We start from the raw sequence: 115343 nt of genomic DNA, 5'->3' as shown, positions 1-115343 counted from the left end.
TTTGATGACGCTTTCGCGAAAGCGCAAACCACCAACACCTTTTTTGTAAAAACTAGTAAGGGGGTGTTTACTTGCGATAAGCTAGTGATGACCACAGGTAGTAACCCTAAAATGTGGAAACTCCTCGAAAAACTAGGTCATACTATTACTAACGCCGTACCGTCACTTTTTACTTTTAATATAAAAGATAAACGTATTGAGGGGTTAATGGGTGTTGCAAAAGATGTCACTATAAAAGTACTTGGTACAAAGCAAAAGTCTGAAGGACCATTACTTATTACACACTGGGGGATGAGTGGCCCGGCTATATTAAAACTGTCTGCCTGGGGAGCGAGAGATCTTGCTGCTATTCATTATAAATTTGACATACAGGTAAACTGGCTGCAGCATTACTCGCAAGAAGAGGCACTAGAGATGCTTATGGAGCTCAAAATGGCTCACGCAAAGCAGTCGCCTCACACCTATGCACAGTTAGACTTACCTAAGCGCCTATGGCAAAGCTTACTCATTGCAGCCGGAATACAACCATCTATAAAGTGGGCAGAGCTTACAAAAAGCCAACTTCAATCTCTTAGTAGAGAACTTACTCAATCCAGATACAAGGTAGATGGTAAGAGCACCTTTAAGGAGGAGTTTGTGACTGCTGGAGGGATAAACCTTAAAGAAGTACACTTTAAAACCTTTGAGAGTAAAAAAGTAAATCATCTTTATCTCGCTGGAGAGGTGCTCAATATAGATGCAATCACAGGCGGGTTTAACTTTCAAAATGCCTGGACGGGAGGCTATCTCATTGCTCAGGCTATAGATTCTTAAAAGTAGATTTATGAATACGTATATATGTTTACTGCGCGGGATTAATGTAGGAGGTCATAAAAAAATCAAAATGGCAGGCCTCAAAACTCTTTTTACTTCGCTAGGATACAATGACGTGGTGACTTATATACAGAGTGGAAATATAATATTTAAATCTCACGAGAAAAGTATAGATGAGATAACAGCTGTTATAAAGAAAGCTATTGTAGATGCATTCGGTTTTGAGGTCCCAGTGTTTGTGCTCACTCGTAAAATGCTCACTCAGGTTTATGAGAATTATGCGCTCTCACCAGAATATTTAGCGTCAAGTTATTTTGCATTGTTACATACCATACCTAGTACAGAAGATAGAGCGCTTGCAAATAATCTAGAGTTACCTAACGAGCACTTTATTGCTACAGAAAATTGTGTTTACATATATCCAGAGAAAGGATACGGAAAAGCAAAGGCGACAAACACTTTTTTTGAAAAAAGATTGAACGTGCTTGCTACAACCCGCAATTATAAGACCATCGTAAAATTGCTAGCACTTTCTAATTAAGACGCCAGATTTCAAAATTAAGAGCAGTTGCAAAGGCAAGCCATAGTAGGTAAGGAATAAGTAATGCAGCGCTCCATCGATTTACTACTTTAAACCATTTTATAGTAAATATCACTAAGATAAATAGTCCGCAAATTGCTAGTAAGGCAAGAAACGGCTCTTGCCACCCAAAAAATATAATACTCCACATTCCATTAAGGATGAGCTGAAACCCAAAATGATAAAGGGCCGTTTTTACCCATTTGTGATAAAATCCTCGATTCCAAACTATACCGGCGGCAATCCCCATAAGAATGTATAAAGTGATCCACACGGGAGCAAATACCCAGTTGGGAGGACTCCAGCTAGGCTTCATAAGACTAACATACCAGTTGTCTATGCTAGATTGAGTAGCTAGAGAACCTATGGTGCCTACAAGTAGGCAAATAATAATGCTAAGCACAATACGCACTAGTAAATCTTTGTTCATAAGGAAAGGATTGGTCTTAAAGGTAGTAAATATTCTTAGAGGTGTCTAAGCGTTGATATTGCTATCTTTGCTCATATATCTATAAGCACCCTATGACCGAAAGCGATTTTACACCCTCAGAAAATTATAAAGTACTTACACAAGGATCTGTCACTTACCAGTCTCCTAGTAATATAGCCCTTGTAAAATACTGGGGTAAACACGGTGAGCAATTACCACAAAATCCTAGTATAAGTTTTACGCTTTCTAACTGTCACACTACGACCACACTTTCTTATAAAAAGGCTGCTAGTGCTACTGGTGAGATTGAGTTTGATGTACTGCTAGACGGCAAGTCTGAGCCAGATTTTAAACCTAAAATCGCAAAGTTTTTTGAACGTATAGAGAAGTATATACCTTTTGTTAAGGAGTACTCGTATGTAATAGATACGACAAACTCTTTTCCGCATAGCTCAGGTATTGCAAGTTCTGCTTCTGGTATGAGTGCGCTTGCTTTATGCCTTATGGAGATAGAGCGACAGAGCAATCCAGATATGACGCCCGCCTATTTTTTACAAAAAGCTAGCTTTCTTGCAAGACTTGGTTCTGGTAGCGCGTGTAGAAGTCTAGATGGACCTCTGGTGGTATGGGGTAACCATAAAGAGATATCTAATAGTAGCGATATTTTTGGCACAAGTTATAATGGCAATGTACACGATAATTTTAAAAATTATCAAGACACCATCTTACTGGTAGATAAAGGAGAGAAACAAGTAAGTAGTACAGTAGGTCACGGTCTTATGCACGGTCACGCTTTCGCGAAAGCGAGATTCTCCCAGGCTCACGATAACTTATCTGAGCTTATGCGTGTTTTTGAGGTAGGAGATGTAGATGCGTTTATAAAACTAGTTGAAAGTGAAGCACTCACGCTACACGCAATGATGATGACCAGCCACCCTTATTTTATATTGATGAAGCCTAAAACGCTCGAGATTATAAATGAAATATGGGATTATAGACAACAAACGGGCTCAAAGGTGTGCTTTACACTAGATGCTGGCGCAAACGTACACGTGCTTTATCCCGAAAATGAGAAGCATAGTGTACAAGACTTTATAGCCACTAAACTTTCAAAATTTTGCCAAAACGGCCACTATATCAATGACTTTGTGGGTAATGGAGCAAAAAAATTGTAAATTTGTAACTGGTATTAAGAGCACCCCATATGAAAGGCCCGTTATTTTATTCTAAGATTTTACTTTTTGGCGAGTACGGAATTATAAAAGATTCAAAAGGACTTGCTATTCCTTATAACTTCTATAACGGAGCGTTAAAGATAGAGGAGAACCCTTCACAAGAGGCAAAGGACTCAAATGAGAAGCTTGCAAAGTTTGTTACTTATCTTAATGATTTACAAACAGAGCAGCCGGAGTTAGTTTCTTTTGATATTGATAAAATGAATCAAGATGTGGCTGCGGGTATGTACTTTGATTCAAGCATTCCACAAGGATATGGTGTAGGAAGTAGCGGTGCGCTAGTTGCAGCTATTTATGATAAATATGCCGTAGATAAAATTACCGTTTTAGAAAACCTTACAAGAGAGAAGTTGCTCACACTAAAAACAATTTTTGGTGGGATGGAATCATTTTTTCACGGTAAATCTTCTGGATTAGACCCTCTTAATAGTTATTTAAGTCTTCCTATACTTATTAATAGTAAAGATAGCATTGAAGCTGCAGGTATTCCTTCTCAAGCAGAAAAGGGTACAGGAGCTGTATTTCTTTTAGATAGTGGTATTGTAGGTGAAACTGCACCTATGGTAAATATCTTTATGGAAAATATGAAGCAAGACGGTTTTAGGTCTATGCTTAAAGATCAGTTTGTAAAGCATACAGATGCTTGTATAGATGATTTCTTAAAAGGAGATGTAAAATCACTTTTTGGGAATGTGAAGCAGCTTTCTAAAGTAGTTTTAAGTAACTTCAAACCAATGATTCCTGCAAAGTTTCACGACTTATGGAAACAAGGTATTGAGTCTAATGATTACTATCTTAAACTTTGCGGTTCAGGAGGCGGAGGTTATATGCTAGGCTTTACAGAAGACCTTGAAAAGGCACAAGCAGCTCTTAAAGATCACAAGCTAGAAGTGGTTTACACGTTCTAATTAATTTTCATACATTTTTTATTAAACGAGATAGCTTATGCTTTCGCGAAAAAACAAACGTTTTATCCTTAAGTTAGTAAGTCTATTCTCTGTAGTAAGAGGGTACAATATTCTTATTATTGTACTTGCTCAGTACCTTACATCTATATTTATACTTGCGCCAGATAAGAGGCTTAGTGAGATATTATTTGACCCTAACCTTTTCTTTTTAGTGCTTGCAGGTGTTTTTACTATAGCCTCTGGGTATATAATAAACAGCTTTTACGACTCAGAAAAAGACCTCATAAACAGGCCTAAAAAAACAATGCTAGACCGCTTAGTGAGTCAAAACACAAAGCTTTCTATTTACTTCACTCTTAATTTTCTTGCAGTTATAGCGGCTAGTTATGTCTCTTTTAAGGCCGTTGTCTTTTATGCGCTTTATATTTTTGGTATTTGGATTTACTCACATAAGCTTAAAAAGATTCCTTTTTTAGGAAATCTCGTGGCGGCAACACTTGCTATAACACCCTTCTTTGCTGTGTTTATCTATTATGGAAATCTGGCTCCAGTGATATTTGTACACGGGTCCTTTTTGTTTTTAGTGATAGCTATGCGAGAGATGGTAAAAGACTTAGAGAATCTTAAGGGAGATTTTGCACAGAGATATCGTACTATACCTGTAATGTATGGCGCTACTACTTCAAAGTGGCTACTGTCGTTGCTAGCTGGTCTTACAGTTATACCCGTATTCTTTCTTATAAACCATTTTAAGTTGGGTTATATGAGCTATTATTTTTATGGTAGTGTAGTGTTGTTGCTCCTTTTTCTTGCTATTTTATGGCAGTCTAAAGCAAGACCTCATTATGTGCTACTCCATAATATTTTGAAGTTTATTATAGTCGCTGGTGTATTCTGCATCATACTGCTGGATGCTAGCGTTGTTCTTAATCGAATTTTTTAGAACTACTTATTGTAAAAGTTAAGGCAATAAAAAAGCCCGCCATAGGCGAGCTTTTTTGTAATCGTAAAAAAGTATCTATCTTAATTATGACAGTACACTTACTTGTGCAGCAGTCAATCCTTTTCTTCCTTCTTCTTCTACGTACTCAACTTTGTCTCCTTCGTTGATAGTTTCCCCGTTAAGACCTGTAACGTGTACAAAGATGTCTTTACCAGTCTCGTCATTAGTTATAAAACCATAACCTTTTGACTCATTGAAAAATTTTACTGTTCCTTCCATTATAAAATATGTAATTAATAAAGTGCAAACTTACACTTTTATTTGTTAACCAATACTCGTGCCAAGATTATATTAATGTAAACTCTTTAAATTCAGTGCTTTTTATCCTTGGAGTTGTTAAATTCTTTCATTCTCTTAAAGGCGTCATCTGTAAGCATATAGTCGGCAACTTTGCGATCCTTCCATCTATGGTAGATAAATGTAGGCATCAAGATAAAGAAGCCTCCAGCGATAGATAGTCCTATAAACTTATGACCTAGAGCTTCATCTATGTTTGCTTTGCAGTAAAACCCATAAGCAAGCATACCCGCAAGAATAAAGAATAATACGATGATAAAAATACGCCTCACTTTATCCATCTAGTCAAAAAATGTAATGGTTATAAAGAAAGCAATAATAGCTAGTATTAATATACTTACCATAGTGATAGCTATCGTTTTAAGAACAGTCTTAAAGACTTTGCTATTGCTTTGTGATTCTTCGGTTTCCAAGGAGTGTGTTTTTAATATGTTGTTGTTTTTCTAGAGTTTCAACTAATTCAGTAATGTCAGACTCATATAGCTGTTCTATTACTTCTACATAATCGTGTTTGTTGTAACTTCCATTTTTAAATTGCTCAAGTGCTTTTTTTGCAAAGGGCAGAGCCTCTTTATGATTACCAAGAGCTATTAGTGTTTTAGCTTTGTAATAATTTCCGTCAGCTGTAATGTCTCTATTGTAACGCAGTATTTTATCAAAATTCTTATCAGCACTTATATAGTCTTGTTTATAATAGTAGGCGATACCGAGATAGAGGAAAGTCGTAGTTTCTATCCAATCTTCTCCAGTATTTGCAGTTTCTAGCGAAATATGATTTTCAAAGTTCTTTATAGAATTTTCATAATCTTTCTTACCTAAGTAGGCAATGCCTCGCCAGTAATCAATGCTTTGTCCTTGAGGAGCATCCTTAAATTTTGGGGTAAGAGAATCTGCTGTGTTGAAATCTGCGATAGCACCGTCATAATCCCTATGGAACAACAAGTGTAAATATCCCCTCATAGGTATCCAAACATCAGGATTTGCAATCACAGCTTTGTCATATCTAATTTTCCAATCAGCCATTAAACCCCGCTTTAAATAGGCTACAGATAATTCGCGCAAAGCATCTGAGTTATTTGGGTCTATTTCTATAGCCTTTTCTATATGTGTCATACTCTTTTGGGAGCCTTGAAACAGATGTCGTCCTTCACTAAAAACTTTCATAGATAAACTAACCTTTTCTGAAGCGGTCATATTACTTGTTTCTTCTTCAGAACAGGCAAAAAGGAAAATAAGTGAGAGGCTAAGGAAGTATTTCAGTGATTTTTCCATTTTCAATTCGATACGTTACATACATATAGTAATCTACGGTTTTAGTGCCTATGACTCTTACATTCCAATTGTCTGGGTTTTTAGTAAAATCTAAAAGGTCACTAACAAGGCTCTCGTTTAAAGCTATTTCTTCATAATTCAGATTTGTTTGGTAAATATTAAACCATCCTGGTTCCCCTTTACAATTTACTATAAACCTAAATGTTACATATCCAGAATCAGAATAAAGTGAACTATCAAAATTACTACTAACATTTTCGCGAAAGCTTTTTTTAGAATTTTTAAAAACCTTTAAATGGCGTGGTGAATGAATATCATAGATTGCATCCTCATCACATAGTTCGTAAGTATTATTATAAAGTGCTTTAGATTGATTTATATATCCTACTGCGTGAGGGTATTTAGCTTCATCTATATCATATTTTCCATAGATATTGTAATTATAGATACGTATACCCACTTCCACAATAAGAAATAAACCTACTAAGGTTATTAGCGTTATTTTAATAACCTTCTTAATCATTACCCTCTCAGCTTCAAATTCAATTCTTGCAGTTGTTCATTGTCAAGTGGAGCAGGGGCGTCTATCATTACATCACGACCGCTATTGTTTTTTGGGAAAGCAATAAAGTCACGTATGGTCTCTTGGCCGCCTAGTATAGCCACAAGTCTGTCTAGTCCAAAAGCAAGACCACCGTGTGGAGGTGCTCCATACTCAAAAGCGTCCATTAGGAAGCCAAACTGTGCCTTTGCCTCCTCTTCAGAAAAGCCTAGGTGACGTAGCATTATAGCCTGTGTTTCTTTATCGTGTATACGTATAGAACCTCCACCTATCTCGTTACCGTTAAGTACAAGGTCATAGGCATTTGCTTTTACTTCACCAGGTTTTGTGTCAAGTAATTCTATTTGACCAGGTTTTGGAGATGTAAATGGGTGGTGCATTGCGTGGTAATGTCCTGTCTCTTCATCTAGCTCAAGTAGCGGGAAATCTATGACCCACAGTGGCGCAAACTCATCTGGCTTGCGTAGTCCTAAGCGCTCTGCAAGCTCCATACGTAGTGCGCTCATCTGTGCACGCACTTTATTAGTCTCACCAGAGAGTATACAAACTAGATCACCTTTTTGAGCTCCTGTTACTTCTGCCCACTTTGCAAGGTCTTCTTGGTCATAAAATTTATCTACAGAAGATTTAAAGCTTCCATCGTCATTACAGCGAGAGTACACCATTCCTAATGCACCCACTTGCGGGCGTTTTACCCACTCTATAATTTTATCAATTTCTTTACGAGTATAAGAGTTACCTCCTGGTACTGCTATACCTACTACAAGCTCTGCATTATTAAAAACGCCAAAGTCTTTATGCTGTGCCACCTCATTAAGCTCGCCAAATTTCATCCCAAAACGAATGTCTGGCTTATCATTACCATACAGACGCATTGCATCATCATATAGCATACGTGGGAACTTCTCAATCTCTACCCCATTTACTTCCTTAAGTAAGTGACGAGTAAGTCCTTCAAAGATGTTTAAAATATCTTCTTGCTCTACAAAGGCCATCTCACAGTCTATCTGTGTGAACTCTGGCTGTCTGTCTGCACGTAAATCTTCATCTCTAAAACATTTTACAATCTGGAAGTATTTATCCATACCACCCACCATAAGCAATTGCTTAAAGGTCTGTGGTGATTGTGGTAGTGCATAAAACTGTCCTTCATTCATACGAGAAGGCACTACAAAATCACGCGCTCCCTCTGGTGTAGATTTTATAAGGTAAGGAGTCTCAACTTCAATAAAGTCTTGCTCAGACAAGTACTTGCGTACTTCAAGAGCGACTTTGTGTCTAAAGATAAGACTCTCACGTACCGGCTTGCGGCGTATGTCTAGGTAACGATACTTCATACGTAGGTCTTCTCCACCATCTGTCTCATCTTCTATAGTAAAAGGAGGAGTGAGAGAAGTGTTAAGTATCTCTAGTTTTGATACTAATAACTCTATGTCTCCAGTAGCGATGTTAGGGTTTTTTGAATCACGCTCAACTACGGTACCAGTAACTTGTATTACAAACTCGCGTCCCAGTTTACGTGCTTCTTCCATAAGAGCAGCATCTGTACGTTCTTGGTCAAAAACAAGTTGTGTCATCCCGTAACGATCTCGTAGATCTACCCAGATTATAAAACCTTTATCTCTAGATTTTTGTACCCATCCTGCTAGGGTTACTTCTTTATTTACATCGGCGGCGCGTAGGCTTCCGTTATTGTGCGTTCTGTACATAATTCTTACTCAGTTTGAGATGTGCAAAAATAGAAATATAACAGGTCATTTTAAGGATAAGTAGCTATAAATGTTATTTCATAAAGTGGTGGGGTGATGAGTACGCTTTCGCGAAAGCGTAATAAGAACCCTCAAAGAAGATTTGCTGAAGAATTTTCACATTTTCTTTAGAGTCAAAAACCCTATTTATTATTGCTGCGTATTTATTTTTGTAAAATAAATCACGCTATGATTACAACAGTCGAAAAAGAGATAGAATCACTCCAGAAACAATTACTCAACCACCCACTTTATAAACGCATACATACTCCTGAGGATCTTGTTGTTTTTATGGAGCATCACGTCTATGCGGTGTGGGATTTTATGTCACTACTTAAAGCTCTGCAGCGTGGATTAACCTGTACAACCTTACCTTGGAAACCGGTGGGCAATCCAGAAACCCGCTACCTTATAAACGAGATTGTGCTTGCAGAGGAGACAGACATTAATGCACAAGGGCAAAGGGTAAGTCATTATGAGATGTATCTAGACGCAATGAGAAAGGCGGGTGCAAATACAACAGCAATCGCAGGAGTTGTTAATGCAGATTATAGGACGGAGACACTGGCAGATATTACAGGTCACTTGCCAGAAAGTGTACAGCAATTTTTGCAATTTACCTTTGAGGTTATAATGGGTGGTAATTTACACGAGATTGCCGCAGCTTTTACCTTTGGGCGAGAAGATTTAATACCATCTATGTTTACAGCTATCATAGGTGAAATAGAAACGCACTTTCCAGAAAAGGACCTTGCAGATTTTAAATACTATTTTGACAGACACATAGAGCTAGATGAAGATGAGCACGGGCCTATGGCTCTTGAGATGGTGAGACAACTCTGTGGAGGTGATCAAATAAAGTGGCAAGAAGTGATTTCGGTTTCGAAACGTGCGCTAGAGGTGCGACTTGTTTTGTGGGATGGTATCTTAGAAGCGATTGAGGCGCCATCACTGGTTTCATAGTGAGATGGGAAAGTGTAAATGAGATACATAAAAAAGCCTGCATCTAGCAGGCTTTTTTTTATATAGTAAGTAGAAGTGTTTACTTCTTGTTTACAGATTTTATATACTTCTCTAGAGCCATCGTCATAGATGGAGTTTCTGGAGTAGGTGCCATAATATTAATCTCTAGCCCTGCTTCTTCGGCTGCTTTTACTGTCGTGTTTCCAAAAACCGCTATACGAGTATTCTTTTGCTCAAAGTTAGGGAAGTTCTTAAATAAAGAGTCAATCCCACTTGGACTAAAGAATACTAAGATGTCATAGAAAACATTTTCATATTGTGATAAGTCGCTTACTACCGTTTTGTAAAATGTAGATTGCATCCACTTTACACCTAGCTCGTCAAGCAATTCTGGTACTATAGGCTTAAACTTATCTGAAGATGGAAGTAAAAAGGTTTCGTTTTTATGCTTTTTAATAAGCGGGATAAGCTCTGGGAAGGTACGTTTACCTACATAAATCTTGCGTTTACGATATACTACATATTTCTGTAGGTAATATGCTACAGCCTCACTCTGACAAAAATATTTTAAAGTATCTGGCACTTTAAAACGCATTTCTTCTGCGATTCTAAAAAAGTGGTCTACGGCATTACGACTAGTTAAAATAATAGCCGTATAATCTTTAAGATCTACTTTTTGTAATCTTACTTCTTTTCCAGAAACGCCCTCTACGTGTATAAAGGGTATGAAATCTATTTTTACACGCTGCCTTTCTTCGAGCTCAAAATATGGTGAGTTATCAACCTTAGGCTTAGGCTGCGAAACAAGTATAGTTTTCACTTTCATATTGACTCCATTTTTTTAATTAGCCCTTTTACTTTGTAATGAATTCATACAAAATGAAGTAGGGTCCAATTTCGAGAGTGCAAAAATACAAAATAAAATAAAAAGGATGTTTAAAAATTTGTTCTCTATACTGTCTTAAAAGTAAAAATTGTGATATCGTATAAATCACAATAATGAGTATAATGAGGCTATAGATAAGTATATGAGGAGGTTCTAGTTGATAGACGATAAATGCACTACTGATTAATGCAAATAACCCTAACATATTTTTAACATTAAGACGCTTATAAATGAAAGGTTGCATCTTTTTATGAATGTCAAATGCATAAGTTGAAAGCCGTTCTGTTAAGAATTTCGCAATTTCAAAGGTTGAGTATCCCGCAAGGATGACGAGAAAAACGTCATAATTATCACGTATGAACTTCTCTGTAGTAATACAAAAGGCAACATAGAGTAATAAAGATATACCTATACATTGTATGGTCGCAAGAATAAGTTGTAATGGGTGGAATATATATACACCTCTTGATCTTGTTACAATAAATCGATCTGCTCCTGTTATGGTTATAAAGTCTTCAAAACGTTGTGCATATAAAAACTTTGCAACGGCTAAAAAGACCAAGGAGGTCACCAGTAAAATGGTGATCCAGTTTTGGTAGGTAATTTCGCGAAGTATGGTTTCCAAAATATACAGTCTTTATAGACCGTTAAAAATACTACAAATTCTTTCAAAAGGCCGGTTGTACAAGTAATGAACACTCTAAAATAAGTACATTTGCGTAAACAAGATTATATGGCAAACGCTGTAGTTATTATACCCACCTACAACGAGATTGACAATATAGAGAGGCTGTTACGCAATATTTTTGCCTTACAGAGGGCCTTTCATATTCTTGTGGTTGATGATAATTCTCCAGACGGTACCGCCCAAAAGGTACAAGAACTTCAAGGTTTTTATAAAGAAAAGCTATTTCTTCTTAATAGAGAAAAGAAGAATGGTCTGGGAACAGCATACATAGCTGGTTTTAAGTGGGCGCTGCACCAAGAATACGATTATATATTTGAGATGGACGCAGATTTTTCTCATAACCCTAACGATCTTATAAGGCTTTATAACGCTTGTGCAAAAGATGGTGCAGATGTTGCTATAGGCTCTAGGTATGTGACGGGTGTAAATGTTGTAAACTGGCCTATGGGTAGAGTGCTACTAAGTTGGGGAGCTTCAAGGTATGTGCGTTTTATAACGCGTATGGATATTTATGATACAACTGCTGGATTTATATGCTATAGGAGTAAAGTGCTTAAAACTATTGATTTAGATAATATTAAATTTGTAGGATATGCATTTCAAATAGAAATGAAGTATAAGGCTTACTTGAAGAAATTTAAAATAGTAGAAGTACCTGTAGTTTTTACAGATAGAACAAAAGGAGAAAGTAAGATGAGCTCTGGTATTATTTCAGAAGCGATTTTTGGAGTTATAAAAATGCGTTTACAGCATTTATTTAAAAAATAAGTATGGAAAAAATATTAATTAAAGATGCACATATTGTTAATGAGGGATCTATCTTAAGAGGAGATATACTTATTCACAATGGGGTGATAGAGGAAATTGCAGAGAGTATAAGTGCAAAATCTGGAGATGTGCATATTTTTGATGCAGAGGGTCAATACTTATTACCGGGAGTTATAGATGACCAAGTGCACTTTAGAGAGCCTGGCTTAACACATAAGGCAAACATAGCTACAGAGTCTAGAGCAGCTGTTGCTGGAGGGATTACTTCTTTTATAGAAATGCCTAATACAAACCCACAAACTACTACTGTTGAGAAACTGGAAGAAAAGTTTGAGATTGCAAGCAAGACATCTGCTGCAAACTATTCTTTTATGTTTGGAGGGACTAACGATAATCTTGACGAGATCTTAAAAGTTGATAAAAAAAGTGTTGCGGGTCTTAAATTATTTTTAGGAAGCTCTACTGGTAATATGCTGGTTGATAACGAGGCTGTACTTGAAAAGATTTTTAAGTCTACAGATATGGTTATCTCAACCCACTGTGAAGACGAAGAGACCATTAGAGAGAATCTAGCAATATATAAAGAGCGTTATGGTGATGATATACCTATGAATCTTCACCCTATTATTAGAAGTGAAGAAGCTTGTTATATTTCATCTTCTAGAGCGATAGCGCTAGCGAAAAAAACCGGAGCCAGACTTCACGTCTTCCATTTATCTACAGGTAAGGAAACAGAGTTGTTTGATAACAGTATCCCACTGGCCGAAAAGAAAATCACAGCAGAGGTTTGTATACATCACCTATGGTTTTCTGATGCAGACTATGACGAAAAAGGATCTAGAATCAAATGGAATCCAGCTGTAAAAACCGCACAAGATCGTGATATGCTTTTTCAAGCATTGCTAGATGATAAGATCGATGTGATTGCTACAGATCACGCTCCTCATACTATTGAAGAAAAAGATAACGTTTACACAAAGGCCCCGAGTGGTGGTCCTTTAGTTCAACACGCCTTGCCCGCTATGTTAGAGTTTTATCACCAGGGTAAAATATCTTTAGAAAAAATTGTAGAAAAGATGTGTCACAATCCAGCGATACTTTTTCAAGTAGAAAAGCGAGGCTATATTAGAAAAGGTTATAAGGCAGATCTAGTGCTCGTAGATCTTAATGCTCCTTGGACGGTTAAAAAAGATAATATTCTTTATAAATGTGGCTGGTCACCTTTTGAGGGGACTACTTTTAAGTCACGTATCACACACACTTTTGTAAATGGGCGTCTAGCTTACAAAAACTTTAAGGTGTATGATGAACTTTTTGGAGAACGTCTTACGTTTGATAGGTAATGAAAAAACTTTTTCTAATAATATCCATAGTGATTATTGGCGCTAGTTGTCAAGAAATTCCAGAGGTTCAAAAGCCAGAAAGTTTTATAGAGCAGCCCGTGATGGAAGAGATTCTTTATGAGTCTATATTAATTAATGCAGCTCAAGGATATAACATTGCAAAGCTTAAACTTATAGGTCTCCAACCAGACACTTATGTATATGATAAGTTTAATATAGATAGTGCTACCTATGCTCAAAATGTAGCATACTATACCACAGATATAGATGCTTATAGGGAAATGAATGCAAAAGTACTCGATAGGATAAAAGCCCAGCTAGCTGTAGACGACTCTATAGAAACTGCAGAGCGCAAGCTTAAAGACTCTTTAAGAACAGCTAGAGCAAAGGAACTTCAGAAAGAAAAACAAAGTGAGCGTACTATAGAGGGTAATTCGGGATTACCTACTCGTACTGTTACAGACTCATTTGCTAGGAGATATCGTAAACAGAATTAGGAGTTTATATGTTTTGCTACGCGCGCTAAAGTTTCGACAAGAGGAGTAGGGGTGTATGCAAAACCTTCGCAAAGCTTTTGGTTACTATAAACACTATTATTTTGTAAAGACTTATAACTTAAACTTGTTATATGTCTTTTACGAGTAAAAAGCCCTCTCATCGCATCGAGCATATTCAGGATTTTAAGAAAACCTGTAGAGATTGCTCTTTGGGGCGCTTTGGTCTCAAGAGTTTTTGCAATTGTGGCTAGTAGTTGTTGGTAAGATATAGAATGACCTACAGCGATATAACGTTCTTGTTGTATCGAGCTGGCCATTCCTTTTATCATTAAAGCGATAAGGTCCTTAACATCTATAACACCGGTAGATCCAGTAGGGTAGTATAGCTTCTTTTTAAGAATATAAGTAAATAAGGAGCCGCTACCAGAGGTGTAATCTCCCTCTCCCAGTATGATGCCAGGGTTAAAAATGACAGCATTGAGTCCCTCTTCTGTGCCTCGCCACACTTCCATCTCGGCACCATTTTTTGTGAGTGCATAAACAGAGTTTTCGGCATCTGGGTCCCAGTAGTTTTCTTCGGTAATCGGGTTATTCGGTGTGCTGGCTAGTGTAGCAATAGAGCTAAGGTGAATGCATTTTTCTACGTTATTACTTAGGCTTAAGTTTACAACATTTGCGGTTCCCTCTACATTTACTTTTGTGAGTTCATCAAATCGATAAGGATCAAAAGATATCAATGCGGCACAGTGATAAACGTGAGTAATACCCACAAAGGCAGCACTTAGGGCAGGTATGTCTGTAATATCTCCCAGTGTCCATTCTATAAGGTGCGTGTGAGATTCCGCTTTCGCGAAAGCGTAATACGCAAGCACTTCTTCCTTTTTGTGCTCGCTGCGATATAATGCACGCACGGGTTTGCCACTTTCTATAAGTGAGAGGAGTAGGTGTCTACCTACCAGACCTGTGCTTCCGGTGACTAAAATCATATTGTAAAGATACGCGACACGAGGGTAATGAGGGCGCCTCTTATATAATGTCTTTTTCCAGAAAAAGGATGATCACAGGTGATGGCTTATTTTTATATTTGCCTTTCCAGTTAAAACGATAAGATGATCAAGAATTTTGTAGAAGAATTAAAGTGGCGTGGTATGGTACACGATGCAATGCCACAAACAGAAGAACACTTAATGGAGGTAATGCGCTCTGCTTATGTAGGTTTTGACCCTACTGCAGATTCTTTGCATATAGGTAACCTTGTTCCTATTATGCTACTAGCACATTTTCAGAGAGCTGGGCATAGACCTGTTGCTCTTGTAGGTGGTGCTACGGGTATGATAGGAGACCCATCTGGAAAATCTTCTGAGCGTAATCTTCTCGATGAGGAGACTCTAAGGCACAATCAAGAATGTGTGCGCAAACAGTTATCACAGTTTTTAGACTTTACATCTGGGGTAGAGAATCAAGCTCTTATGGTAAATAACTATGACTGGATGAAGGAGTTTTCTTTTCTAGACTTTATACGTGATGTAGGGAAGCATATTACAGTAAACTATATGATGGCAAAAGACTCTGTAAAAAATCGCCTTACAGGTGAGAGTGCAGACGGTATGTCATTTACAGAGTTTACTTACCAGATGGTACAGGGGTATGACTTCTTACATCTATATAAAAATAATGACTGTACGTTACAGATGGGTGGTAGTGACCAGTGGGGTAATATCACCACAGGTACAGAGCTTATACGTCGTATAGCTGGAGGTAAGGGCTACGCGCTTACGTGCCCACTTATTACTAAGTCTGACGGAAGCAAATTTGGTAAGTCTGAGGGTGGTAATGTATGGCTAGATGCAAATAGAACATCACCTTATAAATTTTACCAGTACTGGCTTAATACAAGTGATGAAGATGCGGCTAAGTACATTAAGATATTTACTTTTTTAGATCGTGAGGAGATAGAGGCTCTTATTGAGACTCACAAAGAAGCACCACACCAGCGAGCTTTACAAAAGAGACTTGCAGAAGAGGTAACAACTACGGTACACGATGAAGAGGCTCTTAAAAAAGCGATTGCAGCTTCAAATATGCTTTTTGGAAAAAGTACGAGTGAGGATTTAAAATCACTAGACGAAGCTACGTTTCTAGATGTTTTTGAAGGAGTACCTCAAGCAGAGATTGCAAAAACAGAGATTGAAGCCGGTCTTGATATGATTGCTGCTCTAGCCGAAAAAACAGGTTTCTTAAAATCTAATGGAGAAGCTAGACGTGCGCTTAAAGAAAACTCTATATCTCTTAATAAGGAGAAGGTGGGAGAAGATCGTACTATACAATCTTCAGATCTTATAAATGATACATTTATACTACTACAAAGAGGTAAGAAGAACTACTTCTTAATACGCGCTGTATAGTACCTAATAGAATAGTTATATAAATGAAAACCCCAGTGTTCTTAAAAGAGCATCTGGGGTTTTCTAACTAACTAACCAATCTATTATTAAGTCGTATTTAATTCTTAGTCCTTACAGATTGCCACTCTATATCTGCTTTTTTCTTTAGGCTTTCTGCGCCCTCTTCATTCCACTTATCAAGGGTGTTAACTCCCCAAGAGTTGTAAAACAGGTATAACTTGCCATCTCTTATTTCAAAGGTTTCTGGATCTATACTTACTTTTTTGCCTTTATCTGCTATTGCATAGGCACAATAGCCACCATACTGTGGGATAAAGTCTTCTGGAGCTGCTTTAAAGCGATCTAGGTTAGCTTGACTAGCAAACTTAAACTTAGCTCCATCATAGGTAGTTGTATACTTTTTATCGCCCTCTGTAGCTTTGTTGTTAAAATACTCGGTTACGTCATAACCTTCGGCAGCATAGCCTTTTTTAAGATTGTAATCCGTCTGTTGTGCGCTTGCTGTGAGACTTATTAATGCGATAATAAAAAATGCCATTGTTCTCATATAAAGTGTTTATCTGGTTATATCTACCTAGGTTAAGTCGCAAAAATTTTGGGATAATTACACGGTATATATAGATAATCTTTAAAGCGCCATAAGATTGCACCCGCGTATGTCTGAATTGTCAAACCTTCCTATCACGCTAAAACTGCCATCCTCATAAACTTTACCCAGATCTTGAGTTGCTATAAATGAACACGAATTTTTATTTGCGAGATCTATTATGTTGAGTCCGCCGCTTTTTGAGTCTGTGAGCAGGGTGAGTGCATCTTCTGTATCGCGTGTGTAGACTTTCATCCACGGTGGAGTGGTAAAAACCCCATCGCCAGAAGAATATCCTTGGCTTAGTAGCTCTGTCATACCATACTCGCTATGTATCTTTTCTACCCCAAAACCTGTGCTCAGTATTTTATGAAGTTCTGGGCGAATAATCTCTTTACGTCTTCCTTTCATACCACCAGTTTCCATAATAATAGTGTTGTTGAGGTTAAAAGTATGCTTTTCTACAAGGTCTAAAAGTGCAAATGAAACACCTATAAGAAGGACTTTCTTCTCAGAGGTATCAAGTGATACTAATTTTTTTGCCAGCTCGTCAAGATTGTTAAGGTAAAAGCCACTGTCTGGATGATTGCTACTTTTAATTAAATCATCTACCATATAAATAAGCGATGATCCAGATCGTTCTAAATACGACGGTAGCAAGGCTAGTATTACAAAGTCTGATGGGTTTCCGTACGCTTTCGCGAAAGCGGTTCTAAAACTATCTTCATACAGGCTCAGATCTGTCACGTGATGTTTGCTGGTGATGCTGCCAGTAGTGCCGCTACTGCTAAAGGTGATAGCCGGCTTTACATTACCAGAAATGATAGAGCGAGACTTAAAAAACTGTATAGGTAAAAAAGGAATATCTCTACTTGATGTTATTTCGCTGGGATGTTTATATAGTAAATCACAAAAAGACCTATACACGCTATTATGGTCAAACTGATACCTGAATGTAGCGAGCGCCTCCTTCTCAAATTGCTCATTATTCGTGATATTTAAAAAGGTTTGCTGAGGCATTTATTAGAATTTGAGCAAAGATATAAAAGAAAAAACGCCCTCCGTACGGAGAGCGCTTTATAAAGGTTGTATAAGTGTATTCTTTATTTAATTACAAGCTTTGCAGTAGTTGAGCTTGTAGCATCTGCTACTTGTACTACATATACTCCAGAGGCAAGCGCACTTACATCTATAGGGTTTGCAGTAGTTGTCTCAATTACTTTCTTACCTGTAATCTCAAAAATAGACACATTCATTGCTGTATTAACCCCAGTACTTATCGTGATTTGATCACTCGCAGGGTTAGGAAACATAGCGATAGTTACAGCGGTAGTTTCTCCTATGCTTAAAAACTCTTCAAAATCTGTTACATCACGAGCAGTGATAAAGTAATCTCCATCATTGCGCTCTGTGATGATACCAGATATGTTTTGAGCCTCCGTAGGTACTGCGTTACCTATATAATCTGCATCAAAGAATGTCGTTCTAAAAGTGTATGCACCTTCTGGAGTAGTAAGTCCGTACTCTGTGCCAGTTACCCAGTCTGCATTTGTTGCAGTGTCTATTGTAGCTTCTGTAAGAGTTACATACTCTGCTTCATAATCATTAGGATTTGCAGCGAGTTCTGTTACAGTTACCATTTGTGCAGTAATTGTGTTTCCGGTAGAAAATGCATCTCCAGGATCCTCACTAGGAACAAATTGTAGCATTCCTTGAAAAGAGCTTAACGTACCTGTAAGACCTACTATACCATCACCTACATTATATGCCGTAGTAATAGTTGCTGCGCTGTCATCTATTAAGATTGCAGCTGTATCATCTTCAATAAATTTTTGATTTCTAAAATCTTGTTGGAAAGTAAGTATTGCTTCTCCTGTAAGCGTGTAGAGTGTTCCTTCTGTACCTGCTCTTAGATCTGCTAGTGTTGCAACTTCTGTAGCCTCTACTGCATCTGCCTCTATATCTGCTGCATCTCTAGCCGTAATGAAGTACTCACCATTATTACGTTCATTAATAATACCAGAGATATTTGCCTCATCAGTTGGTACTACTTCACCTATATAGTCCACATCAAAAAATGTTGTTCTAAAAATATAAGATCCATCTGCATTAGTCATTGGGTACTCTTGACCATTTACCCAAGATGCATTTGTAGAGTTGTCTATAGTAAGACCTGTTATTCTTACATACTCAGACTCATAGTCATTAGGGTTTGCAGCTAGTTCAGTTACTGTTACTTCTTGTGGTGTAATAGTGTTTCCTGTAGAAGTTGCAGCACCTGGATCTACACTTGGTATAAATTGTGTCATCCCGTTAAAGTCTCCTAGTACTCCTGTTATACCAGTAATACCATCTGCAACATTATATGCAGTAGTAATAGTTCCTGCGCTGTCATCTATAAGAATAGCACCTGTGGCATCTTCAATAAATTTTTGATTTCTAAAATCTTGTTGAAATGTAAGTACTGCTTCTCCGGTAAGGGTGTACTCTTCACCTATTGTTCCCGCTCTAAGTGCTGCGATATTTGCAACTTCTGTAGCTGGCTCACAAGCTGGTGTTGTAACATCTATAGAGAGCATACAATCTGTACTTGTTACTTCAAGTGTTATTGTTACGTCTTCAGAAACTTCTGTTAGTGTGATTGTTCCGTTTGCCGTAGTCGTAGGGTCATCACCTCCTACAACGCCTCCACCACTCATAATTGCTACAGTATAAGTAGCGTCTCCACCACCTGTATAAGGTATCATAACTGTTGTGCCATCTACAGCTGTGGTCTCAGTATCACAAGTAGCTGTAGCAGTGCCAAGTACTAATGAGCAAGCTGGAGGTGTAGTAGAGTACGTACCTATTGGCCAAGGGTTTGTAGCGTCTGCTTGAGTAGTGTCATCATCATTTGCATTAGTCCCACTGTATGTAAAGTTACCTACCATAAACGTAGTTCCGTCAGGTCCAGTACCGCTTACACGATAAGCCCATCCGTCTTGATATTCCCAAGCTTCACCTGTACCATCTGTATCTAGAGCTCCATAAACATCTATTTGTGTTCCTTGAAGTGTTCCAGAACCGTCATCTGCCACACTATCATAAATTGCTATAGAATCATCTCCATTGTTATTTGCGCTATTTGAGATGAAGTCTGGAGTAAACCCAAAAAAGGTCATAAAATCTTCTTCATTTGTAGAGATGTAAAAATAGTCTCCAGCGGTAGCAGACCCAGAAAAGGCAAACTCAACTTCAGAAATTCCATTTCCGTTACTTGAGTTGCTAAAACCGTATGTGCTTAAGTCTGCAATATCATTTAGTGCATAAATTTCTATTGCTTTTGGAGTACCTCCCGTAAGGTTTCCGTCGAAAATACCTGTGATTACTAGGTCTTGTGCAAAAACTGTGCACGATGCTAGAAATAAGGTAATTAAAAGAGTAATTTGTTTCATACTTTAATGATTAGATTAGACCATAAATTTAGATAAAATTGAAGGTGATAATTGATAACGCTTTCGCGAAAGCGTAAGATTTAACGCAATGTTAATATGGTTCAAATAATTACAATATATTTTGCAAGCTAATTCTAGTGACAACAAAAACTTCAAAACAACGTATATTTACCATACGATATAACCGTAATTACAATGAAAAAAAAGGACCTTAAAATTTTACTAGTAGACGATGAACCGGATATTTTAGAAATCGTCGGGTATAATTTATCAAACGAAGGATATCAAGTAATTACAGGGTCTAACGGTCTTGAGGCTGTAAAACTTGCAAAAAAGCATCAGCCGCACCTCATCATATTAGATGTGATGATGCCAGAGATGGATGGTATAGAGGCTTGTGAGATTATACGTTCTAATAAAGACCTGGAGCAAACAATCATCACATTTTTTACGGCTCGAGGAGAAGATTACTCACAGGTTGCGGGCTTTGACGCAGGTGCAGATGATTATATTACTAAGCCTATTAAGCCTAAGGTGCTTTTAAGCAAGGTAAAGGCTTTGCTGCGCAGATTTAAAAATGAAGAAGCGCCTTCTCAGATAACTAAGGTGGGTAAACTTATTATCAATAGAGAAGAGTACAAAGTTTTTAAAGGTAAAGAAGAACTTTCTTTGCCTCGTAAAGAGTTTGAGCTACTATCATTACTTACTTCAAAGCCTGGGAAGGTTTTTACAAGAGAAGATATACTTGATAAAGTATGGGGTCTTGAAGTTGTGGTAGGAGGACGCACCATAGACGTACATATACGTAAGCTTAGAGAAAAAATAGGAGATGAATCGTTTAAAACTGTAAAAGGTGTAGGTTATAAATTTGTGATCTAATGGCCTCAGATGTAAAACAGCCGTACTCATTTGCACTCATCACGGCAGCTTATATTACGGTGCTATTTGCACTCCTTATTATACTACTTGAGTTTATTCAAGACAGTGAGCCTGTATGGTGGCTTGTGGGTCTTGGAGTGCTGGGGTGTTATATACTTTCATTTTTACTCATACACTTTAGAACTCAACTATTTATTTTTAAAAAGGTAAGAGAGATTTATGATAACGTAAAGCTCTTAGAAGATGTAAGCCTCACAGCAGATAATATTACTACAGATATGGCCTCTCTTTCTGAAGAAGTAGAGCGTTATGCTAAGAGTAAAAAAATAGAAATAGAATCTTTAAGAGTCCAAGAGGAATATCGCCGTAACTTTTTAGGTAATGTGGCTCACGAGCTAAAAACGCCTTTGTTTACCGTACAAGGATATATACTCACCTTACTAGACGGCGCTATAAAAGATAAATCTGTTAGAAAAAAATACCTCTCAAGGGCAGAAAAAGGTGTAGACCGCTTGATCTATCTCGTAAATGACCTTGATATGATTACTAAGCTCGAGGTGGGTGATCTTAATATAAACTATGAGTACTTTGATCTAGTAAAACTCATTTATGCCACCTTTGAGATGCTAGAAATGGAAGCTGCAAAGCGCAATATAACCCTTGCTTTTGATGATTCTTATGCAAAGGAGGTTATGGTAAATGCAGATCAAGAGCGCATACAGCAGTTACTCACAAACTTAATAGGTAATTCTATTAAGTATGGTAATGAAAATGGAACAACAGAGGTAAGTATACAAGATTTGATTCAAAACAAATTACTTATACGAATTACAGATAATGGAGAAGGTATTGAGCCAGATCATTTACCACGACTCTTTGAGCGATTTTATAGAGTAGATAAGTCTCGTAATCGCAGAGTAGGAGGATCAGGTCTGGGGCTCTCTATTGTTAAACATATCATTGAGGCGCACGAGGAGAAAGTTTATGTTGAAAGCGAATTTGGTGTGGGGTCTGAATTCTCTTTTACGCTCGAAAAGGCCGAAGTTATCGAGTAAGCAACTAGACTCAATAGCCTGTTCAAATCCGGGATAAACAGACATTTTTGATAAATCTTTGGTTTTAAATTCATCCTGCACGGCAAAGGGAGTAATTTTATTCTCTTTTAATAAGGCCGCAAGATACTCTTGTTCAGACTGCCCTGGTGTAGGAATAAAAAAAGCTTTTTTCTTCATCACGGCTAGGTCCATAATAGTCGTATAACCAGATCTTGCTATGATATACCCACTTTGATTAATCACCTTTTCAAGTTCCCTTGTAGTGAGAAAATTAATTACTTTGATATTAGGTTTAGTTTGAGTGATGGTTTTTTCTTCTTCAGGTTTACCACGTACAATTAAAAACTGTCCATTAAGTTTTTTAAAGTTCTTTGTGATAATTTCTTCTAGCATAGTGCGCTGTGGCTCTGGACCAGAAAGTACAGCTGTTGCTGTGTATTTTATTTCTTCAGGTTTTGACTTCATTCTACTCAATGGCCCTATATAACGGGTAGGGATTGATAGATTTTTATCAGGATGACCTAATATGCCACTTAGGTTAAAAGTGCCATCAAAGTCTGGCACCCAGCACTCATTAAAACGCTCTATATACTTTTTATGTATTGCTGTAGAGATCTTTGTAGTACTGCCACTTAGCACCTGTAACTGGTGGCTTATGATCACACAAGGCACTTGATTTGTATATAGTCCAAGACGGTTATCTGAGATAACTCCATCTATATTTAATGCAGGAATGAGTTTTTCGAGCTCTTTATGTTCACTACGTATACTTTTACGTATTGATGGTAAATTTGATATAAGCTTGCGTTTAAAGTTTTTACCCTTTTCTGCATATTCAATCTTATAAGAGGGTAGTGATACAAAAGAAAGTTTAGGAAACTCTTTTTTAAGTAATCTAAGCGCATCACCATCACTTGCTATGGTAACCTTGTAATTTTGCGATAAAAGCGCATTAATAATCGGGATACAGCGCGTAGCGTGTCCTAATCCCCAGTTAAGAGGAGCAACTAGTATGTGCTTATTTCTTTTCACATTGCAAATATCTATCTCTTAGCCGTAGTAAAAGTTTCCTTAATTTTACCAAAACATTAAATATACCTGTGGGAAGTAAAAATAAGCTTAAGAGATTCCGTGAGAATGAGACATTCTCAAATGTTGTACAACCGTCTAGAGAAGAACTGGTAGATGGAACTTTTCCTCTTAAAGGTAAGTGGAATTCGGATTTTTTCAAAAATGATAACCCTATCGTCGTAGAGCTAGGTTGTGGTAAAGGTGAGTATTCTGTAGGTCTTGCAGAGAAGTATCCAGACAAGAATTTTATAGGTATAGACATCAAGGGTGCTCGATTTTGGCGAGGAGCAAAAACTGCTCTAGAAGATAATCTTGACAATGTAGGTTTTATGCGCACGCAAATAGAGCTTATAGAGTACGCTTTCGCGAAAGCGGAAATAGATGAGATATGGATTACCTTTCCAGACCCTCAAATTAAGTACAAGCGCACAAAACACCGAATGACAAATACCGAATTCCTCCAAAAATATAAGAATGTTTTGAAGGAGGGAGGTTGTGTAAATCTTAAGACAGACTCAGAGTTTATGCACGGTTACACACTGGGATTATTACACGGTGAGGGTCACGAGATTTTAGAAGCAAATCATAATGTGTATAAAAATGAATACTCGCCAGAAGAGGTTGTCGGGATTCAAACTTTTTATGAAAAACAATATCTAGAACAGGGAAAACCAATTACTTATATTAAATTTAGAGTCAAGTAACGGGCACCCTTGGAGACAACCAAACTTTTTTTAATAACCTATTTTGCAGCGCTAGCCGGAGTAATACCTCCTGGACTAATCAATATGTCTGTGGCAAAAACCTGCGTAGAGCGAGGCCGTAACAACGGGCTCATAGTGGCTCTTGGGGCTTCTTTTGTTGTAGTTTTTCAGGCACTTATAGCCGTATTGCTTGCACGCTATATTTTTGGAAATCCATACGTACAGAGTATGCTATTGCGCACAGGTCTTGTTATTTTCTTGATAATGGCCATATTTTTCTTTGTGAAAGCAAAGCAAAGTAAAGTCCCTAAGGTAAAAATATCAAAAAATAGAGGTTTAAAAAGCTTAGGTAAAGGGATGGCTATCTCTGCACTTAATGTGCTACCTATTCCTTATTTCTGTGCGCTGGGAGCGGCTCTTAATGTGAGCGGCAAAGTAGAGTATGATATTGTGGCTATTGTGATTTTTGTAGTAGCAGCTGCCGTAGGTACTTTTAGTGCATTATATCTTTACGTGCTCTTCTTTGCTCGTATTCAAAACAGAGAAACTTCTTTTACACGATTCTCAAATTATTTTATGGCTGGCCTTATGGTCATATTAATGTTAATCACGCTGGTGCGCACTATCTACTTTGAATGAATTACGCACCAGAGACAGAAAACTTTTTTCAAAAGGTGTATGCCGTAGCTGCTTTAATTCCTTATGGTAGAGTGACGAGTTATGGAGCGATTGCAAAGTATCTTGGAGCTGCACGCAGTAGTCGTATGGTGGGCTGGGCTATGAATGGTGCTAGTAACCATCCAGAAGTGCCAGCACATAGAGTCGTAAATAGAGTAGGGCTGCTTACTGGTAAACACCATTTCCCGCAAACTAACTTAATGCAACAATTGCTTGAAAATGAAGGTGTAGTAATCAAGGATGATAAGGTTGTTGATTTTAAAAAACACTTTTGGGATCCCGTAATTGAACTCTAAAATAGCGATTGCTGGCGCTCTATAAAGCTCAGAATGTTCTAAGAAATGTGTGTGTTGTTTTCTTTTTGAAATTGTCAAACATTTTGAAAATTGAAGTATTGGTATTTACCCCTTTGCAGTTGTATCTTTGCATTTAGAATTAGTCTAATTAAAGGCTGATTTTGAATTGCTTATTAAAAGATGAAATTACAAAAGAAAGATATTCTCGAGGCTTTAAAAACTATTACTGCTCCTGGCGCTGGAGAAAATATGGTAGATAGTGGCGCAGTTACTAATGTGCTAACATTTGGCGATGAGGTAATTGTAGATATCACTATAAAAAACCCTACACTACAAGCTCGTAAAAAAGCAGAGGTTGATATTATGAAAACCATACACGATAAGGTTTTTGATAAAGCACAAGTAAAGGTAAATGTAAAAGTTACTGCTCCCGCAAAGGAAGATAAAGTTGAAATTAAAGGTAAAGCGATACCTGGTATAAAAAACATCGTAGCTGTAGCCTCTGGTAAAGGGGGAGTAGGTAAATCTACCGTTACGTCTAACATTGCAGTGACACTCGCAAAAATGGGCTTTAAAGTAGGTATTCTTGATGCAGATATTTATGGGCCATCTGTGCCTATTATGTTTGATGTGGCAAATGAGAGACCACTCTCTGTAAATGTAGACGGAAAGTCTAAAATGAAACCTATAGAAAGCTACGGAGTAAAAGTACTCTCGATAGGATTTTTCACAAAGCCAGATCAAGCAGTTATATGGAGAGGACCTATGGCAGCAAAGGCACTTAACCAGATGATTTTTGACGCAGCCTGGGGAGAGCTAGATTTCTTGCTTTTAGACTTACCTCCTGGTACGGGTGATATACATTTAAGTATAATGCAGTCATTACCTATCACGGGAGCTGTAGTAGTAAGTACACCACAAAACGTAGCACTTGCAGATGCAAAGAAGGGTGTGGCAATGTTTAAGCAAGAGAGTATTAATGTTCCTGTTTTAGGAATTGTAGAAAATATGGCCTACTTCACACCAGATGAGTTGCCAGATAATAAATATTACATCTTTGGTAAAGAAGGTGCAAAAAACCTCGCCGAAGATTTAGATGTACGTTTACTAGGTGAGATTCCATTAGTACAAAGTATTCGTGAGGCAGGAGACGTAGGACGTCCAGCAGCATTACAGGCTAACACGCCTACTATGGAAGCGTTTGATAACTTGACAAAAAATGTTGTTGAGGAGACTGTGCGTCGTAACACAGACCTACCAGCTACCGAAGCAATTAAGATTACCACAATGGCAGGATGTTCTGCCGTAAAGAATTAAGTATGAGCACAGCAGAGTTAACACAAAAAGTAGAGGATGCTCTTGAGGAGATTCGTCCTTTTTTACAGAGTGATGGAGGTGATATAAGCCTTCTCGGGATAGATGATGATAAGGTGGTGCGCGTGCAGCTGCAAGGCGCTTGCGTAGGTTGCTCCGTTAATCAAATGACCTTAAAGAGCGGTGTTGAGATGACCATAAAAAAACACGCTCCGCAAATTGAGCAAGTGATAAATGTTGTTGCGTAGTACGCTTTCGCGAAAGCGTAAATAGATAAGTAAATGATTAAAACAGATATTCTTATAATAGGTGCGGGGCCTACAGGTCTTTTTACCGTTTTTGAAGCAGGATTATTAAAGTTAAAGTGCCATCTTATAGATGCCCTACCACAACCGGGAGGACAGTGTGCAGAGATATATCCTAAAAAACCTATCTATGACATTCCAGCTTTCCCAGAAGTACTTGCTGGTGATCTTGTAGATAACTTGATGAAACAAATCGAGCCTTTCCAACCTGGATTTACACTTGGAGAACGTGCACAAACTATAGATAAACAAGAAGACGGTAGCTTTATAGTAACGACTAATAAAGGGACAAAACACCACGCGCCTGTGGTTGCAATTGCAGGAGGTTTAGGGAGTTTTGAGCCTCGTAAACCTCCTATTTCAAATATAGCTAGCTACGAGGACAAAGGAGTAGAGTACATCATACGCGATCCAGAGTTATACCGTGATAAGAATGTGGTTATTGCTGGTGGAGGTGATAGTGCTCTTGACTGGAGTATCTTCCTTGCAGATGTGGCGAGTGAAGTGACACTTGTACACCGTCGCAACGAGTTTAGAGGTGCGCTAGATAGCGTAGAAAAAGTACAAGACCTCAAAAACCAAGGTAAAATAAAACTTATCACTCCAGCAGAGGTTGTTGAGGTGATAGGTGAGGGCGCTGTAAGCGGTGTCTCTATAAAACAAGGTGCAGAAGTGTTTACTAAGGATTGTGATCACTTTATACCTTTGTTTGGGCTAGCGCCTAAACTGGGACCTATTGCAGACTGGGGTCTTGAGATAGAGAAAAACGCCATCAAGGTAGATAACACGCTCGATTACCAAACCAACATACCTGGTATTTATGCCATAGGTGATGTAAACACATACCCAGGTAAGCTTAAACTTATACTCTGTGGTTTTCACGAAGCTACGCTTATGTGCCAGAGTGCTTACCAGCGCATATTTCCAGACAAGCGTTATGTGATGAAGTATACCACAGTGGGTGGTGTAACAGGTTTTGATGGAACTAAAAAAGAAGCGCCAAAAGCGGTTGTAAAAGCTATTGAGTAAGCTCAAAGTAAGAGGTAAATAAAAGCTATGCCAGCAGATATTAAGATAACTATAATAGACCGTGACGGAGTATCTCACGCTATAGATGCTCCTACAGATATGAATATGAATCTTATGGAGATTGTACGTTCATATGAGCTTGCTCCAGAAGGCACAATAGGGGTATGTGGTGGTATGGCTATGTGTGCTTCTTGCCAGTGTTATGTAGAGAGTGATCACGAGCTTCCCGAGATGAGTGATGATGAAGACGCAATGCTCGCCGAAGCTTTTTACGTAGAAGATAATAGTAGACTAGGGTGCCAGCTTCATATCTCACCAGAGATGGAGGGTTTACAGGTACGTCTTGCGCCAGAATCTTAAAATAGTAGCGCTTTTTATTTGCCTTTATGCTTGATAGGCGTGTAGTGCGGTAGGACCTTCTAGTAGCTCCCTTACTACTTGTAAAGTACCACTCTCTGAGGTCGCTATGTGCCACTTAATAAGTGATATTGCACCATTCTCAATTTCTAAACCGGTAATACTTCTGGGGTGTACACAGCTCCCGTCGTTAAAAAATGCAATGTCGCCAGGCTCAGGAAAACGTGGTCTATGCGTATGACCTACAATGGTGAGAAGGTTATTATTTTCTATGATCCATTTTTTTATACGGCGCTCTACTTTAATAAGTTCCTTATAATTTTTTGCCGGACTTGTGGGGTCAGAAATACCAAAAATCTGTAATGGCTTCCAGAGCACACGTACTAGAAATCTATTAAAGCGCCAGCCGTGATAATTCATCCAGTCTGCTTGATGCCCGTGACATAAAAAGAGCTCTTGGTGACTTTCTTTATGTTTTAATACAATGGCCTCGTGATATTCAAGATCTTTAAACAACACCTCTTCACGACCGTCTTTAGGGTCAAAATACGTGCTTAGATGCTTTTTTACGTAATTTTTATCCCTGTATACCATATCGTGATTTCCCCATACTAAATGAAGCCTATTTTCAAAATGAAATTTTTGTAAAAGACGGTACACATTTTTATGAGCGCGTAGTATGCTCTCAAAAGAACTATTCTCCCAGAGCTCATCTCCATCACCTAGCTCACAATAGGTAAATCCCTCATTATAGTAGTGCTTAAGTGCGTGGTAATAGATATTTTCATTACGAGCAAAGTCATCTGCAAAACTCTTGTCTCCCCTGTGACAATCAGAAAAGAAAATGAGCTTGTCCTCGTTAGAAAATGCTATTTCTTTTGCTTGCTTGTAAGCTCTATCTAGGCGCTGTTTTGTTTTCACTCTTTAAATATCTTAAAAAAGACTGAGATAATGGGTGTGGTGGTCATAACGCTTTCGCGAAAGCGTATATATAATCATTAAGAAAAAAATAAAAAACCACTAGGATGCTAGTGGTTTTAGTCGGGTAGAGAGGATTCGAACCTCCGATCTCTGGTCCCCCAGACCAGCACTTTAACCGGACTAAGCTACTACCCGTATGTGAGGGGTAAATATACTAAAACCACTGGCGTAGCGATATAGTGATTTTAAAAATGTGTTACCTCAATTGATTGAAAAAATTTGTATCTTAAAGTATTGTAAGTCAAATTTTTAACTTAAACCCTACAATTATGAAGACCTTATTTTTAGTTTGCTTTTATGTGATGGGTGCTACACTTTTTACAGGTGATGGATTATTAAATAATGAAGATACCTTTACACTAGAGGGTGTCTGGGAGCTAGAAAACCAGCAGATGTATGAGAACGGTATGATCTCTGAGACACTACCTAACCAAAATGGCTATAGGCAAGTCAAGATGTATAGTAAGGGTCGCGTGATGTGGACACGTAATGATCCTGCAGATACAAATGAGTGGTTTGGCTATGGTACCTATGTGGTAAAAGATGGTATACTGGAAGAACGGCTAGAGTATGCCTCTGGGCCTATGATGAAGATTGTAGACACTACACGGGTATTTAGATTTGAACTTTTATTAGGTGCAAATAGCTACCAGCAACGACAGATGGATGAAGATGGCAACCCTACAGAAGGTGAGAGTTATAAAAGAATAGAATAACTGTAATTATATGTGATAAAGTTTGTGGTTATCTATTAGAGTTTAGTATATTTGCACCCCGATAAACGCTCGGGGTATAGCGTAGCCCGGTTATCGCGCCTCGTTTGGGACGAGGAGGTCGCAAGTTCGAATCTTGCTACCCCGACAAAAACCAGCCTTTTAGGCTGGTTTTTTTATTTTAAGATGTTGTGTAAATTTTATCTTCGAGTTGAGACATAAAAAAAGCGAGTCCATTAGGACTCGCTTTAAATCTTTAATAAAGGTGGTGTTCTCTAAAATGCGTATGTAAGACCTAATAGGTAGTACGATTGTATTTGAGAATCTATGTTGTCAAAAGTTGGTGCTTCTCCTACAGGTAGTACTTGAGCATCAAATAGTCCTTGTTGGAATGCAAGGTTTTCTTGTTTGTTTCCTCTAAGACCAAACTCAAATCCTACACCTATCTGGTTGAATAATTTGTAGTTAAATGAGTTAATCCAAGTGAAGTTAGAAAGGTCTGAAGATTTGTAGCTTGCAAAGGCAGATAAGTTAGACTTAAAAGCTATTTTTCCAATCTGACGTGTGTAATCTGCAACGATTTTTGCACCTAAAGAAGATTCAAAGACTGCATCATTATCAGAAAATACAAAGTTGTAGTTAAGTGGGTGTACAACTACTACGAGATTTGTAATAGGAGTCCAAGTAGCACCTACACCTAGATCAAGGTATCCAGGATCATTAAAGTTGTTTAAAATAGTTGTTCTGTACTCACCTAAAGCAGATACAGCTAGTTTTTCAGTTACTTTGTAACCGTAAAGTGATGATACATTAAAAACATCTGTAGCTTCTCTAAAGCTATCATCATCTGTAGGATCATCTTCATTATCAAACTTTACCCAACCTAAGTTTACATTAAGGCTATTTCTCCAGAAGTATTTTGCATCCATTTTGTTAGCAAACACATTTCCAGTTATCCCTATGTTACCTGATGATACGTTAGGTGTTCCTTGAGAATACCAATCGCTAAATTTAGAAAAATTACCTCCTATAGTTCCAAAAGCACCGTACTTCCATCCCGGTAGGGCATCTATCTGAGCTTGTAGAGCGTCAACTTCTCCTTGTAATTTTGCAATTTCTGCTTTTTTAGGTGATTGTTGTGCTTTAAGCTCTTCTTCAGTTTGTGCTTGTAAGCTGATTGCGAGGAACATAGCGGCTCCTAATACAATAAGTCTTTTCATAATTATTTATAGTTAAGTTTTGTATTACAAATATATAACTAATAAAAAACTAGCAGATTATTCAGATATTTTTACGAATACAGCTCCTTTTGTCGAGTAAATGTGGTTTTTATCGTGGTGGCTATGGTGATTTTATAAAAACCTTGAAGCTATTTAAGACTTCCATTCAATAAAGGCATATCTGAGGCCTACGCCTAGCACTTCCCTTACTTGTAAACCACTTATTGCATTTTCGTCATAAATGAGCTGCACAGCAAGATTTGTGGTTATATATTTATTTACCTGCATAGCTACATTAAGTGTGTAGTCTATATCTACATTTTTTGTGTTTTCTAGGTAGTCTGCATATAAATTAAGCGTGTTTTCGAAAACAATATTTTCAAAAAATTCTTCTTTATGATAAGCACTCACAGATGCCCCCAGCTCGAAACGAACATTTTCATTTGCTTCTACTCCAAAAAATGGCTCGTAGGCTGCTATCGCAGCAGGATCTGTTTCGTCTACATTAGTAAATCTAGAGTTAACAAATATAAATCGAGCCGTTGCAGGAGCTAGGTTTACTTTAAAATCGTTACTCTCCTTCCATAAAAAACCAGGTCCTAGTTGTAAGTAGGCAGGAGAGAAAGTAGTCGTAATTAGTTTACGATCTTGCACGGTCTCTGTGACCTCACCGGCTTCATTAAGCACTTGTCTGTCAAAAAACTCATAACCAGGTGCCATTTGTGTTCTAAAATTAAATAGTCCCGAGTAGTACCATTTAGAGTTTTCAATACGGCTACCTACTAAGCTATTAAGTTCTAGCCTGTCTGTAGTTTTTCTAACATATACTTGATCTTTTGTAGCGGCAAGCCCTAGTATTGCGGTAAGCTTTGAATCCCACGTTAGTTTATTTCGCTTGTAATTGAGGTCCCAATTAACATTAAAGTTTCCAGCTACATTTGAAGTTCCTCCGCCTTGCCAGTCATTGTTAAATGCACTCTGACTAAATAGCAACTCCATAAGACCTTTGCTTTTCCAGCCATCTGGAAGTGAGTCTTTCTTTTTGTCACTTTTCTGACCAAGTGCTATGGTACTGCATAAAAATAAAAAGAGTAGGAGTGTGCGTTGCATTAGTAAAACTTCTTAGGGATTAAGCAGTCTAATATACGGAGCCTATCCGTATTTTTCAACAATGGCTATTTGGCCTTCTTATATAGAGGTACAGAGGAGCAGGCCTCGCCAAACATTAAACTACGAGCAACGGGCTGTAATTTTTCTATGAGTAGTAAATAGGCGTTTTCTGGAACGGGTTTGTTAGAACACCCTTTTACAATAACAGGTAGATTCTCATAAGGAGTCACATCTATACCTTGTATAATTTCTGTGTATAATATGGTCTCTAGTAATGCTAAGTCACCTGTAATTACTTTTTTTGCAATGCCTTGCATATGAGTGGTTACAAGCATATATGCCCAAGCTGGAACAATGGCGTCTGTGCTACAATGTAGCGCTACAAATGCATTAGTATATTGACTCCAGTCGTGTTCCTTTATGCTTTTTCTAAACTCACTCTCGCGCAGTATAAAACCTTGATCTAGCCATTGAGAAATATCTACAAGCTGTCTGTTACCTGGACGATATAGATCCTCAAGGTCAAATGTTATTAACTTGCTATTTGCAACCCTATTTATAATTTCTTCGGCCATATTTGGGTAATTATAGCATTCCTAACTCTAGTTTTGCCTCTTCGCTCATAAGGTCTTGTGTCCAAGGTGGGTCAAAAGTGATCTCAACCTCACAGTCTTTTACATCTTTAAGTGACTTTACCTTTTCTTCTACCTCTAGTGGTAAAGTTTCTGCTACGGGACAGTTAGGCGTTGTGAGTGTCATAAGGATTTTAGTATCCATATCCTCATTTACAAAAACATCATAAATAAGTCCTAGTTCATAAATATCTACTGGGATTTCTGGATCATATATTGTTTTAAGAACGCGTACAATTTTGTCGCCTAGCTCTTCGGTATTGATTTCCATATGTTTTATATAATCTGCTTGCGCAGGGTTGTTTTTAAATTATTTTATTACGCTTTCGCGAAAGCTTAATATAGCTCTTAATTAAGTTGCGTCTGGTATGCTACGGCATACAGTTTTATCTGCTTTATCATACTTACGAGCCCGTTTGCTCTAGTAGGTGAGAGGTGTTCTTTAAGACCTATCTCATCTATAAACGCAGTATCTGCCTCTATAATATCTTGCGGTGCTTGATTTGAAAAAGCTCGTATGAGTATCGCAATAATACCTTTTGTAATAATGGCATCGCTATCTGCCGTAAAGGTCACTTTACCATCTTCCATAGTGGCGTGTACCCATACCTTGCTTTGGCACCCCTTTATAATGTAGTCTTCTGTTTTAAATGCTTCATCTATAAGTGGTAATGATTTGCCTAAATCAATCATATATTCATAACGCTGCATCCAGTCTTCAAACATAGAAAACTCATCTACTATCTCGTCTTGTATTTCTTGTATGCTAGCCATAATTATGATATCTGTATGTGTTGTATTCTATTATTACTTTACAAAGATAATGCCCAGAAGATTAACTGTCATTTTGGCGAGGAGAGCATTTTGTGCATATACCACATTTTACGATGTTCATCTTTGAGTAAGTCAAAAGGAAGTAACTGAAACTCGGTTTTTATATACCCTGCTTTCTTATAAAACAGTTGAGCTTGGGTATGTGTATGCATTGCATCAAGCCATATTATTTTATAGTCTAACTTTCTAGCGAGCTGCTCTCCATATTGCATTAAATCTCTTCCTACTCCCTTACCTTGTACAGAAGGGTGTAAATAGAGTCTATGTAGTTTTAAGCCTACTAGCGGTGATAGTGGCGTGTATACTTGATCATACACATACTTAAAAATACCTACAGTTTCATTATTATAAAGTATGAAGTGGTAGTGACTTTGTGGCGTAGCAAGATCTTTTTTAAGGCTTTCTAAGCTGTAAATATGGTTTAAGTACCAAGAGCAGTTATCCTTCCAAAAATGCCCGTATGCAGCTGGATATACCTCTTGCATTAACTCAAATAACCGCTTTTGATCATCAAGCGTTATAGGTTGTAGACTTAGATGACTATTTATCGTTATCAACAAGAGATTTTTTAGAAATTCCTTCTATGAGCGCTTCACTATCTCGATAAAGGGTAATCGTATCACCACTTTTTAGAAAAGAGGTTACCTCGCTTAGATTATCATAATATAATTGCTCAATATCGTCGTGCGGGCAAGCTCTCTTTGTGCTGGCTATATATGAAAACTGGAGTATGGTTCCTTTATTTGCAAAGTCTGTCATATAGTTATTACAACCTGTAGTCCCATTTATTGATCGTTTTCTATTATCTATAGTGAGTGATATCTCATTTTTTGAGACATCTTCGCCTGCGATGGTTGTAATGATAAAATCACCATCAAAGGTCATAACGGTTTGTGATAATTGAGCCTGACTAGTAAATGCCCCGGCTATGCACAATAATAAAGGAAGTAGTAATTTCATATTCTTATTTTAAGATAACATCGCAACTGCGCGTTTTACTCCATCTATAAATGTATCAATCTCTTCTTTTGTGTTGTAAAAAGAAAATGAGGCACGTACTGTACCTGGTATTTTATAAAAATCCATAATGGGTTGAGCACAATGGTGCCCTGTGCGCACTGCTATCCCTAATTTATCAAGTATGGTGCCAATGTCATAAGGGTGAATCTCACCTACATTAAAAGAAACTACCGCAGTTTTATGTGCAGATGTGCCATAAATTTTAAGCCCTTCAATCTCGAGGAGCTGCTTTGTGGCATACTGTAGAAGCTCATCTTCATAAGCTGCAATATTATCAAAACCTAGCCCATTCATATAATCTAGGCCCACACCTGTAGCAATACCGCCACAAATATTAGGTGTTCCTGCTTCAAATTTATGTGGTAGACCTGCATAGGTTGTTTTTTCAAAACTCACCTGGTCTATCATCTCACCACCGCCTTGATAAGGAGGGAGTTTAGTAAGCCATTCTTCTTTACCATATAACACGCCTACACCCGTCGGGCCACATATTTTGTGAGCGGAGCATACGTAAAAGTCGGCATCTAGGGCTTGTACATCTGGTTTTATGTGTGGTGTTGCTTGTGCACCATCTATAAGTACTGCTGCACCTACTTTGTGAGCTTCGGTAATAATTTCGTCTATAGGGTTTATGGTTCCTAATGCGTTTGATACGTGATTTACAAAGACCAGTTTGAGCTGTGGTGATAACGCTTTCGCGAAAGCGTCCATATCCAGTTCTCCACTTTCCGTTTGTGGTATAACTTTAAGTATAGCGCCCGTCTTCTCACAAAGCATTTGCCACGGTACAATATTGCTATGATGCTCTAGCGCCGAAACAAGCACCTCTTCGCCCTTTTTTAGAAAACTTGCAAAGCCATTTGCTACTAGATTTATGGCGTGCGTTGTGCCCGCAGTGAGTATGATCTCATAAGGCTGTGCTGCGTTAAAATGCTTCTGGATTTTTATACGTGCTTCCTCATAAGCATCTGTGGCTTCTTGCGAGAGCGAGTGAACCCCGCGGTGTATGTTTGCATTATAGTTAGCATAGTAATCTACAATGGCGTCTATAACAACCTGTGGTGTTTGTGAGGTTGCTGCATTATCAAAATAAATAAGCGGTTTTCCATTTACTTCTCTTTTGAGAATAGGAAAGTCTTCACGTATTTTTTTTATGTCTAGCATAGCATTTTTCTTTGTTACAAAGATACAAACTGGAGGTGTTTTAATTACTTACAGCTGCTTATCTCTGGGTATAAAAAAAAGCCGTTACGGTTAGGTAACGGCTTTTGTAATTATTTGAAATCAATCCTATTGATCAAAACCGATGTTTACACCTATTTTTTTTGCAATAAGTTTTGTAATTCTTGCTTTAAGCTGTGGAATCTTAACACTAGAAAGTACGGTATTTGCAAAGGCATACATAAGTAATGCGCGTCCTTCTTTTTCACCTATACCACGTGATTGTAAATAAAATAATGCGCTTTCATCTAGTTGTCCAATAGTACAACCGTGAGAACAACGTACGTCATCTGCAAAGATCTCAAGTTGAGGCTTTGAGTTTATGGTCGCTGTGTCATCTAGTAAGATGTTGTTATTAGACTGATATGCATTAGTCTTTTGAGCTTCTTTCTCTACAACAACCTTCCCGTTAAAGACACCTGTAGATTTTTCGGCAAAGATGCCTTTGTAATCTTGGTGACTCTCACAGTTAGGAGTGATGTGGTGCACAAGCGTGTTGTGATCTACGTGTTGTTTTCCTTCTATAATCGTAACACCTTTAAGGATAGAGTCCATATACTCACCTTTCTGGTAAAAGTTAAGATTGTTACGAGTGATATTGCCACCTAGAGAGAATGTATGTACAGATACGATACTTTCTTTATGTTGTTCAATTTCTGTGGTGTCTATAAGAGAAGCATCAAGCTTATCATTTTGAATCTTATAGTAATCTACAAGGGCTCTTTTATCTGCAAAAATTTCTGTAACGACGTTTGTTAAGACCTTCTTTTCAGAGAGACTCTGGTGACGCTCTATAATTTGTACTTCAGAGTTTTCTTCGGCTACAATGAGGTTACGTGGTTGTAACATCATAGCATCATTTGCTCCAGTAGAGAAGTGTACTATCTGTATAGGTTTTTGAGCTACTTTTCCTTTAGGGATATAGATATATGCACCATCTTTTGCATAAGCCGTGTTCAATGCATCCATTGACTCGCCTTTTGCAATTTTATTAAAGTACACATCTATTACTTGCTTGTACTTAGGTTTTGTAAGCGCTGCACCCATTGTACAAACATCTATACCATCGTGTGTAGTTTCAGAGAGGTATGAACTGTAAACACCATCTACAAAAACAATTTTATAGGTGTCTATATCATTTAAGAAATACTGCTTTACATCCTTAAAATCAAGAGCAGCTTCTTTGCTAGGGAAGATGTTATAGTCTTCTTTAAGAATGCTGTTAAGTGAGGTGTATTTCCAGTTTTCTAACTTCTTGGTAGGAAACCCTTCTGCCTCAAAAGTTTTGATAGCTTCATTGCGTATCCCGTAGATAGGCGAGTCTGCATCTATACTTTCTTGTAAGACGATGTGGTTACTTACTAATTTATCTTTTAAACTCATATTGTTCTGTTGTAAGATCTGTTTGTGTGATATTAAATCACTACCGTAACAGGTCTAGTTATGCACCTACTTCTTCTTTGAGCCAGTCGTACCCTTTTTCTTCTAGTTCTAGAGCAAGTTCTTTACCTCCAGAACGCACAATCTTACCGTTCATAAGTACGTGTACAAAATCTGGCACGATGTAGTCAAGAAGTCTCTGGTAGTGAGTGATTACAAGTACTGCATTATCTTCACTCTTAAGTTTGTTAACGCCATTTGCAACAATGCGGAGTGCGTCAATGTCAAGTCCAGAATCTGTTTCGTCTAGAATAGCAAGCTTAGGCTCAAGCATTGCCATCTGGAAAATCTCGTTACGTTTCTTTTCTCCTCCAGAGAAACCTACGTTAAGAGATCTAGATAAGAACTTACGGTCCATCTCAAGGAGTTCTGCTTTTTCTTTAATCTTCTTAAGCATCTCACTAGCTGGCATATCTTCTAGTCCTTTTGCTTTGCGAGTCTCGTTTATAGCAGTCTTGATAAAGTTTGTTACAGATACACCAGGTATCTCAACAGGATATTGAAAAGATAAGAAAACACCCTCGTGAGCTCTTTCTTCTGGATCCATTTCTAATAGAGACTCACCATTAAGGTCTATGTCTCCATTACTTACTTCATACTCTTCTTTTCCTGCAATAACAGAAGCGAGTGTACTTTTACCAGAACCATTAGGTCCCATAATTGCGTGCACTTCTCCGGCCTTCATCTCAAGGTTGATTCCCTTAAGAATATCTTTCTCTTCAATGCCTGCGTGCAGATTTTTTACTGATAACATAGTTCTACGTTCTAATTGTGCGATTATTTACCGCTTTCTACTTTTAAAGATCCGCCCTCTGTTTTGAGTTTGTCTCCTGCTTCTAATTTTAATGGAGCCTCACCTGTTGGTGCCTTGACTTCAAGTATTTCTTTTATCGTTACAATCTCATCCCAACCTTCTTCTCCAGCTGCTTTTGAGTGTAATTCTCCTTTTATGATTACTGGCACCATATCAAACTCATCACGTTGTAATGGTTTTATAATAGTTGCCAGCTCGTACATTTTTTCATCTAGTGTTACGCCATAAATAAAAGTGTCTCCTTTAAGTACAGCAGCATCTGCTAGATAAATAAATTCTCCCTCTAGTGTTTCAAATTCGGTAGCAACTTGATTACTTGCTGGGGTTTCCTTGCAAGAAATAAATGCTATTATCGCTATCGCTAAGAGGAGAAATTTTTTCATTCTTAATTAAGTATTGCTGGTGTTTTTGCAAAATCTTCGGCGTCGTGCTGTATGATTACCGTTGCGTTTTGCGCTTTCGCGAAAGCTTCAAATTCCTTTATACTCTTCTCTGTTTCTGGGATGTCGTAGTTAAACTGCGGTATAACAGCGTCTTGTCTATTTTTCTCAAAGTGATATATATCACCAGATAATAGAGTAGGACCATTGTTTTTAAGTTGTAAAAACAATACTTGGTGTCCTGCAGTGTGACCAGGCATAGATTTTATGATAACTGTACCGTCGCCAAAAACATCTTTGTCTCCATCTAGCTTTTCTACATTAGTAAGCTGGTTAAAGCTAGCTGGTGCATAAAAACTATTTCCTTTAATTTCCTCACTGTTTGCAAAGTCATACTCTGTAGATTGTACAAACCACTTGGCCTTAGGAAAATGATTTGCAGCTCCCGTGTGATCAAAATGTATGTGAGAAAAAGCAATCATATCTACATCTTCTGATGTCATACCTACACTCGCAAGTTGTGTCTTTATAGAGTCTTTACGAGAGATGGTAAAAGCACCGCCTTCTGGTGTATATGGCTCTTGGCCTACTAGCATCTCTGGTAAACCTGTATCCCAAAGCAGCACTCCATCTGGATGCTTGATTACATAAAAAGCATCTGCAAGTTCTTTTGACTCTCCTTTATACGTGTCTCCTTGAGCAAACAGATTAAGGTTATTTGCTTGTACAGTACCTCCAGAAAATTTGTAAAGAGTTATTTCTGGTGTTTCATTAGTATCAGCTTCCGTTTTTTCTTGAGCATCTCTATTGCCATCTTCACCCCCTTTTTTAAACTCCTCACACGAAGTAAAAAGGCCAGCAATGATTGCTATAACAACTAGTTTTTTCATATTTAAGTTTTATTGAATATAATGATAATCTATCCTACAGATCCTTCTAGACTTATCTCAAGTAACTTCTGAGCTTCTACAGCAAACTCCATAGGTAGTTTGTTAAGCACCTCTTTTGAGAACCCGTTTACGATAAGGGCAATTGCCTTCTCGGTATCAATACCACGCTGGTTACAGTAAAAAATCTGGTCTTCACCTATTTTACTGGTAGTTGCCTCGTGCTCTACCTGAGCAGTCTTATTTTTTGTCTCAATATATGGGAAGGTGTGGGCTCCACACTCGTTGCCCATAAGTAGTGAATCACATTGCGAGAAGTTACGCGCATTTGTGGCTCCAGAGTTAATCTTTACAAGACCTCTATATGAGTTTTGAGATTTACCGGCAGAGATACCTTTTGAGATAATCGTACTTTTAGTATTCTTACCTAAGTGTATCATCTTTGTACCCGTATCTGCTTGCTGGTGATTATTAGTCACAGCGATAGAGTAAAATTCTCCTATTGAGTTATCACCTTTTAAGATACAAGAAGGATATTTCCACGTTACGGCAGATCCTGTCTCTACTTGTGTCCAAGAGATTTTTGCATTTTTCTCACAAAGACCACGCTTTGTTACAAAGTTGTAAACACCTCCTTTACCCTCTGCATTACCAGGGTACCAGTTTTGCACAGTACTATACTTAATCTCTGCATCATCTAGAGCGATAAGCTCTACCACTGCGGCGTGTAGTTGATTTTCATCACGGCTAGGTGCTGTACAACCTTCTAGGTAACTTACATAACTACCCTCATCTGCCACGAGTAATGTTCTTTCAAACTGTCCAGTACCTCCTTGATTTATACGGAAGTAAGTAGAGAGCTCCATAGGGCAACGCACCCCTTTAGGAATGTAACAGAAAGATCCGTCAGAAAATACAGCACTGTTAAGAGCTGCATAGTAGTTGTCTTTTACGGGAACAATGGTGCCTAGATGCTTACGCACTAATTCTGGATGTTCTTTTATTGCCTCAGAGATACTCATAAAGATGATCCCTTTTTCGGCAAGTGTTTTCTTAAATGTAGTTGCTACAGATACAGAGTCTACTACAATATCCATCGCGACATTGTTCATTCTCTTTTGCTCATCTATAGAGATACCTAGTTTTTTGTACATCGCCAGTAAATCTGGATCTACATCATCTAGGGTTTTATTAGGGTCTACAGATTTTGGTGCAGAGTAATATGCGATAGATTGAAAATCTGGCTTTTCATAATTTACATTTGCCCAGTCTGGTTCTTCCATCGACTGCCACACTTTGTAAGCTTCAAGCCTCCAGTCTGTCATCCATTGTGGTTCTTCCTTTTTCTTAGAAATTGCACGAATGATGTCTTCATTTAATCCTACAGGAAAAGTCTCAGTCTCGATGTCTGTAAAAAAACCATACTCATATTCTTTGGTTTTTAACTCTTCCCTTAAATCGTCTTCAGTATATGCCATTGTATCTTTTTCTAGCTAGGGTACGCTTTCGCGAAAGCGTACTAACATTTTTTATTTATAGTGAGAAACTTTCTCCGCAACCACAAGTACGTTGTGCATTGGGATTGTTAAACACAAAACCTTTACCATTAAGTCCTCCGCTATACTCTAGCGTAGTACCTATGAGGTAGAGAAAACTTTTTTTGTCTACGATTAGTTTTACATCGTTGTCTTCAAAAACTTTATCATCTTCTTTATGAGCTTTGTCAAAATGAAGGTCATATGACAAGCCACTGCAACCACCACTTTTTACACCTACGCGCACATAGTCCGTGGTTACATCAAAACCGTCCTCCTGCATAAGGCTGGCGATCTTAATTTTTGCTGCTGAATCTACTTTAATCATAATGGGTACAAATAGTTTGCAAATATACGGCTTAAGTCGCGTTTTTCAAGACATCCTAACATATAACTAACAGATGGCGAGATAGGTGTTTTCTATAGTTGTGGTGTATATGGTGTTTTATGCGTTGTACATAGGTCATTTATAGGGTTTTCATAAAGCCTAGGTTATCTATAATGATTACTCCTTCTGGGGTTTTGTCAAACCTAAATACTAGATTATTTATAGAGGAGATGTCAAAGTCTGGGTTCCTTTCTTGAATCTCTGCAAATGGAAACATAAAGGTTTGAAAAATGTTTTCTGAGTCGCTATCATCTGTGATAAACTGTGACTTCCATATGCGTACTTCTATTTCGCGTTGCAATGCAGAAAAATCACTAAGGCAGAAGGTAACTTTTTGACCATCGCTGTTTGAAATGATGATACTAAAATCTATAGGTGCGTCTGGGATGTCGTCCTCAAGCTTTTCATCATCTGTTTCATTTTCCTTTTCAATTTCTTTTTCGAGCTCGTTTTCTGTAGCATCTTCAGTTTCAGTCTCAAGGTCATCTTCATCTTCATTATCATTCCATTTTCCGCTAGATTTAGGGTTTGTATTTTCTGTAGACTCAGCGAGGGTAAAAGTGAGTGCCATTGTGCTATCTAAGGGCTCTGGCTTAAAAGTATACTCATAGGTTGCCACTAGTGAGTCTGGTATAGGATGACCTTCCTCTATATCTTTATAATGCCAGCCCACGTAAGCCGCTCGAGAACCTTTTTCTCCCCATTTAAGACTAATTTCTTGCTCTCGCCAGACAGTGACATTTATACTCTTAATTGTAGTGCTGTCTTTTGTGCCTGTGGTTACATTAAAATCTTCATCATATGTTGCTAGCGGAGTAAAAGAGCTATCTTCATACTGACTTAAATAGATTGTTTCTGGAAGCCAGTCTGCGCCTGTTCGAGCATCTGCAAATAGTGGCTTATAGCTCATCTTATCTGTAAGTGTTGTTTCTAAAAAAGCACTTATGTAAACGCGGGCAATCTCGCGTTGTTCCTCTCCAGATAGAAGCTGCTTGTTATTAAGAAAATAAGTGCTGGCATCTGAGGTATCATTTTCTCCCCAGCTGGTGTTAAACTGGCCGTGATTTGCTCCTTGTACATACACCGCAGATTTAAAATGTGATGTGCTATCTGAGAAGGTGATTCGCTCATATTGTTTTGACCCAGCAAAGGAAGTCACATCACCATCTTGAGAACCGTGTATAGTAAGGTAGCTCACATCTTTTAGTTCATTAGGCGCATCGCCAGGTTGATACTGCCCATCTACCGGTGCAATAGCTACTATAGATTTGATATTAAAATTATAGTCTAAGGGTATGGACGCATCATCAGAGTAGTAGGGTAGGGTATTCATAAAAGCGGCGTGACCTACAGCTTCTCCACCCCTAGAGTGTCCTATAAGGGCAATACTAGTTGTGTCTATTTTTTGATAAAAAGGATGATCCTCAGTTTTGTTCCACTCGTGCCATACACGTAGGTGTTCTAATAGCATCCAGCCTCTGGCATCGTTTTCCTCATCAAGTCCGCCCGTAACATCTGCCCAAGAGCCATTAAGAAAGTTTTGATCTACAGATACAGTAATAATACCTCTAGAAGCAAGTAGCTCTCCAAGATACTCATAACCTACATCTGAGAAGTCTGACATTAAGTGATTACCGTGTACAATGAGCGCGAGTGGGAATGGCCCTTCTCCTTCTGGATACCATACATACCCATTAAGCGGTAACTCTTTGTCATCAAAATCCCAAAAGTGTTCCCTATACCAGCCACTGAGACCCTCCCAATTATCTAAAAAAGGAACACCACTTACGGGTTTTGTAGTAAAGGTGACATCTTTGCCAAATTCTGGTCTATGTTTGTCCTTACCACTACCGTATGTTATCTTTTTTACAGTATAATCTCCTCGTGCTGCAGGTGACGGAGCTTCTATTTTTTGTACTGCATTTTTATGCAGTGCAGCAGCATTAAGTACTGGTTTTATGTCAAAACCGCGTGGGAGTAATCCATTAATAACACTTACCAAACTTATGATGCCAACTAGCAGGCACAGAAGTGCAATTCCTTTTTTAACCTTAGATAAGGATGAAAATACATTTGTGGTAAATAGTGCGATAACTCCACCTATTAAGGAGATAATACAAAAAGCAAAAAACACATAGATACCCTCAAAGGCGAGTGCTACAAATAATAGAGGGGTTGCAATGAGCAGCGCTAGCTTCAATATTTTAGGCATACGGTTGTATTTCTTTAGAATCCATAAAAAGAAATATGCGCTAAGCACTATGATTATCACAAAGACCGCAAAGAAGAGTAAAAACCAAGGGTCTTTTGATTTTGTGACAGAAGCGATAGCTGCTATAGTAAATAAAATGGCACTTACTATGAGCAGGGCAATCGCTGCTCCTCGCGTGCTCGTTTTGCCCGGAGTTACTTTTGCGAGAATCTTATAAAACCATTTTTTTAACTTCTTGAGTTTTTTCATCTTAATTGTATGATTGGTATAAGTAAAGGTAGCTTTATTTTGATGTTCTTCTGGTAGGCAGTACTTTTCGGTAAAAATTAAGCCATTGAAAAAGACACGCATCGTAACGCTTATCAATTTGTTAGCTTTTGCATCAATTTGTTACAGTCAGACGGGGTCAATACCTGAGCAAACTATAGATACTGTAATCATACAATCTACTAGAATACAAAGTACTCTAGACAGAATTCCTGCCGCTGTTTCTGTAATTAAAACTGTACCACAAGATGCAACACGACAGCAATTATCACTACAAGAATATGTACAGGGAGTTCCTGGAGTTTTTACTCAGAATGTGACGAACTTTGCTCAAGATTTAAGAGTCTCAATACGCGGTTTTGGAGCACGGTCTAGTTTTGGGATACGTGGGATAAAACTTATTGTAGACGGCATACCAGAAACTACGCCAGATGGTCAAGGGCAATTAGATAACCTCACTTTAGGAATTATAGATGGTATAGAGGTTATAAAAGGACCTAGCTCGAGTCTTTACGGAAATGCCTCTGGAGGAGTTATTGATATAAAAACGAGGTCTTATGATTCGGAAAATCTAGGTACTGAAATAAAGGTGGGCGCTGGTGCTTTCGGTTTTCAAAATTATCAAGCTACAGCAGCTATAGGAGACTCACTAGCGAGTTATATCTTTCACGCAAATTATATGCAGTCTGATGGATACAGAGATCAAAGTGGTTTTGAGCAAATTAATACTAATTTTAAAGGAAGATTTGCACTTGCAGACAGCCTTTATCTAACCACCATAATTAATTACACAGATGCACCGCAGGCAGATGACCCTGGAGGGTTAACACTAGAAGAGGTAAACACAAATAGAAGACAAGCCCGCGATCGCAACCAGCTTTTTAAAACAGGAGAAGCGATCTCACAGCTTAAAGTAGGAGCGAGTTTAGAGTGGTTGATAAATAAAAAGAGCAGCTTCACCACCTATGGGTTTTATAGCAATAGGCTTTTTGATGGACTACTTCCTTTTGAAAATGGTGGTATAGTAGACCTCAATCGTAATTATATGGGTCAGGGAGCAGCTTATAGATATACTAAGGGTCATAACACCTTACAAGTAGGGTATGATTTTGCTTTTCAAAATGACAGGCGCCGCAGGTTTCAAAACCTTGAAGGCGAGCAAGGAGATCTTTCTCTTAGTCAAAAGGAAAAGTTTACAAACCTTGGAGTTTACCTGACAGATCACTTCAATATTGATAAATGGCTTTTTACCGCCGGGGCTAGATTTGATTACAATAAACTTTCGGCAGATGATGATTTTCTTAGTGATGGAGATGATTCTGGGAGTGTGACTTTAAATTCTTTTAATCCTAGTGCGGGTGTGAGTTACGCTTTCGCGAAAGCGTTTATACCCTTTATAAATGTGTCAACCAGTTTTGAAACTCCATCATTATCTGAGGTGTCTACGAGTCCAGATGGTCTCTCCGGCTTTAATGAAAATTTAGCTCCTCAAAAAGCAACAAGTGTTGAAGTGGGTGTTAAGGGAGCCTTAAGTAACAAGCTGCGTTATCAAGTAACCACTTTTAGTATAAATACACGTGACGACCTTGTGCCTTTTGAACTAGAGGCTTTTCCAGATCGCGAGTTTTATAGAAATGCAGGCAAAACTAACAGGCTAGGTGTTGAGGTGGAGGGGCAGTATGCCTTCTCAAAAAACCTGCAAGCCACAGCATCATATACCTACTCAGATTTTACTTATGATGAGTTTACCGTGGGAGATGCAGATTATGCGGGTAATGCCTTGCCTGGTATTGCAAAGCATATGTCTACTTTGGGATTATTATATGATACAGAGGCAGGTTTTAGTGCACGGGTGAGTGCAAACTTTATAGGGTCACAGTTTGCACAAGATAGTAATGAGACAGAGATAGACGGCTACGAGCTGGTAAACGTGCAGCTTAGTTACCAGACACTTTTTAGAAAAATACAAATCAAGCCGTATCTTGGGATCAATAATGCACTCGATCAAGAATACACAGATAATGTGCGTATCAATGCTTTTGGCAATAGATTTTATGAGCCAGCACCTGGATTTACAATGTATGGAGGGGTGATCTTAAATTTTTAAAAAGTGACAGAATTACAAACATATGCTATCGCCATCATAGGAGCCTTAATAGCTGGAGGGATTAACACCCTTGCAGGTAACGGTAGCGCCATAACACTCACCATACTAACCGAGGTGCTAGGCTTACCTCCTAATGTAGCAAACGGCACAAACAGAATAGGCATCTTTACACAGTGTGCAGCAACCTCGTGGGTGTTTCATAAAAACGGGAGGCTTAACATCGCTCGTCATAAAAAGTACATCATTCCCATTTTTATAGGCGCGGTTGCGGGAGGCCTGCTTGCGATAAATGTAAGTAATGAGCAGTTTAGAGCTGTGTTTAAATTTATGATGCTCTTTATGCTTGTTGCTGTACTCGTAAGACCTAAACGCTGGTTGCGAGAGACAGATCTTGAGTTTAGACCTAAGTGGTATATCTACATTCCGCTATTATTTGCACTAGGCTTTTATGGCGGATTTATACAGATGGGGATGGGAGTCTTCTTTCTTATTATTATGGTGCTGGGTATGCGTATGAATATCATAGAAAGTAATGCGCTTAAAGGATTTGTCATAGGTCTCTATACGTTATTCGTGATAGGCCTCTTTCATTTTCAAGGTCTTATTGACTGGAAACTAGGGTTTATTATGGCTGTAGGACAAACCATAGGAGGTTTTCTCACCGCTCGCTTTGCCACAAAGTATAAGGGAGCAGATAAGGTGGCTTACTATGTTTTAATAGTAGTGCTTATAGCAGCCATTGCAAAATTATTTTTATTTTAAGTGTCCGCTTTCGCGAAAGCGTGATACCTACTCACATTATCAAAAAAACTATTTATATGAAACATCTCTATCTAGCAGTACTCACTTTTATGTCCCTTATAATAATAGGGTGTGGAGAGCAAGGTCAAACAGAAAAACAAGAAGAGATGCAGCCCAAAAAGTTGCGTGCACTCGTAATAGATGGTCAGAATAATCACGGAGTATGGCCTAAAACTTCTGTGATGATGAAATCTTACCTTGAAGAAACAGGCCTATTTATAGTAGACCTTCATCGTGCAAAATACTTGTATCAAGGTCCACACCACGGCACTGTAGATGGTATCAATCACGATAGTATAACAAGGTTGGTAGATCTATATAGATGGGAAGATTATAGAGTACATACTTCTACAGATACCATTACGCCAGACCCAAGTTTTAATCCACAATTTAATAAGTATGATGTGGTTATTTCAAATTTTGGGATGGACTCAAGCGGGTGGACAGATGAGGTGAAATCTAATTTTGAGCAGTATATGGCAAACGGTGGAGGACTTGTAGTTGTACACGCGGCAAATAATTCTTTTGGAAACTGGGAGGCATATAACAAGATGATAGGTGTAGGTGGTTGGGGTCATCGTGACCTTACCAAAGGAAAGCAGATCTATTATAATGAAAATGATGAGCAAGTTATCGCTCCTGCAAACGGGGAGGAATCTTCTCACGGCCCAGAGGTTGAGTTTTTAATTACGACCAGAGCGCCAGAGCATCCTATTATGAAAGATCTACCTGCAGAGTGGTTACATACTAAAGACGAATTATATGACCGTCTGCGTGGTCCTGCCGAAAATGTTACAGTACTAGCCACTGCATACTCAGATGTAGACGGCAATGCACAACCCTGGGCACCAGAAAATAAGGGGTCTGGGCGTACAGAGCCATTACTTATGGCTATAAACTACGAGGAGGGTCGCGTATTTCATACAGCGCTAGGACATATGGATTACTCTATGGAGGGTGTTGGGTTTATTACAACACTACAAAGAGGAGCAGAGTGGGCAGCTACAGGGAAGGTAACCCAGGAGGTTCCAAAAGATTTTCCAACAAAAAAGAGCGCAAAAATGCGCTCTTATAATCCTTTATAAAAATGTAATTAAGCAGCAAGTCTACCCTTAATACGTTTTTCTATTTTTTTCTTTTTTACTGTAAGACGTTTCATAACCTCCATAAGGTGGCTATCTTTTGTTTTTTTGTAAATCTCGTTTATGGCAAGAATGAGTTTCTTTCCTTCTCTAGAAGCGGCAACTCTGTCGCTTGTAGACATATGACTCATTGTTCTATTTTCATAAACTTCAGCTTGTTGTAAGAGGTCCATAACTAATTTGTTTAATTTTTGGTTAAATTAATTAAACATTGTTTATTTAGCTAGAAATTAATGGCATTTATGATTATTTTATGATTTAAAAGCCTTATGTGCAGGTCAAACCAAAAGCATTGTTAAAATTCTTTAAACCTGTTGTCAAGCAAGAAGTCGTTATCGGTAAGTGTTTTAAGAAATGCAATGATTTTTTCCTTTTCATCTTGAGTAATATCTAAGCCTAGTGTGCCATCTGGGCGTACAAGAAGTGGGTCTAGATTATCACTAGCGGTTATACCATCTGTATAAAAGTCTAGTACATCTTGTAGTGACTGTAATCTACCATCGTGCATATATGGAAAGGTGATTTCAATATTACGTAAACTGGGTACTTTAAACTTTCTATTATCTTCTGGCAACCCAGTAACACGCTCCCTGCCTATATCATTAAATGCTGGGTCTATGGCTAGTCCATTATTGCGATATGTCTGGTCTGTTTGCAAGGAGCCTGCGTGACAGCTAGCACACTTAGCATCAAAGAGAATGCGACCCGCATCTTCATCTGGGGTAAGTGTGACGGCCTCACCACGTTCCCACTTGTCATATTTTGAGTTTGCACTTATCATCATCACTATAAATTGTGATAATGCCTTAAATGTGCGCTCTGTTGTAATCTCTTCGTCGCCAAAAGCATTTGCATATAACTGCGGATAGTTGTCATCATCACGCAGTTTATTAAGCACATTAGAGATGGTTTCGTTCATTTCCTTTTCTGCCGTAATAGGGATAATAAATTGCGAGTCTAAAAACGTTGCGGCACCATCCCAAGTAAAGTCTGCCATAAATGCTAGGTTATGTAACGGCTGTGCATTGCGACTACCTATTTGCCCATCTACACCGTGACTGGTGATATGTGTATGATGGGTAAATGCAAACTCTTGAATGTGACAAAAACCACAAGAAACGACTCCATCTGAAGCGAGCCTGCCATCAAAAAATAGTCTCTTACCCAGCTCAAAACCTTGCTCTGTAGGTGGATTTTGGGTAACGTCATATGTGCTCTCCGGAAAATTTGAAGGGATCTCAAAATTAAGCGCAGGATTTGGTAACGGCGTGTAGCCATCGTCTGTCATTACGCTAGTGTCATCTGTGCTTTCTGTAGAGCAGGAGATTGAGATGAAAAGCAGTATGTATAATAGTTGTTTCATTTATTCTATACTAAATGCTGTGCGTACATTTTCGGCAATTTTTGGAGCATTTTCTGGGTCTACTTGTATATCATCTTTGGCTACAAGAGACATTGTGTTTGTGCTGTCAAAAATCTTAGCCACATCAAAATTAATAGTTTGAGTTGTGGTGGTTGATGCGGTTACCGCTTTCGCGAAAGCGAGATTAATTTCCTTATAATTATCCAGATTTGCCCCGTGGCTCCCTACGTGATAGGTAAATGGGTTTGCATCATCTGTATCTACTGTGGTTGAATAGGTACCTTCAAATTTTAAAAATTTATATCCTGCAGACCACGTCCATAACATACCAGCCTCCTCTGCAGTAGGAATAAAATTTACAGAGCCAGACTCAATAGGGTAGCGTGTAGGGTCTACACCAAAACCAAAGTTTATACCCGTATAATCACCTACTGGGATGCTATCTAGTAGCGCCGTTTTTGAACCTGCCTCGTTTATGACAAAGTAACTTCTATCTACCGGTATCGTATGAACGGTGTTATCTGACCTTGTAAGCTGTATGTTTGAGATAATATACTTTAGTTCTGAAACGGTGTACCCTTCACCACTTAGGTTTGCATAGGTTTGCGTGTTGAGTGTGAGTGGAGATGACGCAACGGTGTTCTCAAAGACTAGGTTTAATGATCCATAAGCCGTATCCATATCATCATTATCTTCATTGCACGATAGCAAGAGGAGTGCGATTGTACATAAAGCGATTATCTGTTTCATAGTACTATTTAGTTAAGTTTTATAATTACGGCATCAGTTGCTCCTTTTGAGGCAACTAGGGGTCCACTTGTGCTATCTGTGTCTCCAGCGATAATTAATGTTCCATCTGTAGTGGCGGTGATGCCATAGCCAAAATCTTGACCATTACCGCCAAAGGATTGTTGCTTAATCAACTCACCGTCTTGATCTATAGAGACTACCCAGATATCGTTCTGGCCATTGTTAGTCGTTACCTGTCCATCTAGGCTACGCGAGGCACCCGTTATAGCATACCCATCTGGCGTTTGTGTGATGCTGCGAGTGGTTTCAAAATTGGACCCGCCTAGTGTTTTCTCCCAGAGTAGTTCTCCCTGGTCGCTTAGTTTTACCAGCCATACATCTGCGCTTCCGCGAAAATTTGTTACATCTCCATCACTACTTCTCGTGTCACCGGCTAGTAGGTAGGCTCCATCTGGCGTGGTGGTAGCTGTATATGCAATTTCTATCTGGCTACCTCCTAGCGATCGCTCCCAGAGTAAATCTCCGCTAGCGCTAAGTCTTACTGCCCAGAAGTCATAACTTCCTTGCGAGTCTGATATGTCAAAGTCGTTACTCTCTGAGTTACCTACCATAAGTATCCCGCCATCTGGTGCTTGTAAAGCCTCATATGACCTATCGTTATTGGTGCCTCCATAATACCTTCTCCACACTAGGTTACCGTTTGCGTCCAGTTTATGACCCCAAAACTCTCCTACGCCGTGTAGCGTAGCACGACTATTATCATTTGTGTTATTAGGGTCTTGTAAACCGTCATTACCTTCTCCTTGAGATGCTGTTACGTCTAGAAATCCTGAGGTAAAGAAGCCGCCATCTGTAGTCTGTATAAGTCCATATGCCTGATCTGAACCCGAAAAGCCATAGCTCTTCTGCCAGAGTATATTGCCTTGTGCATCAAGTTTTGCAATCCAGTGATCATAAAAGCCTGCATTTTCTGTCATATCACCATCGCTGCTCTCGCTGTAGCCTAGTATGGCATATCCTCCATCTGTGGTTGTAATTACTTTTGTGCCTCGGCTATCCTCACTTCCACCATAGGTTTTTGACCATTGTATAACACCATCTTGATCTGCTTTAACAAGCCATAGTTTATTAATCTGGCTATCATTATCTGTAACGTCACCGTCTACACTTTGTGTATGTCCTAGAGCAGCAAATCCTTCATCTGGAGTCGCCGCTACGGCTTGAAAAGTGTCTACTTGGCTTCCTCCATAAATGCTTGTGTATTGCACAGTAAAGCCTTCTTCTGGAGTCACTGTGTCGTCTGTATTTACTACATCATCTGTTATCGTGACATCGTCTGTAAGAAGCTCTTCATCATCTTTACAAGCAATGGCGATGAGGAGAAGTATATAAAGGGAGTAGGTACGCTTTCGCGAAAGCGTAAACCACATCATATTTATAAAGTTATATTTTTTCATTTTTAAGTACCAGATTTACGAATGACAAATAAGCCACGTGTGATGTCTGAAATAATAATATTGCCGCTATCAAAATACGGGTACACACTCCAGGCTCCATTAAACTCTGTAGCATTATTTTCTGGGTGGGTGTCAAAAGAACCTATGTCTGTTATGTTATCAAGGCTATTGCCGCTTATATCTGCAACGCGTAACCCTGCGGTGTAATTTGTTAGGTATAAATCAAAATCTTTTACATAGAGATTGTGGTCTATAGCTTGTGTAGGTCCAAAATAAGGACCGGTGTAAACGGGGTTGTCTAGGTCTGTAAGATCAAAGACGAGTGTTCTTGAGTTGAATCCAAATTCGGTTTCATCAAACTCATCATTTGCATAATAAATTGTATGATTTTCATCAAACCAGCCTTGATGTATGTAGCCTACATTATCTTGACTTACGGTAGCTATAAGCTGCGGATTTTCTTTATCTGTCACATCTGCTATGACTACAACATCTTCATTGCTGGCGAGTAAAATCTCTTGTCCTACATAATCCATATCTGGACCATTATAAGTTACCACTTGTGCATCGTGCGTATAGCCAGACCCTGCATAACCGCCTGCTGCAATAGGAGTAGATGGGGTACTTATATCTATAAAATGTGGACCGCCTAAAAATGTTTCTGTACCCACAACATAAGCAAATCCAGAATCTTCATTTATTACAATATTATGGGCGTTGCCTATGTCTGTATATAATGCATCTGCATCAAAGGTTATGGGGGTGTTTTGTGCATTACGTAATCTTGTGAGGTCAAAAACTTGCATCCCGTGGTTTGCCGCCTCACTCACAATAAATGCGTGGTCATTAAATACCTTTATGTCTCTCCATCTTGAGTTTATAGATGCTGTAGGTAGTTTACCTATGATAGATGGGTTTTGGGCATTTGTTATATCTATAAAAATGGTGCTTGCCTGGCCTCCTAGAATAGCATATTCACGTGATGTTGTAGCATCTGTCCAGCCCCAGATATCATTAAAGCCCGGTTCTCCTATAGTCTCTTGTGATAGATGGGACATAAGATCATAATTTGCACAGGGATAGATGTCTGCAAATCCATTAGTACAAGGTGTACGTACAAGTATATCTGTAACTACTTGTTCTGGTGCTGTAGGCTCTTCGGGTTCTGGTAACCCAGTAGCATCATCATCTTTACAAGAGAGAATTAGAAGTGCTAGAATGAGTATGTAAGATGTTATTTTCATTGAATAATAAGTCGTGTTGTGCTGTAATCTGTTTTAACAAAGTAGACCCCTTTGTTTAACTCTCTAACAGATATTGTGCCTTCTTTAGGGAGTTTCTTTGCAATAACTATTTGTCCAAGAACATTGTAAATCTTTACATCACCTATGATTTCTTTACTAGAAAGATGTACTTCATCTATTGCTGGGTTAGGATACATAGCTACAGAGATGTCTTTGCTGTCTATACTATCAACGCCCAGAGAGCTGTTTTGTTTTACAAGAAAAAAACCTCCGCCTCCACTTAGCACGATGTTACCGCTCTCAAAATAAGGATAGACATTCCAAAGTCCGCCACCAAATCCCGCCGAATCATCTGCAGGATAGGTGTCAAAGAATCCCATCTCTTCTATACTACCATTTTCTATACCCGAAATATTAATGAGGCGCATCCCTGCGCGGTAGTTTGATAAATAAAAGAGATCACCTAGTACGTAGCCATTATGATCTATCGCTTCTGTGGGTCCTTCATACTCAAAAGACAATACAGGGTTGTCAAGATCATTAAAGTCAAAAACGATAGTTCTCGTATTAAAACCAAAGTCTATCTCATCTGTTTCATCACCTAGTAAGAAGTAGCGCTGGTCTTCTGTAAACCAGCCTTGATGTGTATAGCCTATAGTAGGGTAGGTAATTGTAGAAATCTCAACAGGATTTGCTTTATCTGTTATATCTACAAGTGCGACAATATTTGCATTACTTCCTATAAGTATTTCTCTACCTGTATAATCTGTGTCTGGACCGCTATAAGTTACCACCTGTGCATCGTGACTGTAATTATTGAGCCCATAACCTCCAGCTGCCGTAGGATTTGTGGGGTCAGAAATATCTATAAAATGAGGTCCTCCATTAAAGGTTTGTGTACCCACGGCATATGCATAACCGCTCTCAGGGTTAATTACAATATTATGTGCATTACCAAAGCCATCATAGTGAGCGTCTTCTGTAAAAGTTACAGGAGTAGCAGTTATATCTGTAAGTCTTGTGAGGTCAAAAACTTGCATACCGTGGCCATTTGCTTCACTTACTATATAAGCGTGATTTTCATAAACCTTAATATCTCTCCATACACTTTCTGTTGTGTGCGTAGGCAAAGTACCTATAAGAACAATTTCATTTGGATTTGATATGTCTACAAAAGCAGTACCGTTGCGTAAGCCTATTATGGCATACTCTTTACCATCATCAGGATTAGTCCATCCCCAGCTGTCATTTACAAATGTAGTGTTGAGGTCTGCCTCAGTAAGTCTGTCTTGAAGATCAAAACCAAAACAAGGAAACTCACCCGCCATACCATTCTCACAAGGTGTTTGACTAGATAATAGCGTTACCTGAAAAACGGTAAAAAGAATTGCAAGTAGAATGTTTAGAGTAATTTGTAATCTCATAGGTGGAGGATTAGAATAGATAAATATACTAATGCAACAAGTGAGATGAGTAATTCCCTACAAAGGATTACTCTATTTAACACTTACCTAGCTGTCAAATTAGTTTTTATTGATCTTTAGAATTAGGTTTGATTATCTTTGCGGCTATGTTAGAAGATAAAAATCAAGAGCGTACATCATTGTCAGAATTAGGTGAGTTTGGACTTATAGACCACCTTACAAAACACTTTAAAATACACCATACATCTACTGTAAAAGGTGTGGGTGATGATGCTGCAATTCTCAATTTTCCAGATGAGCAGGTTGTGGTTACTACAGACCTGCTTGTAGAAGGGGTGCATTTTGATCTAAGCTATGTGCCTTTAAAACACCTTGGGTACAAAGCAGTAATGGTAAATCTATCTGATGTTTATGCGATGAATGCAGAGGCTACACAGATTACCGTATCAATAGCAGTTTCTAATAGATTTCCCCTAGAGGCAATAGAGGAGTTATATGCGGGTATACAAACTGCGTGTAATAATTATAAGGTAGACTTAGTAGGAGGAGATACAACCTCGTCTAACGTAGGTCTTGTTATAAGCGTTACTGCAATAGGTAAAGCAACACCAGAAGAATTAACTAAAAGATCTACAGCAAAGGCTGGTGATTTACTTGTAGTATCTGGAGATGTAGGAGCAGCATATATGGGGCTACAAATCTTAGAAAGAGAGAAAGCTGTTTTTAAAGTAAACCCAAGTAGCCAGCCAGACCTTGAGCAATATAGTTATCTTATAGAAAGACAACTTAAGCCAGAAGCACGTAAGGATGTAAAATCTATCTTACAATCCCTAGAAGTACAGCCTACATCTATGATAGATGTGAGTGATGGCTTGTCATCAGAGATATTACACGTCTGTAAAAATTCAGGTGTTGGATGTAATCTGTATGAGGATAAAATTCCGCTAGATCCACAAGTGATAAGTAGTTGTGAAGAGTTTGAACTTGATAGCACAACCATCGCATTAAGTGGTGGTGAAGATTATGAGTTGCTGTTTACTATTAAACAGGAAGACTTTCCAAAAATTAAGGCAAACCCTAATTTTTCAATCATAGGCCATATGACCGAAGAAAAAGAAGGAGCTCACCTTATTACAAGAGCAAATACTAAGATACCTCTTATAGCTCGTGGTTGGAATGCACTTTCTAATGAAGACTAAGAAGTACGTGACATTTTAGTGATGTAAAAATTTTCGTATACCTCATTAATGCGACGCATTTTTGGAGTAAGTGGGGTGTAGTGACCGTAACCATCTAGCGTATATTGTTTTTTACAGTGCGTACATTCAAATTCTTTTAAATGTGACTGGTAACGCTTCGTAATACGATACTTGTGTCCAAATATTTTACACGCAACAGCGGCTATTTGATTTCTTTTAGGTTGTTGGGGTTTGAGTTCTAGGGATTTCATTTCTTATGATTTGGGATATCAAAGTAAATAAATATCTATGAAATACACAAACATATCGACTAAAAGCACTAAAATTAATTTATATGTTAAAGTGTTTTAACGATTTACAAGGCTACAAACATAGAAGATTAGACATCAAACCATCTTTTTATGCTTATTAGAACTTAAATATATAATGATTTACCAGTCTCAATGACTTGTACTGGTCACAAATTCTTCCAATAAATTAGTCACGTTTTCAGTATCCGAGATATGAGACATATGACCACTATCTATGATTTTAAAAAATGCTATGTCTTTCTCAAAGTGGTCTTTATGAGTTTCTGCATTTATAATCCAGTCTTTAGTTCCTAGTATCATCCCTTGTGCAAAGGGAGCTTTTTTCCAAAAAGCGCTGAGGTCCTCACGTACTTGCATTCCACTATTAGCTGCGATATATCCTTGTACAGGAGTTTTTAATGCGTGATCTAGAGCTTCACTTATTTGATTGCGGTGTTTTGCTTTTGTCTTGGGGTCAAAAAGATTTGTAAAAGACATACGTACTAGCTGCTCGTACTGTGTTTTTGCCATCTTATTTGCCCTTGTGCGCAAAGCTACGCGTTCGTCGTCATCTGGTAGCGGTGTTGAGTTAAGTAAACAAAGTGATGTGATACGTTCTGGTTGCGCTTTCGCGAAAGCGAGACCCACATAACCACCCATAGAGTGGCCTACTAGATGCATTTTTGTGATTGCTAGAGAGTCAACCACTGTTTGTACACCGGCCGCCATATCGTCCATAGTGTGTACATACCCAGTATGACCAGAAGCACCGTGTCCCAAAAGGTCAATGCAAATGACTCTATGTCGAGATGCAAGTTTACTTTGTATAGCGTTCCACATAGTATGGTTTTCAAGAAAACCGTGAAGCAAAATAATAGGTGTACCAGATCCTGTATCTGTATAAAAAATGGAAGCACCTTTGTGGTTAATGGTCATTAGTTCTATATTGGAGGGCAAATATCAAGCAACCTATGAGAATGACCAAACAAACCTTCATTACAGCCTTTGCACTGTTCTCTCTTTTTTTTGGCGCGGGTAATTTAATCTTACCACCATTTTTAGGTTATAACGCCGGCAGCTCGTGGTGGCTAGTACTTTTAGGTTTTATTGTATCTGCAGTTGTGATACCTATACTCGCCATTTATGGGCACGCTAGATTGCAAGGTACAATGCTAGACTTTGCAAAAAAGGTATCGCCACTATTTGCTTTATTATATGGTGTAATTGTTTATGCCATCTCTATTGCACTGCCAGCGCCTCGCACCGCATCTGTGACTTATGAGATGGCCATACAGCCATATTTTGATATCTCTAGTTTAACCTTAAGTAGCCTCTATTTTATTCTTGTTTTAGTTTTTGTGCTCAATAGATCAAAAATGATGGACATTGTAGGTAAGTACCTCACTCCAGCTATATTAATTATTCTAGCTATTGTAATAGGTGTAGGGCTTTTTGGAGAATATGAGCCTATGCGCGCTTCTATTTTTGACAATACAATTACGAGCGGTATACTTGAGGGTTATCAAACTTTTGATGCTATAGGAGGTGTTGTAGTAGGAGGTGTAATTGTCATATCATTAGGTTTTAAAAACAGCACCCCTACCGAAAATAAGAGAATCATCACACAAGGAGGAATCATTGCTGGCTTAGGATTGTTATTTATTTATGGCGGCCTTATCTATCTAGGTGCTTTGCGTAGCGGAGGTGCAGAAGTGACAGATCGCACGGCTTTATTATCTATGCTTAGTGTAGACACACTAGGAGCTGTGGGTAGTAGAGTACTTGCGGTATTAGTTAGTCTTGCCTGTTTTACAACGGCAGTAGGTATTGTCACAGGTACATCAGATTTTGTAAAAGGAATTTTTAATAATTCGCAACTTGCATATAACATAACTGCGGTACTAGGTTGTTTGCTGGGCGTGGTAATGGGACAGCTAGATGTAATGTCTATTATTGCCGTAGCTGTACCTGCACTTATGTTTATTTACCCTATAACCATTGTGTTGATTATACTCAATGCCTTACCAGATAAGTGGACAACGGTACTTGTATTTAGGTCTGTAGTGATTGCGACTATTTTATTTAGCGCGCCAGATTTCTGGGCATCATTAGGCTTTAGTGAGCAAATGAAGAGTATACAAGAATTTATACCCCTAGGCACGGTAAGCTTAGGCTGGTTATTGCCTGCTGTGATAACACTTATTGCGGTAAATGTTTTAACGCTTTCGCGAAAGCGTACTACTTAAGATTGTAATTTTTTAATGGCAGAAAATGCTCTGTCTACAAGCTCATCTTCTACCAGAATTATAAATTCATTTGTAGTTGAAATTACCTCTTGAAGCGATATACCTTCCCAAGCAAGGCGTTTAAAAATCTGATAATATAAGCCAGCAACAGCTGTGTTACCTTGCGGCAATCGTATACTTATAGCTGAAAGGTTGCCTTGAAAATTGAGTATGTTTTCTGTTTTAAAGTGATCTCTTATGTGTGCCTCCTCACTAGCAGAGCTTATAAGTGTGCTCTCGTGTATACCGCGTGTAAACGTGTAAAAAACTTGCTGGTTTGTAGCGATGGTACTAAGTATCTGAGCGTGATTTTGGATAAGAGTTCCAGAGTTTTGAAATGTAAAAACGATTAGTTTTGATCGCACCGTGATATCACCTAGTCCATTAAGGACCTCCTTGAGTCGTAATGATTTTTGAGTATCTGTAGGAGAAGCATATCGTCTCAACGCCATAAGTATAGCACCATCCTTTACAGGCTTTTTAAGCATCTTAGACACCAGCGGATTTAAGTTTTCGGCCAGTGCGGCATAGTTTATTATCTTTTGAGATAATGCTTCTTCTAGGTAGGGCTGCTTTGCAATAATAGCCGCTACGCAATCTGATATTGTATTCAAATCGTTATATAGTTAACATTTTGTTCAAAATTAGTCTATTTTCTTCATTTATGCGGTTAGAATGAGTCACAGAAATACATTTGTATAAAAATGTAACCTATGCAAGTATTAAAATTTGGAGGAACCTCAGTAGGATCTCTAGAAAATATGGTGTCTGTACGTCATATCATAGACTCACCTCAACCTAAAATTGTTGTATTATCTGCAATGTCTGGTACTACAAATGCTCTTGTTGCTATTGCAACTGCAGCACGAGAAGGTGACGTAGCTACAGCACATAAAACAAGAGGAGATTTACAATCTAGATATGATGATGTTATTGAGCAATTGTTTACAGATAAACATATTAAATCTCTGGTTATAGGATATGTAGATGAGGTGTTTGCAGAGGTAGAGAGAATCACGGTAGAGAAGGAAATCACTTTGCAAATGGAAGAAGCTATTGTCGCTCAAGGTGAGTTGTTGTCTACATTTATATTTTGTCACTTTTTACAACAAGAAGGCCTTAGTGCTGCTTTATTACCAGCATTAGAGTTTATGAGAATAGATAAGGATAATGAGCCAGACCAGTTTTATATACGTCAAAATCTTGAGCGTGTGATAGAAAACGCGGGTCAGCATACCATTTACATCACTCAGGGCTTTATATGTCGCAACTATAGTGGTGAGATATCAAACCTACAACGAGGAGGAAGCGATTATACAGCAACCATTGTAGGTGCTGCAATTGAGTCTAGCGAGGTGCAAATCTGGACAGATATAGATGGTTTTCATAACAACGACCCGAGGTTTGTAGAGGAGACAAAAGCAATAGGTGCCCTTTGTTATGATGAGGCGGCAGAGCTCGCTTATTTTGGTGCAAAAATATTACACCCTCAGACTGTACAGCCCTTGCGAGAGGCGCGCATCCCGTTACGTTTAAAAAATACAATGGAGCCAGATGCGTCTGGTACTGTGATAACGCACAGATCACAAGGTGAAGGAATCAAAGCAATAGCTGCCAAAGATGGTATAACAGCACTCAAAATAAAGTCGAGCAAAATGTTACTCGCCCACGGTTTTTTAAGCAAAGTGTTTGACGTATTTGCACGCTACGAGACATCAATAGATATGATTACCACATCAGAAATCGCAGTGTCACTTACCATAGATAACACGAGTAATCTTGATGCCATTTTAACTGAGCTTGTTCAATTCTCACAAGTTGTGGTAGATGATAAGCAAAGTATTATATGCTTAGTGGGTAATGCGGTAAACCGTCATCCAGATACGCATAAACTATTCCAAGTATTGCAAGATGTGCAAGTGCGTATGATTTCCTTTGGAGGGAGTGATCATAACATATCTATACTGGTTGCCACAGAAGATAAAAAACGAGCACTTTCTTTATTACAAGAATATATGTTTGCAACCCCAGTTGCTTAATTAGAGAATCTAATAAAAACAAAAGCCCATCATTTTTATAAATGATGGGCTTTTTATATGATGTAACTAGCGTGTCTAGCTATTCATTAAATCTTCTATTTCTTGTACTGTGATAGGGATATCACGCATAAGATTAAAAGGCTCGCCAGACTCTTGGATAACTACATCATCCTCTAGTCTAATCCCAAAACCTTCATCTGGAATGTAAATTCCTGGCTCTACGGTAAAGACTTGATTTGCCTGCATAGGTTCGTGTAGTAAACCATAGTCGTGCGTGTCAAGACCTATGTGGTGAGAAGTGCCGTGCATAAAGTACTTCTTGTATGCTGGCCAGTCTGGGTTTTCATTTTGTACATCTACCTTGTCTAGTAGCCCTAAGCCTAGTAACTCAGAAGTCATAATCTTACCTACCTCTACGTGGTATTGCTCCCATAAAGTTCCTGGTACTAGGAGTTTTGTAGCCTCGTCTTTTACTTTTAAAACAGCATTGTAAACGGCTTTTTGTCTATCTGTAAAACGACCACTCACAGGTATGGTGCGCGTCATATCACTAGAGTAATTTGCATACTCTGCACCTACATCCATAAGGATAAGGTCTCCAGCCTTACATTGCTGGTTGTTTTCTATATAGTGTAGTACGTTTGCATTATTACCAGATGCAATAATAGGTGTGTATGCAAACTTTTTAGAACGGTTTCTTAAAAACTCGTGTATATATTCTGCCTCAATCTCATATTCCCATACCCCAGGTTTTACAAATCCAAGCACACGACGGAAACCTTTATTAGTAATATCGCAAGCCTTTTGCATAAGGTCTAGCTCAATTTGATCTTTTACAGAGCGCAGGCGTTGTAAGATAGGGTTGCTCTTTGCTACACTGTGAGCAGGGTACTTCGCTTTCCACCATTTTGTAAAGCGATCTTCACGAGTCTCTGTCTCATCACTTGCTCTGTAGTGCTCATTAGTATTTACATATACTGTCTCTGCATAGGTCATAAGTTCTGCAAATACTTTTTCTAGGTCTTGCAGCCAGAGTACCGTTTTAACTCCAGAAGTAGCTGTGGCTTTTTCTTTGGTAAGTTTTTCACCTTCCCAGACAGCAATATGATCATTTGTTTCTCTTACAAAAAGAATCTCGCGGTACTTCTCTTTTGGACAGTCCGGAAACATAACAAGCACAGACTCTTCTTGGTCTACACCACTTAGATAAAAAATATCACGGTGTTGCTCAAAAGGGAGTGTGCTATCTGCACTCACGGGGTAAATATCATTACTATTAAAAACGGCTAGACTATTTGGCTTCATTTGGGCCATAAAGTTCTTGCGATTTTTTATAAAAAGTGCGTTGTCTATAAGGTCGTATTTCATTGTAACTCTAGATTAGAATGTAAAAATACAAATTTGGGTACGCTTTCGCGAAAGCGTAACAACTCATAACCCCAAAAAAGAACTCACACTTGTTAAACTAAATCCAAAAGTTTTCTTAAAATAAGTCCTTTGCGTATTTTCATTGCCTTATAAAATCCAAACCAAATGAACATACGTTACTTTCTAGCATCTGGAGCGCTGCTTTTTGCGCTTGCAAATGGAAACTCACAGCAAGCTGCATCTACAACGCAACAACAAGAGCAGGCTGTTAAAGAAAAAATGCTAGCAGCTCAAAATAGTCTTGTAAAAAATATTCCTTTTGAAAACATAGGTCCTTCTATTATGAGTGGCCGTGTGGTAGATCTAGCAATTAATCCAGATATGCCATCAGAGTTTTATGTAGGTTATGCCTCTGGAGGGTTGTGGTATACTAATAATAATGGGACCACATTTACCCCAGTGATGGATAATGCTCCTACACAAAACGTAGGAGAAGTAACAGTACACTGGCCTAGTAATACTATCTGGGTAGGTACGGGAGAAAATAATGCATCGCGCTCTAGTTATGCAGGGATAGGTCTTCTCAAATCTACAGATGGTGGCAAGACTTGGAAAAATATGGGTCTTACAGACTCGCACCATATAGGGCGCATCCTTATTAATCCAGAAAATCCAGATGAGGTTGTGGTAGGCGCAGTGGGGCACTTGTACTCAAAAAATGAAGAACGTGGAGTTTATAAAACTACAGACGGTGGCCTCACCTGGAAAAAGACCCTGTATGTAGATGATGCCTCTGGTATTATTGATATAGATAATGATCCAAATGATTTTAACCTTATGTATGCTTCTTCTTGGGAGAAGGATAGAAAGGCGTGGAATTTTGAAGGCTCTGGTAGTGGCTCTGGTATTTACAAGAGTACAGATGCTGGTGACACCTGGACAAAGTTATATAGCTTTCCCGCTGGTAAAGGAGTAGGCCGTATAGGTCTTGCCGTGTATGATAAAAATACGGTGTATGCTGTGCACGATAGCCAGTTTAGAAGAGAAGAGGGTAAGAAACGACCACAAAAATCTGATGCTTTATATAAAGATGATTTTAAGACAATGAGTGTTGCTCAGTTTTTAAGCTTAGATAATAAGCGACTCGATAACTTTTTAAAGTCTAACGGCTTTCAAGAAAAGTACAGAGCGGCAAACGTAAAGTCTATTGTGAGACAAGGTGATGCTGTGCCTGCAGATATTGCAACCTATTTACAAACGGCAAACACGCAGCTTTTTGACACACCTGTAGTAGGGGCAGAGGTTTATAGATCTAATGATGGAGGGAAGACCTGGAAAAAAACACATAAAGGTTACATAGATGCGCTTTACTATAGTTATGGCTATTACTTTGGTGAGATTAATGTAAATCCGTCAGATAAGGAAGATATCTATATTTACGGAGTACCTATTGTAAAGTCTAAAGATGGAGGTAAAACCTTTACAAGCATAAGTGCAGAAAATGTACACTCAGATCATCACGCATTATGGATTAATCCAAAAAATGAAAATCACCTTATAAATGGTAATGACGGTGGTGTAAACATAAGTTATGATGATGGTGCAAACTGGATAAAAGCAAACGACCCTTCTGTGGGGCAATTTTACTACATACAGGTAGATAATCAAGAGCCTTACAACGTGTATGGCGGTCTTCAAGATAATGGGGTATGGGTTGCACCTAGCAATGCCTCACAAGATAAATCTTGGTTGCAAAGAGGGCAGTACCCTTGGGAGATGATTATGGGAGGAGATGGTATGCAAGTGCAGGTAGATAATAGAGATGCAAATATTGTGTACACTGGATTTCAATTTGGGAGTTATTATCGTATTAACCGCGAGACGGGCGAAAACAAGAGATTTGATATCAAGCACGAGTTAGGAGAAACGCCTTATCGTTTTAACTGGCAGACGCCTATCTTACTAAGTAGTCATAATCAAGACATCTTATATCTGGGTGGTAACAAGTTAATGCGATCTATGAATCAAGGTGATGACTGGGTAGCCATAAGCCCAGATCTTACTAACGGCGGTAAGCCGGGTAACGTCGCTTACGGTACACTCGCTACAGTTTCAGAATCTCCGTTTGAGTTTGGACTTATTTATACAGGTAGTGATGATGGTAAGGTAAGTGTAACGACTAATGGAGGTGACGACTGGAAAGACATTACAGGTACATTGCCAAAAGACTTATGGGTATCTCGCATTGTGGCAAGTGAGCATAAAAAAGAGCGTGTATACGTAACCCTTAATGGATACAGATGGGATGATTTTAAAACCTACGTCTATGTTTCTGATAATTATGGGGAGACTTGGAAAGACATTTCGGCAAACATCCCTATGTCTCCGGTAAATGTTATTGTAGAAGATCCAGTAAAGGATAATATCGTTTATGTAGGTACAGATAATGGTGCTTATGTGAGTCTAGATGGTGGTAATTCTTATCACGCTTTCGCGAAAGCGGAATCTGGAGACAGTACAGCACCACTTCCAGCTGTAGCCGTGCACGATATGAAAATCCAAAAGAAAGCAAACCATCTCTTGCTAGGTACCCACGGAAGAAGCATCTACAGAACAGATCTTAGTGCTATTCAAAATGTGTCTCTTAATAAAACGGCAGAGATTTTTGATATCGCCGAAGTTGAGCATAGCCGAAGATGGGGAACAAGCTGGAGTAATTGGTCTGATCCTTTTGAGCCATCTACGCCTATAAGTTACTACACGAGCAACGCAGGTAAATACGAGTTAGTCGTAAAAAGTACAGAAGGAAAGGAGCTAAAGCGTATGGCGGTAAATCCAGCAGCGGGAATTAACCAAGTCTCATATGACCTTACAATTACTGAAAAAGGAAAAAAACATCTTGAAAAAGCAGATAGTTCTCTTAATATTAAGAAAACTAAAAATGGTAAATATTATCTCCCTAAAGGAACATATACTGTTGTTTTAGACGGTGGCGGAGGTAATACAGAAGCTGCAACTGCAACGCTGTTAGTCAAATAGCAGGATATTTAAATTGCTTTTAGAGCCCATTACCTCGCAAGATGTAATGGGCTTTTTTATGTGGTAAAAGCCTTTTTCAAAAATTTTGAAAGTGTTTAATCAAACATTGGTTTACGTAAGAGGTGATTGCTAAATCTTGAACAGCCACGTTAAGGTTTTTATAATGATTCTAAATAGCGAGAATACAAACGCTCTAAGGTTGCCAAAACAACGTTTGCGCCGTATTTTTGTTGGGATTATTCCAAACTAAAACTAAATGAGCGGATTATTAAAATCTTCAATAGGGCGTAAAGTAGCAATGGCACTTTCCGGACTCTTTCTTGTGATCTTTTTGACACAACACTTCGTGATCAACAGTACAGCTGTAATTGATCCAGATACGTTTAATGCTTGGTCCCACTTTATGGGTACAAACCCACTTGTGCAGTTTGCATTGCAACCTGTATTAATTTTTGGAGTGGTATTTCACTTTGTGATGGGCTTCGTGCTTGAAATACAAAACAGAAAAGCGCGTCCTATCAAGTATGCAAATTACAAAGGAGGAGAAGCAGCACCTTGGACTTCTCGTAATATGATTTTATCAGGACTGGTGATTCTTGCATTTTTAGGTCTTCACTTTTATGATTTCTGGATTCCAGAGATGATTCATAAATATGTTGAGTTTGCTCCAGAAGACCCTACTAGATATTATGCAGAGACTGTGCATAAGTTTGAAAGCCCAGTGCGTGTAGCACTTTATGTAATATCATTTGTATTACTAGCACTACACTTATGGCACGGGTTTGCTTCTACTTTTCAGTCTGTAGGGTTTAATAATGCATACTCAAAAGGACTTTCAAAATTTGCAAAGGTTTGGGCAGTTACAATACCAGTAGGTTTTATACTTATTGCTGTGTACTTACACTTTAACCAAATCCCTCACTAAAAAATATAGCTATGGCATTAGATTCTAAAATACCTCAAGGACCACTAGCTGATAAGTGGACAAAACATAAAAATGACATTAATCTTGTAAACCCTGCAAATAAGCGTCTTATAGATGTAATTGTTGTAGGTACAGGTCTTGCCGGAGGATCTGCAGCAGCAACGCTTGCAGAGCTTGGGTATAACGTAAAAGCTTTTTGTTTTCAAGATTCACCTCGTCGTGCACACTCTATTGCTGCACAAGGAGGTATAAACGCTGCAAAAAACTATCAAGGAGATGGAGACTCAACATACCGTTTATTTTATGATACGGTAAAGGGTGGTGATTACCGCTCTAGAGAGTCTAACGTATATCGTCTTGCTGAGGTTTCGGCAAATATTATTGACCAGTGTGTTGCACAAGGAGTTCCTTTTGCACGTGATTATGGTGGACTATTAGACAACCGTTCTTTTGGAGGTGTGCTCGTAAGTCGTACTTTCTATGCAAAAGGTCAGACAGGACAACAATTATTACTAGGTGCTTACTCTGCAATGAACCGTCAGATAGGTCGTGGTAAGATTAAAATGTATAACCGTCACGAGATGCTAGACGTCGTAAAAGTAGACGGAAAAGCACGTGGTATTATAACGCGTAACTTAATCACAGGTGAGATAGAACGTCACAGTGCGCACGCCGTTGTATTAGGAACTGGAGGATACGGTAACGTATTCTATCTTTCTACTAACGCGATGGGGTCTAACGTAACTGCTGCTTGGAAAGCTCACAAACGTGGTGCTTACTTTGCAAATCCTTGTTATACTCAAATACACCCTACGTGTATCCCAGTATCTGGTGATCACCAGTCTAAGCTTACCCTTATGTCTGAGTCACTACGTAATGATGGTCGTATATGGGTGCCTGCAAAGAAAGAAGATGCAATCGCAATACGCGAGGGGCGTCTTAAGCCTACAGATCTTAAGGAAGAAGATAGAGATTACTACCTAGAGCGTCGTTACCCAGCATTTGGTAACCTTGTACCTCGTGATGTTGCCTCAAGAGCGGCAAAAGAGCGTTGTGATGCAGGCTTTGGTGTAAATAAAACAGGAGAGGCTGTTTATCTTGACTTTGCTTCAGCAATAGAGCGTTATGGTAAAGAGCAAGCTTATGTACAACACCTTGATGCAAATGATAAAGCACTTGTAAAGAAACTTGGTCAAGAAGTTGTAAAAACAAAGTATGGTAACTTATTTCAGATGTACAACAAGATTGTAGATCAAGATCCATACAACACGCCTATGATGATTTACCCAGCGGTACACTACACAATGGGAGGTCTATGGGTAGATTATAACTTACAGACTACTGTAGAGGGACTATATGCAATAGGTGAGGCAAACTTCTCAGACCACGGTGCAAACCGCTTAGGAGCTTCTGCACTTATGCAAGGTCTTGCAGATGGATACTTTGTATTACCATATACAATAGGTGACTACTTATCACACGATATACGTACGGGACCTATCTCAACAGAAACTCCAGAGTTTGAAGAAGCAGAGCAAAACGTGCGTAAGCAGGTAGATGCGCTTATTAATAATGAAGGATCTAAACCAGTAGATTATTTCCACAAAAAGCTTGGAAAGATTATGTGGAACAAATGTGGAATGTCTCGTAATGCGACAGACCTACAGAGCGCCATAGATGAGATCTCTGCATTACGTGATGAGTTCTATAAAGAAGTAAGAGTGCCAGGTACTCAAAATGAGTTTAATGAAGAGCTTGCGAAAGCACTGCGTGTAGCAGACTTCTTAGAGTTAGGAGAGCTATTTGCAAAAGATGCACTTACTCGTAATGAGTCTTGTGGAGGTCACTTTAGAGAAGAATCTGTAGAGCTAGACGGGCCACAAAAAGGTGAAGCACTACGTGATGATGAAAACTTCACATTCGTATCTGCTTGGGAATACAAAGGAGCGCCAAAAGATGCAGTATTGCATAAAGAAGAGCTCAACTATGAGAATATTGAAGTAAAACAAAGAAGCTATAAATAAGAAAGATATATGAAACTAACGTTAAAAATTTGGCGTCAAAAAAGCGCACAAGCTAAAGGACAAATGGTGACATACCCTATCGATGGTATCGATGGAGATATGTCTTTCTTAGAGATGATGGATGTGCTTAACAATAAGCTCATCAGTGAGGGAGAAGAGCCGGTAGTATTTGATCACGACTGTCGTGAGGGTATCTGTGGGTCTTGCTCTATGTTTATTAATGGTGAGGCACACGGGCCAGACCGACTTGTAACAACTTGTCAACTACATATGCGCAAGTTTAAAGATGGTGAGACTATCACAATAGAGCCTTTTAGAGCAGATGGATTCCCAGTGATAAAAGATCTTATGGTAGATCGTTCGGCTTTTGATCGTATACAGCACGCTGGAGGATTTATTTCTGTAAACACTTCTGGTAATACACAAGATGCAAACTCAATTCCAATTGAAAAGGCAGATGCAGACGACGCTTTTGCTGCAGCAACTTGTATAGGTTGTGGTGCGTGTGTTGCAAGTTGTAAAAACGCCAGTGCAATGCTATTTGTATCTGCAAAGGTGAGCCAGTTTGCTTTATTACCACAAGGTCAAGTAGAGGCTACAGATCGTGTTCTTAATATGGTTAAACAAATGGACGAAGAAGGATTCGGAAACTGTACAAACACAGGAGCTTGTGAGGTAGAGTGTCCTAAAGGGATTTCTCTTGAGAACATTGCACGTATGAATCGTGAGTACCTTTCTGCTAGTTTAAAAGGATAATATATAAGGTGTTATAGCCTAACAAATTATTGATATAAAAATCTCAAACTATATAGGTTTGAGATTTTTTTTGCGCTTTCGCGAAAGCGAAATAAACACAACTCTTTGCATTTTAGGTAGTTGTGGTTTAAAGCATATTTTAAAAAGGGGGCTTTTGACCCTAGTAGAAAAAGTTAGTAAAGACGATATTTGTAGTATAAGCAACCCCAATAAACACTTACCTATTTATGAAAATTACGATCATTATTATTGTTATTCTACTGCTTGCACTTGCTTTCATTTCTTAAATAAAGAATTCATTAAGACTGCCTGGCAAAGTATAATTTGAGATTTCATTGCTCATTTTATTAATTAAATAACCCTTAAAAGATTTTAAAAATTCCGTTCTTGAACGGAATTTTTTTTGTCATGATTCTTTTTAGTCAGACCTACAAATGGGTTCTGCAAATTCTTATTAAGACGTTATTAAAAACAGCTCTAAGCAAGCCTAAAACCCCTTGCTAGGCTAGTTTTGAACCGTTAAAATTATAATTGTTAATAAGATTTATTATAGAGTTTAATTACCTAAATATCAATATTTTACGTACTAATTTTTAGAAATTTTTATGAAAAGTAAAAATTAGGCTGTGTTGAAAACTTTGTGAATAACGACACTGTTAATTCTGAATCGTCCGGCTCTTTTTTCTTGATATTTGTTAGTCCCAAGTAGAAAGAAAAAGATTAATAGTTAAAAGAAAAAGTATGAGTTTCGTAGAACCAATCCTGGCAGAAAATAAAGATAGATTTGTAATATTTCCAATACAACACGACGATATTTGGGAGTGGTATAAAAAGTCTGAGGCTAGTTTTTGGACTGCAGAAGAGATAGACCTTCACCAAGATCTCGTAGACTGGAAAGGAAAACTTACAGATGATGAGCGTTATTTTATAAAGCATATTCTCGCATTCTTTGCCGCATCAGATGGGATCGTAAATGAAAACCTTGCAGAAAACTTTGTAAACGAAGTACAGTACTCTGAGGCAAAATTCTTCTACGGTTTCCAGATTATGATGGAAAACATACACTCAGAAACCTACTCATTACTTATCGATACCTACGTAAAAGACGAAGTAGAGAAAGACAAACTTTTTAACGCACTTGAGAACTTCCCTGCAATTAAGAAAAAAGCAGACTGGGCTCTTAAATGGATAGACTCACCAAGCTTTGCAGAGCGTCTTATCGCATTTGCAGCGGTAGAGGGAATCTTTTTCTCAGGAGCATTTTGTTCTATATACTGGTTAAAGAAAAGAGGGCTTATGCCAGGACTTACGTTCTCAAACGAGCTTATCTCTCGTGATGAGGGCGTACACTGTGACTTTGCTGTGCACCTGCACAATCACCACCTTGTAAATAAAGTGCCAAAAGAGCGTATTACAGAGATTATTGTAAACGCACTAGATATAGAACGTGAGTTTATTACAGAGTCACTTCCGGTAAGTCTTATCGGGATGAATTCAAACTTAATGACACAGTACCTTGAGTATGTGACAGACCGTTTACTTACGGAGCTCGATTGTGAGAAAGTATACAATACGGCAAATCCATTTGACTTTATGGATATGATTTCACTTCAAGGTAAAACTAACTTCTTTGAGAAGCGAGTAGGAGAGTATCAAAAGGCAGGAGTCGTAAAAGATAAAGATGACGACGGTAGTGGTCAGTCTATAAGCTTTGACGCATCTTTCTAAGACGTTACGATAAAAACATATAGTGGTGAGGTTTTCTTTTCCGCTTTCGCGAAAGCGTAACAACACGTAATCGCCATAACATTAACCAATGGATGCATTCTCCAAGTGAGATTGTCATCCCTAATTCTAACCGAATTCTCAAAAAGGGGGAAACTTATGAGAATTCACAATATTTTAAGTGTATGTATGTAGTAAAAAGAGATGGCCGTCAGGAACCGGTTATGTTTGACAAAATCACCGCAAGGGTAAAGAAGTTATGTTACGAGCTAAGTGATTTTGTAGATCCGGTAAAGATCTCAATGCGTGTTATAGAAGGGTTGTACGACGGTGTTACTACAAGTGAACTAGATAACCTTGCAGCAGAAACTGCAGCGTCTATGACTACAAGTCACCCAGATTATGCAAAGCTTGCAGCACGTATCTCTGTATCAAACCTACATAAGAACACAAAGAAGTCATTTTCTGAAGTGATGACAGACCTGTATCAATACGTAAACCCACGTACTGGTAAAAAAGCACCTATGGTAGCAGACGAGGTGTATAAAGTCATTATGGATAACAAAGATGAGCTAGACTCTACTATTATCTATAACCGTGATTTTGGATATGATTACTTTGGTTTTAAAACACTTGAGCGTTCATACCTACTTAAAATTAACGGTCAGATAGCAGAGCGTCCTCAACATATGTTAATGCGTGTATCTATAGGGATTCACCTTAACGATCTAGAGGCAGCAAAGGAGACATATATGTTAATGTCTAAAAAGTACTTTACACACGCTACACCAACATTATTTAACTCAGGTACACCTAAGCCTCAAATGTCATCTTGTTTCCTACTTACAATGAAGGATGATAGTATAGAGGGTATATATGATACACTTAAACAAACAGCAAAGATTTCTCAAAGCGCAGGAGGTATAGGGTTATCTATACACAACATACGTGCAAAGGGGGCATATATAGGAGGTACTAATGGTACGTCTAACGGTATTGTGCCTATGCTCAAAGTGTTTAACGACACGGCACGTTATGTAGATCAAGGTGGAGGAAAACGTAAAGGTTCTTTTGCAATCTATATGGAGCCTTGGCACGCAGATATTTTTGACTTCTTAGATCTTAAGAAAAACCACGGAGCAGAAGAGATGAGAGCTCGTGACCTTTTTTATGCAATGTGGATCTCAGACTTGTTTATGAAACGAGTACAAGAGGATGGAAAGTGGACACTTATGTGTCCTAATGAATGTCCAGATCTTTTTAATGTACACGGAGAAGAGTTTGAAGCGCTTTATACAAAGTACGAGCAAGAAGAAAGAGGTCGCAGGACTATAAAAGCACGTGAACTGTGGGAGAAAATTATGGAGTCTCAAATTGAGACAGGTACACCATATATGCTCTACAAGGATGCTGCAAACCGTAAGTCTAACCAGAAAAACCTTGGTACAATACGTTCTTCAAACTTATGTACAGAGATTCTTGAGTATACCTCAGAAGACGAGGTGGCAGTATGTAACCTTGCATCTATTGCACTGCCTATGTTTGTAAAGAATGGTGCTTTTGACCACCAAGAACTTTACAATATCACAGTACGCGCTACTAAGAACCTTAACAAGGTGATAGACCGTAACTACTATCCAGTAATTGAGGCAGAAAATTCTAATATGCGTCACCGTCCTATTGGACTTGGCGTGCAGGGTCTTGCAGATACATTTATAAAACTGCGTTTACCTTTTACAAGTGACGAGGCTAAAAAGCTTAACCAAGAGATTTTTGAGACACTATATTTTGCAGCGGTTACAGCTTCAAAAGATATGGCTAAGGTAGAAGGACCTTACCAAAGTTTTGAAGGATCACCTATCTCACAAGGAGAGTTCCAGTATAACCTGTGGAATATAAAAGATGAGGAATTAAGTGGTCGTTGGGACTGGGCATCACTTCGTAAAGAAGTAATGGAGCACGGTGTGCGTAACTCGCTACTTGTAGCACCTATGCCTACAGCATCTACTTCTCAAATACTTGGTAATAACGAAGCTTTTGAACCATATACTTCTAATATTTATACACGTCGTGTACTATCTGGAGAGTTTATTGTGGTAAACAAGCACCTACTAGAAGACCTTGTAGCGCTTAACCTTTGGAATGATGATCTTAAAGCAGCAATTATGCGTGCAAATGGATCTATACAAGGGATAGATGTGATACCTGCAGACTTAAAAGAACTGTATAAAACTGTATGGGAAATGTCTATGAAAGATATTATAGATATGTCTCGCCAGAGAGGGTACTTTATTGACCAGTCACAATCTCTTAACTTATTTATGGAAGGGGCAAACTTTGCAAAGCTTACCTCTATGCACTTCTATGCGTGGCAAAGCGGATTAAAAACAGGTATGTATTACCTCCGTACAAAATCTGCGGTAGATGCTAAGAAATTTACACTTTCTGCAAAGAAAAAAGAAGCTCCAGTTACTGCACCTACAGCTCCAAAACAGCAAGTAGCGGCAAGAGCTGCACAAACGCTTACGGCAACTCAAGCACCAGCACCAGCACCTATACCTGCTCCACAAGCAGAGATATCTAAGGTAGATGCTATCGCTCAACACGCGCAAAACGTTGCAGATATGCAAGTGCAAATGAGCTTAGAAGAGCCTGCTCCTGCTTATGAAGCACAGCAAGCACAACTTAAAGAGCAAACAACTGCACAGCAGCCTAACACAGCCCCTATGACGCCAGAAGAAATGAAGGCTATCATAGCACAAGCAAAAGCTGCCGAAGGTGATGACGATTGTTTAATGTGCGGTTCATAAACCGTCAAACATAACTAACCAAAAACGGCTCTCTATTTTATAGAGAGCCGTTTTTTATTTAAACAGTTTTAATCTTAGAATCCTAATACAAAATAGGTCGCTGCTACGGCGATTATAAGAATCACTAATGTGATGATTATAAACGTAGCTCCAAAACGAGTTTTCTTATTATCTTGAAGTAAATACTCTTCAGTTGGGTCTTCTTTATCCTTTATTATATCTGACATATATCTATTTTTTTGGTTAGATAACTAAGTTACGTGAACAAAGGTCTATTAAGCCTGGCGTTAAGTATTATTAACAGCCGTTTTGACGTATCATTAACGTTTTTAGTGCTGTTACGCTTTCGCGAAAGCGTACTTATCTCCTACATAATAAAAGCCCTATACGCGATGTATAGGGCTTTTTGTAAACTAAATTATGAGATTAAGATCTCTTATGCTCTGAATTATATAAATCAAGAAGATTTAGAATTTCCTCAATTAGGTCTTTTGTCTCTAGTAGTAAACCAAAGTAAAGAGTGGTATTTTTAGGAGAAGACTCCTCAGAGCGCGTGCGCTCTACTTGCTTTTGAATCTTATCTGTAACCTGGCCATAAAGCTCATCCTTCTTACCTAGAAGTGCCTCGATCCGCATATAGTTGCGATCATTAAAGGCAGTGGCTGTTTCTTGTAAGAACTCACTTAGCTTGTTATCTATCTCTTGTAGGTCTTTGATTTGAGTAAAGCGCAGTGGCTTGTGGTTGTTATTTACGTGTTTGTAACTAGACTTTGCGATGTACTCAAGTGATTGCGTGATATCTTCTAGATAGCCTAATATCTCAATGTAGAAATTAGAGCCACGTACAGAGGTTTCTTCAAGATTCTTTATAAAGTAAAAGATGTTGTTGCGCAGTTCATCTATCTCATCATTGAGCTTCTCTACAGTAGCTCTACTTTTCTTAAGGCTGCTCACTTTATTTTTCGCAAGGCCTTTAAGGGTTCCGGTGTAAATCTTATTAGTACGTAAGATTGTTTTTGCAATATTGTCTGCGCTTTCTTCTATAATTCCAGAGATCGTCTGGCTTTCTGCTTTACGTAAGTCTTCTTCTATTTGTGCTTTTTTATTACTCTTTTTTGTAGATATATAGTTACGTACGAGCATAGCTATGGCGAGTATAAAAAGACCTATTATCGCTAGGTTACCTCCTAAGTACATTAGGTATGCAAATATACCAGCCGCTGTAAATGCGCTAAATGCTGTTAAGAACCATCCGCCTATTACATTAAGTACTCCCGCAACACGATATACGGCGCTCTCTGCTCCCCACGCACGATCTGCAAGAGAAGTTCCCATTGCTACCATAAACGTAACGTAGGTGGTAGATAATGGTAATTTAAGACCCGTAGCTATTGAGATAAGTACACTTGCAACAACAAGGTTTACTGCTGCACGCACCATATCAAAAGCTGGAGCGTCTATTGCCTTTGTGCTTGTCATTAAGACAGGGGTGAAGCTTTTGTTTATTCTATTCCTAATAGGAGCAGGTAATATTTTATTAACCCCAGTATTTGCGATGATAACTAGGCGTACTAGATTTTGAGAAACCCAGTTAGGTTTAAAGCGTTCTTTTACCTCGTCTTGGCGTGATAAATCTACAGAAGTCTTTACTACACGTCTAGCCTTTTTACTAAACCAGAGTGTTAACACCATTATAAGTCCTGCAATGAGAAGGAGTATAGGTTGTGTAGGTACTTTTTCGGCTAGTTGCTCCATACTAAAAGCATCTGGTAAAATACCAGAGCCAGACCACGCTCCAAAAGAGTTATATGCTGCCATAGGGACACCTATGAAGTTTACTAGGTCATTACCAGCAAATGCCATTGCAAGTGCAAAGGTTCCTAGTATGATAACAAGTCTATAAATGTTTTGTTTTAGAATTGCGTGAGATACCCAAGATAGTATGGTCCACACAATAAAGTTTGCACCTAGAAATTGTATAAGGTTTTCATTTGCCCAGCTACTAAAAGCAGGAGGAAGTATATCTGCACCTTTAAGCCCTTTTATGATGATGAAATAAGAAATTGCAGACACGGCAATACCACCAAAAACAGCTGCAACCCAAGATGCCTTTTTCTGAAAATCAAAAGTAAGGAGTACTCTTGTAATGAGCTGTATAATAGCTCCCACAGAAAATGCAATAAAGACGGAGAGTAAAATACCTAAAATGATCTCTGTAGCCTTATCAGTATTAATATACTCGCCCAGTTGTAAGAGTGAGTCACTATTGTTAGAAATCTTTATAATAGACATCACCACGGCTGCGCCTAAAAGCTCAAATACAATAGATACGGTAGTAGAGGTAGGCATACCTAGACTATTAAAAATATCTAGCAGTATGATATCTGTAATCATTACTGCCATAAATATGATCATTATCTCATTGAAGTAAAACTGACTAGGGTCAAAAATACCCTTACGAGCAACCTCCATCATACCACTTGATGATAAGGCTCCAAAGGCAATACCTACACTAGCAACAATCATCACTGTTCTAAACGTGACAGCTTTTGATCCTATAGCTGAGTTTAAAAAGTTTACCGCATCATTACTCACTCCTACTACAAGATCTGCAATCGCAAGAATTGCAAGAGCGGCAATCATAAATATGTAAATGTTATCCATAAAAAGTACTGAAAAGACTAAAAGTGCAAAAATCTTAAATCTAAAAACCCTAGGTATTATCTAAAGGTTAAGTCGTGCGAAAGATAAGAAGTTTTATAGCGTGAAGAACAATATTACTATTACTAATGTGATGGTAAAATGGACTTTTTTAATGCTAACTATCTGTCTGTATGTAAATTATAATTGTTAAAATAAATTATATAAATAACTGAAAATGAGATAAATATAGCTTTAATGTAAATTTTATGTAAATAAAAAGTTACCTTATTGTTGATTAATGGTAAAGTTTAGGTTATCTTTACGGAGTAAATAATTAAAAAGCGAAGAATATGAAAAAGATAATGATGATAGCGGCAGCACTTTTAATGGTAGTTTCTGTACAGGCACAAGAGGAGGTTGTAAAAAACACATATGTAGAAAATGGAGATGTCATTGAAGCGACAATTCATTTTGATACAGGAGAGGTAAGTCAGACGGGTTACTTTACAAAGGATGGTAAAATTACTGGTGAATGGACAAGTTTTGATCGTAATGGAAACAAAACTGCAACAGCTCAATACGACAAAGGTCAAAAAGTAGGTACTTGGTTTTTCTGGTCATCAGAGAAGCTTACGGAGGTTAGTTATAGAGATTCTAGAGTTGCAGAGGTAAACACTTGGAAAAACGAAGGGACACGAGTAGTAAGCAATAGATAATATTTACGCTTTCGCGAAAGCGAACATATTTCCCCATATATTATATAAAAAAAGGTCTCCATAGCGGAGACCTTTTTTTTGTGGCTAATTCAAATAATTGTTGATTAAAACTTAAAGCTGTAGCTTAAGCTAAAATCTTGTCCAGGGCTCCACTTAGAGTATAACTGGTCTTGTGCTCCAAACGATTGGAAAACACTCTCACGATCATCATTAAGTAAGTTACCTGCTTTGAAGGTGATTGTTTGATTTTGATCTTCTCCAAATGATTTTGAAAGGTTAAACTTAAGATCGTTAAATGGAAGTGTATACACATCTGCAATTTCTCCAGCGGCAACAATCTCCAGTGTTTTACCTTGTACGTTGTAAAAGAGACCAGATTTCCAGCCACTTTCTTTAGACTCATAAGCAATACCTGCGTTAAGTAAATAAGGTGATTGACCTTGTAATACACGCCCGTCTCCTAAGTCTTCTCCGTCTTTTAATAAAGCTTGTCTTAAGATAAGTTCATCTTCATTATACGTCTCGTTAGACTCAATGATAGATGTATTTAAGTTAAGAGAAAAGTTGTCAAGTCCTATAATGTCAAGACTTTTACGTAACTCAAGCTCTACTCCATACACCTCTGCATCTCCTAAGTTTCTTGGTGTTACCTGACCTGTAGCCTCTGCAAAGAATGTAAGTTCTATAGGGTCTTTGAACTTTTTGTAAAATCCAGAAAGTGCTAAGAAATCACCTAGTCCAAACTTCTTTTCTTCTTCTCCATAAATCTCATAACGAAGGTCGAAGTTATTAATGTAGGTAGGCTGTAAGTTTATATTACCAATAAATAATTCATTTTCAATCGGGTTGAAAATTTGTGCAAGCGAAGCTTCTTTAAAAGATGGTCTCGCTGTTGTTCTAGCAAAAGAAGCTCTCAGTTTTTGAGCACCTTCTTCATTCATATCAAATATTAAGTTTGCTGAAGGGAAAAGATCAAATTTGTCTAAGATTTTTTCTTCGTCAAAAATGTTTCCATTCTGGTCTTGACCTGTATAAATAAGATCAAATTTCTCAGCGCGTAAACCTACAATTGCTGTAAACCAGCTAGAAGGTCTAAACTCTTCTGATGCATAAAGTGCAGCGATATTAATATTTGAATCGAAAGAATCATTTTCGTTTGAATCTTGTCTTACAAAAAATCCAGAGTCGTCTGTTGCGCTATAAGCATATTGACCTAAAATAGCATTTGGATCTCCGTTTAATATTGTGGAGTCGAAGTTTCTAAATGGTGTAGAAAAACGTACTGTAGTAAAATCACGTTGTTTGTATGTAAATGCTCCTCCAAATTTAAGCTTAGCATCTTTTTCAAAAAGTTGGTGCTTCCGTGTTAAGTCTAGTTTACTTGCTACATTTATTTCATCTAGCTCCCTAAAAAAACGTGAAGCATCACCAGACTCAGATGGACTTATAATAAAATCTCCAGAATCTTCATTAATTAAGAAAGGAGTTGTTCTGAAATCTTTGTCATCTACATTTGAAAAGGTAGGAGATAATTTCCACTCTGTAGTCCAGCTTGCATCTTCATTAGTGTGTTTACCACTAAAAAAGAGGTTGGTAAGACCACGCTCTGTGTAAATAAGAACATCTTTTTTAATCGTGTTACTGTTGTCTATACGGTTAGTTTGTGTCAAGAGAGACGCTCCAGACTCACCATTTTGTATGTGTAGTACATTAAAGCGATACTTAGAGCGGTCTGTCTTGTAAGATAGGCCTCCTAGTGCACTTATAAGTACATTGTTTTCTCCTCTTTCACCTTGTTGCGTTCTATCCGTATTTAACTCAAAAATACTAGGATCTGTATCTTTTCTAAAACGTTGTCCGTCTACATAATTATCATAATAAGTAGTTTCGTTTTTGTAAGAAACAGAAGCAAGAAAACCTAGTTTGTTGTCACCTACATCATAAGAGTTACCTGTGGTAAATGACAGGCTCATATCTGCACCACTATTTTCACGTGCTGCTGCTAGGGTAGGGTTAAGTCTTCCAGCAAGAAATTCTGCCGTATTTGGCGTGGTAGTAGGAAAGTTGAATTCTTGGTTCTCATTAAAAGGATTACTACGTAAACCGTCGTCAAAGCCTAAAAAGTCAGTACCACTAGACTCGTTAGTGATATAATTACTGTTAAAGTGAAAGTCTGGATTGTAACCCAGCCCAATAGATGCGCTAGACTGCTTTCCGTTAGGGATGTCTTTCGTTACAATATCTACAACTCCACCTGTAAAATCTGCAGGTTGATCTGCAGTAGATGATTTTACTACGATAATGTTTTCAAGTAGTGATGATGGAAAGATATCTAGTTGTAGTGTATTACGGTCTGGATCTAGACCTGGTACATCTACACCATTAAGTATTGTTTTTGTGTAGCGATCTCCAAGACCACGTACATAAACATATTTACCTCCTTGAACAGATACTCCTGGTACATTACGTACAGCAGAGGCTACGTTACTTGCTCCACTTTTTTTGATGCTTTCTAATGAAAGACCATCTAGTAACTGCACAGATTTTCTCTGTAGATTCAAAACAGATTGTTCTGTGTTTTTACGTGCAGTAGTTGTGATGACAACCTCGTCTAGTGACGCTCCAGAAAGTGTTACGTCTAGTACAGTGGTTTTTCCTTCTTTTACCACAACTTCAGAAATTTGTTGTGTAGTGTATCCCACAAACGAGAATTCGATTACATACGTTCCTGGCTCGACATCCAGTGTGTATTTACCATCAAAGTCTGAGGTGGTTCCTTTAGTAGTTCCTTGAACGAGGATGTTTGCAAATGGTAAAATGTCATTAAGTTGACCGTCATTTACAGTACCTGCAATGGTACCAGTTTGAGCTTGTAAACTTATGGCAGTTACTAAAAGAAAGAATGAATAAATTAAAGTTTTCATAGGTGTTATAATTCATAAGATTGCCCGCTATAACTAGCGGGCAAATCTCAATTGATAATTTTGGTGTATTGTAATATTATATTAATTAGTCAATCACACCAGATGTACTTGCTGCTGCAAATGTCCATCCAAATACTGTAAGGTCTGCACCACCAGATGTTCCTGTTGTTGCCCAGTCTGCAGCTTGATCTGTAAATGAAGGAGTGATTATTGTAGACTCACCGTCTCCAGTTTTTTCTACAAAGATGCTGTTTGCCTCTGCTGGTCCGTTTATTACCCAGTTTGAGAAGCTTACTAAACCGTCTATGTAGTTTTGAGCAACTCCATTGTTGTCAAGCTCTACATCTTTACCATCTTGGAATCCTGTAGCATATACGTTGTTTGTTGCTCCTTGAGCACCATCACGGTAATCTGCATACTCACCATTTGAAGCATCAGCGCTACCTATAATAGTAAGACCATCTATTACAAAAGCACCGTTTAAAGATCCTTCTGGTCCGTCTATTTCAAGTGCGTGATCAGAAATGTTTCCAGCTACTACTACAGAGTTTGTAACTGTTCCAGAATAAGCTTGGTCGATGTCTATACCGTCATCTCCTTGTGCCCATACTAATAGGTTAGAAGCGTTTACTGTTCCTCCAAAGAATTCTACTCCGTCATCAACGTTTCCTACAACCTCTACGTGATCTATAGTTGTACCTGTACCTACACCACCTAGCGTAAGACCGTTAATTTCGTTTCCTTCTCCTATTAATGTTCCTCCGTGACGGATAGAAACATAAGATATAGTTCCAGAATCATCTGCAGGATCAGTACCTCCGTAAAGACCATTTGTATCATCTGCAGGGATACCTTCAATTTGTGTTGCTTCTATATCACCATCTTCAGAGATAGGTGCTCTTCCTAATACGATAAGACCTCCCCATAAACCACGAGTGTTTTCATCAAGGGTTCCTACAGTTTGTCCTATTGAAATACCATCTGCAGCGGATGTCATAATGATAGGTGCGGCTGCAGTTCCGTTTGCTTCAATTTTTCCTCCTCTTGCGATTACAAGAACAGATGCGTTTGCCTCTTGTCCTGCAAAAGCTTTTATAATTGTTCCCGGCTCTATAGTAAGCGTGTTACCAGCAGTAACCGTTACACGACCGTCTAGCTCCCAGATAGTATCTGCCGTGAGCGTAAGATCTTCATTAATCTCACCAGAAAGTGTAGCATCTACAGTATCATCTGGTGTTTCAGTTGGAGTTTCAGTTGGAGTTTCAGTGATAACTATCGGCTGGTCATCATCTCCACAACTTACTAGTAGTGCACTTGCGAATGCTACGCTTAAAAAGAATTTTTTCATTGTTAATCGAGTTAGTTTTGAATCTTATTTTGTTCGCTGCAAATATCATCACATTTTCTAGCAGGTGGGTTACGGGTGTGTTACGCTTCCTTTATCAACAGGTAATATTTATGTTAGGTTTATGTTAACAGGTTTTGTTTTACTTAACATTTGTGAGGAGATGTAGATTACGCTTTCGCGAAAGCGTAAAACCCACTATCTTGTCTACCTTTAAGAAATAGATAACTATGATGCAATGGGAACGCCTGCTTTCACTCAAAAGACAGGGAGATACAAATAAAAGATTACGAGCAGAGCAAGATGAAACGAGGTTAGGTTTTGAGGTAGACTATGACCGTATTATATTTTCATCGGCTTTTAGGAGTCTACAAGACAAGACACAAGTAATCCCTTTATCTAAAACAGATTTTGTTCATACACGACTCACACACAGTCTAGAGGTTGCTGTTGTGGGAAGATCTTTAGGAAGGCAGGTAGGGAAGCGTATTTTAGAAAAATACCCACATCTGGCAGAAGTACACGGTTATAAGATGAATGATTTTGGAGCTATAGTCGCTGCGGCTGCACTTGCTCACGATATAGGTAATCCTCCCTTTGGTCATTCTGGAGAGAAATCTATAGGTGATTTTTTTAAAAATGGAGATGGTAAACGATTTAAGTCTGAGCTTACAGAAAAGGAGTATGAAGACCTTTGTAGCTTTGAAGGTAATGCAAACGGATTTAAAATTCTCACCGAGTCAAGACCAGGTGCAGATGGTGGTTTGAGACTCTCTTATGCGACTCTGGGTACTTTTATGAAATATCCAAAAGAGTCACTACCTCACAAACCTACGAAGCATATAGCCGATAAGAAATACGGTTTCTTTCAAGAAGATAAGGAAGCTTTTAAAGAAGTTGCAGAAGAGCTGGGACTTATCCAGACTCGTACAGGAGAAGATATAAGTTATGCAAGACACCCACTTACTTTTCTAGTGGAGGCGGCAGATGATATCTGTTATACAATTATAGATTTTGAGGATGGTATTAATCTTGGACTCATACCAGAAGAGTATGCATTAGAGTATCTTATTAAGTTAGTTCCTCATATTAATAGGTCTAAGTATGCGGCTCTTACTGAGAAGTCTGCACGGGTAGGTTATTTGCGTGCGCTTGCTATAGGAACTTTAATAGATGAAGCCGTTTCTATATTTATGGATAATGAAGAGGCTATACTCAATGGTACTTTTGCAAAAGGCTTATTAGATAAATCTAGTTATGAGGCACAAATTAACGACGTACTTAAAATAAGTGTCTCAAATATTTACCAGAGTGACGAGGTAATCTCAAAAGAGATTGCTGGATATGAAATTTTAAATACATTATTAACAGCGCGTTGTAAGGCTATTACAGAAAAGCCGACACACTACGATAAGCTGGTGATACAATTATTTAAAACACGTACTGGAGAAGATAATTCTCTTTATCAAGAATTGTTGGAAATATGCAATCAGGTATCTGTTATGACAGATAGCAAGTCGTTGAAAATTTTTGAACAGCTTAAGGGAATGAATATTTCTAGTTAAACAAGACTGTTAATCATTATTTTGCATTTGTATTAACACATTTGTTAACATAACTTTACCGAGCTTATTAAAATCCTAAATATATGTTCAAACACTACTCAAAATTTCTTGCTATTCTTTTCTTGTTTGGTGCTGCTGGTTTGCAGGCCCAAGATTATGTAACTCTATTGCAAGAACAATTAATCAATCAAAGATCTGAGTCTGGAATTACAACCTCAGATGTAGACGACTTGTATGTATACAGTCAGTCTAGAACGCAAAAAACAGGCATCACGCACGTGTATGCCGGACAGAAATACAATGATATTTCTATTTTTAATGCTGCTGTAAACGGTGCTTTTAATGGTCAAGAGCTCGTTTATATGACAAATACACTAGAGGCAAACGTAGCTTCACGTGTTAATGCAACGGTTCCACAACTTAATCCTTTACAAGCGGCAGCATCTGCAGCAACGAGATTAGGATTAGGTACGGGGACTTTCTCAATAATTGAAACAGTTACTACCAAGGAGTTCTTGCTTAACACCGGTAATGTTTCTCTAGAAGATGTACCTGTAGAGCTTGTGTACGTACCGGTAGGTGATGCACTTGTACTAGCTTGGGATCTTAACATCCATACACTAGATGGTAAACACTGGTGGAGTGTGCGCATAGATGCAAGCAGCGGAGAGATTCTTGACCAGAATGACTGGGTGGTGTCTTGTTCTTTTGGAACGCATAACCACAAAGCTGTTACAAGTCGAAAAGTAAAAGAAGAAAACAACTTTACACTTTTTAAGGCAAATCAAACAAATGCAGCCTTAGCTGGAGAACAGTATTTTGTATATCCACTTCCTTTAGAAAGTCCTAACCACGGAGACGCAGCTTTAGTAGTAGAACCTCAAGACCCTGTTGCATCACCTTTCGGGTGGCACGATACAGACGGGGTAGAGGGTGCAGAATTTACAATTACAAGAGGTAACAATGTATATGCACTTGATGATACCGCAGGAGATAATGAAGAAACCTTAGGAGCGTCACCAGACGGAGGTGATGCCCTTAATTTTGACTTTCCTTACAATTTTGATACAAATCCTGTAAATATGTTAGATGCAGCGACAACTAACTTATTTTATTGGAATAACATCGTACACGATATATTATATCAATATGGTTTTGATGAAGAAAATGGAAATTTTCAACAAACCAACTATACGGGTATGGCAGATGGTGACGACTTTGTAGTTGCAGATGCACAAGATGGATCTGGATTAAATAACGCAAACTTTGCAACGCCTCCAGACGGAATTAATCCAAGAATGCAAATGTTCTTATTTTCTGCATCAGGCCCTCCTGGTGATCTAGTTACTATTGCCGAAGGACCCCTAGCTGGAGGTTATGTGGGAGTTCCTTCACAGTTTGGAGCGCCTATTCCAGAAGAGGAGGCCCTTGTCGCAGACCTTGCTCTTGCCATAGATGATAACTCTGGAGGAGAGTCTACAGATGAGTTAGATGCTTGTGATGTTATTACAAATGAGGCAGACCTAGCAGGTAAAATTGCTGTATTAAGAAGAGGAGCTTGTGAATTCGGGGTAAAAGTTCTTGCTGCCGAAAATGCTGGTGCTGTAGCCGTTATTGTAGTAAATAATGTCGCAGATGCACCTATTGCAATGGCTCCTGGAGCCGTAGGAGATCAGGTAACAATACCTAACCTGATGGTGTCATTAGAAGATGGTGAGGCGATTATAGCAGCACTAATTGCTGGCGAAACTATTAATGCATCTGTTCTATTTGCAGGGCCTTACCAAGTAGATGGTGATCTTGATAATGGTATAATTGCACACGAGTATGGGCACGGTGTGTCTAACAGACTTACAGGAGGAAGAAATAATTCCAACTGTATGCGTACCTGCGTTCAGTTTGACGCAAATGGATGTGTTGCTGGTAAGGCTACAGAGGTGATGAGTGAAGGATGGTCAGATTATTTCGGGCTAATGCTTACTATGGAAGAAGGAGATACTGGGGCAGATGTTCGTGGTATAGGGACCTTTGCAATAGGAGAAGATACAGATGGGGGAGGAATAAGGCCTACTCCTTATAGTACAGACTTTGCGGTAAACAACTCAACTTATGACAGCGTTGCTGTTTTTGAAAGTACTACAGCACCTCACCCAGTAGGTTATGTTTGGACGACTATGATCTGGGATATGACTTGGAACCTTATAGAAGAATATGGTTTTGATGCAGATATTTACAACGGTACAGGAGGTAATAACATCGCATTACAATTAGTGATAGATGGTCTTAAGTTACAACCTTGTAACCCAGGATTTGTAGATGGTCGTGATGCCATACTAGCAGCTGTAGAGATGAGTCCTTACCTAGCAGATGAAGATGAAAAAGCAGCCGTGGGTTGTATCATCTGGAATTCTTTTGCAAATAGAGGTTTAGGATGGTCTGCAGATCAAGGTGACTGGAGAGAAAGAGAAGACGGTACATCTGCTACAGATTTACCACCAGATAACTTAAACCCTTGTAATGGTCCACTTTCTGTTGCAGAGATAGGAGACGGTGTATTCAGTATCTTCCCAAACCCTACTAATGGAGAGATAAACATTGCAGTAGCAACTCCTCAAGGAGCAGGTACGGTGAAGATTGTAGATATCAATGGTCGTACAGTATACTCAAAAGATGTTGTTCTTCAAGATACAGTGAGATTACAGGCAGAAGGTCTGGCAACAGGTATATATTTACTACAAGTACAGACAGACTTAGGGACAGAGACTACAAAACTTATTATTGAGTAGTAGCTTTAAGTCCAAATTATTTAAAATCGGTAGGTCACAAGCCTGCCGATTTTTTTTATGCGAAGTTTTTAAGAAGTAAAGAAAGGGAAGCTACAGAAATACCAGCTTCTTCATATTGCTGCTCTACCGTAGCGTGTTCTATAAAAGTATCGGGTATGCCTAAGATGGTAAGGGATCCTTTGTATGCTTTCGCGAAAGCGTAATCACCCACACTACTACCCAGACCGCCTATTTTAGAACCATCTTCTACAGTAATGATATGGTCATAAGTAGTAAAAATAGTGTCTAGTAGTGCCTTGTCTAGCGGTTTTAAAAACCCCATATCATACACACTACAACTTACATTTACCTCGTTTACAGCAGTCAGTACATTTTTGAGAATGCTACCTAGAGTTACAACTGCAGTCTTCTTCCCTTTGATAACGTTGTAACCTTTACCAATAGTGATTTCTTTAAATGGTAATTGCCAGTTTATATGAACACCTCTCCCCCTAGGGTAACGTATCGCGATAGGATGGTCGAGACCCTGCTGGGCAGTGTACATTATATTACGCAAAGCAATCTCATCGCTAGGCGCATAAATAATAAGATTAGGAATGCAGTTAAGATACGCTAGATCATAAACTCCTTGATGCGTGCCACCATCTTGTCCCACAAGCCCAGCTCTATCTAAACAAAAGATAACGGGTAAGTTTTGAAGCGCTACATCGTGTATCACTTGGTCATAAGCACGTTGTAAGAACGTTGAGTAAATATTGCAAAAAACCACCATACCCTCCGTTGCCAGTCCTGCCGAAAGTGTTACTGCGTGTTGCTCTGCAATACCCACATCAAAAGCTCTATCTGGAAAAGCTTCAATCATATACTTGAGAGAGCTGCCAGTAGGCATTGCTGGTGTAATACCTATAATTTTTTTATTTAAAGTAGCAAGCTCAACAATGGTATGGCCAAAAACGTCTTGATATTTAGGAGGTTGTGGAGTGCTATCTTTTGCCACTCTAATGCCTGTTGTAGCATCAAACTTGCCTGGGGCGTGATAGGTTATTTGTTCACGCTCTGCTAGAGCGAGACCTTTACCTTTTGTAGTGATTACGTGTAAAAATTTAGGACCATTAGCTTTCTTTAACTCCTGTAAAACCTCAGTTAAGGCATTTAAATCGTGCCCATCTACAGGCCCAAAGTAACTAAAATTAAGCGCCTCAAAAATATTTTCTTCTCGAGCGGTACCTTTTTTTACATTTGTAAGATACCTCTTGAGAGCACCTACGCTAGGATCTATACCTATAGCGTTATCATTAAGTATTACTAGCAAATTTGCGTCTGTAACTCCAGCGTGATTAAGCCCTTCAAAAGCCATACCACTGGCTATAGATGCATCGCCTATTACTGCTATGTGGTGACGATTATGTGCTCCTTTGAGACCAGCAGCCATAGCCATACCCAGTGCAGCACTTATTGAGGTACTACTATGCCCTGTACCAAAGGTGTCATAAATACTCTCACCTCTGTTAGGAAAACCACTTATGCCATCTTTTTGTCTATTAGTATGAAAGATGTCTTTACGACCTGTAAGGATTTTATGCCCGTAAGCTTGATGACCTACGTCCCAAATCAGGTTATCGCTAGGTGTGTTAAATATATAGTGTAGTGCTATGGTAAGTTCTACAACACCTAAGCTTGCACCAAGGTGCCCTTCTTTGGTAGCAATAATATCTATGATAAACCTACGTAACTCTTGTGCAAGTACTGGTAATTGCTCCGGAGCTAAAGCGCGCAAGTCCGCTGGACTTAAAATGGTATCTAGAATACTTTTTTGCATCGCACAAAGGTACGTCTTGAATCTGTATTTTTATATCCTATAAAACACAACAGATGCTAGAACCATACGACGACACCTACTTTATGAAAAAAGCACTACAAGAGGCTCAAGCCGCTTTTGATCAAGGTGAGATACCCGTTGGAGCTGTTGTTGTGATAGATAATATGATTATAGCGAGAGCCCATAATCTTACAGAGCGTCTCACAGATGTAACAGCGCACGCAGAGATGCAGGCTATTACCAGTGCTTCAAATTATATAGGAGGTAAATATTTGCAGCAGTGCACCTTGTATGTAACACTGGAGCCTTGCCAGATGTGTGCTGGAGCATTGTACTGGAGCCAGATAGGTCGTATTGTGTATGGAGCGAGTGATGAACGTCGTGGTTATGAGAAAATGGGCACAACTTTGCATCCTAAAACTAAAGTAGAGCGCGGTATTCTCGCGCACGAGTGTGAGCAAATAATGAAACGCTTCTTTATTGATAAACGCGGACTCAACTAGTAGTAGTTATGCTTTCGCGAAAGCGAACTAAGTATTGCAACCATCGCTACGGCTGTTTCTCACTAAGGTACTTCCAGTATCTTCTAGGTACGTGTTGTAAATGCAGTCTCATATTCTTTCTTGAAGGAATATTTGTGCTCTTAAAATAGTTTTTCCAGAGATCTTGATAGTGCATCTCGTCGTGGGTGAAATAAAAAGGCGCTGCCTCACTCGTATTTATATCTTTTGAAATCTCTAGCTTTACGTATGAGATTTTATGCAGGTCGTAGTACACTCCATAATGTCTGCACCTGTCATAAATGAGCCACTTTTGGTCTGCATATCTATTTTTGAAGTGAATCGCATTAAGTGGTAGTGTGTCAAAATCTGGTTCTATCTCTGCAAAGTAAACATTGTCTTTTGTGAGTTTAAACCGTACAAAGGCATCCATTCTGTGTTTTTCTCTACCCACCATTTTTACAAGATTGCTCAGTCTCAAAACATCTACATCTGCATAATCTTCTGTAACCCGATGTCCTAAAAAACCTTTTTTTATAATGCGCAGAAGCACACGCTCACGATCTGGTTTTTCACTGAGGAAAGCTCGATAAATCCAGTCGCCTGCTTTTTTGCCTATTTTGGTTTGTATGCCTTTCCATACGCGGTCTGCTTTTACTTGATCTGTGTAGACAGTGTGCTCTTCATCAAAGAAATTTTCGGTAGCGATGCGCTCGCTTACTATTTTTACCACCAAAGGTTTGCGCTCATATACCTCAAACACCGCCGAAAGAAAACCTTCAAAGGTGCCATCATATATGTATTGATCTATCATTCCCATATTAAGAGGTGGTTAAAGGAGCATTTGAGCCAAAAAGGTTGAGCTGGTTACTATATGCACCACGCCACTTGCTGCCAGATGTTCCCATAATTAAACTCTTTAATTGTGCTGCAGTACGGTCTTTGGTCTCAAAAGTTGCAGAGTCACATATGAGAAAATATTGCGCTCTGTTCATAGAGATGCCTATCGCTTTAAGGTGCTCCCAGTTTAGTTTTCTATAGCGGCGTGCTTGTATAATTTTATGCACAGATCGCATCCCTATACCTGGTATGCGTGCGAGCATTCTCCGGTCTGCCTTATTAATATCTACGGGAAAGTGCTCTAGATTGCGTAGTGCCCAGCTTAGTTTTGGGTCTATGTCTGTCTCAAGATTAGGGTGCTCCTTATTAAGTAACTCACGTATGTCAAACCCGTAAAAACGCAACAGCCAGTCTGTCTGGTATAATCTGTTTTCTCGCATCATAGGTACTTCTGTGCCTATAGATGGTAGACGCTCGTCATAGCTTATAGGTATATAGCCAGAGTAGTACACGCGTTTCATTTTAAACTGTTTATAAAAGTATGCGCTGGTATACATAATCTCTGCATCTGTCTCGCCGCTTGCACCTATAATCATTTGTGTGCTCTGGCCTGCCGGAGCATAAACAGGGGTGCTTTTTATGAGTTTCTTCTCGCTTTTGTACTGTATGATTTCATTTTTTACCTTTTGCATAGGTTTTATAAAATCTTCCCGTTTCTTATCTGGTGCAAGTAGTTTTAATCCCTTTTCTGATGGAATCTCTATGTTTACAGATAATCTATCTGCATATAGGCCTGCCTCTCTCATAAGCTCGTCACTGGCTCCTGGTATAGATTTGAGATGTATATATCCATTAAAGTTCTCTTCCTCGCGCAACTTTTTTGCCACAGCAACAAGTCGCTCCATTGTATAGTCTGCATTTTTAAAAATACCACTGCTCAAAAACAATCCTTCTATATAATTACGGCGGTAAAAATTAATGGTAAGATCTACCACCTCTTGTACTTTAAATGCAGCTCGCTTTATATCATTACTCTTGCGAGTGACGCAGTATGCACAGTCAAAGATGCAGTGGTTGGTAAGTAAAATTTTAAGTAAAGACACACACCTGCCATCTTCTGTGTACGTGTGACAAATGCCCATACCACTTGAGTCTCCCAAACCTTTATTCTTATTTGTACGCTTACTACCACTAGAGGAGCAAGAGACATCATACTTTGCAGCATCTGCAAGGATGTTTAGTTTTTCTTTAATACGTTCAAAATTCATAATTTGGGATTTATGTCAAAATTATGGAAATATTCCCAACAATAAGATAAATTCCTAATTATAGTGAACGATTTTCAAATCTTTTTGTGCGCTTTCGCGAAAGCGTAATCACTTATCATCGACTACTATTATGTATTTTTAATGATGATAACCTATTTAAACAAACTGTAACCACTATATGTCACAGCCTAACCACCTTAAAGTTGCCCTTGCTCAAATTGCTCCAGTCTGGGGTGATCGAGATGCCACGATTGAGAAAATAAAAACAGCTATAATAGAAGCGGCTTCAAATGATGCAGAGCTCATCGTTTTTGGTGAGGGGCTTTTGCCAGGTTACCCATACTGGTTATCACTTACAGATGGTGCTGCTTGGGACACAAAGGTGGTAAAAGAGCTTCACGCACACTATACTAGAAATGCGGTAGATATAGAACGAGGAGATTTACAAGAGATATGTGATCTTGCTCAAAATTATAATATTGCAATATATCTTGGAATTATAGAAAAACCAATGGATAGGGGTGGAGCTAGTCTGTATTGTTCTCTTGTGTATATAGATCAAGAAGGCGTTATACAATCTGTACACCGCAAGTTGCAGCCTACGTATGATGAGCGCCTTACCTGGGCGCCGGGTGATGGTCACGGTTTACGAGTACACCCGCTTAAACAATTTACTGTAGGTGGTCTTAATTGCTGGGAGAACTGGATGCCGCTACCACGTGCTGCAATGTATGCACAGGGAGAAAACTTGCACATAGCCGTATGGCCAGGCAGTGATTATAATACAAAAGACATCACACGATTTATTGCTCGCGAGTCGCGCAGTTATGTTATATCTGTATCAAGTAGAATGGCAATCGCAACAGATTTCCCAAAGGGGACACCTCATTTACAAGAAGTTTTAAAACGTGCTCCAGAAGTTTCTTCAAACGGAGGTTCTTGTATTGCCGGCCCAGATGGAGAGTTTATACTGCCACCAGATATCACAACAGAAGGTAATATTTATTACACCCTAGATTTTAATAAGGTATATGAGGAGCGACAAAACTTTGACCCATCAGGTCACTACTCACGTCCAGATGTAACTCAGCTTACAGTAAACAGAGAACGCCAGCGGGTAGTTAAGTTTAATGATTAATGTAAAAGAGGTGTAATCCAGATTATGATTACACCTCTTTTGTGAGTTTACAACCTAAACTCTCTTTTTGTAGTAGCTTCAGAGATGAGCATCGGGTAAAGGGAACGTACTTTTTTAAGTTGCATTTTTACTTTCTCTAGATTGCCATCATAGGTGCCTGCTCGCACCGCTTTGTTAATAGATGAATAGTCTTGTTTGTATAATCGCTTATATGCTCTCTGGCGCAAATCTTCATAAGCCGCAGTGAGTTGAGCTTGCACCTGTATATAGGTGTTATAGTCTGTAAGTCTATCTGGGGCGAGGGATATTACTGCCTTTTGAGGATTATCTGAAGAGAGTAGGCTATGCTCACCTTGACAATAATCACAATGGCCTTCCATACCCAGTGGTATGCCGCCGTTATCTAAAAATGCAATAACCACCTCTTTTAGATCTGTAATAGGGACTCGTTTTTCTTCTACAAGAATTTCATTTTCAGGATTGACCATAATTTGTAATAGATTTTTTTCTTTTACGTGAGCTTCGGTAGCATCTGGGAGTGCTGGTGGGAGCTGCCTGGCGATGCCTTTGTCCTTTTCGATGGTGGTGGTGACTAAGAAAAAAATAAGTAATAAGAATGCAATGTCTGCCATAGACCCCGCATTTACTTCTGGAGTAGTACGTCTTCTCATAATATAAAGTTTTAAAAATGTTGAACACCTATACAGAATCAAGTTCTGTGCCGAAGCAGCTGTTTTAAAATGAGTGACTTATGATATTAAGGCGGTGTGGTGGGCTTATATTGCTTTCGCGAAAGCGGTTATCACAACATTCTACATACATACTACTAATCACAACAGACTAAATCTTACCTTTGTAGCCTAAATAAAATGTAATGAGCAGAGGAGCAGATAATCGAGGAAAAGGAAAACCATCTGGACGCAGTGGTGCAGGAGGAAAGCAAAAAAGCGGTTCTCGTGGCACACAACCCGTACGTAAACAAGGAGGAAGACCTACCGCAAAGGCAAAAGATAAAGCCTTTGATGCACCAAAAAAACAAACGCAACGTAAGAAGGACGATGGGACGATGCGTCTTAATAAATATATAGCAAACTCTGGAGTGTGTTCTCGTAGAGAGGCAGATATGTATATATCTATAGGTCAAGTTACCGTAAATGGTAAGGTGATTAATGAGATGGGTTACCAAGTAAAAATTGAAGATGATGTACGTTTTGACGGGCGTCGTATTAACCCAGAGGCAAAGGCATATGTATTACTTAATAAGCCTAAAGGATTTGCAACCACTACAAGTAATGATAAAGGTAATACGGTAATGGACCTCGTAGCGGGATCTACAAAATCACGTATACAACCTATAGGTAGACTAGGGCGCAACGCAATGGGGTTACTACTCTTTACTAACGATGATGAGCTTGTACAACGATTTACAAACTCAAAAAAGGGAGTAGATAAATTATACCATATAGAACTATCTAATAATCTTAAAGCTGCAGATGCAGAGCGTATAAGAGAAGGCCTCAAAATAGGAGGTAAAACCGTGATGGTAGAGGAAATAAGCTTTGTAGATGGAGCTCCTAAGAAAGAAGTAGGACTTCGTATTAAGAATACTGGTAATAGTATTATACGTACTATTTTTGAACACCTTAATTATGAGGTAGTACGTGTAGACTGTGTTACTATAGCAGGATTAACTAAGAAAGACTTACCACGTGGTCACTGGCGTCACCTTACAAAACAAGAGGTGATCAATCTTAAAAACGGTTAATAGTCTATGGAGTATCGTCTCACCATTGTTGTACCTGTGTATAATGAAGAAGATAATCTCTTACGAGTAGAATCTGAATTTAACGCGTATTTTAATACCGCAAAAGCAAAGAGTAAAGTGCTTTTTGTAAATGATGGCTCTAAGGATACGAGTCTAGATATCATAAAAGACATTTGTGCACGTAGCACAGACTTTGAGTACATCGCCTTTACAGAAAACTGTGGCTTAAGCGCCGCTATAAAGGCAGGTTTTGATCACGCAGATACAGAGCTAGTAGGCTATATAGATAGTGATTTACAAACGGCTCCAGATGATTTTAATATACTTATTGAAGAGATAGGAGCTTACGATCTAGTTACGGGTGTACGTGCAGATAGGCAAGACTCTTTTGTTAAGAATATGTCTTCAAAAATTGCAAACGGGATACGCCGTTCATTTACTCACGATGGGATGGACGATACAGGTTGCCCGCTCAAAATTATCAAAACAGATTATGCACAGCGCATACCTATGTTTAAGGGATTACACCGTTTCTTGCCAGCAATGATATTATTACAAGAAGGTAAAGTAAAACAAGTGCCAGTGCGTCACTTTCCGCGAGTGGCGGGTGAGGCAAAATTTGGGGTTTGGAACCGCCTTCTAGGGCCGCTTATGGATTGCTTTGCTTATCTATGGATGAAGAAAAAGTATATTAATTATAAAGTAGGAAACTCCAGCCGTGGATAGTCTGTCGTTACTTGCTGTGCTTGCCCAAATCCTCTTTGGAGGAAGAATGCTATCGCAGTGGTTACTTTCAGAAAAGAGCAAGAAGGTAGTAACACCTTTAACCTTCTGGTGGCTTAGTCTTTCTGGGTCCTTTGTACTGTTTATATACGGTTACTTCCGTACAGACTTCCCGCTTATGCTGGGGCAAGTGCTGGGATACATCATTTATATAAGAAACCTACAGATACAAAAGCAATGGAAACTCTTGCCTAAATGGTCTCAGTTTCTCATTATAGCCATACCCATAGGCATTATCACATATGGCTGGAATAATGGAAAATTTGATCTAGCCGCTCTCTTCTCAAAAGATGAGATGGCTACCTGGCTACTTACTTTAGGTATTGTAGCACAAATATTATTTACCCTGCGCTTTGTATACCAATGGTTTTATGCAGAAAAGAATAAAGAGGCAACACTACCTTTAGGCTTTTGGCTATTTTCTTTTACTGGAGGACTGCTGTCACTCGTATACTTTTTATACAGAGTAGATTATGTGATGGTCCTCTCTTACTCGCTAGGTACTTTCATTTACGCTCGTAATATTTACCTTTATTATACATCAAAAACAGCGTGATAGAGCAATTAGAAAAGCGTCCTGTACTCGTCATCACCTTTGTGGTGCTTGGTATGTTATTGCCTTTTCTAGATGCGCTAGAAGTAACCATAATGGAGGCGCGCAATTTTATCTCTGCAAGAGAGATGCTCACAGATAATAACTGGCTACTCACTACAATGAACGGAGAGCCCCGTTATGAAAAGCCACCATTACCTACCTGGCTTACGGCACTATCAGGCTATGTGTTTGGTATAAAAAGTGTCTGGGCAATGCGACTTCCTGCAGTACTTATGGTTGTATTATTAGGGAGTGTTGTTATTACGCTTTCGCGAAAGCTTACTCTTTCTCCTCGTCATAGTTTACTTAATGGATTGATAAGTGTTACATCTCTTTATGTGATGCTCATCATTTTTGAGGCTCCTTGGGATATTTATGCACACGCATTTATGCTCTCTGGGGTTTATTACCTTTTTAGTAATTTAAGAAGTCCGTCTGGAGAAAGTAATATCTTGAAATGGGTAGTCGCAGCATTATGCATAGGAGCATCTATACTAAGCAAAGGGCCTGTGTCGCTCTATGCACTGTTTTTACCCTTTGTGATAGCATTCCTAATACAATATAGAAGAGAGACGAGTCGTAAAAAGTGGTTGCCTTTTATAATAACCATATGTATGGGGCTCGTGATAGGTTTCTCTTGGTATATTTATGTAAGAAGTGCAGATCCCGTAACCTTTGCAAGAATCGCCGAAAGGGAGACAGGTAACTGGACAAGTTATAATGTGCGTCCTTTTTATTACTACTGGAGCTTTTTTGTGCAAAGTGGTCTCTGGACGATACCTGCTTTTATAAGTCTCCTTTATCCTTATTTAAAAACACGTGTGTTACACCGTAAAGAGTACACATTTACCTTATTGTGGACCTTGCTGGCTGTCGTTTTACTATCTATCATACCAGAGAAAAAGTCGCGTTACTTGATGCCTGTTTTAATACCGCTTGCATTTACAATAGGTTTTTATATACATTATCTGGTAAGGAGCTTTAGTAAGCTTACAGATAGAAGAGAGACCTTGCCGGTTTATTTCAATATTGGGTTGATAGGTACTTTAATTATACTGGGAGGTTTAGCGCTGCTTACACTGGGGTGGCAATTGGCTTACCTCTCTGTATTAGATATCCTACCCGGTGTTTTTGTTGTTTTAGCTGGGGTTTGTATCATTTACTTTCTAGTAAAAAAGGAGCTCTATAAGAGCTTACTATCGCTTGTTATTGCTCTTGTATTACTCGTAAATGTCGGTTTTAATGAACGATCTCAATTTAAGAAGTATGCTCACCAGTCTGTCAAGAGTAGTTCACTAGATAAGCGAGTTGAGACTTCTTTTAAAGCCTTTGAGAACTTATCGGCACTACCTGTGTATGGACTTAATGGTGCCACTCCAGAAATGGTGTGGGCTGCAGGTCAAAAAATCCCAAGGCTTTGTAAAGATGATGAGCTTGTGATCCCAGGTGAGGATAGTTTTTATACACTTGTTTTCTTTGATGACGATTGGCTCGTATCTGAAACCTTTCCAGATATGCAACATAAGTTTATGTTTACTTTAGAGCTTAATACAGCAGACCCAGCTAGTCGCAATTATACAGATAGAAAAGTGGCTAGTGTATATCTAGTTGAGTAGCGGGTTTTAGCTTCCAAAACACTTCCCAAACAAAAAATCCTATAACAGTGATATACTCTATAGCGACAAGCCATAGGTTTTCATTAAAGCCATCTGCACCATAGGCAGCGTAGCTTAATATGATTGTAGCGCTCCAGACTAAAGGAAAGCGATAGCGAGTAAACACACAGAGTAATAATGGTGTTGCTACATACCAAGGGTGTACGGTAGTCGATAATAAGAAGTAAAAAAACATCCCTATGAGAATGGCTGTTATCATAGCCTGCAAGCTTCGGTTGTTACGTATAAAAGCGAGTAGTACAAGAAGTACAACTACAATTTTGGGTAACAAGGGCCCTACATCTCCTATAATGTTCCAGCCTATAACTTGATAGCCTATATACCTTATGATGTAATAGATGCTTGCATTAAATTCAAATTTTTGAAACCATAAGGCAATGGTGGTGCCAAAATTTTCAGCAAAAGCACCGCTTAAAAATGGTATAAATGTAAGCACCACAACTCCTAGAGTGATGAGGTAAAAGTAAATGAGTCTAGGTGTGTTTGTTTTTATTTCGCGAAAGCGGACTTTCCAAGGATATGAACTTCTAAAGTGGGTTGTCTTACCGTCACCTCTGGTTAAGAAGTATTGCATAAATAGGGGTAAAAATAACAGCGGTAATAGCTTAGTTGATATGGAGAGTGCTAAGAATACAGCACTCAAAATCCATTTGCCTTGCGATAACTTGTAAAGGGATAGTACAACAAGAAAAAGCATCACAGACTCAAAGTGCAAGTTGCCCGTCATCTCGATGATGATAAAAGGATTTAAGGCATACCAGAAGATGTTATAAATGGGTAAACCTAGCTTAGTAAGTAATTTTTTACCATAGATGATTGTGCCTATGTCTGCTAGTATAATTACTATTCTAAATGTGATAACGCTTCCTAGTATACTTTTACTTGAGAAAAGTGCTGCAACTAAGAATATGAGCTGGTTAACTGGTGGGTAGTTTGTAAAATGACTAGCATTGAGTGTGCCCATACCTGCATAGAGCTCTTGAGCTTGTGCTACTATGCCTATTGTACCCGCATCAATATAACTCTGTGGAGTGCTTAAATACGGGTTGTAACCCTGTATGAGCATACGGCCATCCCAAATAAATCTATAGAAGTCTTGAGAGAGGTTAGGCGTGGTATCTATAAAAATTAATCTAGCTAGAATGGCAATTAAAAAGAGGAGGCCAAAATCATTTTTACTTCTCTGTACGATTAGGTAAAAAGAGGCAAACAAGATGCTGTAAAGACTTACTAGAAGAGGAAAATCTGATCTTTGTAAGTGATGTGCAAATAGGTAGTAAACAACAAGGGAAACAACTGCAAGAAGCAATGAGGTTTTTTGATATTTCCATAGGGCTGCTATCACGCTTTGCTCGTTAACGACTTAAAGAATACAAACCCAAAACCTATAAATAACATTAGGTGAAAAGGAAATAATCCAAAATCTCCTCCTTGATCTCCTACCACAAAGGCAGAGTACATCCCAAAGGCAAAGTATAGCATTAATAGCCCTTCAAAAATCACATTTATAGAGATGTTTTTCTTGATGTATTTGTTCCCTTTCCAAGATTCCTTGAGTTCGCTTATGTTGAATTTTGGGGTGCGTATAAAGTCACTACGTTTCCCTAGATGCCCTTCTATTACTGCTATGGAGTTATGCAATGAGAAGCCCATTGCGATACTAAAGAATGTAAAGAACATCCCTATATAACGTATAAATTGCTTAAAACCGCCACCGTAAATACTCTTAAACATAAACCAGTAACATATAAAGAATATCACACTACTTATTACAAAGAAAGACATCACATAAAAGTAAGGCTTAAGGTGAGCATACTCGTTTTTTATATATAACATAGGGATGCTAAGTATCGCTACGATGAGCACGTTTAAAAACATTGTGCTATTGAGTAAGTGCAGTATGCCGTGCATCTTTGTTTTTGTAGAAAGGCTCTTGCTTTTGACCACCTTTTTAGACATCTTCTGGAAGTTCTCTGCACCACCTTTATTCCATCTAAATTGTTGTGAGCGTGCTGCACTTATAACCACAGGTAATTCTGCAGGAGTTTTTACATCCTCTAGATACTTAAATTTCCAGTTTTTAAGCTGTGCTCTATAACTTAGGTCTAGGTCTTCTGTAAGTGTATCTCCTTCCCAGTTGCCAGCATCTTCAATACACTGCTTGCGCCATAGCCCTGCGGTACCGTTAAAGTTTATAAAGTGACCTTTACTGTTGCGACCTACTTGCTCTAGTGTAAAGTGAGCATCTAGAGCAAAAGCTTGTACTCGAGTAAGTAGTGAGTACTCTCTATTAATATGCCCCCAGCGAGTCTGTACTACACCTATGTTTCGGTCTTTAAAGTAAGGCACTGTGCGTTGCAGCCAGTTGGGCTCGGGAAGAAAATCTGCATCAAAAATGGCTATATATTCTCCCTTTGCAACCTTAAGCCCTTCTTTAAGAGCACCAGCCTTAAAGCCAGAACGGTCTTCACGAGTAACGTGCTTTATATCTAAACCTTGATTTTTAAGTCTCTCAATATGATTTTTTGTATGCTCAAAAGACTCATCTGTACTGTCGTCTAGTACTTGTATCTCCAGCTTTTCCTTTGGGTAGTCTAGCAACGCAATATTGTCTAGTAATCGCTCCATCACATAGAGTTCATTATATACAGGTAGCTGTATAGTAACTAGTGGGATTTGAGCCGGGTCTTTAAAATTAAACTTTGGAGCATCATCTTTAATGCGCTGCGCTCTTAGGTAATTAAAAAGCAAGTTGAGTTGCGATAGACTGTAGGCAAATATGATAACTAGCGATATCGTGTAGATAACTATGATAGATATTTCTAAAATCATTACTTAAAACTGTATTTAAAAATCCACCCTAATATTTTTACTCCTGCCATAACTGCGCCCTTTACAGTACCAGATACTTTTGAAACGCCTATTCGGTTTCTGTAGTTTACGGGTACTTCGGTATATTTCATTTTCTTTTTTAAGACCTTAAGTTGCATCTCTACAGTCCAGCCATATGTTTTATCTTCCATCTCTAAGGCGAGGAGGCTATCATATTTCATTGCTCTAAATGGGCCAAGATCTGTAAAACGTGAGCCAAAAAATAGACTCATAAGCGTTGTGGCTAGCCAGTTTCCAAAAATTTGTGGACCTGTCATAGACCCGCTTTCGCGAAAGCGTTTATCTCTAGCACCAATCACCATATCACAGTTGTCTTGCACAATAGGTGCGATTACCTTAGTAAGCTCTTCTGGGTAATCACTATAATCACCATCTAAAAAAACAACGATGTCTGGCTTAGGAGTATGGCTCGCAATATAATTCATCCCTTTAAGGCAAGCATAGCCATAACCCATTTGCTCTTCTCTTAAAACGGTAGCTCCATTTTCTTGAGCAACTTGCTCTGTGTTATCTGTAGAGGCATTACTTACTACAATTACTTCATTAACAATAGCGGGAATGTCTTGTAGAACAAGTCCTATAGAATCTTGTTCATTGTAGGCTGGTATAATAACTTTTATAAGGGGCTCCATAATGCTAGTAGAAAGAGATGTCTGGATTATCACGGCGAAAAGCTCTTACACTGGTCCATTCACCTTTTAATTGATTTGCTTCGTATTTTTCTACTTTGACGAGTTTATTGTTTTTATAGACTAAGCAAAAACCTTCTTGCTCATTATTAACATATTGAGTTTTGCGTGTTTCTTGCCGCGCAATATCGTAAAAAATCCACCAATTTTGCGCTTTTCCCTGCTCATAATGCCCCTCGCGCACTAGTTCTCCTTGGGAATTGTAAAAATACCAATAGTCGGTTTTAAGGTTATTTGCATAGTGACCTTGAGACATAAGCTCGCCATTACTATGGTAAAATTTCCAGTACTTAATCTTTTGCTCACCCATAACCCAGCCCTCGGCCTTAATAGTACCATTGTTATGATACTCCTTATGGTAACTATTTGGTTCTGCTATAAAAAGCAGTTGAGTTACAAGAATAAAGATGATAAAACCTTTGGCTGTCATAGCACCTTAGACGAGAGAAGTTAGAGTCACTAACACATAAAATGTATTTTTATACAAAAACAGATGTATGGTGTTTAGTTTTTGGGAGCAAGAAACGTGGTTTACTAATGTAGATTATACCGTAGTAGGAAGCGGTATTGTAGGGCTTACGTGTGCTTTACGCTTACGCGAAAGGTTTCCAAAAGCAAAGATACTCGTGTTAGAAAGAGGAATGCTTCCTAATGGTGCAAGTACAAAAAATGCGGGTTTTGCCTGTTTTGGTAGTATTTCAGAAATACTAGATGATCTAAAATCACACTCAGAAGATGAAGTTGTAGCTCTTGTAAAAAAAAGAATAGAAGGACTCACAAAACTGCGAGCGTTGCTTACTGATAAGAGTATCGACTATCAAGAAAACGGAGGCTACGAGCTATTTTTAAAGAAGGATAACAGTCTCTATAAGCAATGTGTTGAAGCCATACCTACCATAAATAAATTGCTGTTCCCTATTTTTAAAAAGGAAGTATATAGCTTAAAATCAAATAACCTGCAATGTGATGGAATCTATGATCAAGTTATCTTTAATAATAGTGAGGGGCAAATAGATACTGGACGTATGATGCAATCACTATTGCAACTCGCTCAGTCTAAAGGAATCTTAATTTTGAATAATACAAACGTAATTTCTTATGCCGAAAATGCTAGTGAAGTAACCGTTGTCACTAGTTCTGTACAGTTCAAAACTAAAAAGCTCCTCATTGCTACAAATGGCTTTGCAAAAAAGCTCGGTCTTACTCAAGTAAAACCTGCACGAGCACAAGTTTTGATAACTAAAAAAATACCTGATTTACATCTTAAAGGGACTTTTCATCTTGATAGAGGATATTACTATTTTAGAAATATAAATGGTAGGATACTTTTAGGCGGTGGCCGTAACCTCGATTTTAAAGGAGAGGAAACTACTGTAATCGCACAAACAGAAGTCATTCAACAAGAGCTAGAACGCTTACTTAAAGAAGTTATACTGCCACATACTAAGTTTGAAATAGCACATAGGTGGAGTGGCATTATGGGAGTAGGTAGCCAGAAACAGCCTTTACTTAAAAAATTATCAGACCACACGTATTGTGGGGTTCGGCTAGGAGGTATGGGTGTTGCCATAGGCGCAACAGTGGGAGAAGACTTGGCAAATCTTATTGCGTAGTGTAGGTTTATAATAGACTATTTTTAAAGATCGTAATATCACTTATGACCCATTCAGAAATAAAAGAAGAACTTCTCAAATCTTGTAAAGAGCATCTTGCGCAACGCAGAGATGTGGTGCAGCAAATTCTAGATAATGTAGCGACTTCATTAAGAGAGGAGACTAAGAGTACAGCTGGAGATAAACACGAGACCGGCAGGGCGATGTTGCAATTAGAACGTGAGAATGCCGGCAAGCAACTGGCAGCTATAGAAAAACTAGAACAAGTCTTTCTTAGAATAAAGCTTGATCTTTCAGAAGGTCCAGTGCACTTGGGTAGCGTTGTCGTTACTTCACAGGCTTGCTATTTTATTTCTATTCCTGTAGGAGCTATAAAAGTAGATGGTCGCACTTTTTATGCAATAGGTATAGGCTCACCTATAGGTCAATTACTAATGGGTAAACGAGAAGGTGATGAAGTACGCTTTCGCGAAAGCGTAATAAAGATCACTACAATTTACTAGTTACTTGAGATTAATGTATGTAGTGTCTCCTTTAACAAGGTTGCTTTCAGAATTAAAAAGTATAGATTGCCCGTCACACAAAGCTTCTATCAAATAATGAGTTCCCATAAAATAACTTTTGGTAATCTCAACCTTTATACCTTCTGGAGAGATTGTGAGTTGGTGTGGGTAGCGCAGTAGCTGCTCATCTTTTTGTGCATCTGGGAAAAACCATTGCTTAGGTAGCTTATTAAGATCTCCAAAAAGGGAGCCTACGTAATAGGATGGAGGGTTGTCATATAGTTTTTGAGTTTGCTCGTGAGCGATTATAGTTCCATCTCGCATAACAACAGTCTTATTCATATATGATAAAACGTCTGTACTGTCGTGTGTAGCAACTAGGCAGGTGATGTTTTGCTTTTTTAGATACGCAAAGAGACGCCTGCGCAGCTTGTTTTTTCTAAAGTTATCAATGTGGGAGAATGGCTCATCTAGTAATAGGAGCTCTGGTTCTTTGGCAAGTGTTTGTGCTAGCGCTACTCGCTGTTTTTGTCCTCCAGAGAGCGTTTTTACGTGAGCAGAAGCAAAGGGAGTCATTTCTACCACTTCTAGTAATTCTTCGGTTCTGGCCTGGCTAGTTTCTGGCTCTAGTCTGCTTAAGTATTTATGAATATTTTCTGTCACAGATGTGTAGGGCATAAGATCAAAATCTTGCGAAAGATATTTGATATATGGCATCCCTGGAATAAGATTTTCTTCGGGACCAGTGACCTTTTTATTGTCAAAAGCTATAGAGCCTTGGTCTAAATCATAAAGGCCGTAAATCATTTGCAATAGAGTGGTCTTGCCACAACCACTCTCGCCTATAATAGCTGCGTGTGTACCCTTTTCAATTTGAAGTTGTATAGGTCCCACATTAAACCGTTCAGAAATAGAAAATAAGACATCTGTAAGTATAAGCATAGCGTTTACAAAAATACAGATCACCGGTAAGATATAATCGCAGAGAGCGACTTTAGTAAGCTATACGTATATTTGCAGTCTTATAATATTATGAAACTATACCCCTTATTTTTTACTCCTCTTTTTATGTATCGCCTTTGGGGTGGTACAAAATTACGTACAGTTCTTCATAAAGAATTTGATGGAGATCATATAGGTGAGTCTTGGGAAGTTTCTGGAGTCGCTGGCAGTGAGACTATTGTCTCAAATGGGCCACTTGCAGGTAAAACCCTCAATGAGTTGATAACTAGTTATGGTGCAGACTTTCTAGGGGAAGCAGTGATTGATAAATTTGGAAGTCATTTTCCGCTACTCATAAAGTTTTTAGATACAGAAAAGCCACTTTCGGTTCAGGTACATCCTGGAGATGCGATAGCAAAAGCGCGTCACAACTCTTATGGTAAAAATGAGATGTGGTATATTATGGATGCAGAGCCAGATGCAGAGATTATAGTGGGCTTTGAGAATGATACAAAGCCAGAAGATTACACTAAGGCAGTTAGTGAGGGTTCTATAATCGATTTACTTCACAAGGAAAATGTTTCTAAAGGTGATATTATTCATATTCCTGCAGGACGAATACACGCAATAGGAGCTGGTATTATGCTAGCCGAAATACAGCAAACCTCAGATGTGACATACAGAGTGTATGATTATGATAGGGTGGATGTAAAGACTGGTAAAAAACGAGACCTACATACAGAGCAGGCTACAGATGTGCTAGATTATAATGGGTGTGAATATTACAAGACTCCTTATAACGCTGAGCTTAATACTTCTGTTCCAATTATAGAAGATCATTACTTTACGACAGCTGTGTTAGATCTAGAAGGTGAATTACTTAGGGATTATAGTCATCAAGATTCTTTTACCATACTAATGTGTGTAGCAGGAAGTACTTCTTTTATGTATGATGATAAGACCTATGATTTTAAGCAAGGTCAGACAGTTGTACTTCCAGCTAAGGTCAATACGATACACTTTATAAGTGCCCGCGCTACTATTCTTGAAGTAACTGTGTAGCTCACTAATAGTTAAAGAAAAGTGAAATACAGTATTGAGAGGTTGTGACCAGCTATTTTTGTTAAAATTCTTTATTTGTGCTTAGACTCATATTTTTTATTGCCTTTATTATAGCCCTAGATATTTATGCTTACCAAGCATTCAGATTTTTAGTAAAAGGAAGATGGGGTACGATACTATACTTTCTTATTACCTTATTTATAATAGGAGGGATGATTTATCAATTCTCTACAGGAGGTAGGCGCAATATGAGCCCGCTTACACAGTTCTTTATCGTCTCTTTTGTGATTTTGATAGTTTGTAAGTTGGTCATTATCGCGACAATGTTTGGTGAGGATATATTCAGGCTTATAAAGGGAGGCCTCAATAAGCTTACTGGGAATACACAGGGCGGTGCAATTCCATCCAGACGTAAGTTTGTAAGCCAGATTGCACTGGGTCTAGCAGCGATACCTTTTGCATCTATTCTATATGGTGTGATTAAGGGACGTTATAACTTTAAGGTACTTAAGTATACACTCAGTTTTGATGATTTACCTGAAGCGTTTGATGGATACAAGATTACTCAAATAAGTGACGTGCACAGTGGTAGTTTTGATAATGCCGAAAAGCTAGACTACGCTATAGATTTAATAAACGAGCAGGCAAGTGATGCTATATTATTTACTGGAGATATGGTAAATAATGAAGCCGCAGAGATGGAGCCTTGGAAAGAGACCTTTGCAAGACTCAAGGCGCGTGACGGTAAGTTTTCTGTTTTAGGAAATCACGACTATGGTGATTACATAGACTGGCCTACGCAAGAAGCTAAGATTGCAAATCTTGATAGACTTAAAGAAATCCAAAAAGAGATGGAGTTTAAGCTTCTCCTTAATGAGCATCACTATATTGAAAAAGATGGGCAACGTCTCGCTATAGTAGGTGTAGAAAACTGGGGTGAAGGCGGATTTAAAAAAGCTGGAGATCTTAATAAAGCAATCTCTGGACTTGCTCAAGATGACTTTAAAATATTGATGAGTCACGACCCATCACACTGGGAGTATGAGGTAAAAGATCACCCAGAGCATTTTCACCTTACGCTGAGCGGCCATACTCACGGTATGCAGTTTGGTATTGAGATACCAGGATGGTTTAAATGGAGTCCTGTAAAGTGGCGTTACAAGTACTGGGCAGGTATTTATGAAGATGCAAAACAATACATAAATGTAAACCGAGGATTTGGGTATCTAGCCTTTCCGGGTAGGGTAGGAATCTGGCCAGAGATAACTGTTATAGAGTTGAAAAAAAGTGGTAAAAACGCATAGTAAGGAGAAAATACTATCTTTACGAAGCTTGAAACCCCTGATTGTTTAATTAAAATTGTAGGGTATGTCAAAATTTGGTGAACTTATTGACCTTAATATTCCAGTGCTTCTGGACTTTTATACAGAGTGGAATGAAGACTCTGTGTCAATGCATCCTATACTAAGAGATGTTGCTGCGGCAGTAGGAGATAAGGGTAAAGTCATAAAAATAGATGTAGATAAGAACAATGAACTAGCAGATGCGCTACGCATCAAAAGCTTGCCTACGCTCATTATCTATAAAAATGGCGAGATGATATGGCGCCAGAGTGGTGAACTAGATGCAAATACCATTATAGGTATTATGCAAGAATATGCCTCTTAAATTATTCTAACCTTCCAAAAGTAAAGCCCGCTTTTTCAAAATACGCTATAGCGCGCGGTAGTGCATATTTCATATTTTCAAAGGCTTTTACACTGTCGTGAAAAACGATAATATCTCCATTTTTTGCCTTCTTAATTACATTATCAAAACACTGTTCTGGAGAAGTATGCGCATCCCAGTCAAAGGCAATCACGCGATACATTATAATTGTATAACCAAGTTTTTTTAAGACTCTAGCTTGCTTGCGTTTTATCTTTCCGTAGGGAGGTCTAAAGAGCGGCGCAGTAGGAGTATTTATTGTCTTAGGTAAATGAGTCGATATTTCCTCTTCGGCGAGCCTAACGTTATCTATATATGCGTCTGTGTTTGTTTTCCATCCATTCAAGTGATGCTGGGTGTGGTTTCCTATGGAGTGACCGCTTTGGCATATGCGTTTAAAAATTTCTGGATGCTTCCGTACATTATCACCTATACAGAAAAAGGTAGCGGGAATGGGTTTTTTACGCTTTCGCGAAAGCGTATCTAAAACAAACTCTGTCACCTCCGGTACCGGGCCATCATCAAAAGTGAGATAGACCGTTTTCTTACTAGTCTTTTTGTCCCAAACATACCATTGTGGATATAACCACTTAAGGAATGCTGGGACTCTGGACAGTTTTAAGTACACGTGCTAATATATCTACTCCTCTATAATTGAGTCTGCATTAATCGCACCACCCGTTGCTGGTACAGTTTCTAATGGCGCTTCTACAGCACCATTTTCTGGCTCCTCATCGTCTCCTAGTAGATAGGGGAACGAGCGCATATAGTTGTCATAAATTTGAGCCTCTTTTTCAAAGAGCTCTCTATCATCATTTATGATAAGTAGGTCTACAAGGCTTCTATACTTCTCAATGTTTGTAAGTATCTCTTCGTAGTACTTGTATTGTAGCTCTGCATCTAGCGCGCTAAAGTATTTGAGTTGCTCTTGGTACTTTGTAGCTACTTCTTGCCATATGGCTTGAGCGCGCTGCTTTTCTCCTATCTCATAATAGCCAGTGATGTATGGTTCAACCAGTGTGTAGAATTCAAAGATGTCTACTGGCATTTTCTCCATCGCGAGATCCATAACCTCTTTAGCCTTTTCTGGCTTATTTTCGGCTAGTAATTGCTCTACTAGACGTGCCATATTACCTCTGTAGGTAATTGCGTTTGTGCGCGTCTCACGATCGTGATAAATGTCTGGACTACCGCTATTGCCCCAGTACCATTTCTTTACAATATCATACATCTTATCTGCATCTACGCGACCCATATCATACGGGTTACGAGGATCTATAGGTGTGCGTATAGGGATGAGCTTGTAGGTAACACCATCTAGCTGCAGGTAATCCTTCATCCATAAGTAATCATCATCACCAAAGCTTCCACCTGTAAAGTAGATAGGACGCTCCCAGTTGTTACTTGCTATAATATCCAGCATAAGCAGTCTGTTTTTATAAAGCACATTGCCACTTAACTCGATGTCTATGTATGGTACAATCTCATCTGCATCATCTATAGGGACAATCTTGTTTTTAAGTACAGATTCTTTATCTACTGGGATTCTTATTTTCTTGCTAGGGAAGGTATTAAAGAACTGTCCTTTTGCATACTCAACCTTAGTCCTTGGGTCGTCACTTGCGATAAAGTTCATCCATTGTGCGATTGGGATAATGGAGTCTTTGGTCTCTTGATAAAACAAGGCCTCTCTATTATCTGCCGCATACTTGTCGTGAGTGAGGGTGCTAGGCACCGGCGGACTTTTATAAGCTGCGCGCTTCATCTGGTCAAAATACCAGTCTGTGTTTATTAAACTTGTATTTACAATACGCACATCTGTACGATAGCCTTCTATCTCTTGTACATACCATAGGGCAAAGGTGTCATTATCACCTATGGTAAATATGATGGCATTCTCATCTACAGAGTCTAGATATTTTCTTGCCATTGCTAGCGCTGTCTTTCTGCCAGAACGATCGTGGTCATCCCAGTTTTGAGATGCTAGAAGTACTGGTGCAGCTAGTAAACATACTACAGCCACAATAGGCATTGCTATTTTAGGTTTTATAAAATCTTTTACAATATCAAAGAGGGCATAAACACCAAAACCTATCCACATTGCAAACACATAGAAGGAACCTACAAGCGCATAGTCACGCTCTCGAGGTTCAAAAGCACGCTCGTTGAGGTATACTTTTAAGGCAAGGCCTGTAAACAAGAAAAACACGAGTAACACTGCAAAGCGTTTCCAGTCTTTACTTGCGTGAAAGAGTAGACCTAGTAATCCTAATAATAATGGTAAGAAGTAGTACGTGTTGCGCGCCTTGTTGTTCTCAACATCAGACGGTAGGTTTTCTTGCGGTCCTAAAAAGATACCATCCAGCCAGTCTATACCAGAAATCCAGTTACCGTTAAAGTCATCGCCTTTACCTTGTATATCGTTCTGGCGACCTACAAAATTCCACATAAAGTAGCGCCAGTACATATACCCAAACTGGAAGCTGAACATATAGTTCATATTGTCACCAAAAGATGGTTTTTCTACATCAAGATATTGACCTATCTGACTTTTTAAAAAGGCATCATACCCTTCATAATTTACTTTACCTTCTCTATAATCTATTTTAAACTGAGTTACGACATCTTGAAGATACTGGCGATCTTCTTCAGACATATTTGGGTCGTACTTAATGCTAAACTTAAGTGGCCCTGTATACTGCATATAGTTTGCATTATTTTCTGGGCTCCACATTCTTGGTAAAATAGCTTTGTGAGCGTCATCAAGATTTTGCTTTGCATTGCGCCACTGGTTTACAACTACATACTTGCCTAGTTTTTCATCTTTTTCATAAAGCTTTGGCTTGTCAAGGTAGGGCGTATCTGGATCTAGCCCTGCATAGTCTGCTGTAAACTGTGGTCCGTAAAACAGTTTTGTTTCTGGATACTGCTCACGATTATAGTAAGAGAGTAGTGATCGTGCATTAGAAGGATTGTTTTCATTTATAGTTGTTCCTGCATTTGCACGTATAGGTAACATCATCCAGCTTGAGAATCCTATAAAAATGTATAACATACATAACAGCATTGTATGTATGAGGGGTTTGTTACGCTTTCGCGAAAGCGTTAACCCATAATAAAACAATCCTACTAGAAGTAAGCCAGCAATAATAGTCCCACTATTAAACGGAAGCCCTATAGAGTTTACAAAGAATACTTCTAGGTATCCAAAAAGCGATAGTGTGTAAGGAAGGAGTAGTTTGAAAATAAACATCAATATGGCTACCACAATAACTAGCGCGATAAAAAGGTTTTTTGGGGTAACCTTTTCTGTATTTTTAAAAAAGTAAAGAAGACCTATTGCTGGTATAGTGAGTAATCCCATAAAGTGAATCCCAAAAGAGAGCCCCACAATAAATGAGATAAGTATGAGCCAGCGGTTACCACGAGGTTTGTGCATATCACGTTCCCATAATAACCCAAGATAGAATAGTAAGGATAGTACAACTGCAGCAGGTGCATAAACCTCTGCCTCTACGGCATTAAACCAGAAGCTGTCTGTAAATGTAAATGCTAGTGATCCTATAGCTGCACTTGCAAGGATGGCAAGCTGCTTAGTTTTTGTGATAAGTTCATTTTCTTCTGTGAGCGTTCTTGTAAGAAGCAAAGTAAGCGACCAGAACATAAACAGTATGGTAAATGCACTACTTAAACAAGACAGGTAGTTTACAGCAAGCGCTATATAAGTTGGGTCTGGAGCAAAAATAGAAACAAAGGCTCCTAGTATTTGATAAAGAGGTGCTCCTGGTGGATGGCCTATCTCAAGTTTTGACGAGGTAGATATGTACTCTCCTGCGTCCCAAAAACTAGCCGTAGGCTCTACGGTAAGAGAATATACTATAAGGGCGATGGCAAATACGGTCCACCCTAAAATCTTATTATACTTCGCAAAGTTGAAGTCGCTCATTATGTTATATTTTGTAAAGGGACGAAGTTAAGCAATACCCCTGATTTGTGGTAACGTAGTCGTGGCATTAATTATTTCATAAAAATGAATGTTTGAAATTTTAACAATTATGCTCTGAGATTCATTTATAGCTGGTTATCACGAGTTTTCAAGGCCATCAAAAACATTTTTTTAAAAATGAGTCATTTTTTTTTAAATAATGTTTGTGAATGTAAAACTTTCCTTTAAATTTGCACTCGCTATTGAAAAAACATAGTGGCCTATGGTGTAATTGGCAACACGTCTGTTTTTGGTACAGAAGAGTCTAGGTTCGAGACCTAGTGGGCCAACTTAAAAACCCGACCTTTAATTAGGTCGGGTTTTTTTTTATTTCAATAATCACGAAATAATTTGGGGAAATTAAGCGGTTCTTCGTGCGGCTTGTCTGACAAAAAGTCTATGCAGACAGTGGCTGTATCACGTGGTAATAGGTTAGCATATTTTTGTAAAAACGTAATGCGCTATGTGTATCTTCTATACACGATTTTAAAAAGTCATTAAACCTTCTGTAATTTACAGGTACTTGAACACGTGCGGTCTCCTTAAGAGCGCTATCTACCATTACTTCAAGGATAACTACTTGATTTTCTGGCTCAAAATGTACTGCCTCTGCTTGAAAGTATTTTTTAATAAGTGCTTTGTGAAGACTTGTAAAATCTACAGGTTGGCTAGGGTGTGATTTGCAACTATAATCTATAAGATTATGCAATTCTGTGAGAACGGTGTGTTTTAATGATCTGTTCATAACCAATGTTTTGTATAAATGTACTCACATCTCTCATTGTAAAATCGTAATAAAATGCTAATTAGCAAATAGTTAACACAGTTGTGTGGTGTGATTACGCTTTCGCGAAAGCATAAAAAAAACACTTTCAGAGTGAGTGAAAGTGTTTTGTAGATAATAAAAATTATTGAAATTAAATTCTAAAAGTGATGATGGGTCTTTTGGCGTGGTTTACAAGCCCCTCGCTTAAAGAGCCGTTTAAAAAATGGGAGAGTCCTTTTCGGCCGTGAGTGCCTATGCCTACAATTCCTGCATTAATCATTTCGGCAAAATGGAGAACCCCACTCTCAACACTATTGTCATTATAAATATTGAGTGAGTAATTTGTAATGTCTGGTTCTTTTGCCATAAATTCTTTCATTATCTCTTCTATGTCGTGGGTTGTTTGGAAGTTGCTAGGAGTGTTAACATAGAGCATATGTAGTTTTATATCGCTGTCTTGTGCAAAAGCAGCTGCTTTTTTAAAGGCGGTATGATTTTCTTCTTTAAAATCGCATACATACACAAACTTGTCTAGTTTGAACAATTCGTGCTTTTGTTTAATAATAAGAACGGGCACTTTTGAGTTTCTTACTACTTTCTCGGCATTTGAGCCTATAAAAAATTCGTGTAACCCGCTATCGCCGTGGGATCCCATCACGATTATATCAGATTCGTACTTGTCTACGTAGTCCATAATGCCTTCAAAGGCTCCATCAAACTCGGCAGTTTCTTCTACAGTGATACCATCTAGATATGGAGCATTCATCATTGCTTCAAATTTTTGATGTGCGAGTTTCATAAAGAAAATAGCCTCTGGTAAATCGCTTTGTTGTCGAGACACAGCATCTACCAGTTGCATAGGTAAGTCTACCATATGAAGAAGGTTTATGGAGGCATTGTGTTTCCTTGCAAGATCTGCTGCAACTCTTAGGGCATTTTCGGCCTGTTCTGAAAAGTCTGTGGGTACAAGTATTTTTTTGATCATAAGAGCATAGTTTATAGTTAAACAATACCATAGTACTACGCCTTGCAGGCTAGTTATATGGCTTTAAATACTTTAAAAGAAGGGTCTCTTAAATTTACAAAATAATAGGGAGCTATTACGGCTTTTAATAACGGATAATTTATAGTATATTTGCACCGTTGAAAGACGCAGTGAATACAGAGGGGACAGCGGTCCCCTCTTTTTATAGGCTTATATGTTGAAGGAAAAAGTAACCAATTTACTACAAGAGGCACTGGATGAAAATCCTAATTTGTTTTTGATTAGTCTTGATATTCAAGGGAATAACGAGGTTAAAATTATCATAGATGGAGATGATGGTGTAAAGGTGGAAGATTGTATTGCGGTGAGTCGCAAGGTAGAGCATAACCTAGATAGGGAAGAAGAAGATTTTTCTTTAGAGGTAATGTCTGCTGGTGCTACAAGCCCTTTGGCTATACCTAGGCAGTATAAAAAGAATGTAGGAAGGCATCTTGAGGTTAAGAAAGAGGATGGGACAAAAATCGAAGGATTAATGACCGATGCTACAGATACAGATGTAACGCTCACTTGGAAAACAAGAGAGCCAAAACCTGTTGGAAAGGGGAAAGTCACTGTTCAAAAGACAGAAACGATTTCTTATAGTGAGATAGTGCAAGCAAAAGTGATGATTAAATTTTAACAAAAGTTGATATGGAGAATTTAGCGTTAATCGATTCTTTTTCAGAATTTAAGGACGATAAATTAATAGATCGTGTGACCCTAATGGCCATCTTAGAAGAGGTGTTCAGAAGTACGTTAAAGAGACGTTTTGGAAGTGACGATAACTTTGATATAATTATAAACCCTGATAAAGGAGATCTAGAGATCTGGCGTAACCGTGTGGTTGTTGCAGATGGAGAAGTGGAAGATGATAATGAAGAGATCTCATTAACAGATGCACGTAAGATTGAAGAAGATTTTGAGGTAGGTGAAGATGTATCAGAAGAGGTGAAGCTTATAGATTTAGGCCGTCGCTCTATTTTGGCACTGCGTCAAAACCTAATAAGTAAAATACACGAGCACGATAATACAAACATATACAAGCAGTTTAAAGAGCTAGAAGGTGATTTGTATACAGCAGAGGTTCACCATATACGTCACAGAGCAATAATATTGCTTGATGATGATGGAAACGAAATTATATTACCAAAGGACCGTCAGATACCATCAGATTTCTTTAGAAAAGGAGAAAATGTACGTGGGGTGATAGAAAGCGTTGAGCTTAAGGGTAATAAGCCTGCAATTATTATGTCTAGAACATCTCCATTGTTTTTGGAGAAGTTGTTTGAGTCAGAAATACCAGAAGTGTTTGATGGTTTAATTACCGTTAAAAATGTAGTGCGTATCCCTGGTGAAAAGGCAAAAGTAGCAGTAGATTCTTATGATGATCGTATAGATCCAGTAGGGGCTTGTGTAGGTATGAAAGGATCTCGTATACACGGTATCGTAAGAGAGTTGGGTAATGAAAATATTGATGTTATTAATTACACGACTAATCTGAATTTATATATTACAAGGGCTTTAAGTCCTGCTCGTATCACGAGTATTAAGATAGATGAAGAAAATAAGACTGCGCAAGCAGTGCTTAAGCCAGAAGAGGTAAGTAAAGCTATAGGTCGTGGAGGTCATAATATACGTCTTGCTGGGCAGCTTACTGGTTATGAAATTGACGTTTACAGAGAAGGGGTAGAAGAAGATGTTGAGCTTACAGAATTCTCAGACGAGATAGAAGCGTGGGTAATCGAAGCTTTTGGAAAAATAGGACTCGATACAGCGCGTAGCGTACTCGAACAAGAAGTTAGTGATCTTGTACGACGTACAGATCTAGAAGAAGAAACAGTACTTGATGTGATGCGTATCCTCAAGGAAGAATTTGAAGAATAAAGTATCCTACTCTCAATAGTAAAGTAGGTATAGATAATAATTTAGAGCAGTTTATGGCAGCAACAATGCGATTAAACAAGGTATTACGGGAATTGAACATTTCTCTTGATCGTGCCGTAGAATTTTTAAATTCTAAGGGTGTGGAGATAGAGGCACGTCCGACTACGAAAATTTCGACTGAAATTTACGAGGTGCTTTCGGGTGAGTTTCAAACGGATGCCAACAAGAGAGTAGCTTCTAAGGAGGTTGCAGAGGCAAAAGAAAAGGAGAAGGAAGCATTGCGCGCCGCTCGTGAAGTAGAAATTGAGGCAAAAGCTGAAGCGAAAGCAGCAGCGCCTAAAAAGCAAGAGGTCGTTAAAGCTAAAGCACAGTTAGATGGACCAAAGCAAGTAGGAAAAATTGATCTTTCAAAGGGATCTGGAAAACCAGCACCTGTTAAGGAAGAGAAAAAGCCAGAGGTCAAGAAGGAAGATGTTAAAAAGCCAGAAGTTCCTGCTGCCCCTGTAAAAGAGGAGGTAAAACCTACTCCAAAAGCTGCTGTAGAAGAAAAGAAAAAAGAAGAAAAGCCAAAACAAGCTGCTCCTATAGAAAAAGAAGCAAAGAAAGTTCAGGCTCCTGCGGCTAAAAAGGAAGAGCCTAAGAAGGCTGATACTCCAGAAAAAGAAGTGGGTCTAGGTGATGAAGTTATCAAGACTGACTATAAAAAACTGGACGGACCTAACTTCACAGGTCAAAAGATTGACCTTTCTAAGTTTAAGAAGCCCGAAAAGAAATCATCTTCAGACGATAAGAAAAAACGTCGCCGTCGTATTACAAAACCTGGTACAGGTGGAGGTAAGCCGGGAGGAAATAACCGTGGCGGAAACAATAATAACAACAACCGTAGTAATTCTGGAAAGGGTAGAGGGCGTGTTGTTAAGGCAGAGCCTACAGAAGAAGAAGTACAAAAACAAATACGTGAGACTCTTGAAAAACTTCAAGGAAAGTCTAATAAAGGTAAAGGAGCAAAATACCGTCGTGATAAGAGGGATCAGCACCGTCAAAAGACAGAAGATGATCTAGCTCAACAAGATGCAGAAAGCAAAATCCTTAAAGTAACAGAGTTTGTTACAGTAAGTGAAGTGGCTACAATGATGGATGTGGGTGTAACACAAATTATATCTGCGTGTATGTCACTGGGTATGATGGTGACGATGAACCAGCGTCTAGATGCAGAAACATTATCTATTGTTGCAGATGAGTTTGGATACTCTGTAGAGTTTGTAACTGCAGATCTTGAAGATGCAATAGAAGATGTTGAAGATTCTCCAGAAGACTTAGTAGAAAGAGCTCCTATTGTAACCGTGATGGGTCACGTAGATCACGGTAAAACATCGTTACTGGATTACATCCGTAAGGAAAATGTAATTGCAGGCGAGAGTGGAGGTATAACACAGCACATAGGTGCATATGGTGTACAGCTAGAAGATGGTAAAAAAGTTGCCTTTTTAGATACTCCAGGTCACGAGGCCTTTACGGCGATGCGTGCTCGTGGTGCTCAAGTAACAGATATTGCTGTTATTGTAGTCGCTGCAGATGATGATATAATGCCACAAACTAAAGAGGCAATCTCTCACGCTCAGGCGGCAGGAGTGCCTATAGTTTTTGCAATAAATAAAATTGACCTTCCAGCAGCAAACCCTGAGAAGATTAAAGAAGGACTTGCGCAAATGAATCTTCTTGTAGAAGATTGGGGTGGAAAAATCCAATCACAAGAAATATCTGCAAAGAAAGGTACGGGAGTTAAAGAACTACTCGAGAAAGTATTACTTGAAGCTGAGCTCTTAGAGCTTAAAGCAAACCCAGATAGAAATGCAAACGGTACAGTTGTAGAAGCATTCTTAGATAAAGGTCGAGGATACGTATCTACCATACTTGTACAAGCAGGAACGCTTGAAGTGGGTGATTACGTACTAGCGGGAACTACCTCTGGTAAAGTAAAAGCGATGCACGATGAGCGTGGTAAGAAAATTAAGAAGGCTGGACCTTCTACTCCGGTCTCTGTTTTAGGACTAGATGGAGCGCCACAAGCAGGTGATAAGTTTGTTGTAATGACAGATGAGCGTGAGGCAAAAGATATTGCTACTAAGCGTACACAGCTGCAACGTGAGCAGAACGTGCGTACACAACGTCACATCACACTTGATGAGATAGGTAGACGTATTGCTCTAGGAGACTTTAAAGAACTTAATATTATCCTTAAAGGTGATGTGGATGGATCTGTAGAAGCACTTACAGATAGTTTCCAAAAATTATCTACAGAGGAGATTGCTGTAAATATTATACACAAAGGTGTAGGAGCTATTACAGAAAGTGATGTGTTGCTTGCTTCAGCTTCAGATGCGATTATAATCGGGTTTAATGTGCGTCCAGCAGGTAATGCTAGACAGGTAGCCGATAAGGAAGAAATCGATATCCGTACATACTCTATCATCTATGATGCGATCAATGATCTTAAAGATGCGATGGAGGGGATGTTATCACCAGAGATGCGTGAGGAGATTACAGGTACGGCAGAGATACGTGAGACCTTTAAGATATCTAAAGTTGGTACAATTGCAGGTTGTATGGTTACTAATGGTAAGATATTTAGAAATTCAAACATACGTCTTATACGTGATGGTGTAGTAGTTTACACAGGTGAGCTTGCTGCCCTTAAACGCTTTAAAGATGATGTAAAGGAAGTTTCAAAAGGATACGATTGTGGTATGCAGATTAAAAACTACAATGACATCAAGCTGGATGACGTTATAGAAGCATTCCAAGAGGTAGCTGTAAAGAAGAAGCTTAAATAATAGAAAGCTATATTTAATATATAATCGCCTTAGAGTATATCTAAGGCGATTTTTTTATGCGCTTTCGCGAAAGCGAGTAATTACTCTAAAAAACACCCTTTGAGCAGTTTTAGGCCTTTTAAATGGCTTTATCATACGGATTGCACTGTCGTTTGTGAGAGCACGTTTGCTTGGTAGTTTGAGCTTGTTAAATTATGTGCTGTGAGTGTGAGTTTTGTTTAAATTAAAAGCATAAAAAATCCTTAATATCAAAAAGGTATTGAGGATGTTTTATAGGGTCTTTACCTGTGGGCTAGTTATCTGGCTTAAAAATAAAAGCACTAGAAAATTCCTTTCTTATTTCCATAAGAGCGCGATCTGCTTCTAGCCTATTTCTAAAGTTTCCTATCCATACTTTATAGTTAGGTGTTTCGTGTTTAATGGCAGATGTCCAGGTGCCTATGCGGTTACGATACTTCTTAAGTGTAGCGCTGGCAGTGTTTAAGCTCCCTGAATATAGTTGTATCTTATATCTGTCTGCTAGTTTGTTGTCTTTTGTAAGGCTGCTTTTTAAATCAAGTAATTCGGTAAT

The 115343-nt window shown here is 38.6% G+C and carries 105 protein-coding genes, 3 tRNA genes and 1 pseudogene (2 of these 109 running past the window's edge); 51 read left to right on the top strand and 58 right to left on the bottom strand.

Annotation, left to right across the window (positions count from 1 at the left end):
* Nucleotides 1-813 carry the 3' portion of an NAD(P)/FAD-dependent oxidoreductase gene (locus tag ABVM49_RS03085; RefSeq protein WP_405202976.1) on the top strand. It extends 423 nt beyond the left edge of the window, so 813 of the gene's 1236 nt are visible here — the last part of the coding sequence; the start codon falls outside the window, past its left edge; its stop codon occupies nt 811-813.
* Between the two features lie 10 nt (nt 814-823).
* On the top strand, nt 824-1354 hold the full coding sequence (locus ABVM49_RS03080) for a DUF1697 domain-containing protein (protein WP_405202974.1): 531 nt from the start codon (nt 824-826) through the stop codon (nt 1352-1354).
* On the opposite strand, the gene ABVM49_RS03075 is transcribed toward ABVM49_RS03080, so the two are convergent.
* The gene (locus ABVM49_RS03075; protein WP_038598834.1) at nt 1347-1823 is read right to left on the bottom strand and encodes a TspO/MBR family protein; all 477 of its coding nucleotides are present in this window, start codon (nt 1821-1823) and stop codon (nt 1347-1349) included. The genes ABVM49_RS03080 and ABVM49_RS03075 overlap by 8 nt on opposite strands.
* Nucleotides 1824-1915: 92 nt before the next feature.
* Between ABVM49_RS03075 and ABVM49_RS03070 the strand changes: the two genes are divergently transcribed.
* The 3 genes from ABVM49_RS03070 to ABVM49_RS03060 are packed head-to-tail and all read left to right on the top strand — an operon-like array spanning nt 1916 to nt 4909.
* Entirely contained in the window at nt 1916-2998 is a 1083-nt protein-coding gene (locus ABVM49_RS03070; protein ID WP_405202973.1) for a diphosphomevalonate/mevalonate 3,5-bisphosphate decarboxylase family protein, read from the top strand.
* Between the two features lie 29 nt (nt 2999-3027).
* Nucleotides 3028-3966 carry a mevalonate kinase gene (locus tag ABVM49_RS03065; RefSeq protein ID WP_405202972.1) on the top strand — a complete coding sequence of 313 codons (939 nt, stop codon included), beginning with the start codon at nt 3028-3030 and terminating at the stop codon, nt 3964-3966.
* A 37-nt stretch (nt 3967-4003) separates the two neighbouring features.
* Nucleotides 4004-4909 carry a geranylgeranylglycerol-phosphate geranylgeranyltransferase gene (locus ABVM49_RS03060; protein WP_298352824.1) on the top strand — a complete coding sequence of 302 codons (906 nt, stop codon included), beginning with the start codon at nt 4004-4006 and terminating at the stop codon, nt 4907-4909.
* Nucleotides 4910-4993: 84 nt separating this feature from the next.
* Here the strand turns inward: ABVM49_RS03060 and ABVM49_RS03055 are convergent, their stop codons facing one another.
* From ABVM49_RS03055 to aspS, 5 genes are all read right to left on the bottom strand, one after another.
* Complete coding sequence (locus tag ABVM49_RS03055) at nt 4994-5188, bottom strand: cold-shock protein (RefSeq protein ID WP_035326968.1); 195 nt, start codon at nt 5186-5188, stop codon at nt 4994-4996.
* A 92-nt stretch (nt 5189-5280) separates the two neighbouring features.
* Entirely contained in the window at nt 5281-5547 is a 267-nt protein-coding gene (locus ABVM49_RS03050; protein ID WP_035326970.1) for a hypothetical protein, read from the bottom strand.
* A 103-nt stretch (nt 5548-5650) separates the two neighbouring features.
* Nucleotides 5651-6538, bottom strand: coding sequence for a tetratricopeptide repeat protein (locus ABVM49_RS03045; RefSeq protein WP_405202971.1), 888 nt, complete (start codon nt 6536-6538; stop codon nt 5651-5653).
* Nucleotides 6510-7061 (bottom strand): hypothetical protein, encoded by a 552-nt coding sequence (locus tag ABVM49_RS03040; RefSeq protein WP_405202969.1) that lies wholly within the window; start codon nt 7059-7061, stop codon nt 6510-6512. Before ABVM49_RS03040 ends, ABVM49_RS03045 begins: the two co-directional genes overlap by 29 nt.
* Nucleotides 7061-8809: an aspartate--tRNA ligase gene (gene aspS / locus ABVM49_RS03035; RefSeq protein WP_405202968.1), complete on the bottom strand. Its 1749-nt coding sequence runs from the start codon at nt 8807-8809 to the stop codon at nt 7061-7063. The genes ABVM49_RS03040 and aspS overlap by 1 nt, the downstream gene beginning before the upstream one ends.
* 228 nt (nt 8810-9037) lie before the next feature.
* Between aspS and ABVM49_RS03030 the strand changes: the two genes are divergently transcribed.
* The gene (locus tag ABVM49_RS03030; RefSeq protein ID WP_405202967.1) at nt 9038-9811 is read left to right on the top strand and encodes a DUF3050 domain-containing protein; all 774 of its coding nucleotides are present in this window, start codon (nt 9038-9040) and stop codon (nt 9809-9811) included.
* Nucleotides 9812-9890: 79 nt separating this feature from the next.
* Here the strand turns inward: ABVM49_RS03030 and ABVM49_RS03025 are convergent, their stop codons facing one another.
* Entirely contained in the window at nt 9891-10637 is a 747-nt protein-coding gene (locus ABVM49_RS03025) for a uroporphyrinogen-III synthase (RefSeq protein ID WP_038598855.1), read from the bottom strand.
* 28 nt (nt 10638-10665) lie between these two features.
* Nucleotides 10666-11322: a DUF4271 domain-containing protein gene (locus ABVM49_RS03020; RefSeq protein ID WP_405202966.1), complete on the bottom strand. Its 657-nt coding sequence runs from the start codon at nt 11320-11322 to the stop codon at nt 10666-10668.
* Nucleotides 11323-11430: 108 nt separating this feature from the next.
* Here ABVM49_RS03020 and ABVM49_RS03015 point away from each other — a divergent pair, with 108 nt between their 5' ends.
* The 3 genes from ABVM49_RS03015 to ABVM49_RS03005 are packed head-to-tail and all read left to right on the top strand — an operon-like array spanning nt 11431 to nt 13993.
* Entirely contained in the window at nt 11431-12153 is a 723-nt protein-coding gene (locus ABVM49_RS03015; RefSeq protein WP_038598861.1) for a polyprenol monophosphomannose synthase, read from the top strand.
* Nucleotides 12154-12155: 2 nt separating this feature from the next.
* Nucleotides 12156-13496 carry a dihydroorotase gene (locus tag ABVM49_RS03010; protein WP_038598864.1) on the top strand — a complete coding sequence of 447 codons (1341 nt, stop codon included), beginning with the start codon at nt 12156-12158 and terminating at the stop codon, nt 13494-13496.
* Nucleotides 13496-13993 (top strand): DUF4296 domain-containing protein, encoded by a 498-nt coding sequence (locus tag ABVM49_RS03005; protein WP_405202965.1) that lies wholly within the window; start codon nt 13496-13498, stop codon nt 13991-13993. The genes ABVM49_RS03010 and ABVM49_RS03005 overlap by 1 nt, the downstream gene beginning before the upstream one ends.
* Here the strand turns inward: ABVM49_RS03005 and ABVM49_RS03000 are convergent.
* Entirely contained in the window at nt 13990-14979 is a 990-nt protein-coding gene (locus tag ABVM49_RS03000) for an NAD-dependent epimerase/dehydratase family protein (RefSeq protein WP_405202964.1), read from the bottom strand. The two genes, ABVM49_RS03005 and ABVM49_RS03000, sit on opposite strands and share 4 nt — an antisense overlap.
* Before the next feature lie 123 nt (nt 14980-15102).
* Here ABVM49_RS03000 and tyrS point away from each other — a divergent pair, with 123 nt between their 5' ends.
* A complete protein-coding gene (gene tyrS / locus ABVM49_RS02995; protein WP_405202963.1) occupies nt 15103-16398 on the top strand; it encodes a tyrosine--tRNA ligase in 1296 nt (431 codons plus the stop codon).
* A gap of 97 nt (nt 16399-16495) precedes the next feature.
* On the opposite strand, the gene ABVM49_RS02990 is transcribed toward tyrS, so the two are convergent.
* The 3 genes from ABVM49_RS02990 to ABVM49_RS02980 all read right to left on the bottom strand — a co-directional run bounded on the left by ABVM49_RS02990 (nt 16496) and on the right by ABVM49_RS02980 (nt 20418).
* Nucleotides 16496-16945: a YHS domain-containing (seleno)protein gene (locus ABVM49_RS02990; RefSeq protein ID WP_405202961.1), complete on the bottom strand. Its 450-nt coding sequence runs from the start codon at nt 16943-16945 to the stop codon at nt 16496-16498.
* Between the two features lie 81 nt (nt 16946-17026).
* Nucleotides 17027-18004, bottom strand: a complete 978-nt coding sequence (locus ABVM49_RS02985) for an acyl transferase (protein ID WP_405202959.1) — start codon at nt 18002-18004, stop codon at nt 17027-17029.
* Nucleotides 18005-18087: 83 nt separating this feature from the next.
* Nucleotides 18088-20418: a DUF5689 domain-containing protein gene (locus ABVM49_RS02980; RefSeq protein WP_405202958.1), complete on the bottom strand. Its 2331-nt coding sequence runs from the start codon at nt 20416-20418 to the stop codon at nt 18088-18090.
* Nucleotides 20419-20613: 195 nt separating this feature from the next.
* Between ABVM49_RS02980 and ABVM49_RS02975 the strand changes: the two genes are divergently transcribed.
* Both ABVM49_RS02975 and ABVM49_RS02970 read left to right on the top strand, forming a co-directional pair.
* Nucleotides 20614-21297 carry a response regulator transcription factor gene (locus ABVM49_RS02975; protein ID WP_038598883.1) on the top strand — a complete coding sequence of 228 codons (684 nt, stop codon included), beginning with the start codon at nt 20614-20616 and terminating at the stop codon, nt 21295-21297.
* Nucleotides 21297-22352 carry a cell wall metabolism sensor histidine kinase WalK gene (locus tag ABVM49_RS02970; protein WP_038598886.1) on the top strand — a complete coding sequence of 352 codons (1056 nt, stop codon included), beginning with the start codon at nt 21297-21299 and terminating at the stop codon, nt 22350-22352. Before ABVM49_RS02975 ends, ABVM49_RS02970 begins: the two co-directional genes overlap by 1 nt.
* 105 nt (nt 22353-22457) lie before the next feature.
* Here the strand turns inward: ABVM49_RS02970 and ABVM49_RS02965 are convergent.
* Nucleotides 22458-22745 (bottom strand): annotated as a pseudogene (locus ABVM49_RS02965) (glycosyltransferase); the annotation flags it as partial.
* A gap of 707 nt (nt 22746-23452) precedes the next feature.
* Here ABVM49_RS02965 and trmB point away from each other — a divergent pair.
* The 7 genes from trmB to ABVM49_RS02930 all read left to right on the top strand — a co-directional run bounded on the left by trmB (nt 23453) and on the right by ABVM49_RS02930 (nt 28109).
* The gene (gene trmB / locus ABVM49_RS02960) at nt 23453-24127 is read left to right on the top strand and encodes a tRNA (guanosine(46)-N7)-methyltransferase TrmB (RefSeq protein WP_035327006.1); all 675 of its coding nucleotides are present in this window, start codon (nt 23453-23455) and stop codon (nt 24125-24127) included.
* Nucleotides 24128-24136: 9 nt separating this feature from the next.
* Entirely contained in the window at nt 24137-24766 is a 630-nt protein-coding gene (locus ABVM49_RS02955) for a LysE family translocator (protein WP_375252313.1), read from the top strand.
* Nucleotides 24763-25101 (top strand): MGMT family protein, encoded by a 339-nt coding sequence (locus ABVM49_RS02950; protein WP_038598891.1) that lies wholly within the window; start codon nt 24763-24765, stop codon nt 25099-25101. Before ABVM49_RS02955 ends, ABVM49_RS02950 begins: the two co-directional genes overlap by 4 nt.
* A gap of 180 nt (nt 25102-25281) precedes the next feature.
* Entirely contained in the window at nt 25282-26418 is a 1137-nt protein-coding gene (locus ABVM49_RS02945; protein ID WP_405202957.1) for a P-loop NTPase, read from the top strand.
* A gap of 2 nt (nt 26419-26420) precedes the next feature.
* Nucleotides 26421-26663, top strand: a complete 243-nt coding sequence (locus tag ABVM49_RS02940) for a NifU family protein (protein WP_405202956.1) — start codon at nt 26421-26423, stop codon at nt 26661-26663.
* A 33-nt stretch (nt 26664-26696) separates the two neighbouring features.
* Nucleotides 26697-27749, top strand: coding sequence for an NAD(P)/FAD-dependent oxidoreductase (locus ABVM49_RS02935; protein ID WP_299147731.1), 1053 nt, complete (start codon nt 26697-26699; stop codon nt 27747-27749).
* Between the two features lie 27 nt (nt 27750-27776).
* Nucleotides 27777-28109, top strand: coding sequence for a ferredoxin (locus ABVM49_RS02930; RefSeq protein WP_405202954.1), 333 nt, complete (start codon nt 27777-27779; stop codon nt 28107-28109).
* A 24-nt stretch (nt 28110-28133) separates the two neighbouring features.
* Here the strand turns inward: ABVM49_RS02930 and ABVM49_RS02925 are convergent, their stop codons facing one another.
* Entirely contained in the window at nt 28134-29027 is an 894-nt protein-coding gene (locus ABVM49_RS02925; RefSeq protein WP_405202953.1) for a serine/threonine protein phosphatase, read from the bottom strand.
* Between the two features lie 120 nt (nt 29028-29147).
* Nucleotides 29148-29222: transfer RNA gene (locus tag ABVM49_RS02920), tRNA-Pro, on the bottom strand.
* A gap of 134 nt (nt 29223-29356) precedes the next feature.
* On the opposite strand from ABVM49_RS02920, the gene ABVM49_RS02915 reads away from it, so the two are divergent.
* Nucleotides 29357-29803: a hypothetical protein gene (locus ABVM49_RS02915; RefSeq protein ID WP_375252318.1), complete on the top strand. Its 447-nt coding sequence runs from the start codon at nt 29357-29359 to the stop codon at nt 29801-29803.
* A 70-nt stretch (nt 29804-29873) separates the two neighbouring features.
* Nucleotides 29874-29948: transfer RNA gene (locus tag ABVM49_RS02910), tRNA-Pro, on the top strand.
* A gap of 127 nt (nt 29949-30075) precedes the next feature.
* Here the strand turns inward: ABVM49_RS02910 and ABVM49_RS02905 are convergent.
* The 15 genes from ABVM49_RS02905 to ABVM49_RS02835 form a co-directional block, all read right to left on the bottom strand.
* Nucleotides 30076-31020: a DUF3078 domain-containing protein gene (locus tag ABVM49_RS02905; protein WP_405202952.1), complete on the bottom strand. Its 945-nt coding sequence runs from the start codon at nt 31018-31020 to the stop codon at nt 30076-30078.
* Between the two features lie 153 nt (nt 31021-31173).
* Nucleotides 31174-32130, bottom strand: coding sequence for a DUF3078 domain-containing protein (locus ABVM49_RS02900; protein ID WP_405202951.1), 957 nt, complete (start codon nt 32128-32130; stop codon nt 31174-31176).
* A gap of 65 nt (nt 32131-32195) precedes the next feature.
* Nucleotides 32196-32705, bottom strand: a complete 510-nt coding sequence (locus ABVM49_RS02895) for a DUF2480 family protein (protein ID WP_038598916.1) — start codon at nt 32703-32705, stop codon at nt 32196-32198.
* A gap of 10 nt (nt 32706-32715) precedes the next feature.
* Nucleotides 32716-33033: a DUF59 domain-containing protein gene (locus tag ABVM49_RS02890; protein WP_035327034.1), complete on the bottom strand. Its 318-nt coding sequence runs from the start codon at nt 33031-33033 to the stop codon at nt 32716-32718.
* A gap of 77 nt (nt 33034-33110) precedes the next feature.
* Nucleotides 33111-33536, bottom strand: a complete 426-nt coding sequence (locus ABVM49_RS02885; protein WP_375253584.1) for a SufE family protein — start codon at nt 33534-33536, stop codon at nt 33111-33113.
* 68 nt (nt 33537-33604) lie between these two features.
* On the bottom strand, nt 33605-34153 hold the full coding sequence (locus ABVM49_RS02880; RefSeq protein ID WP_405202949.1) for a GNAT family N-acetyltransferase: 549 nt from the start codon (nt 34151-34153) through the stop codon (nt 33605-33607).
* Complete coding sequence (locus ABVM49_RS02875; protein ID WP_405202948.1) at nt 34137-34556, bottom strand: META domain-containing protein; 420 nt, start codon at nt 34554-34556, stop codon at nt 34137-34139. The genes ABVM49_RS02880 and ABVM49_RS02875 overlap by 17 nt, the downstream gene beginning before the upstream one ends.
* Before the next feature lie 9 nt (nt 34557-34565).
* Nucleotides 34566-35780, bottom strand: a complete 1215-nt coding sequence (locus ABVM49_RS02870) for an aminotransferase class V-fold PLP-dependent enzyme (protein ID WP_405202947.1) — start codon at nt 35778-35780, stop codon at nt 34566-34568.
* Nucleotides 35781-35906: 126 nt separating this feature from the next.
* Nucleotides 35907-37220 (bottom strand): Fe-S cluster assembly protein SufD, encoded by a 1314-nt coding sequence (gene sufD / locus ABVM49_RS02865; protein WP_405202946.1) that lies wholly within the window; start codon nt 37218-37220, stop codon nt 35907-35909.
* 58 nt (nt 37221-37278) lie between these two features.
* Nucleotides 37279-38031, bottom strand: a complete 753-nt coding sequence (gene sufC, locus ABVM49_RS02860; protein ID WP_035327044.1) for a Fe-S cluster assembly ATPase SufC — start codon at nt 38029-38031, stop codon at nt 37279-37281.
* A gap of 23 nt (nt 38032-38054) precedes the next feature.
* Nucleotides 38055-38474 carry a hypothetical protein gene (locus ABVM49_RS02855; protein ID WP_405202945.1) on the bottom strand — a complete coding sequence of 140 codons (420 nt, stop codon included), beginning with the start codon at nt 38472-38474 and terminating at the stop codon, nt 38055-38057.
* 2 nt (nt 38475-38476) lie between these two features.
* The gene (locus tag ABVM49_RS02850; protein WP_405202944.1) at nt 38477-39361 is read right to left on the bottom strand and encodes an N-acyl homoserine lactonase family protein; all 885 of its coding nucleotides are present in this window, start codon (nt 39359-39361) and stop codon (nt 38477-38479) included.
* A gap of 29 nt (nt 39362-39390) precedes the next feature.
* A complete protein-coding gene (gene sufB / locus ABVM49_RS02845) occupies nt 39391-40836 on the bottom strand; it encodes a Fe-S cluster assembly protein SufB (RefSeq protein WP_038598934.1) in 1446 nt (481 codons plus the stop codon).
* 55 nt (nt 40837-40891) lie between these two features.
* Nucleotides 40892-41221: an iron-sulfur cluster assembly accessory protein gene (locus ABVM49_RS02840; RefSeq protein WP_035327050.1), complete on the bottom strand. Its 330-nt coding sequence runs from the start codon at nt 41219-41221 to the stop codon at nt 40892-40894.
* A 139-nt stretch (nt 41222-41360) separates the two neighbouring features.
* Nucleotides 41361-43742: a hypothetical protein gene (locus tag ABVM49_RS02835; RefSeq protein WP_405202943.1), complete on the bottom strand. Its 2382-nt coding sequence runs from the start codon at nt 43740-43742 to the stop codon at nt 41361-41363.
* Between the two features lie 85 nt (nt 43743-43827).
* Between ABVM49_RS02835 and ABVM49_RS02830 the strand changes: the two genes are divergently transcribed.
* From ABVM49_RS02830 to ABVM49_RS02820, 3 genes are read left to right on the top strand one after another with little or no spacing between them, the layout of a single operon-like run.
* A complete protein-coding gene (locus ABVM49_RS02830) occupies nt 43828-45867 on the top strand; it encodes a TonB-dependent receptor family protein (RefSeq protein ID WP_405202942.1) in 2040 nt (679 codons plus the stop codon).
* Between the two features lie 3 nt (nt 45868-45870).
* Complete coding sequence (locus ABVM49_RS02825; protein WP_405202941.1) at nt 45871-46629, top strand: sulfite exporter TauE/SafE family protein; 759 nt, start codon at nt 45871-45873, stop codon at nt 46627-46629.
* 56 nt (nt 46630-46685) lie between these two features.
* Entirely contained in the window at nt 46686-47753 is a 1068-nt protein-coding gene (locus tag ABVM49_RS02820; RefSeq protein WP_405202940.1) for a ThuA domain-containing protein, read from the top strand.
* Nucleotides 47754-47761: 8 nt separating this feature from the next.
* Here the strand turns inward: ABVM49_RS02820 and ABVM49_RS02815 are convergent, their stop codons facing one another.
* The 6 genes from ABVM49_RS02815 to ABVM49_RS02790 all read right to left on the bottom strand — a co-directional run bounded on the left by ABVM49_RS02815 (nt 47762) and on the right by ABVM49_RS02790 (nt 54048).
* Nucleotides 47762-47983: a hypothetical protein gene (locus tag ABVM49_RS02815; protein WP_035327058.1), complete on the bottom strand. Its 222-nt coding sequence runs from the start codon at nt 47981-47983 to the stop codon at nt 47762-47764.
* 122 nt (nt 47984-48105) lie between these two features.
* Entirely contained in the window at nt 48106-49173 is a 1068-nt protein-coding gene (locus ABVM49_RS02810) for a cytochrome-c peroxidase (RefSeq protein WP_405202939.1), read from the bottom strand.
* Entirely contained in the window at nt 49174-49923 is a 750-nt protein-coding gene (locus ABVM49_RS02805; protein ID WP_405202938.1) for an MbnP family protein, read from the bottom strand. It abuts the gene before it with no gap.
* Between the two features lie 8 nt (nt 49924-49931).
* Nucleotides 49932-51380 (bottom strand): hypothetical protein, encoded by a 1449-nt coding sequence (locus tag ABVM49_RS02800; RefSeq protein WP_405202937.1) that lies wholly within the window; start codon nt 51378-51380, stop codon nt 49932-49934.
* Nucleotides 51381-51382: 2 nt separating this feature from the next.
* A complete protein-coding gene (locus ABVM49_RS02795) occupies nt 51383-52624 on the bottom strand; it encodes a choice-of-anchor B family protein (RefSeq protein WP_405202936.1) in 1242 nt (413 codons plus the stop codon).
* On the bottom strand, nt 52621-54048 hold the full coding sequence (locus ABVM49_RS02790) for a choice-of-anchor B family protein (RefSeq protein ID WP_405202935.1): 1428 nt from the start codon (nt 54046-54048) through the stop codon (nt 52621-52623). The genes ABVM49_RS02795 and ABVM49_RS02790 overlap by 4 nt, the downstream gene beginning before the upstream one ends.
* Nucleotides 54049-54194: 146 nt before the next feature.
* Between ABVM49_RS02790 and thiL the strand changes: the two genes are divergently transcribed.
* On the top strand, nt 54195-55247 hold the full coding sequence (thiL, locus tag ABVM49_RS02785) for a thiamine-phosphate kinase (RefSeq protein ID WP_405202934.1): 1053 nt from the start codon (nt 54195-54197) through the stop codon (nt 55245-55247).
* Here thiL and ABVM49_RS02780 read toward each other — a convergent pair.
* Both ABVM49_RS02780 and ABVM49_RS02775 read right to left on the bottom strand, forming a co-directional pair.
* Nucleotides 55244-55498: a hypothetical protein gene (locus ABVM49_RS02780; RefSeq protein ID WP_405202933.1), complete on the bottom strand. Its 255-nt coding sequence runs from the start codon at nt 55496-55498 to the stop codon at nt 55244-55246. The genes thiL and ABVM49_RS02780 overlap by 4 nt on opposite strands.
* Nucleotides 55499-55687: 189 nt before the next feature.
* A complete protein-coding gene (locus tag ABVM49_RS02775) occupies nt 55688-56473 on the bottom strand; it encodes an alpha/beta fold hydrolase (protein ID WP_405202932.1) in 786 nt (261 codons plus the stop codon).
* A gap of 35 nt (nt 56474-56508) precedes the next feature.
* Between ABVM49_RS02775 and brnQ the strand changes: the two genes are divergently transcribed.
* Nucleotides 56509-57783, top strand: coding sequence for a branched-chain amino acid transport system II carrier protein (brnQ, locus tag ABVM49_RS02770; RefSeq protein ID WP_405202931.1), 1275 nt, complete (start codon nt 56509-56511; stop codon nt 57781-57783).
* Here the strand turns inward: brnQ and ABVM49_RS02765 are convergent.
* The gene (locus ABVM49_RS02765) at nt 57780-58436 is read right to left on the bottom strand and encodes a hypothetical protein (RefSeq protein ID WP_035327077.1); all 657 of its coding nucleotides are present in this window, start codon (nt 58434-58436) and stop codon (nt 57780-57782) included. The two genes, brnQ and ABVM49_RS02765, sit on opposite strands and share 4 nt — an antisense overlap.
* A 99-nt stretch (nt 58437-58535) precedes the next feature.
* Between ABVM49_RS02765 and ABVM49_RS02760 the strand changes: the two genes are divergently transcribed.
* Nucleotides 58536-59861, top strand: coding sequence for an aspartate kinase (locus ABVM49_RS02760; RefSeq protein WP_405202929.1), 1326 nt, complete (start codon nt 58536-58538; stop codon nt 59859-59861).
* Nucleotides 59862-59936: 75 nt separating this feature from the next.
* Here the strand turns inward: ABVM49_RS02760 and ABVM49_RS02755 are convergent, their stop codons facing one another.
* Nucleotides 59937-61229 carry an aminopeptidase P family protein gene (locus ABVM49_RS02755; RefSeq protein WP_405202928.1) on the bottom strand — a complete coding sequence of 431 codons (1293 nt, stop codon included), beginning with the start codon at nt 61227-61229 and terminating at the stop codon, nt 59937-59939.
* A 165-nt stretch (nt 61230-61394) separates the two neighbouring features.
* On the opposite strand from ABVM49_RS02755, the gene ABVM49_RS02750 reads away from it, so the two are divergent.
* The 6 genes from ABVM49_RS02750 (at nt 61395) to ABVM49_RS02725 (ending at nt 72508) form a co-directional block, all read left to right on the top strand.
* Complete coding sequence (locus ABVM49_RS02750) at nt 61395-64268, top strand: WD40/YVTN/BNR-like repeat-containing protein (protein WP_405202926.1); 2874 nt, start codon at nt 61395-61397, stop codon at nt 64266-64268.
* 256 nt (nt 64269-64524) lie between these two features.
* Nucleotides 64525-65193, top strand: coding sequence for a succinate dehydrogenase cytochrome b subunit (locus ABVM49_RS02745; protein WP_405202924.1), 669 nt, complete (start codon nt 64525-64527; stop codon nt 65191-65193).
* A gap of 11 nt (nt 65194-65204) precedes the next feature.
* Nucleotides 65205-67217 carry a fumarate reductase/succinate dehydrogenase flavoprotein subunit gene (locus tag ABVM49_RS02740; protein ID WP_380033721.1) on the top strand — a complete coding sequence of 671 codons (2013 nt, stop codon included), beginning with the start codon at nt 65205-65207 and terminating at the stop codon, nt 67215-67217.
* Between the two features lie 9 nt (nt 67218-67226).
* On the top strand, nt 67227-67973 hold the full coding sequence (locus ABVM49_RS02735; RefSeq protein ID WP_035327089.1) for a succinate dehydrogenase/fumarate reductase iron-sulfur subunit: 747 nt from the start codon (nt 67227-67229) through the stop codon (nt 67971-67973).
* 741 nt (nt 67974-68714) lie between these two features.
* Nucleotides 68715-69701 carry a ribonucleotide-diphosphate reductase subunit beta gene (locus ABVM49_RS02730; protein ID WP_038598987.1) on the top strand — a complete coding sequence of 329 codons (987 nt, stop codon included), beginning with the start codon at nt 68715-68717 and terminating at the stop codon, nt 69699-69701.
* Nucleotides 69702-69883: 182 nt separating this feature from the next.
* Nucleotides 69884-72508 carry a ribonucleoside-diphosphate reductase subunit alpha gene (locus ABVM49_RS02725; protein WP_038598989.1) on the top strand — a complete coding sequence of 875 codons (2625 nt, stop codon included), beginning with the start codon at nt 69884-69886 and terminating at the stop codon, nt 72506-72508.
* A 74-nt stretch (nt 72509-72582) separates the two neighbouring features.
* Here ABVM49_RS02725 and ABVM49_RS02720 read toward each other — a convergent pair whose 3' ends face one another.
* Complete coding sequence (locus ABVM49_RS02720; protein WP_169741093.1) at nt 72583-72735, bottom strand: hypothetical protein; 153 nt, start codon at nt 72733-72735, stop codon at nt 72583-72585.
* Between the two features lie 199 nt (nt 72736-72934).
* Nucleotides 72935-75172 (bottom strand): inorganic phosphate transporter, encoded by a 2238-nt coding sequence (locus ABVM49_RS02715; protein ID WP_405202923.1) that lies wholly within the window; start codon nt 75170-75172, stop codon nt 72935-72937.
* A gap of 329 nt (nt 75173-75501) precedes the next feature.
* Here ABVM49_RS02715 and ABVM49_RS02710 point away from each other — a divergent pair, with 329 nt between their 5' ends.
* Nucleotides 75502-75867 carry a toxin-antitoxin system YwqK family antitoxin gene (locus tag ABVM49_RS02710; RefSeq protein WP_405202922.1) on the top strand — a complete coding sequence of 122 codons (366 nt, stop codon included), beginning with the start codon at nt 75502-75504 and terminating at the stop codon, nt 75865-75867.
* A 104-nt stretch (nt 75868-75971) separates the two neighbouring features.
* Here the strand turns inward: ABVM49_RS02710 and ABVM49_RS02705 are convergent, their stop codons facing one another.
* Together ABVM49_RS02705 and ABVM49_RS02700 are read right to left on the bottom strand one after the other, a co-directional pair.
* Entirely contained in the window at nt 75972-78791 is a 2820-nt protein-coding gene (locus ABVM49_RS02705) for an outer membrane beta-barrel protein (RefSeq protein WP_405202920.1), read from the bottom strand.
* An 85-nt stretch (nt 78792-78876) separates the two neighbouring features.
* Nucleotides 78877-80139, bottom strand: a complete 1263-nt coding sequence (locus ABVM49_RS02700; RefSeq protein WP_405202918.1) for a hypothetical protein — start codon at nt 80137-80139, stop codon at nt 78877-78879.
* Nucleotides 80140-80369: 230 nt separating this feature from the next.
* Between ABVM49_RS02700 and dgt the strand changes: the two genes are divergently transcribed.
* Both dgt and ABVM49_RS02690 read left to right on the top strand, forming a co-directional pair.
* On the top strand, nt 80370-81701 hold the full coding sequence (gene dgt / locus ABVM49_RS02695; RefSeq protein ID WP_405203650.1) for a dGTP triphosphohydrolase: 1332 nt from the start codon (nt 80370-80372) through the stop codon (nt 81699-81701).
* Nucleotides 81702-81784: 83 nt separating this feature from the next.
* Nucleotides 81785-84487 carry a T9SS-dependent M36 family metallopeptidase gene (locus ABVM49_RS02690; RefSeq protein WP_405202917.1) on the top strand — a complete coding sequence of 901 codons (2703 nt, stop codon included), beginning with the start codon at nt 81785-81787 and terminating at the stop codon, nt 84485-84487.
* A 55-nt stretch (nt 84488-84542) separates the two neighbouring features.
* Here ABVM49_RS02690 and ABVM49_RS02685 read toward each other — a convergent pair whose 3' ends face one another.
* Nucleotides 84543-86306 (bottom strand): 1-deoxy-D-xylulose-5-phosphate synthase, encoded by a 1764-nt coding sequence (locus ABVM49_RS02685; protein WP_405202916.1) that lies wholly within the window; start codon nt 86304-86306, stop codon nt 84543-84545.
* A 53-nt stretch (nt 86307-86359) separates the two neighbouring features.
* Between ABVM49_RS02685 and ABVM49_RS02680 the strand changes: the two genes are divergently transcribed.
* Entirely contained in the window at nt 86360-86809 is a 450-nt protein-coding gene (locus ABVM49_RS02680; RefSeq protein WP_035327102.1) for a nucleoside deaminase, read from the top strand.
* A 46-nt stretch (nt 86810-86855) separates the two neighbouring features.
* Here the strand turns inward: ABVM49_RS02680 and ABVM49_RS02675 are convergent, their stop codons facing one another.
* Complete coding sequence (locus ABVM49_RS02675; RefSeq protein ID WP_375252787.1) at nt 86856-87626, bottom strand: TIGR03915 family putative DNA repair protein; 771 nt, start codon at nt 87624-87626, stop codon at nt 86856-86858.
* 1 nt (nt 87627) lies between these two features.
* The gene (locus tag ABVM49_RS02670) at nt 87628-88914 is read right to left on the bottom strand and encodes a putative DNA modification/repair radical SAM protein (RefSeq protein WP_405202914.1); all 1287 of its coding nucleotides are present in this window, start codon (nt 88912-88914) and stop codon (nt 87628-87630) included.
* Nucleotides 88915-89092: 178 nt separating this feature from the next.
* Here ABVM49_RS02670 and ABVM49_RS02665 point away from each other — a divergent pair, with 178 nt between their 5' ends.
* Entirely contained in the window at nt 89093-90052 is a 960-nt protein-coding gene (locus ABVM49_RS02665; protein WP_405202912.1) for a carbon-nitrogen hydrolase family protein, read from the top strand.
* A gap of 47 nt (nt 90053-90099) precedes the next feature.
* Here ABVM49_RS02665 and ABVM49_RS02660 read toward each other — a convergent pair whose 3' ends face one another.
* Complete coding sequence (locus ABVM49_RS02660; protein ID WP_405202911.1) at nt 90100-90723, bottom strand: ExbD/TolR family protein; 624 nt, start codon at nt 90721-90723, stop codon at nt 90100-90102.
* A 203-nt stretch (nt 90724-90926) separates the two neighbouring features.
* Between ABVM49_RS02660 and ABVM49_RS02655 the strand changes: the two genes are divergently transcribed.
* From ABVM49_RS02655 to ABVM49_RS02640, 4 genes are read left to right on the top strand one after another with little or no spacing between them, the layout of a single operon-like run.
* Nucleotides 90927-91817, top strand: a complete 891-nt coding sequence (locus ABVM49_RS02655; RefSeq protein ID WP_405202910.1) for a pseudouridine synthase — start codon at nt 90927-90929, stop codon at nt 91815-91817.
* A gap of 6 nt (nt 91818-91823) precedes the next feature.
* Nucleotides 91824-92543 (top strand): glycosyltransferase, encoded by a 720-nt coding sequence (locus ABVM49_RS02650; protein WP_405202909.1) that lies wholly within the window; start codon nt 91824-91826, stop codon nt 92541-92543.
* The gene (locus tag ABVM49_RS02645; RefSeq protein WP_405202908.1) at nt 92536-93156 is read left to right on the top strand and encodes a lipid-A-disaccharide synthase N-terminal domain-containing protein; all 621 of its coding nucleotides are present in this window, start codon (nt 92536-92538) and stop codon (nt 93154-93156) included. Before ABVM49_RS02650 ends, ABVM49_RS02645 begins: the two co-directional genes overlap by 8 nt.
* Nucleotides 93153-94811, top strand: a complete 1659-nt coding sequence (locus tag ABVM49_RS02640; protein WP_405202907.1) for an ArnT family glycosyltransferase — start codon at nt 93153-93155, stop codon at nt 94809-94811. Before ABVM49_RS02645 ends, ABVM49_RS02640 begins: the two co-directional genes overlap by 4 nt.
* Here ABVM49_RS02640 and ABVM49_RS02635 read toward each other — a convergent pair.
* From ABVM49_RS02635 to ABVM49_RS02620, 4 genes are read right to left on the bottom strand one after another with little or no spacing between them, the layout of a single operon-like run.
* The gene (locus tag ABVM49_RS02635; protein WP_405202906.1) at nt 94789-96216 is read right to left on the bottom strand and encodes a mannosyltransferase; all 1428 of its coding nucleotides are present in this window, start codon (nt 96214-96216) and stop codon (nt 94789-94791) included. The two genes, ABVM49_RS02640 and ABVM49_RS02635, sit on opposite strands and share 23 nt — an antisense overlap.
* Nucleotides 96213-97703 (bottom strand): cellulose synthase family protein, encoded by a 1491-nt coding sequence (locus ABVM49_RS02630; protein WP_405202905.1) that lies wholly within the window; start codon nt 97701-97703, stop codon nt 96213-96215. The genes ABVM49_RS02635 and ABVM49_RS02630 overlap by 4 nt, the downstream gene beginning before the upstream one ends.
* Nucleotides 97703-98395: a glycosyltransferase family 2 protein gene (locus tag ABVM49_RS02625; RefSeq protein ID WP_405202904.1), complete on the bottom strand. Its 693-nt coding sequence runs from the start codon at nt 98393-98395 to the stop codon at nt 97703-97705. The genes ABVM49_RS02630 and ABVM49_RS02625 overlap by 1 nt, the downstream gene beginning before the upstream one ends.
* 4 nt (nt 98396-98399) lie before the next feature.
* Nucleotides 98400-98882, bottom strand: coding sequence for a toxin-antitoxin system YwqK family antitoxin (locus ABVM49_RS02620; RefSeq protein ID WP_405202903.1), 483 nt, complete (start codon nt 98880-98882; stop codon nt 98400-98402).
* 67 nt (nt 98883-98949) lie between these two features.
* On the opposite strand from ABVM49_RS02620, the gene ABVM49_RS02615 reads away from it, so the two are divergent.
* Together ABVM49_RS02615 and ABVM49_RS02610 are read left to right on the top strand one after the other, a co-directional pair.
* Nucleotides 98950-100065, top strand: coding sequence for an NAD(P)/FAD-dependent oxidoreductase (locus ABVM49_RS02615; protein ID WP_405202901.1), 1116 nt, complete (start codon nt 98950-98952; stop codon nt 100063-100065).
* Nucleotides 100066-100109: 44 nt separating this feature from the next.
* Nucleotides 100110-100568: a 3-oxoacyl-ACP synthase gene (locus ABVM49_RS02610; protein WP_405202900.1), complete on the top strand. Its 459-nt coding sequence runs from the start codon at nt 100110-100112 to the stop codon at nt 100566-100568.
* On the opposite strand, the gene ABVM49_RS02605 is transcribed toward ABVM49_RS02610, so the two are convergent.
* Nucleotides 100569-101510: an ABC transporter ATP-binding protein gene (locus ABVM49_RS02605; RefSeq protein WP_405202899.1), complete on the bottom strand. Its 942-nt coding sequence runs from the start codon at nt 101508-101510 to the stop codon at nt 100569-100571. It abuts the gene before it with no gap.
* 90 nt (nt 101511-101600) lie between these two features.
* Here ABVM49_RS02605 and ABVM49_RS02600 point away from each other — a divergent pair, with 90 nt between their 5' ends.
* From ABVM49_RS02600 to ABVM49_RS02590, 3 genes are all read left to right on the top strand, one after another.
* A complete protein-coding gene (locus tag ABVM49_RS02600) occupies nt 101601-102572 on the top strand; it encodes a type I phosphomannose isomerase catalytic subunit (RefSeq protein ID WP_405202898.1) in 972 nt (323 codons plus the stop codon).
* A gap of 77 nt (nt 102573-102649) precedes the next feature.
* Complete coding sequence (locus ABVM49_RS02595) at nt 102650-103876, top strand: metallophosphoesterase (RefSeq protein WP_405202897.1); 1227 nt, start codon at nt 102650-102652, stop codon at nt 103874-103876.
* A 64-nt stretch (nt 103877-103940) separates the two neighbouring features.
* On the top strand, nt 103941-104240 hold the full coding sequence (locus ABVM49_RS02590) for a co-chaperone YbbN (protein ID WP_035327138.1): 300 nt from the start codon (nt 103941-103943) through the stop codon (nt 104238-104240).
* 1 nt (nt 104241) lies between these two features.
* On the opposite strand, the gene ABVM49_RS02585 is transcribed toward ABVM49_RS02590, so the two are convergent.
* Together ABVM49_RS02585 and ABVM49_RS02580 are read right to left on the bottom strand one after the other, a co-directional pair.
* Complete coding sequence (locus tag ABVM49_RS02585; protein ID WP_405202896.1) at nt 104242-104907, bottom strand: polysaccharide deacetylase family protein; 666 nt, start codon at nt 104905-104907, stop codon at nt 104242-104244.
* A gap of 12 nt (nt 104908-104919) precedes the next feature.
* Nucleotides 104920-108225, bottom strand: coding sequence for a DUF2723 domain-containing protein (locus ABVM49_RS02580; protein ID WP_405202895.1), 3306 nt, complete (start codon nt 108223-108225; stop codon nt 104920-104922).
* A 256-nt stretch (nt 108226-108481) separates the two neighbouring features.
* Between ABVM49_RS02580 and ABVM49_RS02575 the strand changes: the two genes are divergently transcribed.
* A tRNA-Gln gene (locus ABVM49_RS02575) sits at nt 108482-108554 on the top strand.
* Between the two features lie 107 nt (nt 108555-108661).
* Here ABVM49_RS02575 and ABVM49_RS02570 read toward each other — a convergent pair.
* Both ABVM49_RS02570 and ABVM49_RS02565 read right to left on the bottom strand, forming a co-directional pair.
* Nucleotides 108662-109009 carry a hypothetical protein gene (locus ABVM49_RS02570; protein ID WP_405202894.1) on the bottom strand — a complete coding sequence of 116 codons (348 nt, stop codon included), beginning with the start codon at nt 109007-109009 and terminating at the stop codon, nt 108662-108664.
* A gap of 172 nt (nt 109010-109181) precedes the next feature.
* Nucleotides 109182-110015, bottom strand: a complete 834-nt coding sequence (locus ABVM49_RS02565; RefSeq protein WP_405202893.1) for a universal stress protein — start codon at nt 110013-110015, stop codon at nt 109182-109184.
* A 214-nt stretch (nt 110016-110229) separates the two neighbouring features.
* On the opposite strand from ABVM49_RS02565, the gene rimP reads away from it, so the two are divergent.
* The 3 genes from rimP to infB are packed head-to-tail and all read left to right on the top strand — an operon-like array spanning nt 110230 to nt 114772.
* Nucleotides 110230-110694: a ribosome assembly cofactor RimP gene (gene rimP / locus ABVM49_RS02560; protein WP_035327150.1), complete on the top strand. Its 465-nt coding sequence runs from the start codon at nt 110230-110232 to the stop codon at nt 110692-110694.
* Nucleotides 110695-110705: 11 nt separating this feature from the next.
* On the top strand, nt 110706-111938 hold the full coding sequence (gene nusA / locus ABVM49_RS02555) for a transcription termination factor NusA (RefSeq protein ID WP_035327153.1): 1233 nt from the start codon (nt 110706-110708) through the stop codon (nt 111936-111938).
* Nucleotides 111939-111991: 53 nt separating this feature from the next.
* A complete protein-coding gene (infB, locus tag ABVM49_RS02550; protein ID WP_405202892.1) occupies nt 111992-114772 on the top strand; it encodes a translation initiation factor IF-2 in 2781 nt (926 codons plus the stop codon).
* 292 nt (nt 114773-115064) lie between these two features.
* On the opposite strand, the gene ABVM49_RS02545 is transcribed toward infB, so the two are convergent.
* A protein-coding gene (locus ABVM49_RS02545; protein WP_405202891.1) for an SPOR domain-containing protein crosses the window boundary here: on the bottom strand, nt 115065-115343 show its 3' portion. It continues 111 nt past the right edge of the window; only the last 279 of its 390 coding nucleotides appear in the window; its start codon lies off the right edge, out of view; it ends in the stop codon at nt 115065-115067.

Source organism: Dokdonia sp. LLG6352-1, assembly GCF_045055815.1.
In the GTDB taxonomy this organism is placed as follows: Bacteria; Bacteroidota; Bacteroidia; order Flavobacteriales; family Flavobacteriaceae; genus Dokdonia; species Dokdonia donghaensis.
Note: the sequence above shows the minus strand (reverse complement) of the source record. Positions and strands in the feature narration are given on the sequence as shown.

Bases quoted from the DNA above. Each gene is read 5' to 3' on its own strand.
- ABVM49_RS03080 (WP_405202974.1), top strand. From the start codon at position 824: ATGAATACGTATATATGTTTACTGCGCGGGATTAATGTAGGAGGTCAT.
- ABVM49_RS03075 (WP_038598834.1), bottom strand. From the start codon at position 1,823: ATGAACAAAGATTTACTAGTGCGTATTGTGCTTAGCATTATTATTTGC.
- ABVM49_RS03070 (WP_405202973.1), top strand. From the start codon at position 1,916: ATGACCGAAAGCGATTTTACACCCTCAGAAAATTATAAAGTACTTACA.
- ABVM49_RS03065 (WP_405202972.1), top strand. From the start codon at position 3,028: ATGAAAGGCCCGTTATTTTATTCTAAGATTTTACTTTTTGGCGAGTAC.
- ABVM49_RS03060 (WP_298352824.1), top strand. From the start codon at position 4,004: ATGCTTTCGCGAAAAAACAAACGTTTTATCCTTAAGTTAGTAAGTCTA.
- ABVM49_RS03055 (WP_035326968.1), bottom strand. From the start codon at position 5,188: ATGGAAGGAACAGTAAAATTTTTCAATGAGTCAAAAGGTTATGGTTTT.
- ABVM49_RS03050 (WP_035326970.1), bottom strand. From the start codon at position 5,547: ATGGATAAAGTGAGGCGTATTTTTATCATCGTATTATTCTTTATTCTT.
- ABVM49_RS03045 (WP_405202971.1), bottom strand. From the start codon at position 6,538: ATGGAAAAATCACTGAAATACTTCCTTAGCCTCTCACTTATTTTCCTT.
- ABVM49_RS03040 (WP_405202969.1), bottom strand. From the start codon at position 7,061: ATGATTAAGAAGGTTATTAAAATAACGCTAATAACCTTAGTAGGTTTA.
- aspS (WP_405202968.1), bottom strand. From the start codon at position 8,809: ATGTACAGAACGCACAATAACGGAAGCCTACGCGCCGCCGATGTAAAT.
- ABVM49_RS03030 (WP_405202967.1), top strand. From the start codon at position 9,038: ATGATTACAACAGTCGAAAAAGAGATAGAATCACTCCAGAAACAATTA.
- ABVM49_RS03025 (WP_038598855.1), bottom strand. From the start codon at position 10,637: ATGAAAGTGAAAACTATACTTGTTTCGCAGCCTAAGCCTAAGGTTGAT.
- ABVM49_RS03015 (WP_038598861.1), top strand. From the start codon at position 11,431: ATGGCAAACGCTGTAGTTATTATACCCACCTACAACGAGATTGACAAT.
- ABVM49_RS03010 (WP_038598864.1), top strand. From the start codon at position 12,156: ATGGAAAAAATATTAATTAAAGATGCACATATTGTTAATGAGGGATCT.
- ABVM49_RS03005 (WP_405202965.1), top strand. From the start codon at position 13,496: ATGAAAAAACTTTTTCTAATAATATCCATAGTGATTATTGGCGCTAGT.
- ABVM49_RS03000 (WP_405202964.1), bottom strand. From the start codon at position 14,979: ATGATTTTAGTCACCGGAAGCACAGGTCTGGTAGGTAGACACCTACTC.
- tyrS (WP_405202963.1), top strand. From the start codon at position 15,103: ATGATCAAGAATTTTGTAGAAGAATTAAAGTGGCGTGGTATGGTACAC.
- ABVM49_RS02990 (WP_405202961.1), bottom strand. From the start codon at position 16,945: ATGAGAACAATGGCATTTTTTATTATCGCATTAATAAGTCTCACAGCA.
- ABVM49_RS02985 (WP_405202959.1), bottom strand. From the start codon at position 18,004: ATGCCTCAGCAAACCTTTTTAAATATCACGAATAATGAGCAATTTGAG.
- ABVM49_RS02980 (WP_405202958.1), bottom strand. From the start codon at position 20,418: ATGAAACAAATTACTCTTTTAATTACCTTATTTCTAGCATCGTGCACA.
- ABVM49_RS02975 (WP_038598883.1), top strand. From the start codon at position 20,614: ATGAAAAAAAAGGACCTTAAAATTTTACTAGTAGACGATGAACCGGAT.
- ABVM49_RS02970 (WP_038598886.1), top strand. From the start codon at position 21,297: ATGGCCTCAGATGTAAAACAGCCGTACTCATTTGCACTCATCACGGCA.
- ABVM49_RS02950 (WP_038598891.1), top strand. From the start codon at position 24,763: ATGAATTACGCACCAGAGACAGAAAACTTTTTTCAAAAGGTGTATGCC.
- ABVM49_RS02945 (WP_405202957.1), top strand. From the start codon at position 25,282: ATGAAATTACAAAAGAAAGATATTCTCGAGGCTTTAAAAACTATTACT.
- ABVM49_RS02940 (WP_405202956.1), top strand. From the start codon at position 26,421: ATGAGCACAGCAGAGTTAACACAAAAAGTAGAGGATGCTCTTGAGGAG.
- ABVM49_RS02935 (WP_299147731.1), top strand. From the start codon at position 26,697: ATGATTAAAACAGATATTCTTATAATAGGTGCGGGGCCTACAGGTCTT.
- ABVM49_RS02930 (WP_405202954.1), top strand. From the start codon at position 27,777: ATGCCAGCAGATATTAAGATAACTATAATAGACCGTGACGGAGTATCT.
- ABVM49_RS02915 (WP_375252318.1), top strand. From the start codon at position 29,357: ATGAAGACCTTATTTTTAGTTTGCTTTTATGTGATGGGTGCTACACTT.
- ABVM49_RS02905 (WP_405202952.1), bottom strand. From the start codon at position 31,020: ATGAAAAGACTTATTGTATTAGGAGCCGCTATGTTCCTCGCAATCAGC.
- ABVM49_RS02900 (WP_405202951.1), bottom strand. From the start codon at position 32,130: ATGCAACGCACACTCCTACTCTTTTTATTTTTATGCAGTACCATAGCA.
- ABVM49_RS02895 (WP_038598916.1), bottom strand. From the start codon at position 32,705: ATGGCCGAAGAAATTATAAATAGGGTTGCAAATAGCAAGTTAATAACA.
- ABVM49_RS02890 (WP_035327034.1), bottom strand. From the start codon at position 33,033: ATGGAAATCAATACCGAAGAGCTAGGCGACAAAATTGTACGCGTTCTT.
- ABVM49_RS02885 (WP_375253584.1), bottom strand. From the start codon at position 33,536: ATGGCTAGCATACAAGAAATACAAGACGAGATAGTAGATGAGTTTTCT.
- ABVM49_RS02875 (WP_405202948.1), bottom strand. From the start codon at position 34,556: ATGAAATTACTACTTCCTTTATTATTGTGCATAGCCGGGGCATTTACT.
- ABVM49_RS02870 (WP_405202947.1), bottom strand. From the start codon at position 35,780: ATGCTAGACATAAAAAAAATACGTGAAGACTTTCCTATTCTCAAAAGA.
- sufD (WP_405202946.1), bottom strand. From the start codon at position 37,220: ATGAGTTTAAAAGATAAATTAGTAAGTAACCACATCGTCTTACAAGAA.
- sufC (WP_035327044.1), bottom strand. From the start codon at position 38,031: ATGTTATCAGTAAAAAATCTGCACGCAGGCATTGAAGAGAAAGATATT.
- ABVM49_RS02855 (WP_405202945.1), bottom strand. From the start codon at position 38,474: ATGAAAAAATTTCTCCTCTTAGCGATAGCGATAATAGCATTTATTTCT.
- ABVM49_RS02850 (WP_405202944.1), bottom strand. From the start codon at position 39,361: ATGAAAAAACTAGTTGTTATAGCAATCATTGCTGGCCTTTTTACTTCG.
- sufB (WP_038598934.1), bottom strand. From the start codon at position 40,836: ATGGCATATACTGAAGACGATTTAAGGGAAGAGTTAAAAACCAAAGAA.
- ABVM49_RS02840 (WP_035327050.1), bottom strand. From the start codon at position 41,221: ATGATTAAAGTAGATTCAGCAGCAAAAATTAAGATCGCCAGCCTTATG.
- ABVM49_RS02835 (WP_405202943.1), bottom strand. From the start codon at position 43,742: ATGAAAAAACTCAAGAAGTTAAAAAAATGGTTTTATAAGATTCTCGCA.
- ABVM49_RS02820 (WP_405202940.1), top strand. From the start codon at position 46,686: ATGAAACATCTCTATCTAGCAGTACTCACTTTTATGTCCCTTATAATA.
- ABVM49_RS02815 (WP_035327058.1), bottom strand. From the start codon at position 47,983: ATGGACCTCTTACAACAAGCTGAAGTTTATGAAAATAGAACAATGAGT.
- ABVM49_RS02810 (WP_405202939.1), bottom strand. From the start codon at position 49,173: ATGAAACAACTATTATACATACTGCTTTTCATCTCAATCTCCTGCTCT.
- ABVM49_RS02805 (WP_405202938.1), bottom strand. From the start codon at position 49,923: ATGAAACAGATAATCGCTTTATGTACAATCGCACTCCTCTTGCTATCG.
- ABVM49_RS02800 (WP_405202937.1), bottom strand. From the start codon at position 51,380: ATGAAAAAATATAACTTTATAAATATGATGTGGTTTACGCTTTCGCGA.
- ABVM49_RS02795 (WP_405202936.1), bottom strand. From the start codon at position 52,624: ATGAAAATAACATCTTACATACTCATTCTAGCACTTCTAATTCTCTCT.
- ABVM49_RS02790 (WP_405202935.1), bottom strand. From the start codon at position 54,048: ATGAGATTACAAATTACTCTAAACATTCTACTTGCAATTCTTTTTACC.
- thiL (WP_405202934.1), top strand. From the start codon at position 54,195: ATGTTAGAAGATAAAAATCAAGAGCGTACATCATTGTCAGAATTAGGT.
- ABVM49_RS02780 (WP_405202933.1), bottom strand. From the start codon at position 55,498: ATGAAATCCCTAGAACTCAAACCCCAACAACCTAAAAGAAATCAAATA.
- ABVM49_RS02775 (WP_405202932.1), bottom strand. From the start codon at position 56,473: ATGACCATTAACCACAAAGGTGCTTCCATTTTTTATACAGATACAGGA.
- brnQ (WP_405202931.1), top strand. From the start codon at position 56,509: ATGAGAATGACCAAACAAACCTTCATTACAGCCTTTGCACTGTTCTCT.
- ABVM49_RS02760 (WP_405202929.1), top strand. From the start codon at position 58,536: ATGCAAGTATTAAAATTTGGAGGAACCTCAGTAGGATCTCTAGAAAAT.
- ABVM49_RS02755 (WP_405202928.1), bottom strand. From the start codon at position 61,229: ATGAAATACGACCTTATAGACAACGCACTTTTTATAAAAAATCGCAAG.
- ABVM49_RS02750 (WP_405202926.1), top strand. From the start codon at position 61,395: ATGAACATACGTTACTTTCTAGCATCTGGAGCGCTGCTTTTTGCGCTT.
- ABVM49_RS02745 (WP_405202924.1), top strand. From the start codon at position 64,525: ATGAGCGGATTATTAAAATCTTCAATAGGGCGTAAAGTAGCAATGGCA.
- ABVM49_RS02740 (WP_380033721.1), top strand. From the start codon at position 65,205: ATGGCATTAGATTCTAAAATACCTCAAGGACCACTAGCTGATAAGTGG.
- ABVM49_RS02735 (WP_035327089.1), top strand. From the start codon at position 67,227: ATGAAACTAACGTTAAAAATTTGGCGTCAAAAAAGCGCACAAGCTAAA.
- ABVM49_RS02730 (WP_038598987.1), top strand. From the start codon at position 68,715: ATGAGTTTCGTAGAACCAATCCTGGCAGAAAATAAAGATAGATTTGTA.
- ABVM49_RS02725 (WP_038598989.1), top strand. From the start codon at position 69,884: ATGTATGTAGTAAAAAGAGATGGCCGTCAGGAACCGGTTATGTTTGAC.
- ABVM49_RS02720 (WP_169741093.1), bottom strand. From the start codon at position 72,735: ATGTCAGATATAATAAAGGATAAAGAAGACCCAACTGAAGAGTATTTA.
- ABVM49_RS02715 (WP_405202923.1), bottom strand. From the start codon at position 75,172: ATGGATAACATTTACATATTTATGATTGCCGCTCTTGCAATTCTTGCG.
- ABVM49_RS02710 (WP_405202922.1), top strand. From the start codon at position 75,502: ATGAAAAAGATAATGATGATAGCGGCAGCACTTTTAATGGTAGTTTCT.
- ABVM49_RS02705 (WP_405202920.1), bottom strand. From the start codon at position 78,791: ATGAAAACTTTAATTTATTCATTCTTTCTTTTAGTAACTGCCATAAGT.
- ABVM49_RS02700 (WP_405202918.1), bottom strand. From the start codon at position 80,139: ATGAAAAAATTCTTTTTAAGCGTAGCATTCGCAAGTGCACTACTAGTA.
- dgt (WP_405203650.1), top strand. From the start codon at position 80,370: ATGCAATGGGAACGCCTGCTTTCACTCAAAAGACAGGGAGATACAAAT.
- ABVM49_RS02690 (WP_405202917.1), top strand. From the start codon at position 81,785: ATGTTCAAACACTACTCAAAATTTCTTGCTATTCTTTTCTTGTTTGGT.
- ABVM49_RS02685 (WP_405202916.1), bottom strand. From the start codon at position 86,306: ATGCAAAAAAGTATTCTAGATACCATTTTAAGTCCAGCGGACTTGCGC.
- ABVM49_RS02680 (WP_035327102.1), top strand. From the start codon at position 86,360: ATGCTAGAACCATACGACGACACCTACTTTATGAAAAAAGCACTACAA.
- ABVM49_RS02675 (WP_375252787.1), bottom strand. From the start codon at position 87,626: ATGGGAATGATAGATCAATACATATATGATGGCACCTTTGAAGGTTTT.
- ABVM49_RS02670 (WP_405202914.1), bottom strand. From the start codon at position 88,914: ATGAATTTTGAACGTATTAAAGAAAAACTAAACATCCTTGCAGATGCT.
- ABVM49_RS02665 (WP_405202912.1), top strand. From the start codon at position 89,093: ATGTCACAGCCTAACCACCTTAAAGTTGCCCTTGCTCAAATTGCTCCA.
- ABVM49_RS02660 (WP_405202911.1), bottom strand. From the start codon at position 90,723: ATGAGAAGACGTACTACTCCAGAAGTAAATGCGGGGTCTATGGCAGAC.
- ABVM49_RS02655 (WP_405202910.1), top strand. From the start codon at position 90,927: ATGAGCAGAGGAGCAGATAATCGAGGAAAAGGAAAACCATCTGGACGC.
- ABVM49_RS02650 (WP_405202909.1), top strand. From the start codon at position 91,824: ATGGAGTATCGTCTCACCATTGTTGTACCTGTGTATAATGAAGAAGAT.
- ABVM49_RS02630 (WP_405202905.1), bottom strand. From the start codon at position 97,703: ATGATTTTAGAAATATCTATCATAGTTATCTACACGATATCGCTAGTT.
- ABVM49_RS02625 (WP_405202904.1), bottom strand. From the start codon at position 98,395: ATGGAGCCCCTTATAAAAGTTATTATACCAGCCTACAATGAACAAGAT.
- ABVM49_RS02620 (WP_405202903.1), bottom strand. From the start codon at position 98,882: ATGACAGCCAAAGGTTTTATCATCTTTATTCTTGTAACTCAACTGCTT.
- ABVM49_RS02615 (WP_405202901.1), top strand. From the start codon at position 98,950: ATGGTGTTTAGTTTTTGGGAGCAAGAAACGTGGTTTACTAATGTAGAT.
- ABVM49_RS02610 (WP_405202900.1), top strand. From the start codon at position 100,110: ATGACCCATTCAGAAATAAAAGAAGAACTTCTCAAATCTTGTAAAGAG.
- ABVM49_RS02605 (WP_405202899.1), bottom strand. From the start codon at position 101,510: ATGCTTATACTTACAGATGTCTTATTTTCTATTTCTGAACGGTTTAAT.
- ABVM49_RS02600 (WP_405202898.1), top strand. From the start codon at position 101,601: ATGAAACTATACCCCTTATTTTTTACTCCTCTTTTTATGTATCGCCTT.
- ABVM49_RS02590 (WP_035327138.1), top strand. From the start codon at position 103,941: ATGTCAAAATTTGGTGAACTTATTGACCTTAATATTCCAGTGCTTCTG.
- ABVM49_RS02580 (WP_405202895.1), bottom strand. From the start codon at position 108,225: ATGAGCGACTTCAACTTTGCGAAGTATAATAAGATTTTAGGGTGGACC.
- ABVM49_RS02570 (WP_405202894.1), bottom strand. From the start codon at position 109,009: ATGAACAGATCATTAAAACACACCGTTCTCACAGAATTGCATAATCTT.
- ABVM49_RS02565 (WP_405202893.1), bottom strand. From the start codon at position 110,015: ATGATCAAAAAAATACTTGTACCCACAGACTTTTCAGAACAGGCCGAA.
- rimP (WP_035327150.1), top strand. From the start codon at position 110,230: ATGTTGAAGGAAAAAGTAACCAATTTACTACAAGAGGCACTGGATGAA.
- nusA (WP_035327153.1), top strand. From the start codon at position 110,706: ATGGAGAATTTAGCGTTAATCGATTCTTTTTCAGAATTTAAGGACGAT.
- infB (WP_405202892.1), top strand. From the start codon at position 111,992: ATGGCAGCAACAATGCGATTAAACAAGGTATTACGGGAATTGAACATT.